Origin of the sequence: Pseudomonas sp. FP2294 (genome assembly GCF_030687625.1) — a bacterium.
In the GTDB taxonomy this organism is placed as follows: Bacteria; Pseudomonadota; Gammaproteobacteria; order Pseudomonadales; family Pseudomonadaceae; genus Aquipseudomonas; species Aquipseudomonas shahriarae.
Genome location: NZ_CP117441.1, coordinates 4,459,148 through 4,572,642, shown reverse-complemented (window position 1 = coordinate 4,572,642; position 113,495 = coordinate 4,459,148). Strand labels below are relative to the sequence as shown.

Here is a 113,495-nt window from a genome sequence, read left to right as displayed (position 1 = left end):
CCGCGCCCCACTTCGTCCATCAGCACCAGGCTGCGGTCGCTGGCATTGTGCAGGATATTGGCGGTTTCGCTCATTTCCACCATAAAGGTCGAACGGCCACCGGCCAGGTCATCGCTGGAGCCGATCCGGGTGAAGATGCGGTCTACCAGGGACAGCTCGCAACTGGCCGCCGGCACAAAGCTGCCGATATGCGCCAGCAGCACGATCAAGGCGGTCTGGCGCATGTAGGTGGATTTACCGCCCATGTTCGGACCGGTGATCACCAGCATGCGGGTATCGTCGTCTAGCGACAGATCGTTGGCCACGAACGGCGTGGTCAGCACTTGCTCCACCACCGGGTGGCGACCCTGGACGATGCGCATGCACGGCTCGCCGACAAAACGCGGGCAGTTCAGGTCAAGGTTCAGGGCGCGCTCGGCAAGGTTGCTCAACACATCCAGCTCGGCCAGGGCCGCAGCGGTGTCCTGCAGCGGTGCCAGCTTGCCGATCAGGTCTTCGAGCAGGGCTTCATAGAGCATCTTTTCCCGGGCTAGGGCGCGGCTCTTGGCCGACAGCGCCTTGTCTTCGAATTCTTTGAGCTCAGGGGTGATAAAGCGCTCGGCACCTTTAAGGGTCTGGCGACGCTGGTAATCAATAGGTGCCTGCTCGGCCTGCTTGCTTGGCAACTCAATGAAGTAGCCGTGCACACGGTTGTAGCCGACCTTCAGGTTGGCCAGGCCGGTGCGGGCTTTTTCGCGGGCTTCCAGGTCGATCAGGAACTGCCCGGCGTTCTCGCTCAAGGCTTGCAGCTCATCCAGCTCGCTGTCGTAACCGGTCTTCAGCACGCCGCCGTCGCGGATGATCGCGGGCGGGTTGTCGATAATGGCTTTTTCCAGCAGCGCAGCCAGTTCCGGGTAGGTGCCGGCCGTGACAGCAAGTTGTTGCAGGTGCGGCGCGTCCAGTTCGGTCATCGCCTGTTGCAACTCGGGCAGCACACCCAGTGCGTCACGCAGGCGCGCCAGGTCACGCGGGCGGGCGTTACGCAGGCCGATCCGCGCAAGAATCCGCTCGATATCACCGATTTCCTTGAGCTGCGGTTGCAGCTTTTCAAAGCGGTAGCCGTCCAGCAGGCAGGTAATGGACGACTGGCGCGCCTGCAATACGGTCAAGTCGCGCAGCGGACGGTTCAGCCAACGGGTCAGCAGACGGCTGCCCATGGCGGTCTGGCAACGGTCCACCACCGACTGCAGGGTATTGTCGCGCCCGCCGGCCAGGTTGGTGTCCAGCTCCAGATTGCGCCGGCTGGCGCCATCGAGCACCACCGTATCGTCCAGGCGCTCATGGCGCAGGCTGCGCAAATGCGGCAGGGCGGTGCGCTGGGTTTCCTTGGCGTAATTGAGCAGGCAACCGGCGGCGCCGATGGCCAGGGTCAGGGTCTCGCAACCAAAACCCTTCAGATCCTGTACGGAGAACTGCTGGCACAGACTTTTCAGCGCCGAATCGCGCTCAAAATCCCACGGCGCACGGCGCTTGGTCCCACGGCGTTTTTCCGCCGGCAGATCCTTTGGCCAATCATCCGGGATCATCAGCTCCACCGGATTGATGCGCTCCAACTCCGCCAGCAGGTTCTCCCAGCCCTTGATTTCCAGGACCGTGAAGTTGCCACTGGTGATATCCAGCACCGCCAGGCCGAACAACCGCTCGTCCCCCAGCACCGCCGCGATCAGGTTGTCGCGCCGCTCATCCAGCAGCGCCTCATCACTCACCGTCCCCGGGGTAATGATGCGCACCACCTGACGTTCCACCGGCCCCTTGCTGGTCGCCGGGTCGCCGATCTGCTCACAGATCACCACCGACTCACCGAGCTTGACCAGCTTGGCCAGATAACCTTCCAACGAATGATAAGGAATCCCGCACATTGGAATCGCCTGCCCAGCCGACTGCCCGCGCGCGGTCAGGGTGATATCCAGCAGCTTGGCGGCCTTCTTCGCGTCTTCATAGAAGATCTCGTAGAAGTCGCCCATGCGATAGAACATCAACTGATCAGGGTGCTGGTTTTTCAGGCGCCAGTACTGCTGCATCATTGGAGTGTGGGAGGACAGATCGGAGGTGTTTTTACTCATTGGGTAGTAGGCAAATTCGTTGAAAGTGATGGGGCAAAGGGGGCGCTTGGCCCAGCATTTTTTGCGATGGCGGCAAGGTTAACATGCGAGGTCCGTGCTTCGCAGTTCACAAACGGCCAGTACACCCGCATACCCCATGCACAAAATATGCAAATTAGCATTTGCCAACCCCAAAAACTCCCGTCACTATCCCCGTTATGCAAAAACGCAACGTTTCAATCGTCTTAAGAGAGCTGCTCGATCGCGACGGGATCTCCCCCACGGAGCTTCACCGGCGTACCGGCGTGCCTCAATCCACTCTGTCCCGGATTCTCAGCGGCAAGATCGTTGATCCGTCGGACAAGCACATCTCGCGGATCGCCGATTACTTCCGGGTGAGCACCGACCAGTTGCGCGGGCGCGCGGGGTCGGCGTGGCAGGATGAGCGCGACCCGATGCATTCGGAGCTCAAGGATATAAGCCTGTGGGACGACGACACGCCCGTTAATGATGACGAGGTGTCGATCCCCTTTTTGCGCGAGGTTGAATTGGCTGCTGGATCAGGAAGATTCGTCATCGAGGAAAGCGAGAAGGCCAGCCTGCGTTTTGGTAAGCGCAGCCTGCGGCATAACGGTGTGCAGTTCGACCAGGCCAAGTGTGTGACGGTACGCGGCAACAGCATGCTGCCGGTGTTGCGTGATGGCGCCACGGTGGGGGTGAATGCCGGCAAGAGCGGGATCGGCGATATCGTCGATGGCGACTTGTATGCCATCAATCACAACGGTCAATTGCGGGTCAAACAGCTCTATCGTCTGCCTTCGGGGATCCGCCTGCGCAGTTTCAATCGTGATGAGCACCCGGATGAGGACTACAGCTTCCAGGATATCCAGGAAGAGCAGATCAGCATCCTCGGTCACGTTTTCTGGTGGGGCATGTACGCCCGCTAACCCTTCTCTGTAAGAAACAGCCCGCCTGAGAGCGGGCTTTTTTTCGCCTATGGAAAACCGCCCAGGGCCCACCACTCAAGGGGTTTATGCGCCAATGCATTATCCGAGTAAAAATAAATGCATTTGTGCATTGACTGTATATGCATACATGCATATTCTCCATCTCAAGCCAGCCAACAAGGTCTGGTGGAGGCGGCAAGGATGCTGCCAAGGAAGACAAGGAAGGCACGCAACACTGGCATGGACGCCACCGAGTGATGGCAAGGACGCCAGGCAACACCGGCAAGGATGCCGACGCTCTTTAGTTTCACGGTTTACAACAGGCAGCGATGAACCGGCCTTGACGGTTCAGAGGGTTGGCAACTGACCCGGGTGTGCAGCGTAAAGCACCACAAGCAGTTATCCGGCAGACAGGGATCGTGGTCGGAAAAACATCGAGGAAAGATCCGTACCGCGCCAGTAGCGCCGAAAGATCCAAGGACCGCATTACTGAAAAGCCCGGGCTACCGGGCTTTTTGGAATGCCTACCGACACACCCATCCATCTATTTATCAAAGCACCGGCCACCTGCCGGTTTTACGCATTCCAGGAGGCGTGACATGACAAACGAGCAGCAAGCGTTGGCAGAAATGCCTATCTGGCTGGTGATTATTCTGGCCCTGATCGGCGGCGTGTCCGGGGAGATGTGGCGCGCCGACAAGGAGGGTGCCCGCGGTTGGTCGCTGGTCCGCCGCCTGGCCCTGCGTTCCGGGGCGTGCATGGTGTGCGGGGTGTCGGCGTTGATGCTGCTGTACGCCGCCGGCATGTCGATCTGGACGGCGGGCGCCCTCGGCTGCCTGACCGCCATGGCCGGTGCCGACGTCGCCATCGGCCTCTACGAGCGCTGGGCCGCCAAGCGCATCGGGGTGAATGAGCCGCCCGGTTCGCCCCCGGACTCAAAGTGATCGTTGCAAGGAAGCCACACCATGACCCTCATTGAAAAACCGTCACAACTGCCAATAGCCATCGGCCAGGCCCTGCGTAAGGCGTTCCCGGCGTTACGGGTGGGCAGCCCGCCGGGCATCCTGGCGGCGGATGAAACCGCCGTGGCAATCACAGTCGAGCGTAATGGCCCGGGCGTACGTTCCCTTGAAGGACGCAAGGCCCATGTGTTGTCGATCTCGCTCAAGGTCATGGCCGCCGAAGGCGCGCAAGCTTTTGACGCCTGTGACCTGGCGAGCCGGCTGATGGACCTGGTGCTGGATAACCGTTGGCAGTTGCCGGCGGCCCAGTGCGATGTGCCAGTCAACATTGTCGCGCTGCCATCGACCCTGGCGGGGGCCGACACCCAGTACGACAGTTGGACCGTGTCCTTCAACCAAACCCTCTACATCGGCCCGCCGCTGCTGGACGACCCTATGGGCAAGCCGCTGTTTGCCCGCACCTGGGAGGTGTCGAATATCGACGACCCCGATCAATACCGGCCCCTGCAGGAGTAGCCCCATGTTCGACGCACTGTTACGCCTGCAATTGGCGCCCATCGTCGAGCGCCTGGCGCAGATGGAAACCCAGCTTGAAGACCTCTATCGGCGGGCCGAGAGTTTTTGCCGGATCGGCGTGTGTCATGAGGTCGACGCGGCCAGCAATACCTGCAAGGTCAGGCATGGCGAGTTGCTGACCCCGGCGATTCGCTTTTTCAACCCCAGCGCCGGGGCGCAGACCGAAACGCGGATCCCCACGGTGGGGGAGCAATGCCTGCTGCTCAACTACGGCGGCGGCGAGGGCGGGGGGCAGTCGGTGGCGCTGTTTGGCCTGAACAGTGATCGCTTCCCGCCGCTGTCCAGTGTCGCCAGCCTGACGAGTCGGCGTTACCCGGACGGCACGCAAAGCGCCTACGACGCCGCCGGTCATGTGCTGGATTGGAGCAACGGCCCCACGGCATTCACTGGCTCTCGCGAGCAGGTGGAAATGAGTCTGGGCGCTGCCCGTTTGGTCATGACCGCCGCAAACATCAGCGTGCACGTCGGTGCAGTCGGCCTGCTGCTGGATGCGTCCGGCGTTCACTTGAGTGGCCCGGTGGTGGACCACCAGGGTCGAGTTATCAGCACGGCATAAGGATTTGCCATGATCGGAATAGAGAGAAACACCGGAGCCGTGGTGGACGACTGGCCGCAATTTGTCCAGCGCGCCACCCGGGCCCTGACCACACCTTTGGGCACACGGCAGAAACGCCCGCTGTACGGTTCGCTGATCCCGCAACTGCTGGGGCAGAACCTGGGCGACGACCTGTTGATCCTCGCCCAAAGCCACGCTGCCCAGGCTTTTTACAACCCACAGAACGGCATCGCCGATTTTGTTCCGCAAGTCATCGTCGCCAATCGCCAGGGCGCTGGCCTGTTGCTGCGGTTTGCCGGCACCTGGAAAAACCGCAAGCAATCCTTCGAGGTGGTGACATGAGCATGTTGATCCCCGGGCAGAACCAATTGGCGCCGCCCGACCTGATCGCCGTCGACGAGTTCGAGCCGCTGTTGGCGCAGTTCAAGGCGTTTGTCGTCGACTATGTCGCCGCCCGCGCCCCGCAAAGCGCGGCCAAGCTCAAGGTCAGCCTGGATAACGAAAGCGAGTTGCTGACCCTGGCCCTGGAAGCGTTTTGTGTGCGCCTGCAAACCCATGAGCGCAAGTACAACGCGCGCATCCAGCAGATGCTGGCGTGGTGGGCCACCGGCAGCAACCTGGATGCGCGCCTGGCCGATATGGGCCTGGAGCGCCAGGTGCTCGACCCCGGCGACCCGGCGGCATTCCCGCCCGTGCCGCCGACCCTGGAAAGCGATGATGATGCTCGTCTGCGTTACTACCTGGCCCCCCACGCACCGGCTGCCGGTTCGCGCATGCAGTATCGGCGCGAGGTCTTTACCCTCGGCGAGCGGCCGGCGGTGAAAGTCCACGGTACGGCTGCGGGGGTGGTGACGGTCAGCTATACCTTCGACCCGGATGGCTATGCCGCCCAGGTCAAGGACGGCAACGCCCGGCGCACCGCGCCTGGGCAAGTCATGGTCACCGTGCTGTCCCGCACCGGCAATGGCACGCCGTCGGCGGATTTGCTTGAAGGGGTGCGGCGCCATTTCGCCCGGCCCGATGTACGCCCGGAAACCGATTGGGTCACGGTGCAGGGCGCGCAGATCGTGCCGTACAAGATCCGCGTGGTGGCCAAGATCAACGCCGGCCCGGACTCGGGGCTGACACAAGTGGCGGCCCAGCAGTTGCTGCAGACCTATGCCGAGTCCTGTCACTGCCTGGAAGGGCGCGTGGACCCGAGCTGGATCGACTACACCATCCACACCGCCGGGGCGGCGCAGCTGGAGATTCTCGAGCCGCTGGCGCCGATCATCACCACGGCGTTCCAGGCCCCGTATTGCACGGGTGTCGAGGTGGAGGTGCGTACCTTATGACTGAACAATCTCCCAGCCTGTTGCCTGCCAACAGCTCACCGCTGGAGAAGGCTTTGGACCTGGGCTTTGGTCGACTGCTCGAACGGGTCGTCCCGCCCTTCCCGGCGCTGATGAACCCGCTGCAAACGCCTGCGCCGTTCCTGCCTTACCTGGCCGCCGACCGCGGCGTCAGTGAGTGGAATGCCTCTGCCGACGAAACCGAAAAACGCCTCACGGTGGCGCTGTCCTGGCAAATCCAGCGCCAGGCCGGCACGCCCAAGGCGTTGAGCCACGCGGTCGAATCCCTGGGGTTTACCCCCAATATTCTGGCCTGGTACCAACAGCGCCCGCAGGCCCAGCCCTACACCTTCGACGTGCAGGCAATCATCGGGCGCAGTTGGTCCAGTGGCGACCACAACCGCTTGATCCGCCGCATCAACGCGGCCAAGAGCGAGCGCGACCTGGCCACCATCACCCTGGTGCATGAAGTGCACGGTGGGCTGCCGATGACCGGCGCCGCCCACCGGGCGTTGAGCGACGGCGAGTTGTCGCTGTGGGGCGCGCTGCCGGAACTGATGCTCAGTTCAAGGCTTAACAGTGCGGGCGTGGCCCAGCACTACACCATTAACGACTACGACCTCAGGGCGCAGCCATGACCGATGACATCACGCGCCTGGTGCGCTTCACCTCCAAGGGATTGGATGAAGTGCTGCAGGCAAAGAACCAAGGCTTGAAAGGCGAAATCACCCACATCGCCGCCGGCACCGGCCGCTACAACCCCACCGGCAACGAAACCGCCCTGCGCAATGAGCGCCAGCGGGTGGCGATTGTGGACTACGAAGACCTGGGCCAGCGCCAACTGCGCATGGCCGCGCTGTTTGATGGCGATGGCGAGTATGAGATTGGCGAGTTTGGGTTTTATCTCGCCAGTGGGACGTTGTTGGCCGTGTATTCGGTGGCGGGGCAGTTGCTGACGTATAAGGCGGCGGCTGCTCGGGTGCTGCAGAAGTTTACGTTGGATATTTCGCCGTTGCCGGCGGATAGCGTGACGATTGTGGTGGGGAGTGAGAACCTTAATCTGTTAATGACTGAGGAGTTAGCGGTGCTTTCTGTTGCCACTATCGACAATATGAACAGAGGCGTGGATATCTTGTTTCGTGTTATGGCTTTAGAGAATGGCTAGTGGTCTGATATTTTGGTTTGTGTGATAGGTAAACTATGGATTTTGCAGGGTAATTAAAAGGAATTATATTTTGAGCACAGAGCAGAAGTTGGTTGCGGTAGTTGATGCTGCGAATGATTTGACAAAAATGATCGCGGCTAAGATTGGTGATATTAATCTAAAGGTACAGCAGGCGGTCACTGTTGTTCCTCAAACAGTACGAAGGGCGATGGATGTTGCGCTTTATGTAGATGCTGTCGCTGGGAATGACGCGAACGATGGTGTCAGTTGGGCAACGGCAGTGAAGACTATTGCTGGAGCCTTTGCACGAATGACTTCAGGAGGTAGGGCTTCTATTATTCTCAAGCCCGGCTCTGTGTATTCATTGGCAAAAGATCAGGTCTGTGACAATAAGACGATTTCTATCCAGCCTAGTGAGTTTAAAGCTTATGATACTAGCTCCTATGTGGAACTGCAGACTGATTCTATTATAGGCGAAGATGATAGGGTTCAGTCGGGCGGTTTTCATCTTGGGTACAACTCGGTGTTGGTCTTTTATGGGTGCAGATTAAAAACGGCGAAACTTTCCTCTGCGCTTCAAGGTAAAGGGCATGATATTTGGCGTACGTCATTTGTGAAAACCCATAATTCTAAAAGCTTTGTTATGCTTCAGCATTGCGCAGTAGAATTGAATAATGGTGCCTTTATGTATCAGCATACGTCTGGGTCAATTGGGGTTGCTGACTTGTTTATGCGGAATGTCTTATTGGATAAGGTGTCTGTTAGTACTTTGCCGATTGCTACAGGGTATCAGTTTTTAATGGGGAGCTACCATAACGTTTCTGTCCCTTTTTCTTTGTATGGGATAGAAATGGTTCGGCAGGGTGCTCCTACATGGGCTGGGCTTATTTCTCAGGATATGTCAAATGCTCTAACGAATCTTAAGGATTGAACTGAATGGAAACTATAAAAAATTTGGAATTTGCTTCGCGTAAATATAGTGAGTGTTCTTATGAGTATCTTGTTGGTGTTGGCGTTCCAGTAAGTATTATTGATGAAGCGTTAGTGGCGCAGCATGTGGTTGCGGCCCAGCAAGTGCGGCGCGCGGCTTACATCGCAGAAGCGGACCCACTTTATCTGGAGTGGCAATACGATCAAAAACCGGCTTCTGAAAAGGTGTGGCGGGATAAGGTTGCCGATATCAAGGCCCGCTTCCCACTGCCTGAAGATAAGTAACCCCCCACCACCGCGAAAGCGGTTTTTTTTTCGCATCCAAGAAAGCCCCATCGCTGGGGCTTTCGCGTTTCTGGAGTTCCCCCATGGCCAACCGCCAAACCTACACCGTCCTCATCCCATTCCCCACCGGAGGTGGCCACTGGTCCGCCGTCGGCCAGGAACTGGACCTGCTGGACGTCGAAGCAACCGCCCTGCGCACCGCCGGCCGCCTGGAATTGACCAGCGTGCTGGCTGCCGCCCAAGACACCCCACCGGCCAAGAAGGCCGTCACCAAGAAGGCTGAATAATCATGGCTGAGGTTTTGAACTTCGAGCATAACGGCATCACCGTCAATGCCAGCGAATCCCCCGAGGCCATGGGTGGCCTGGGTGACAACGTGATCGGTCTGGTCGGCACCGCGCCCAATGCGCACCTGTCGATCCCGAAAAACGCCCCGTTTCGCATCAACAGCTTCACCGCCCAGGCGCTGCTGGACCCGACCGGCGCCGAGTCGGGCACGTTGTTTCATGCGGTGTACCAGATCCTCAAAGTGGTCAAGGTGCCGGTGTATGTGGTGATCGTCGAAGAGGGCGCGACCCCGGCCGATACCCTCAACAACGTGATCGGCGGCAACGAGCCGGTAACCGGTCGCAAACTGGGCCTCGCGGCGCTGAGCAGCGTCCCCGAAGACCTGACCATCATCGGCGCCCCGGGCTTTACCGGGACCAAGGCGGTGGCCGGTGAATTTGCCGCGTTCGGCAAGCGCATCAAGGCCCGTGTGGTGCTGGACGGCAAAGACGCCAGTGTCGCCGACCAAGTGACCTACAGCGGCGAGCTGGGTGGTGCCGACCTGGGTTTCGACCGCTGCCTGCTGGTGCACAACATGCCGTCGGTGTACTCCAAGGCGGCGAAGAAAAACGTATTCCTCGCGCCGTCGTCCCTGGCCATCGCCGCATTGGCCAAGGTCAAGCAATGGGAAAGCCCGGGCAACCAGGTGACCTTCGCCGAAGACGTGTCCCGCGTGGTCGAGTACAACATCCTCGACACCTCCACCGAAGGCGACCTGCTCAACCGTTACGGCGTGAGCTACTACGCGCGCACCATCCTCGGTGGCTTCTCGCTGCTGGGTAACCGCTCCCTCACCGGCAAGTTCATCAGCTATGTCGGCCTGGAAGATGCCATCAGCCGCAAGCTGGTCAAGGCCGGGCAGAAAGCCATGGCGCACAACCTGACCAAGTCGTTCATGGACCAGGAGGTCAAGCGCATCAACGACTGGCTGCAAACCCTGGTGGCCGACGAAACCATCCCTGGCGGCAGTGTGTACCTGCACCCGGAACTCAACAGTGTCGAGAAGTACAAGAACGGCACCTGGTTCATCGTGATCGACTACGGCCGCTACGCGCCGAACGAACACATGGTTTATCAACTCAATGCCCGCGATGAAATCATCGAGCAGTTCCTGGAGGACGTTCTCTAATGTTTACCAACCGAGTCAGACAGGCCATTGCGGCCACCCTCCAGGGCCTGCCGCTGTCGGCGACCGTTGAGGAATTCACCCCGCCGAAGATCGAGTTCGAGATGGAGCCCATGTCCGGCGGGCGCTTTATCGCCGAGGAAATGGCCAAGAGTGCCAAGGTGCTCAGCGCCAAGCTGGTGCTGCAAGGCGCCGGTCCCGAAATCATGCTGGCCCTGGGCGTGCGCTTGGGCGAAGACATCCTGCTCAACGTGCGCGAAGCGGGCCAGGACCAGGACGGCAAGACCTACTTCACCTACCACACCGTCGGCGGCAAGCTCAAATCCCTGGAGGAAGCCAAGCTGAAGATGGGCGAAAAGGCCACCACCACCCTGGATCTGTCCTGCCGCACCTACCATCGCCTGGACAACGGCGTGCCGGTGATCGACATCGACGTGCGCACCCAGAAGTTTGTGCTCAACGGCGTCGACATCCTCGGCGATGCCCGGCGTGCGGTGTTGATGCCGTAAGCCCTTCCACGAATCGGAAATAGGCACGGCCAGTGTGGGAGCTGGCTTGCCTGCGATAGCGGTCTACCAGTGACAAATGAGGCTGCTGACACAGCGCGATCGCAGGCCCGCCAGCTCCCACATTGACCGTGTCCACGTGTTCAACATTGTTCATCAAGGAATTTCGCCCATGGCCTGGAAGCCACCCCTGCATATCCTGCTGGCGCCCATCACCGCCGACAGCGGTGCGACGATCGAGCAGATCCAACTCAAACCCTTGTTCTACGCCCCACAAAAACAGGCCCTGGCCCGTGCGGGCGACGATGAGGACGACCAGTTCTTCGAGCTGGCTAAACTGGCCACCGGCCTCTCGGAAAAGGAACTCGACCAACTCAAGCGCCCGGACTACGTGAGCATCGTCCAGTACGTGCACGACCTGTCGACGCGCCCGGCTTCGTTCTTTCTGGAAGGTTCCACCGAGCCCGGCGAGCAAGTGCAACTGCTGCTGCCACTGGAAGTGGCCGGCCGGGTATTGACCAGCGTCACCCTGGAAATGCCTGCCCTGCGTGCCACCAAAGTGATGAAAAAACTCGCCACCAACAAAGAGCGCGCCGAGTTCATCACCTCGCACTGCACCGGCCTGATGATCCCCGATCTGGACGGCCTGACAGTGCCGGACTGGACGGAATTGCAGGAGCGCATCGACGATTTTTTAAACAAACCGGCGGACTTCTTTCGCAGCGCGACATCGAAGTAATCCTCGACGTTGTACCGCTGGTTTACTCGGTAAACGAAGCGGAAATCCTCGAATGGGATGCCGCAAAAGCATTGCGCCGCTACGACATCGCGATCAATCGCCTTGGCGTCAAATAGGAGTAGAGCGAGATGCAAGACCCTCGATATACGCTCAAGCTCGCCGACGAAGACAAACGCTGGATGACCTTTCCCGCACTGGCCGAAAGTGGCGCCTTGCAACTGCCGGGCCTGCTTGAAGCACAGGACGAAAGTCTGGTTGGCGCCTCCAGTGTGGGCGGCGCAACCGAGCCGCCGTCTGAGCTGAGCCTGGCCCTGGCCAACGCCAGCCTGCATATCCACGCGTTGACCGAGGAACAGGTGCGCCTGCGCGAGAGCCTGGAAACCCTTAATGGCACCCTGTTTATCACGGGTGGGCCGCTGGGCGGCACGGTCGCTGAAACCATGACCAGTGCGCCGCAAGCTGCGCCCGAAGACAAGGCCTCGGCGACTGAGTCCTGGTTGAGCAAGAGTTCCAAATGGGTGGGTGAAAGCTTGCTTGATACGGTCAAGAGCCGGGTATCGGGCAAGGTAGTCGATGCAACGCTGGGCAAGTTGCCCTACGTCGGGAAATTGTTCCGGGACGATAGCAAGGACTGCTGCTGCCCAGGCGCCAGCGAACCCTTGACCGGGCGGGCTCGTTACGGGCCCAAAGGGTCACGAAAAACGGTGAGGCAAAACGGCACTGGCCGCACAAGCCCACCGATGCCGAGAAAAACCTCAGGGACCGGCAGGAGCGCCACTGGGCCCATGGCAATCATGAGGAGCCTGGGCGAGCGCGCAGGCAAGGTGTTTGACGGCCTGAAAACGGGGTTCCTGGCGCGGGTGACTTCGGTAAGCGCTAGCCTGCGAAGGGTTTCTACCCGTGCGTTGAACACAGGCAAGGCGTTGCTATTAAAGAGTGCATCAGCCCTCGGCCTGCGCAAGGCCCCAGCCTCCCGCCTGGTCCCAACCCTGAGCCGGCTGGGGTCTATAGGCGTGCGCAGGTTGACGCCATTGCGCTCCGCCGAGGCGGCCATCAACGTCGTCCGGGGCGTGCGCAGCGGCAACATGCGAGCCGTCGGCAGCGGCCTCGGTACCGCCGGTGCCGCATGGGCCGGCGCTTCTGCCGGGGCGGCCCTTGGCACCCTGGTATTCCCTGGCGTGGGCACTGCGGTGGGCGGCGTTATCGGTGGCCTGTTGGGCGGCGAGGGCGGTAGTTGGTTCGGTGAAAAATTGTTCGGCCCCAGTGACCGCCTGCCATCGCCCGATGCCGTGAGCAAAGAGCTCAACAGCGCCCGCTCGGACAACGTCCAGGTCACCCTGGCGCCGAGCATCCAGATCACCGGCGTCAACCCTGCCGACGCCCAGCAGGTGGTCGACCGGGTCCTGCAAAGCCTGCAAAACCAATGCGTGCCGATGCTCAGCGATTCACTGGCGGTTCGGCGCAATGCGGCACTGACCGACGGAGGTGATTGATGCGACAGCAGATGGTGTTGGGCGACTTTATTTTCGGGCTGTCCCGAGGGTTCGCCTATTCCGCGCTCCAGCGCAGCAGTGATGGTGGCTGGGGCGACCTGGAGATTATTGCCAGCAAGCCCCAGTCGCGACAGAACGGTCAGAAGCTGGAAAAACTGACCTTCAATGGAACCGCCATGGCGGCCGTCGGCATGCAGCGCCTGGACCAATTGCGCGCCTTGCAGGATGCACGGGCACCGCTGCCGCTGGTCGATGGCATCGGCCGCAATTGGGGGTTGTGGCGCATTACGGCGGTCACGGAAAACCAGGCCAGCGTGATTGATGACGGCACTGCCATGGTGATCAAGTGGACGCTGGTGCTGGAGGAATTTATCAATGCGTAGAGTCCGAAGTATTGCCGGTGATTCGGTCAACCTGCTGCTCTACCGTGAGCTGGGGCGGTGCGATGACGCGGCCGAAGAAACCCTCTGGCGCTTGAACCCCGGGCTTGCCGAGTATGGCCCAGTGTTGCCGGCGGGCATCGGGGTAATCGTGCCCGAGATGGACGCGCAACCGGGTGTTGCAAAGCCGGTTTCGGCCTGGGATTAAGGAGGCAACATGGCAATGGGATTTACCCCGGTCGTGGAGATTTATGGCGCCAACGCGGCCTTGATCAACCCACGGCTGATGCAGTGGAAGCACACCGACGCGGCGGGGATCGAATCCGACCGCCTCGAACTGACCATCAATATCGAGGGCCTGGAAGGCCTGCCGAGCCTGGGCGCCAAGATCGGTTTGCGCGTGGGTTACCGCGAGTCGGGCCTGGTGGAAAAAGGCGAGTTTGTGATTACCCAGCGCACGCCTTACCTGTTTCCCATGCGCCTGGTGATCGTGGCCACGGCGGCGCCGTTCAGCGTGATGGACCAGAGTGGCTACCGCCAGCGCCGTTCCGCCAGCCATGGGCCCACGACCCTTGGAGCGCTGTTTCGCCAACTGGCGACGCGGCATGGGTTTTCGCCCAGGGTGGCGCCGTCGCTGGATGTGATTGCGATTGATCATATCGACCAGTCCAACGAGACGGACATGGGCTTTATCACCCGCCTGGCCGGGCGTTACAACGCGGTGACCAAGCCGGTCAACGAGCTGTATGTGCTGGCGGAAAGCGGCCAGGTCAAGTCGCTCTCGGGCCAGCAACTGCCGGATGTGCGGCTGTCGGTGACCCATGACAACCGTCCCGGCGAGCAGGCGTTTATCAGTGCCCGGGTTGATGAAAATGCGCGGGCCAAATACCAGGGTTGCCGTGTCAGTTGGTGGGATGCCGCGGCCTCTCGCCAGCGCGTGGTCGAGGTGGGGATCGCGCCGTTCAAGACGTTGCGCCAACGGTGCCAGAGTGAAACCGAAGCGCGCTCAGTGGCACAGGGCGAGTTGCGCCGGGTGGGGCGTGAAGGTTTGAGCATCACCATCGACTGCCCTGGTAACCCGTTGCTGTCCGCCGAAGGCCTGTTGTTGCTGGATGAAACCTGGCCGGGCTATATGCAGGGGCGCTGGTCGATTGACAAGGTGACCCATGTAGGCGACACGACGACGGGGTATCGCAGTTCGATCATGGCCCGTGGATTGGCCTCTTAAATGGTTGGAGATCAAGGATGATCACGCTGAAGCAGTTGCAACAGATCCTGCCTAACGCCCGCGCCCAAGCGGGCGTTTTTATTTTGGCGCTGAACGCCGCCATGCTCCATCGACACATCACCGGGCCTAAGCGGATGGCGGCCTTTATCGCCCAGGTCGGGCACGAGTCCGGCGAGCTGCGTTACGTGCGTGAACTGGGCGGCGAGCACTACCTGAGCAAATACGACACGGGCGCCTTGGCTGCACGCCTGGGCAACACTCCCGACGCCGACGGTGACGGCCAGAAGTACCGGGGCCGCGGCTTGATCCAGATTACCGGGCGGCGCAATTACCTGGCCTGCAGCCGGGCGCTGTTTGGCGATGAACGTTTGCTGCATTTCCCCGAACTGCTGGAGCAGCCGCAATGGGCGGCCGAATCCGCCGCCTGGTTCTGGCACAGCAATGGCTTGAATGAATTGGCCGACCAGGACCAATTCACCACCATCACCCGCCGTATCAATGGTGGCCTCAACGGACTGGAGCACCGCCAACAGTTGTGGGAAAAGGCGAGGGCGGTGTTATGCCGTTGAGCGGGCGCATATGGGCGGTTGCCCTGCTGATGGCTATCTCGGCGGCAGCCAGTTGGCAGGTCCAGGCCTGGCGTCATGGCCTGGCCTTTGAGCGCCAGGCCGCACGGCATTCAGCCCTGCTCAACCGGCAAAGCCAGGAAGCACAGGGCCAATACCGGGCCGAACAGGACAGGCGTCGGGCGTTGGAGCAACAGCTTCACGCCAGCGATCAACAACACACGCGGGAGTTGAGCGATGCACAGCGTCACCAGGTTTATCTGCGCGATCGGTTGGCCACTGCTGATGTGCGCTTGTCAGTCCTTCTCGACGCCACCGACCCCGCCAATGGCCGCGCAATGCCGGCCACCGCCGCCGGCAGCGTGGTTCATGGAGCCCCGCGAGGTCGACTTGACCCGGCGCATGCTCAACGAATTATCGGCATCACCGATGCCGGCGATAACGGACTGATCGCGTTGCGGGCCTGCCAGGCGTATGTAAGTGCCATCACCCGGTAATCTGTTGAAGCCGTCTGCTGCTTGCGTGGCCGATGGGCTCCTGTAGGGTAGGCAAACCCCCGCACTTTCCTGGAGACGACCGTGAAGGAAATTACCCAACTCGCCGCCGAACTTGGCCGACGTTTGCAGGTGCTCAATGCCCACGTCACCACCGCCGAATCCTGCACCGGTGGCGGCATCGCCGAAGCCATCACCCGTATTCCGGGGAGTTCGGCCTGGTTCGAGGCCGGGTATGTGACCTATTCCAATCGCCAGAAGACCCGTCAGCTCAATGTGCCGGAAGGGTTGTTTCCCAAGGTCGGCGCGGTGAGCCGTGAAGTGGTCGAGGCCATGGCCCGGGGCGCCCAGGAAAAAAGCCTGGCGCGGTTTGCGGTGGCGGTCAGCGGCGTGGCGGGCCCCGATGGCGGCTCGCCGGACAAACCGGTGGGTACTGTCTGGCTGGCCTGGGGTGTCGGTGACGAGGTTACGGCTGAGTGCCAGCACTTCCCCGGCAACCGCGACGAGGTCCGCCGACAAACGGTAAAAGCCGCATTAGAGGGGCTGTTGCGACGAGCTGCAGCAGAAATAGAAAATCAGGGGTAGGCGATCCCCGATCTTTATGGAACAATACTGTCTACTTATACAGGTGTTGGCCGTCAGGCCTTATTGATTACGTGAGGACTTTAATGGACGACAACAAGAAGAAAGCCTTGGCTGCGGCCCTGGGTCAGATCGAACGTCAATTCGGCAAGGGTGCCGTAATGCGTATGGGCGATCACGACCGTCAGGCGATCCCGGCTATTTCCACTGGCTCTCTGGGTCTGGACATCGCGCTCGGCATTGGCGGCCTGCCAAAAGGCCGTATCGTTGAAATCTACGGTCCGGAGTCTTCTGGTAAAACCACCCTGACCCTGTCGGTGATTGCCCAGGCACAAAAAATGGGCGCCACTTGTGCGTTCGTCGATGCCGAGCACGCCCTGGATCCTGAATATGCTGGCAAGCTGGGCGTCAATGTCGACGACCTGCTGGTTTCGCAGCCGGACACCGGCGAGCAAGCCCTGGAAATCACCGACATGCTGGTGCGCTCCAACGCCATCGACGTGATCGTGGTCGACTCCGTGGCAGCCCTGGTACCAAAGGCTGAAATCGAAGGCGAAATGGGCGACATGCACGTCGGCCTGCAAGCCCGTCTGATGTCTCAGGCGCTGCGTAAAATCACCGGTAACATCAAGAACGCCAACTGCCTGGTGATCTTCATCAACCAGATTCGGATGAAGATCGGCGTGATGTTCGGCAGCCCGGAAACCACCACCGGTGGTAACGCGCTGAAGTTCTACGCTTCGGTCCGTCTGGACATCCGCCGTACCGGCGCGGTGAAGGAAGGTGACGAGGTTGTCGGTAGCGAAACCCGCGTCAAGGTTGTGAAGAACAAGGTGGCTCCGCCATTCCGTCAGGCTGAGTTCCAGATCCTCTACGGCAAAGGTATTTACCTGAACGGCGAGATGATCGACCTGGGCGTACTGCACGGCTTTGTCGAGAAGTCCGGTGCCTGGTATGCCTACAACGGCAGCAAGATCGGTCAGGGCAAGGCCAACTCGGCCAAGTTCCTGCAGGACAACCCGGATATCGCGGCGACCCTCGAGAAGCAGATCCGCGACAAGCTGCTGACCCCGGCGCCAGACGTCAAGGCAGCAGCCAACCGCGAACCTGTTGATGACATGGCAGAAGCCGACGCTGATATCTGAGTCCAACGATGACAGTTGTACTCGATACGCTGGTTGCCGTACGGCGTACGGCAATGGACCTGCTCGCACGACGCGAGCACGGTCGTGTCGAGCTGACGCGTAAACTGCGTCAGCGTGGCGCCCCTCCCGAAATGATCGAAACAGCCCTCGACCGCTTGACGGAAGAGGGGCTGCTTTCCGAAGCCCGTTATCTCGAAAGTTTTGTTTCCTACCGGGCACGCTCGGGCTACGGCCCTGCGCGGATTCGTGAGGAATTGAGTCAGCGGGGCTTGCAGCGCGCCGATATTGAACTGGCGTTGCGTGAGTGTGGCATCAGTTGGCAAACGCAACTGGAAGACACCTGGCGTCGCAAGTTTGCCGGCCATCTGCCGATTGATGCCCGTGAGCGTGCCAAGCAAGGGCGCTTTTTGAGCTATCGCGGGTTTTCAATGGAGATGATCAGCCGCTTGTTGAGCGGTCGAGATCTGGACGACTGATTCTTCGGCAAGCGGCGATCAAAGGGGCTCGACAGCTCCCACATAAAACAGCACTAAAACAAAAGGCCCGCTATGAAAATAGCGGGCCTTTTTTGCGTTTTACGGCCTCACGCCGGTTCCGGCGCTACGCGTTGCTGTGTTTTACCCTGGGCTTGGGCCCAGTTCTCCGGCAAGTTGATGTAATCCACCAACTCCCGCAACCGCCCCTGATTACGCCCGGTGAAGTTGAACACCAGTCGCGTCAGGTGGCTGAAGTGCGCTTCATCGTGCTCTTCGCCCCCATAGGCCAATTGCTGGAAGTCATCACTCAGCCGCAGGTCAGCGAATGCCGTCTGTATATGCGCCAACGCACGCTCGCTGAGAGGGTGGTTCATGCGCACCACAAACTGGCGTTTCAACCAGCGGGTGGAGTGGAAGTTCGCGTAGAACTGGTTGATTTCGTTCACTGCCTCTTCGGCGCTGTGCACCAGGCGCACCAGCTTGAGGTCGGTGGGCAAGATGTAGCGGTTGGCCTCCAGTTGGCTGCGAATAAAGTCAAGGGCGCCTTGCCAGAATCCACCGCCGGGCTCGTCCAGCAGTACTACTGGAACCAGCGGACTCTTGCCGGTCTGGATCAGGGTCAAGACTTCCAAGGCTTCATCCAGGGTACCGAAGCCACCCGGGCACAGCACCAACCCATCGGCTTCCTTGACGAAAAACAGCTTGCGGGTAAAGAAGAAGTGGAACGACAGCAGGTTTTCCGTGCCATCAATGGTCGGGTTGGCATGCTGTTCAAAGGGCAGGGTGATATTGAACCCCAGGCTGTGGGCCAGCCCGGCGCCTTCGTGGGCGGCAGCCATGATGCCGCCGCCGCCACCGGTGATGACCATCAGATCCGAACGGGCCAGGGCCGCGCCCACTTCGCGGGCCAGGGCGTAGAGGGGGCTTTCCACTGGGGTGCGGGCCGAACCGAAGACGGTGACCTTGCGGCGGCTTTTGAACTGTTCGAGCACACGAAACGCGTGGTCCAGTTCATTGATTGCTTTCAAGGTGATCTTGGCGTTCCAGCGGTCACGGTCGTCCTGGGCCATGCGCAGCACGGTGAGGATCATGTCGCGATACAGCGAAATATTCGGGCTACTGGGGGCAATCAGGTTGAGTTGCGCTTCGACCTGCTGGGCGAGGTCGGTCCCGTTTCCTGGAAAATGACGATTCAGCAGGTCATTCGGTTGATCAGGCATTCAGCTTCTCCTTCGTTACAGAGCCCCGGCGTCTTATTGCAGGCTGCTGACGGCGACGAAACAGGCTCTGTATGTTCCTTGTGATTAAAAACCTTTGCACTGCAAGTCGCGCGAGGGCAACCTTTTTTGCCCTGGAAATGTTACCGGATGGCTCGATCATGAGCCCCTAAAGTCTTGTCTGGCAATAACTTAATAGGGATTGATCAAGGTTTTGCAGGAAGGGTTGTGGCAAGGAGGCTTGTCTGCCGTTGGGCTGCGTAGCAGCCCCCCTGAGGTCTGGCAGATAGGCCGACAACTCAGGTTCCAGGGCTGCTGCACAGCTCAACAGGGGCCATGTTGGCGCTTGGGGAGGGACTTACTTTTTCTTCTTGGCCGGAGCCGGGCAATCCGCTTCGACGAACTTGACCGACGCCACCGGGCGGTTGGTCTTGTTTTCGGTGATTTCGTAGCGCATCACCGCTCCCTTGGCCATCAATTCGCGATAGCCTTTATTCAGGCAGACGCTCTGTCCCAGCTGGAAATACACGGCCTTGGGGTTGGCGCGCATCTGTTCGGCGCGCTCTGGCAGGACGCTCAGGTGGTCAATCAGTTGCATGCCTTCGACGGTGTAGGCCACTTCCAGGGTTTGTTCATCAATTTCCCTGGGCAGGTCCTTGTTGCTTTCTGCCGCGACGCTTTGCAGTTTCTTGTTCATTTGCAGCTCCACCAGGGAGGCTGCCTGGGCGCCTACGGGTAATACCAGCGCCAGGGCGACGGTCGGGGCGGCAAGACGCAACATAAGACGCAGCATGAAACTCTCCTGATTCGGTTACTGGTCCATAGACCCGTCACTGCGCTATGCGTTCAGTGGCGCGGGATTATAGGTGACCTGTCGCCGCGACGGCCAGGCGTATTGGTTGGGCGGCTCTGGTAAACTGCCGGCACTTTTGCTGCCCCGAGTTTTGCCCGTGTCGATTTTCATCGTTTCACAACGGCACCCGCTATGAGTCATGCGGTCTTCCGTCTGCGTACCCAACGCCTGGCCCGTGCCGTCAGCCCTTTTGTCGCACGCGGCTCGCGTGCCGAACGTTGCCCCAGATGCCGGGTCATCCCCGAATACTGCTTGTGTGCGTGGCGCCCCAAGGTTCAGGCCAGGTCGGCCATGTGCCTGTTGATGCATGACGTGGAACCGATGAAACCGAGTAATACCGGTTGGTTGATAGCGGATGTAATCGACGATACAAGTGCTTTTCCCTGGGCGCGCACGGCCGTCGAACCTGAGCTGCTGGCGCTGCTGGCCGACCCGCAATGGCAGCCCTATATCGTCTTCCCCGGCGAGTTTGTAGCGCCGCAGCGGGTGGTCAGCGAGGTCAAGGTGGCGGATGGCAAGCGTCCATTGTTTATCCTGCTGGACGGCACCTGGAGCGAAGCGCGCAAGATGTTCCGCAAGAGCCCGTATCTGGAGCACCTGCCGGTACTGAGCCTGGAACCGGAGCAGTTATCGCGCTACAAGTTGCGCCGCTCCAAGCGCGATGACCATTTCTGCACTGCCGAAGTGGCTGCCTTGTGCCTGGAATTGGCCGAGGACCAGCAGGCTAGCGAAGTGCTGGACGCCTACCTGGATGTTTTCAGTACCCATTACCTGGCGGCCAAGTTCCAGTTGGCGCTGGATCCGACGGACAGTGTCCATACCCGTCTTGCACCTTATCTGTAGGACTTCGCGGCCAGATGACATTTGCATGATGGCACTGCATCGCCTGAGCCGGCTAAAATGCCATCAAGCGTAACTGTTCGTGACAGCCGCTGGCTGGCACCTCGTACGTTGGTGAGCACCGAACCCATCGGTACTCCCATAAAAAACAGGATCATTTAATAAATGGCCACATACGAAATCCTGATTGCCGATGACCATCCGCTGTTCCGTAGCGCGCTGCACCAGGCGGTTACGCTGGAGCTGGGCGTGGATGTACGCCTGGTTGAAGTGGGCAGCATCGCTGAACTGGAAACCCAGCTCACTGACAAGACTGATTGGGATCTGGTGCTGCTGGACCTGAACATGCCCGGCGCCTACGGGTTTTCCGGCCTGGTACTGTTGCGCGGGCAATATCCGCAGATTCCGGTGGTGATGGTGTCGGCCCAGGAAGAGGCCGACGTGGTAGTGCGCTCTCGTGAGTTCGGGGCCAGTGGCTTTATCCCCAAGTCCAGTTCGATGGAGCAGATTCGAGCTGCGGTGCGTACGGTGCTGGACGGTGATGTCTCATGGCCGCCCCAGGCATTTGAAGAAATCAACGTGTCTGCCGAAGCCAAGGCCGCCCAGGAAGGGCTCGCCAGCCTGACGCCCCAGCAGTTTCGTGTGCTGACCATGGTCTGCGAAGGCTTGCTGAACAAGCAGATCGCCTATGAGCTGAGCGTATCCGAGGCGACCATCAAGGCGCACGTCACCGCGATTTTCCGTAAGCTGGGCGTGCGCACCCGCACCCAGGCGGCGCTGCTCTTGCAACAGCTTGAGTCAATTTCCCATTAATAGAGCGGTGCTGTTCACGCTTTTTTGACTTGACGTGCTCTAGCTTCCTTCCATCATTTTTTGCTCAGTTGCCTGCCTATGTCGCCGTTCAAGGGTCAAACCGGTATCAAACGTATCTTCAACGCCGGGGGCTATTCCCTGGATGGTTTGCGTGCGGCTTTCACCGGCGAGGCGGCCTTTCGCCAGTTGGTCCTGCTCAACGTGATCCTGATTCCGTTGAGCTTCTTCCTCACGGTCAGCCGCGTAGAGCGCGCACTGTTGATTGCCGTGTGCCTGCTGGCGCTGATTGTCGAGTTGCTCAACTCGGCCGTGGAGGCGGCGATTGATCGGATTTCCCTGGATCGCCACCCGCTGTCGAAAAACGCCAAGGACATGGGCAGCGCCGCGCAATTCGTGGCGCTGACCATGATCACCGTGGTGTGGGCAGTTATCCTGATCTAGGCGATATTCGGCAGCACGATCTCGTCACTGCGCTGCACCCCGGCGGTAAAGGCGCGGCACAGCTCGAGGAATTCGCGCATGGCCGAGGTCTGGTACTTCTGTTTATGCCAGATAAAGTAGAACTGCCGGGCCAGGTCCAGGTCCGGGGTCTCCACCGGCACCAGGCTGCCGCGCCGGAACGCATCCCGTAGTGCCAGCCGGGAAATGCAACCAATCCCCAATCCCGACTCCACCGCGCGCTTGATCGCCTCGGTGTGCTCCAGCTCCAGGCGAATATTCAGCGCGCTGCGATGATGGCGCATAGCCTGATCAAACGTCAGGCGCGTCCCGGAGCCCTGTTCCCGCAGGATCCAGGCTTCATGGGTCAACTGCTCCATGGTCGCCTGCCCGCGCAGGGCCAGGGGGTGCTGGGGCGCGCAGAACACCACCAGTTCATCCTCGACCCAGGTTTGCACCTCGATGTCCGGGTGGCTGCAGTCACCCTCGATTAGACCCAGATCAATTTCGTAATGCGCGACCTGATGCACGATATGTGCAGTGTTCTGTACATGCAGCTTCACCTGGCTCTCGGGATGCTGCTGCATGAAGCTGCCGATCAGTAGCGTCGCCAGGTAATTGCCGATGGTCAGGGTGGCGCCGACCGCCAGGGAGCCGAAGCCGGACTTGCCGTTGAGCAGGTCTTCGATTTCCTTGGCCTGGTCCAGCAGCGCCACCGCCTGGGGCAGCAATTGATGACCCAGGGCATTGAGGCTCAGGCGTTTACCGGCGCGGTCGAACAATTGGCAGCTGGATTGGCGCTCCAGCTCGGTGATCGAGGTGCTGGCGGCGGATTGAGATAAGGCCAGAAGGCCAGCAGCGCGAGACACGCTTTCCTGCTGGGCGACGGCGACGAAGACTTGCAGTTGACGGAGAGTAAATCGCATATCTATATAACCGATAACCCTTATCTTAATAATCCAGTTAACAGATATTGTCGCCGCCATTAGAATACTGTGCAATTGCGCACCTATCATTTTTGGCGCTGACCCATTTCCAGGAGTTCCCCGTACATGAGCAACATGAACCACGAGCGTGTCCTCAGTGTTCATCACTGGAACGACACTCTGTTCAGCTTCAAGTGCACCCGCGACCCGGGCCTGCGCTTTGAGAACGGTCAGTTCGTGATGATCGGCCTGCAACAGCCCAATGGCCGCCCGCTCATGCGCGCTTACTCCATCGCCAGCCCGAACTGGGAAGAGCATCTGGAGTTCTTCAGCATCAAGGTTCCGGATGGCCCGCTGACTTCCCAATTGCAGCACTTGAAGGAAGGCGACGAGATCATCATCAGCAAAAAACCGACGGGCACCCTGGTGCTGGACGATTTGAAGCCGGGCAAACACCTGTACCTGCTCAGCACCGGTACGGGCCTCGCGCCCTTTATGAGCGTGATCCAGGACCCGGAAACCTACGAGCGCTTCGAAAAAGTGATCCTGTGCCACGGCGTGCGTTACGTCAACGAAGTCGCCTACCGCGAGTTCATCACCGAGCACCTGCCGCAGAACGAGTTCTTCGGCGAGGCGCTGCGTGAAAAGTTGATCTACTACCCGACCGTGACCCGTGAGCCGTTCGAAAACGAAGGCCGCCTCACCGACCTGATGCGCAGCGGTAAGCTGTTCAGTGATATCGGCCTGCCGCCGATCAATCCTGAAGACGACCGCGCCATGCTGTGCGGTAGCCCGAGCATGCTCGACGAGACCAGCGAAGTGCTGAACAGCTTCGGTCTGAAGGTTTCGCCACGCATGCGTGAGCCGGGTGACTACTTGATCGAGCGTGCGTTCGTCGAGAAGTAAGCGCGACTATAAAAATGTGGGAGCTGCCCGGTGGGGGAGCTGGCTTGCCTGCGATGGCATCACCGTGGTGTAGCTGATACACCGAGGTGCCTATATCGCAGGCAAGCCAGCTCTCACACTGGCCAGCTCCCATATTTGTTTTTGGCGTTTATTCGGCCGCAACCACTTCAAGCACGCAAATCACCCCAGCCTCGGGATAGTGCCAACGCACGTCCACATCCCAGAACCGCACACCATACTCGCGCTCCGGCCCTGGCGTCTGATACGCCGGCCGGGGGTCCTGTGCCAGGCACTGCTCAATCAGCTCCACCAACGGCTCGCCAAGGCGCTGGGCGTGGCCTTGTGCCTGGTGCAGCGCGGTCTTCAGCCACTGCACGGGAATCAGCTGTGGCGCGCTGCTTGCGATGCGGTTGGTGGCCGTGTCGATGATGTCGGCATAAGGCACATACGGCTTGATATCCAAGACCGGCGTGCCATCGAGCAAGTCGATCCCGGAAATCCACAGCCGGCCCGGCTCCACCTTGTCCAGCTTCACCACCGACTGGCCGATGCCATTGGGGCGATGGGTCGCACGGGTGGCAAATACGCCCATGGACGTGTTGCCACCCAGGCGCGGCGGGCGCACTTTCAAGCGCGGCTTGTCTTCCAGGGCCTGATGAAACAGGAACAGCAGCCACACATGGCTGACCTGCTCCAGGCCCTGTACGGCCTCGCCCTGGTCGAACGGCGCCACCAGCTCCAGCAAGCCCCTGGCGGCGGGCGCCAGTTGGGGTTGGCGCGGGATGGCGAACTTCTCCTTGAAGCAGGAGCGCACGAAACCTACGGGTGAGACGTTGTAGTTCATGGCTTACGCGCGAACCCGCAGGGTCAGGCCCTTGAGGAAGTTACGCAGCAACTGGTCGCCACACGGGCGATAGTTGGTGTGGCCGAACTTGCGGAACAGTGCGCTCAATTCCGGCTTGGACACCGGGAACTCGGCCGCCTTGAGGATGGCGTGCATGTCGTCTTCCTTGAGCTCGAAGGCCACGCGCAGCTTCTTGAGGATGATGTTGTTGGTCACCGGGGTTTCGATCGGCTGCGGGGGACGGCTTTCGTCCTTGCCGCGCTTGAAGATCACCAGGCCATCGAGGAAGTGCGCCATGACTTCGTCGGGGCAGAACACGAAGCCTTCTTCCTCGTCTTTCTTGAGGTAGGTCAGCAGGTCGTCCTTGGACACTTCCATGCCGCCGATCTTGATGATCTCGACCATCTTGTTGTCGCTGATGTCGAGCATGTAGCGCACGCTGCGCAGTACGTCGTTGTGAATCATGGTGGGCAATCCTGGTATTCGACTGTAGACATCGCCCGGGCGGGCGATCTCGAGAAATAGGGTGGCTTAGAACTTTTCCTTGCCGGACATGTAGCGCCATTGGCCGACCGGCACCTTGCCGATGGACACGCCGCCAATGCGGATGCGGCGAATGGCCACAACCTTCAGGCCAATGGCTTCGCAGAACAGGGCGATGATGCCGGGCTGCGGGTTTTTCAGGGCAAAGCGCAGGCGGTTCTCGTTCTGCCAGCTGGCTTTGACCGCCGGCAATTCCTTGCCTTTGTACATCAGGCCATGGGCGAGGCGGTTCAGACCGTGCTCTGCCACGTCGCCGGAGACCTCAACCACATACTCCTGCTCGATCTTGGCGGCATCGGCCGTCAGCTTGCGCAGGATTTTCCAGTCCTGGGTAAACACCAACAGGCCGCTGGCCTTGGCCTGCAGGTCGGCGCTGGCGGTCAGGCGCAGGAAGTGGCCCTTGAGCGGGCGCTTGCTGAAGCGGTGCTCTTCAGACAGGGTTTCGGCGCTCAGGGACTGCATCGCGCTGTCGACATCCACACCAACCGGTGCATGAAACAGGATAGTCACAGGCTCTGGAGCCGTGGCCTTGGCCTCGGGATCAAGTTCGACTTTTTGTGTCGTGACCTTGAACTGTGGCTCATCAATCACTTCGCCATCTACCGAGACCCAGCCGCCTTCGATGTACAGCTCGGCCTCCCGACGGGAGCAACCGACCAGTTCGATAAGGCGTTTGGAGAGGCGTATGGGGTCAGTCATGACAAGGGCCGTAACAAAAGGGGGCAGCTATTGTACCTGCCTGGAGCCGGTTAATCCCGGCCCCATTTCGCCGCAGTTGCTTTTTGTGGGCGCAGGCAAGCCAGCGCCAACATTTGATTTGGGCTGTGTCAGCCGCTGCGTGTTTGCTGCACCTGGCGCAAACGCATATGCAGCAACGGATAGGGCTGGCCCATGCCGTCATGCTCGGTGCGCCCGATCACTTCAAAACCCTGCTTGAGGTAGAAGCCCAGGGCCTGGGGGTTTTGTTCGTTGACGTCCAGTTCATCGGCATTCATCGACGTAACCGCATACTGCAGCAACTGCTGCCCCAGCCCCTGGCCCCGGTAGTGCGGGTCGATAAACAGCATTTCCACCTTGCCCGCCGCAACGCCGGCAAACCCGGTGATCCGCTGGCGCGCGTCCTTGGTGCAGATCAACATCACGGCATCCAGGTAGCGCGTCAGCACCAGGTGTCTCAGGCGCTCAATGTAGCTATCCGGCAGGAAGTCATGGGTGGCTCGCACCGAGGCCTCCCAGATCCGGGTCAATTCCGGATAGTCGCTGGTTTTCGGGGTGTGGATAACCGAGTGCTGGTCCATGCCCGCTGCTCCTTGCTGCTTGTTGGCGGTGATGGGGCAAACGATAGACCTAAAAAAGCCCCGCATCTTGTCCAGAAGCAGGGCTTTTTCAATTTTTTACCGCTTAGTCGCGTTTTTGCGCCCAGAGGTCGTACTCGTCGGCGTCGGTGACCGTGCACCAGACCTTGTCGCCGGGCTTGAGGCCGCTGGCATCGTCGATAAATACATTGCCGTCGATTTCCGGCGCGTCGAAGAAGCAGCGGCCGACCGCGCCTTGCTCGTCCACTTCGTCGATCAGCACTTCGATTTCCTTGCCGATGCGCAGTTGCAGGCGGGCCGAGCTGATGGCTTGTTGATGGGCCATGAAACGCTCCCAACGCTCCTGCTTGACGTCATCCGGCACCACCGCCAGGTCCAGCAGGTTGGCCGGGGCACCTTCCACCGGCGAGTACTGGAAGCAGCCGACGCGGTCCAGTTGGGCTTCGGTCAGCCAGTCCAGCAGGTACTGGAAGTCTTCTTCGGTTTCGCCGGGGAAGCCCACGATAAAGGTCGAGCGGATGATCAGGTCCGGGCAGATCTCGCGCCAGTTCTTGATCCGCGCCAGGGTCTTGTCTTCGAAGGCCGGGCGTTTCATGGCCTTGAGCACTTTGGGGCTGGCGTGCTGGAACGGGATGTCCAGGTACGGCAGGATCTTGCCGGCGGCCATCAACGGGATCAGTTCGTCGACGTGCGGGTACGGGTACACGTAGTGCAGGCGCACCCACACACCCAGGCTGCTCAGGGCTTCGCACAGTTCGGTCATGCGGGTTTTCACCGGCGCGCCGTTCCAGAAACCGGTGCGGTACTTCACGTCGACGCCGTAGGCACTGGTGTCCTGGGAGATCACCAGCAGCTCTTTGACCCCGGACTTGACCAGACGCTGGGCCTCGTCCAGTACATCGCCCACCGGGCGGCTGACCAGCTTGCCGCGCATCGACGGGATGATGCAGAAGCTGCAACTGTGGTTGCAGCCTTCGGAAATCTTCAGGTACGCATAGTGACGCGGGGTCAGCTTGATGCCCTGGGGTGGCACCAGGTCGATCAGCGGGTTGTGGTCCTGGCGCGGCGGCACCACATCGTGCACGGCGTTGACCACCTGCTCGTACTGCTGCGGACCGGTCACCGCTAGCACGCTTGGGTGCACGTTGCGGATATTGCCTTCTTCCACGCCCATGCAGCCGGTGACGATGACCTTGCCGTTTTCCTTGATGGCTTCGCCGATCACTTCCAGGGACTCTGCCTTGGCCGAGTCAATGAAGCCACAGGTGTTGACCACCACCACGTCAGCGTCCTGGTAGGTGGACACAACGTCGTAGCCTTCCATGCGCAGTTGCGTGAGGATGCGCTCGGAGTCGACCAGAGCCTTCGGGCAACCCAGGGAAACAAAGCCAACCTTTGGGTTGGCTTTTGCGATGGTGGTGGACATGTCTAACCTCGGTATTGAATGACGCCGCCAGTCGGGCACGACAGGGCAACGGATGGGCACTTGATGTGCCTCTGATCAAAAAGTGCGCAATTCTAGCGACGGGAAACGCGCTTGACCAGCTTTATGCAGGGAAATACGACGAGTGCTGCGTTATGCTGCGCGCCGTTGCATCGGGGTAGATCGGTAGTCAACAAATAATCTGTTACTAGAAGTACAGCAGTACACGCTGTGTATAGCTTGGCGTTGGGCTTAAGTGTATAGCTGTGCTGCTTATAGAAGACCTCAGGTCAAAAGGGCGGGAGTGGTTGATGGGTCAGGTAAATAGTCAGGCGGCAGGTGCCGGGCACTCCAGCGCAAAGCCAATCGGCATGTTGGTGGCCGCGGTCGGGGTGGTTTATGGCGATATCGGCACCAGCCCGCTCTACACCCTTAAAGAGGTGTTTTCCGGCAATTACGGGGTCCAGGTCAATCATGACGGCGTGCTGGGGATCCTGGCGCTGATTTTCTGGTCGCTGATCTGGGTGGTGTCCATCAAGTACATGTTGTTCGTGCTGCGCGCCGACAACCAGGGCGAGGGCGGCATCATGGCTCTGACGGCGCTGGCCCGACGGGCGGCGGGCAATCACCCGCGGCTGCGCAGTTTCCTGGTGGTGTGCGGCCTGTGCGGTGCGGCGTTGTTCTATGGCGACAGCATGATCACCCCGGCGATTTCCGTGTTGTCGGCCATCGAGGGCCTGGAACTGGCGTTCGACGGCCTGAAGCATTGGGTCGTGCCCGTGGCGCTGGTGGTGCTGGTGGGGCTGTTCCTGATCCAGAAACATGGCACCGACCGCATCGGCAAGCTGTTCGGGCCGGTGATGGTCACCTGGTTTTTGGTGCTGGGTGGCCTGGGTATCTATGGCATCGTCCAGCACCCTGAAGTGCTCAACGCGATGAACCCGATGTGGGGCGTGCGCTTCTTCATGGTCCACCCGGGTATCGGCGTGGCGATCCTCGGCGCCGTGGTGCTGGCCTTGACCGGTGCCGAAGCGCTGTATGCCGACATGGGCCATTTCGGCCGCAAACCCATTGCCCGCGCCTGGTTTATCCTGGTGCTGCCGGCCCTGGTGCTCAACTATTTTGGCCAGGGCGCGATGCTGCTGGGTGACCCCGAGGCCGCGCGCAACCCGTTCTACCTGCTGGCGCCAAGCTGGGCACTGCTGCCGCTGGTGGGCTTGTCCACCCTGGCCACGGTGATTGCTTCCCAGGCGGTGATTTCCGGTGCGTTCTCGTTGACGCGCCAGGCAATCCAGCTTGGTTACATCCCGCGCATGCATATCCAGCACACCTCCAGCGCCGAGCAAGGCCAGATCTACATTGGCGCGGTGAACTGGTCGCTGATGGTTGGCGTGATCCTGCTGGTGCTGGGCTTCGAGTCTTCGGGCGCCCTGGCCTCGGCCTACGGGGTGGCCGTGACCGGAACCATGCTGATGACCACGATCCTCGTCTCCGCGGTGATGCTGCTGCTGTGGAAATGGCCGCCGGTCCTGGCAGTCCCGGTGTTGCTGGGCTTTTTGCTGGTGGATGGCCTGTTCTTTGCGGCCAACGTGCCGAAGGTAGTGCAGGGCGGTGCGTTCCCGGTATTGGCGGGGATCGTGCTGTTTGTGCTGATGACCACCTGGAAGCGCGGCAAGCAATTACTGGTGGAGCGCCTGGACGAGGGCGGGCTGCCGCTGCCGATCTTTATCAGCAGCATCCGCGTCCAGCCGCCCCATCGCGTGCAGGGCACGGCGGTGTTCCTCACCGCCCGCCCGGACGCGGTGCCCCATGCCTTGCTGCATAACCTGTTGCATAACCAGGTGCTGCACGAGCAGGTGGTGCTGCTGACGGTGGTCTATGAAGATATCCCGCGCGTCCCGGCCCAGCGCCGCTTCGAGGTGGATTCCTATGGCGACGGTTTCTTCCGCGTGATCCTGCACTTTGGCTTTACCGATGAGCCGGACGTACCCGAAGCCCTGAAGCTGTGCCATCTGGACGACCTGGACTTCAGCCCCATGCGCACCACCTACTTCCTCAGCCGCGAGACGGTCATCGCCTCCAAGCTCGAAGGCATGGCGCGCTGGCGTGAAGGGTTGTTTGCTTTCATGCTGAAGAACGCCAATGGCAACCTGCGCTTCTTCAAGCTGCCGGTGAACCGGGTGATTGAGTTGGGCACCCAGGTAGAAATGTAGGCCGTGTTGAAAACAGAACCGCGATGGGCTGTATGCCATCGCGGTTTTTTTTGGCCTGTCGATCCTTGGTTGAATCATCGCCTTTTAAAGCCTGGGGGGTGTGCTAACGTCTTTTTATCCAAGTTTGTCGTCTGGCCCATGAGGATCCACTTACTAGGGAAAGCCAAAGATGAAGCGCACGCTCTCAGGATTGGTGTCAGGCATCACGCTTTTAGTTGTAGGTTGTTCGTCCAGCAGCATTGATATACCGCCCGTCGTCCCCCAGGCTTTGCCCTTTGCCGACGCTCACTTCCACCCTTCCAATTACGCCTATCAGGGCGTTTCGTTGAAAACCCTACTGTCAGACTATTTATCGGCCAGTGTGGTCCGTTCGGTGGTGATGCCGCTGCCGTTGCAGCAGCGCTGGGACAGTTTTGAACACTATCAGGTGATGGACCCTTCCGGTCGTTTGTATGGCGCCAACTACTACATCGGCCCCAAGGCGGACTTGTACTATTACGCCTTCGCGGACGCGATGTATGCCAGGGAGTACCTGCAGTTGTCAGCGGCGGATCAGGGGCGGCTGGACCTTATGATTACCGGCTTCAACCCCATGGACCGGTATGGGGCCCAGCACATCAAGCGGGTGCTGCTGACCTTTCCGGGGGCGTTTGCCGGTATCGGTGAGTTCACGGTGCACAAGGAGTTGGTGTCACGCAAGATCGCCGGCGAGACCATCCGCAGCACTGCCACCGTGCCGCTACCCGCTGACCTCGATAAGAAAGGCACGATGTCGCTGTATGCCCAGTCCCTGGTAGATCTGCTGAAGGTGGCCGAAGAGACCGGTCTGGTCGTGACGCTACACAACGACTTGTACCAGACCGAAGTCAACTACGACGGTACGGTGGAGGATGTCTTCCCTGGCCGGACCTATGAGGCGGCCCTCAAGCATTTGTGCAGCGCGGCCCCCAGTGCTTCGGTGATCTGGGCGCACACCGGGCTGGGGCGCTATGTAAAACCGACGTCCACCCACTTGAAGACCGTTGCTCGTATTCTCGACAGCTGCCCGGCATGGGTAGTGGATATTTCCTGGGATCTGGTCCAGGAAAATATTATTCACCCCGGACCTGGCATGCCGCCCGTCAATGAGTGGATCGGCTTTTTCAATCAGTACAGCAGCCGGGTGTTATGGGGCTCCGATACCGTGATGTTCAGCAAGAACACGCTAGAGTTGCCGGACAAGGTGGTACCTGGCCAGCGCCTCACGGTCGAGCAATACCTGGCGCTTCCCGAGTTGATCCGACCGCTGTTCAGTCGACTGCCACCTGATGTCGCGGAAAAAATCAGTCACGGCAACTACGTGCGTCTGTTTGATGAAGCGCGGCGCAAGGTGCGAGCCTGGGAGGCCAGTCACGCGCAGGATGATGTGTGGGATCTTTCCGGACCGTCGGCAGCGGTGCGCTGAGGCCCACTAAAAAGCCCTCGTTACCGTGAGGCAGCGAGGGCTTTTTGTTGTACGGCGATTAACCTGCAATGGGATCTACGGTAGGAGCAGACGTTACTCTGCCTTGACCTGACGCTTCTCGATGATATCCACCAGGCGCTTGGCCAATGCCGGGTAGTTCTCGTCGAAGTGATGGCCGCCCGGTAGCTTCATGGCTTCGCCCACGGCGGTCTTGTCGGTGCAGCCGCTCTCATCGACTTCTTCCTCACCGTAGATGCACACCACTTTGGCCGCTGGCAGCTTGGCCATTTCCGGGCCGGTGGCGGCTTCCTTGCCGGCGTTGCCCAGCCAGCCTTCCACTTCGATCTCGAAGCTGCCGGTGCGGGCAAAGGCCAGCAGGATAATGGCGTCGACCCGCTGCTGTTCGGCTTCCGGCAGGCGGTTGTAGATAGCTGGCAGTACATCGGCACCGAACGAGTAACCCGTCAGCACAAAGCGTTTGGTGCCCCATTTCTGCCGGTAGTGCTGCATCAGTTCGGTCAGGTCTTTGGCGCTCTGTTCCGGGCTTTTGTGCTGCCAGTAGTAGCGCAGGGTGTCGACGCCGACCACCGGGTAGCCGATCTTCGCCATCTCGCCGGCCACGTCGCGGTCCAGGTCGCGCCAGCCGCCGTCGCCGGAGAGGAACAGGGTCACGGTGTCCTTGGCCTGGCCGGCCGGTACTTCGACCACCGGGATCGCCAGGCCGCCATTGTCCGAGCCCACCAGTTGCTTGCGCAGTTCATTGTTCAGCACTTGCGGGTAGTTGATGTCGTAGTCGCTGATGCTGGTGGTGGCACGCGGGGTGTCGCGTACGAAACTGGCGCTTTCGTCGTCGGGGTTGTCGTTCCAGGCCACCAGCCAGTTGCCGTGGGCGGCGGTCTTGGGCAGTGGGTCCGTGCAACCTTCCTGGACCAGGGCAAAGCCCACCGAGATGGCGTTGGCCTTGTCGTCGTTCTGCGTCGCCAGCCAGCGCCAGGCCAGGCCGGCGCCAGGGCCGATGCCGCTGACCAGGGTGGCCGGGCCCTTGAGTTGGCCCAGCGCCGCTTGCAGGGCTTGTTCCTGCAGTTTGCAGTCTTCCTTGGGCAGGATCACTTGCACGATCTGCGCGCTGCCGCCCTGGCTCAAGGCAATCAGTTGATTATCGGTCAGGCTGGCGTCGGCCATCACGGCGACCGCTACGCGGGCCTTGGTGGGGGTACCCGGTGTTACGCGGGTCATGCTCGAGCCGTCGGCCTGGGGCAACTGTTCCAGGGTCGGTTGGGGGGCAGGGCGATTCCAGTACCAGTAGCCGCCACCGAGGATCAGGGCCAGCACCACCAGACCTGCCAATACATACCGCCAGGAGCGTCGAATCATCAGCGTTTCACCAATCCAGTCAAGCCGCCTGCGATCAGGGCGGCGGTATCGGCCAGTGCCACCAGCGGATCAAGTCCTGCGGGCACGGCCATGTAGCGAGGTTCCCAGTCAGGCTGGAACTTGTCTTTGAAGCGGCGCAAACCTTGGAAGTTATACAGTTGCTCGCCACGGCGGAATACCATCGAGCCCAGGCGCTGGGTCAGCGGTGCGCCACGACGCGGTTGCAGGCCCGACAACGGCACCATGCCGAGGCTGAAGCGTGCATAGTTGTGGCTTTTATAATGCTGGATCAAGCCGACCATCATGAACTCCATGGTCAGCTTTGGTGCGTCGGGGTGCGCGCGCATCAGGTCCAGGCTGGCCAGGTCATGGCTGTAGGTCTCCAGCAGGTTGGCGAAGGCCACCGGCTGCCCCTCGAAGCGAATCACCGCGATGCGAAAATGCTTGAGGTATTCATCGCTGAAACGGCCGAGGGAGAAGCCCTTTTCCCGCACGTTCTTGCCGGTCAGCCAGGCATCGGAAATGACTTTCAGCGCGTCCATGGGCGCCTGCCCCGGCTCGAAGATTTCCAGAGACAGGCCGTCCCGCGTCCCGCGGTTCCAGGTGTAGCGCAGGTCCTTCATCTCCTTGCCCTTGGCTTCCAGGTCAAAGCGCTTGAGATCGACCCGGGCTTCTTCGCCCAGCTTGATCGCCGTCAGGCCGATATCCATATAGAAGGGCAGGTTCTCTGCGCGCACCTGGTAGAACACCGGGCGGGCGTGATGGATATCGCACAGGTCGCGGAACTGCCAGATCATCTCGGCCCTTGGCTGGGTCGGGCCGATCGGGTCGTACAGCGCCACCAGGCTACGGCCACGGCGGGCATACATCAGGAAGGCTTCGTCGTTGGGGTGGAACAGTAGGGCCTTGTCGCCGGTCAGGGCCAGGCCGCCGTCGGGTTGCGACGAGGCCATCAGGATCTTGGTGGCCCGCTCCAGCTCATCGGCGCTCGGCAGGTGGATCACCGGGCGTGCGGTGCGCAACAGCCAGGTCAGCGAGACAATCACCAACAGGATTGCGGCGCCCAGCAGCGAGCGCAGGCCACGCGGGGCGTTGGCGTCGAGGGTGAACTGCCACCACAGTTGATGGCTATAAGGCACATCCTGATAGGCAAACAGCAGCAGCCAGATCGACGCACCGAGCACGCAGACGCTGGCCACCAGATACAGCGGCGAGAACGGCAACTCGGTCAGGCGGCTGGCGCGGTAGAACGAGCGCCGGAAGATCGCCAGCAGCACGGCGGTGGTGGTCATCAGGCTGGCTTCTTCCCAGTCGAAGCCTTTGAGCAGTGAGAGCAGGGCGCCCACCAGCAGCAGCACCATGGTCAGCATCCAGGCTGCCGACAGGCGTCGACGCAGGCCCTGGGCCAGCAACAGGCACAGCACGCCGATCAGGCTGGCGCCAAAGTGCGAGGCGTCAATCAGGCGGTGGGGAATCAGGAAGCCGATGTTTTCCAGGCGTGAGTCGATTTCCGGGGTGGCGCCGGAGAACAGCAGCACCACCCCGGACAAAAAAACCAGCACGGCCAACACCGGTGCCGCGAGGCCCGAGGCCACCCGCAGGCTCTGCTGGGTCTGGAACAGACGCTGAGCCTCGCTGATCAGTAGGAAGATGCATGCGATCAACAGCGGCAGCACCACGTAGATCATGCGGTACAGCAGCAGTGCGGCGGCCAGCGGCGCGGCGCCGAGCGTGTCGGCAAATGCGGCCAGCAGGATCGCTTCGAATACCCCGACGCCGCCTGGTACATGGCTCAGGACACCGGCGGCAAGCGCCAGCAGGTAAACCAGCAGGAACGGACCGAATGGCGGCGCTTCTGGCAGCAGCAGATAAAGCACGGTAGCGGCAGCGGCGACGTCCAGGGCGGTGATGATCAATTGCAGGAAGGTCAGTCGGCGCCCTGGCAGGCGCAAGGTGCGGCGGCCGACTCTGACTAGCAGGTTGTCGGGGTAGGGTTGTTCTGGCGTTCGACGGCGATAAATCCCGATACACAGTACGACCGAGAGTAATAGCACCGCACCGGCGATTGCGCCGAGCAACGTTGCGGGCAAGTGCAGGGCATTGGAGGCGGCGGGCAGGTTGCTCAGGGTGGCCAGGGCTGCGAGCGGCGGTAGGGCGCAGCCCAGGGCCAGGCTGGCAAACACCGTCATCCGGGCAACTTCCGAAGCCCCGATGCCATGCCGTGCATATAAGCGGTAGCGCACCGAGCCGCCGGACAGCATCGACAGGCCAATCGCATTGCCAATGGCGAACGCGGTAAAGCCGCCATAGGCCAAAGTCTTGGCCGGCAGTTTTACCCCGGCGTAGCGTGCGCCGGAAAATTCGTAGCCCAATAGAATGATGAAACCGGCGATCGCGGCGGCGAAGGCGCCCAGCAAGGCGGGCTGCGGCACCTCCAGGATCGAGTCGTGGAGGGCGTAAAGATCCAGCTCCAGGAGCAAGTGGCGGCAAGCGATCAAGGCAATGGTAAACAGCAGCAAAGTGACTGCCAGCCCAATGGGTTGACGATACTTGCTCAACCGATCCAGCCAGCGCAGACGGGTGGGGGTGATCGGTTGTGTGGCTGTGACAGTGTCTTGTGGTTCAGACGAATTGGCGCGCATCAATCACCTCGTGGATTGTGCGCGACAGGATGGGGGTATCCAGCCAAGTTACCAATCCCTATGTACAAAATAATTACAAATAGTAACGCGGATCACCGGGGCCGGCGACAGCGTCCATTGGTCGCGCAAGGGTGTGCTCGGCACTCGAGCATGGCCTGCAATTGGATGGAGTCCGAAACCCATGAGCGGTTTCCTGAAAGATGCCATGCCATTGTTTCAAAAGAACTTTTCAGTCAGACACAAAAAAGGCCACTCTTTCGAGTAGCCTTTCTTGATGTTTGGTTGCGGGAGCCGGATTTGAACCGACGACCTTCGGGTTATGAGCCCGACGAGCTACCAGACTGCTCCATCCCGCGTCTGTGGGCGGCATTCTACAGCGCAACGACGAGGTGTCAACCGTTAATGGCATAAAGGGCCAAATAACTGCAAATTAGCCTAAGTGCTCGATTGAGCACGACTTTTCACTACGTCGGCATATTGCATCAGGCGGCAGGGCAAAAACCTGCGCGCACAAAAAAGGCCACTCTTTCGAGTAGCCTTTCTTGATGTTTGGTTGCGGGAGCCGGATTTGAACCGACGACCTTCGGGTTATGAGCCCGACGAGCTACCAGACTGCTCCATCCCGCGTCTGTGTGTCGGCATTCTACAGAGGAATGACACTGTGTCAACCACGGATTCAAAGAAAAGCGCTTGTGCTTCAATCGCTTAGCTCTCCAAATCAACTGCTGGAAGGGTTTGCGGCCAGTCAGGCCGTGGCTTCCAGCTCTATTGGGGCGTGTTCTTCGATTGAGAAAATAAATTCATCCGGGCTTTTTCCTACCGCTTTGTCAGATGATTCAAAGTACTGGTGCTATATACAGGTGTGAATGCGATACTGGCGATCCGTCCACTTTATGTCCTGATCACGCCTCTCTTTATATGACGCAGCGCAAAATCATCCACGTCGACTGTGACTGCTTCTACGCTGCCATCGAAATGCGGGATAACCCGAGCCTGGCGCAAAAGCCCCTGGCGGTAGGTGGCTCGGCGGACCGGCGCGGGGTGATCGCCACCTGCAATTACGAGGCGCGGGCCTACGGCGTGCGGTCGGCCATGTCCTCGCGCCATGCGTTGAAACTGTGCCCCGACCTGACCATCGTCAAGCCGCGTATGGATGCCTATAAAGAAGCATCGAAAGAAATCCACACGATTTTCCGTGAATACACCGATCTGATCGAACCGTTGTCGCTGGACGAAGCCTATCTGGATGTTTCCGATTGCGCGCATTTCGGCGGCAGCGCCACGCGTATTGCCCAGGATATCCGTCGGCGGGTCTCCAATCAGTTGCATATCACGGTTTCTGCGGGGGTGGCGCCGAACAAGTTCCTGGCCAAGATCGCCAGCGACTGGAAAAAGCCCAATGGACTGTTTGTGATCACCCCGGATCAGGTGGAGGACTTTGTTTCGGCGCTGCCCGTGAGCAAGTTGCATGGCGTCGGCAAGGTCACTGCTGAAAAACTGGCGCGGCTGGGAATAGAGGACTGCCTGCAACTGCGCGAGTGGAACAAGTTGGCGCTGGTGCGGGAATTCGGCAGTTTTGGTGAGCGGTTATGGAGTTTGGCGCGTGGGATTGATGACCGTGCGGTGCATAACGACAGCCGCCGGCAATCCATCAGCGTAGAGAATACCTACGATGTCGATCTACCGGACCTGCCCAGTTGCCTGGAAAAACTCCCTGAGCTGATGGAGACCCTGGCCGGGCGCATGCAGCGTATCGACAGCAGTTATCGGCCGGGTAAACCCTTTGTCAAAGTGAAGTTCCATGATTTTACCCAGACCACCCTGGAACAGGCGGGGGCAGGGCGGGACCTGGAGAGTTACCGGCAGTTGCTGACCCAGGCGTTCAATCGCGGGGGTAAGCCGGTGCGATTGCTGGGGATTGGTGTGCGCTTGCTCGATTTGAGCATGGGCAATGAACAGCTGGAGCTGTCCTGGTAGACGGCTGGAGGTGGGCCTTATGTGGGAGCGGGCTTGCCCGCGATGGCAGTGGGTCAGTCGAATAAATCTAACCTGACACTCCGCTATCGCGGGCAAGCCCGCTCCCACACAAGCCCGCTCCTACATTGAGTGCTGCCTCAGCGGGTACCCGGGTCAGCCACCAGTCGGCCGCCATCCTGGGTCAGCGCCTTGAGAAATTCCTGCTGCAATTCCGGATCATTGCGGGTCAGTTCAATCAGGCTCTGTTCCAGTTCGCTGGCTTCTTCTTCCAGGCCCAGTTCTGACAAGCGCTTGACCCGATGCACCCATTGGCTGACTTCGTCATCCTCCAGGTCGTCGTAGATCAAGGCATGGGCTTCCAGCAGCTTGCCGCGCAAAGTGGTGCTGATGGCCAGGGATGAGTCCGAGTGCACGTCGTCCTGGGCATCTTCAATGCTGATCCGCAAGGTGCGGACCTGGCTCAGGTCCTGCTCGGCAAACGGGCTGTTCAGCAGGTTCAGGCGCAGGACGCCATTGCGGTCGGTGGTCATCTCGTGGGTCTGCTTGCCGGCCTTGACCTGCACCGGTCGCTCGCTCCACGGCAGGCTGGTGTATTCCAGGCGGCGGTCACGCTGGATTTCGTCGATGCCTGCCAGGTTCTGCTGCGCCCGGCCGTGTGACTGCACGTTCATGAACGGGTTGAGCCCGGCCACGCCGTAACTGATCCAGTCATGGGTCATGCTGTCGGGCAGGTTGCCCAGGGCAAAGATGTTCGCCACATTGGCCCCGGCGCCCGCGACCACTGCCACGGCACCCAGCGGGATCTCATAGAGTTCGCGCCAGGGCTGGTAGGGCGTGTAGCGATCATAGTGGCGCGTGACTTCAAACTCAGTGACTTCGAAAGTCCGCTGTTCATGAATACGCACGCGGCGTTGCGGCAGCTCAAGTACTTTGGGTTCGCCGACATCAATCTGCAGGCTGTGGTCGAGCAACTTGCGCTCGATCCGTTCCTCGTGCTCGCTACGCTGCGACATTTGATTGGCGCAGCCGCTGACCAGCAGGGCGCCGCACAAGGCGGCGCCCCCCAGGGCTTTGGTGTTTCGCTTGAACATGACTTCTCTTGATCTGGTTTTCAGCGACGAATACGCGCCTGAAGGAAGGGCAGCACGTCAGCCACCGGCAACGGTTGGGCTTCGGCTTCGGTCCGGCTCTTGTATTCCAGATTGCCATCGGCCAGGCCGCGGTCACTGACCACGATCCGGTGAGGGATGCCAATCAGTTCCATGTCGGCAAACTTGATGCCCGGGCTGGTTTTCTTGTCGCGATCATCCAGCAGCACTTCGAAACCGGCGGCCGTCAGTTCGGCATACAGTTTGTCGGTGGCTTCGCGAACCTGCTCGGTTTCGTAGCGCAGCGGTACCAGGGCGATCTGGAACGGCGCCAGGGTGTCGCTCCAGATAATGCCTTTGTCGTCGTGGTTCTGCTCGATGGCAGCGGCCACCACGCGGGAAACGCCAATGCCATAGCAGCCCATTTCCAGGGTCACCGGCTTGCCGTTTTCGCCCAGCACTTCGCACTTCATCGCCTTGCTGTACTTGTTGCCCAGCTGGAAGATGTGCCCCACTTCGATGCCGCGCTTGATTTCCAGGGTGCCCTTGCCGTCCGGGCTTGGATCACCGGCCACCACGTTGCGCAGGTCGGCCACGGTTGGAACCGGCAGGTCACGCTCCCAGTTGACGCCGAAGTAGTGCTTGTCGTCGATGTTGGCACCGATACCGAAGTCGCTCATCAGCTCGACCGAGCGGTCGATGATGATCGGCAATGGCAGGTTCAGCGGGCCCAGGGAGCCGGCGCCGGCGCCAATGGCGTCACGCAGTTCGGCGTCCGAGGCCATGACCAGCGGGCTGGCGACGCCAGGTTGCTGGGCAGCCTTGATTTCGTTGAGTTCGTGGTCGCCACGGATCACCAGGGCGATCAACTTGCCTTCTTCCTCGGCATGCACGATCAGGGTCTTGATGGTCTTTTCAATCGGTAGATTGAATTTTTCGACCAAGGCCGCGATGGTCTTGGTGTCTGGGGTATCGACCAGGCGCAGTTCTTCAGCCGGCGCAGGACGGGAAGTTTCCCGTGGCACCGCTTCGGCTTTCTCGATGTTGGCCGCGTAGTCGGAGCCGTCGCTGAAGACGATATCGTCTTCGCCGGACTCTGCCAGCACGTGGAACTCATGGGAACCCGCGCCGCCGATGGAACCGTTGTCCGCTTCGACCGGGCGGAATTTCAGGCCCAGGCGGGTGAACACGTTGCAATAGGCCTGGTGCATGCGGTCATAGGTGACCTGCAGCGAAGGCTGATCGGCGTGGAACGAATAGGCGTCCTTCATGATGAACTCGCGGCCACGCATCAAGCCGAAGCGTGGGCGGATTTCGTCACGGAACTTGGTCTGGATCTGATACAGGTTGAGGGGCAGCTGTTTGTAGCTGCTCAACTCGTTGCGCATCAGGTCGGTGATCACTTCTTCATGGGTCGGGCCTGCGCAGAAGTCGCGACCATGACGATCCTTGAAGCGCAGCAACTCAGGGCCGTACTCTTCCCAGCGCCCGGATTCCTGCCACAGTTCAGCCGGCTGAGTGCTCGGCATCAATACTTCCAGAGAGCCGGCGGCGTTCATTTCTTCGCGAACGATCGCTTCGACCTTGCGCATCACCTTCAAGCCCATGGGCAGCCAGGTGTACAGGCCAGAGGCCAGTTTGCGGATCATACCGGCGCGCAGCATCAGCTGGTGGCTGATCACGACCGCGTCGGAAGGCGTTTCTTTCTGTGTGGCGAGCAAATATTGACTGGTGCGCATGGTAGGCCGTTGTCGGTTGCTTGGACTTGAAGTGACCTGGGATTGTACGGGCGGTCGCCGCCAGAGTACAGGCATCAGGTGGTGACTGGATTTCTGTGGGGCGCTGGCTTCACGTGGGAGCGGGCCAACCCCCACAGGTATCAGCCTTCTTCGGGCGGGTTCAAACGGATCCGCCGGCTTTCCTGGTACCAGTGCAAGGCAATCAGCAGCAGTGTCGGCACACCGAGCATCGCGGTGATCAGGAAGAAGTTGTGATAGCCGAACTTTTCCACCATGACCCCCGAGTAACCACCGATCAGTCGTGGCAACAGCAACATGATCGAACTGAGCAGGGCGTATTGGGTGGCGGAGAACTTCAGGTTGGTCAGGCTCGACAGGTAGGCGACGAACGCCGAGGTCGCCAGGCCCGAGCTGAAGTTGTCCAGGGAAATGGTGAAGATCAGCATCTGCAGGTCGGCGCCCATGTCGGCGAGCATCAGGAACAGCAAGTTGGTGCCGGCCGAGGTGATACCACCGATAAACAGGATCGGCAGGATGCCGAATCGCACGATCAACAGGCCACCCATGCCGGCGCCGACCAGGGTCATGATCAGGCCGAAGATCTTGCTGACACTGGCGATCTGGTCCTTGGTGAACCCCTGGTCGATATAGAACACGTTGGCCATCACGCCCATCACCGTGTCCGACATGCGGTAGGTGGCGATCAGCCCCAGCAGCAACAGGGCCTGCCAGCGGTAGCGCAGGATAAAGTCGTTGACCGGCGTCAGCACCGGCGCCAGGCCTCGACGGCCCATGGCCGAGAGGCACAGGGCGGTGAGGGTGATATAGAGGATGGCGCGCAGGAAGGCGCGGTCTTCCAGCAGCAGGTCGAGCAGGCTTACGCCTTCGAACAGTACGCTGGCGAAATCGGTGTTGTACAACTGGGTGAACATCGCCGGGACCGACACCAGCAGGACGATCAGCACAAACACCGACATCAGTTGGTGGGCAAACGTGTAGCGCCCGGCCTGCAACTGGGTGCGCAGGGGCACGTCGGGTTCACGCATGAAAAAGCTGGTGAGCAGGGCAGGGATCATCAACACGCCGAACAGCACGTAGGTGCCGGTCCACGCCGAATGCTTATAGTTGAAGCCGGTGGAACCAAAGCCTTCGGCAAAGAACAGCGCGCCCGCCGTGGCCAGCAGGGCGGCGATGCGGTAGCCGGACATATAGCTGGCGGCCAGCGCGGCCTGGCGGCTGTCATCGGCGATTTCCAGGCGATAGGCGTCAACTGCGATGTCTTGGGTTGCGGAGGCGAATGCGACGATAACGGCAATGGCGATCAGCCAGGACAGGTGTTTCTGCGGGTCGCAGAAGCCCATGCCGATCAAGCCGAGAATTACCAGGGATTGGGACAGCACCAACCAGGAACGACGACGGCCCAACTTGCCCAATAGCGGCAGGCGCCATTGGTCCAGCAGGGGTGACCAGACCCACTTGAACGCATATGCCAGGCCGATCAGGCTCGCATAGCCAATGGTCTCGCGTGCCACACCGGCTTCGCGCAACCAGACTGAGAGCGTCGAGAACACCAACATGTAAGGCAGACCGGCGGCAAAGCCGAGCAATAACAGCACTAACGTCGAGGGGCTGGCATAGGCAGCGAGCGCGGCGCGCCAGGTTTTACGGGGCATGGGCTGGAGTCTGCCTCAGATTTACGGAAACAAAGCGCGCACTCTAACCGCTGTGCTCTACCGGGCGCCAGCCATGGCGCTGAATATCAACGCGATTGTTCAGGATACTGACACCTTCGCTGCGCAAACGCGCACGTTGTTCATCACCTGAAGCGCTGCCCGCCGGCAGACTTATCCGACCGCCGGCGGCGACCACCCGGTGCCAGGGCAATTTCGAACCCTCTGGGAGCTGGCTCAGGGTGCGGCCCACGAAGCGTGCGGCACGCCCCAGTCCAGCCAGGTGCGCCAGTTCGCCATAACTCACCACGCAGCCTTCGGGCACTTGGGCCAAGGTAAGGTACAGCGCAGTACGGCGCATTTCGGACGGGGTTTGCGGCGCTTCGACGGGCTCGTTCACTGTTCTGGCTGGCTCGGTTGAAATCAGTCGTTTCTATGTAAGAAACATCTGTAAAGATGGCGTTGAGAATTGAACTCAATAGAAAACCTTGAGTCAGTCCTTGCTAAGACTTCAGCTACGCCGATAATGCCCCTTTTTTCGCCAAACTTGAGCCCCGTAACCGCTTATGTTGTCCAGAACCCTGCTGTGCCTCGCTGTTTTTACTGCCTCTACCCCTGTGCTGGCCGATACCATCTGGTTGAAAAACGGTGATCGCCTGACCGGCAAGATCAAGGTTTTCGACGGCGGCAAGCTGTTGATCCAGACTGAATACGCCGGGGCGATCCCGGTGGACTGGAAACAGGTGAAAACCCTGGAAAGCGACCAGGAGCTGCTGGTCAAGCAAGACGCCTACACCGGCGAGAAGGCCAAGTCCCTGCACCCGGCCGAGGACGGCAAGGTGATCCTGGCCAACGGCGAGTCTCCCAAGACGGTGGAGTTGGCCAGCATCCAGCAGATCATCAAGCCAAAACCGGTGATCGAGGATCTGGTGTGGAAGGGTAATGTCGACGTGGCGCTGGACTACAAGCGTGCGGAAAAAGACACCGACGACTACGACATCGACTTCAAGACCACCGCCCGTCACGGCAAGTGGCGGCATATTGCCGAGGGCGAATACAACCGCGAATTCCAGAACGATGTGGTCACCACCGACAACTGGAGCGCCGAGTACGCGCTGGACCGCTTTATTACCGACCAGTGGTTCTGGCAGGGGCGCCTGACGTACAAGCACGACAGGGTTGAAGACCTGCGTCGCCAGCGCACCGTCGGTACCGGTCCGGGTTATCAGTTCTGGGACGATGAACTGGGAGCGTTCTCCCTGGGCTCGCTGCTCAACCGCACTGACTATGAGTACCAGGACGGCGGCAAGGACAACTTCTATTCCCTGGCCATGAAGTGGGACTACAACCGCTACCTGATCGGCAAGACCGTGGAGTTCTTCACCAACGGCGAAGTGGGCAAACCCCTGGCCGGTCCGGCCGACTACGCCCTCGATGCCGAAATGGGCCTGCGCTATAAAGTCACCGAATGGGCCTCGCTCAATCTCAAGGCCGAGCGCGACATCATCAGTGGCGGCTCGGACAGCGACCTGAGCAAGACCCGTTACACCGCAGGGTTTGGCGTGACCTGGTAACTGGAATGTAGGCGCTGGCTTGCCTGCGATAGCGCCACCGCGGTTTCTCAGTATTACCGAGGCGATGCTATCGCAGGCAAGCCAGCTCCCCCACAAGCCGCCCTACATGGGATTTCGCGGTGTCAGTTACAACCGCAGCCCACCATCCAACTCCAGGATGCGCCCGGTGTAATAGTCGTTCTCGAAGATGTACGCCGCCGAATGGGCGATTTCTTCCGGGCGGCCCATGCGCTTGAGCGGGATCCCCGAAGTCATCTTTTCCAGCGCTTCAGGCTTCATGCCCAGTGTCATCTCGGTCTCGATAAAGCCCGGCGCAATACCCGCCACGCGAATGCCATAGCGCGCCAGTTCCTTGGCCCAGGTCACCGTCGCCGCGGCCACGCCGGCCTTGGCCGCCGAATAGTTGGTCTGGCCCACGTTACCCGCGCGGGAGATCGACGAGATGTTGATAATGGCGCCCTGGTTGTTCAGCTCCACCATTTTTGCTGCCACTTCGCGGGTGCAGAGGAACACGCCGGTCAGGTTGACGTCGATCACCGCCTGCCACTGGGCCAGGCTCATCTTGGTCATCTCGCCGTCCTTGACCTTGAGCAGCAGGCCATCACGCAGGATCCCGGCGTTGTTGATCAAACCGTGGATCGCGCCGAAATCCTCGGCGATCTGCGCTACGGTATGAGTCACCTGGTCTTCATCTGCCACATTGCACAGATAGCTGCGCGCGGTGACACCATGGGACTGGCAGGCAGCCACGGCCGCATCGAGCTTTTCCTGATTGAGGTCCACCAGTGCCAGATGGGCACCTTTGCTTGCAAAATACTCGGCCATGGAGCGGCCCAGGCCCTGGCAACCGCCGGTGATAATGATTACTTTGTCGTTGAGATGCATTCGCATGTCCTATGAGCAGATTTGAGCGGTTGCCCCAGTCCGTTTTCTGACGGAATTTATCGAAGGAGTCATAAGTTGAGCGTCCACGTTGCCAAGAATGCACGAGAACTACTGCTCAAGGAATACCGTGGGGCGCTGGCCACCCACTCCAAGGCCATGCCCGGCTTCCCCTTTGGTTCGGTGGTGCCTTATTGCCTGGATGCCGAAGGCCGGCCGCTGATCCTGATCAGCCGTATTGCCCAGCACACCCACAACCTGCAAAAAGACCCCAAGTGCTCGCTGTTGGTGGGCGAGCGCGAGGCTGATGATGTGCAAGCTGTCGGGCGCCTGACCTATCTCGCCGAAGCCGAAAAGCTCGAGGACGAGGCGGCCATTGCCGCCGCCGCCGAACGCTACTACCGGTATTTCCCGGACTCGGCCAACTACCACAAGGCCCATGACTTCGATTTCTGGGTGCTCAAGCCGGTGCGGCATCGCTACATCGGCGGTTTTGGGGCGATCCACTGGGTCGATCAGTTGACCCTGGCCAACCCGTTCGCCGGCAAGGCCGAGTTGAGCATGATCGAGCACATGAACAGCGATCACACCAAGGCCATCGCCCACTATGTCGAACTGGCCGGCCTGCCGACGTCCGAGCCGGCGCAACTGGCCGGTATCGACAGCGAAGGCATGCACCTGCGCATCGGTCAGGGCCTGCACTGGTTGCCCTTTGCGGATACTTGCAACACGCCGACACAAGTGCGCGAGGCCTTGGTTTTCCTGGCTCACGCCGAGGCTTGGCCGAAAAAAGCCACCTCGCAAGCTTGAATTCACGAAAGGGCGACGTCATCTAGGGTCTAGTAGCAAGGCATTCTTGCGTTGAGGAACCATTTGATGCGCCCTTTTTTATTGCTCTTTCTGCTGTTTCCGGTGCTGGAGCTGTTCGTATTCGTCAAGGTCAGCGGTGCTATAGGGTTTTTCCCGGCGCTGCTGCTGATTATTCTCGGCTCGATGCTCGGCGTGTTCGTGCTGCGTATCGCCGGCCTGGCCACAGCACTGCGTGCCCGTGAAAGCCTGAATCGCGGCGAGTTGCCGGCCCAGACCATGCTTGAAGGCTTGATGATGGCTTTGGCCGGTGGCCTGTTGATCGTGCCGGGTTTTGTCAGCGATGTGCTGGGTTTGATCCTGCTGCTGCCATTCACCCGGCGCTTGCTGGCAGGCAAGCTGCGCCAGCGTGCCGAAGAAGCGGCGATCCGCCAGCGTGCGTTTGCCGATGACCTGCAGCCTCGTGGTGGCCCGGCACCTCGCCAGCCGTTGGGGCGTGAAGGTGATGTGATCGAAGGTGAGTTCGAGCACCGCGACTCCAAGTAACGCCATCCCTGGCAGGGCACCTTCGGGTGCCCTGCTGACACAAAAATTTTCATCTGCGGCCCTTGTAATAAGCATATACGCCCTTATGTAACGGTCACCGCAAGGTTTCTGGTGGCGACACCAGACAGACTTCCGCGTTTCGCTTGGCGAACCGCGACCGGCACCGCCGGAATACCACCCGCCGGTACTGATACCGGCCGATGAAACTTACAATTAGGAGAGATCGACAATGAGCAAGCTTCGTCCTCTGCACGACCGCGTCGTTATCCGTCGCAGCGAAGAAGAAAAGAAAACCGCTGGCGGTATCGTTCTGCCAGGTTCGGCTGCTGAAAAAGCCAACCACGGTGTGATCGTCGCTGCAGGCCCAGGCAAGACTCTGGAAAACGGTGAAGTGCGTGCGCTGGCCGTTAAAGTCGGTGACAAGGTTGTATTCGGTCCTTACTCCGGCAGCAACACTGTGAAAGTCGACGGCGAAGACCTGCTGGTTATGGCTGAGAACGAGATTCTCGCTGTACTGGAAGGCTGATTCCCCGCTCATTTTCCCGTTACTACAAAGTATTTAAGGAATATCGATCATGGCTGCTAAAGAAGTTAAATTCGGCGATTCCGCCCGTAAGAAAATGCTCACCGGTGTCAACATCCTGGCTGACGCAGTAAAAGCGACCCTGGGCCCGAAAGGCCGTAACGTGATCATCGAGAAGAGCTTCGGCGCTCCGACCATCACCAAGGACGGCGTTTCGGTCGCCAAAGAAATCGAACTGGAAGACCGTTTCGAAAACATGGGCGCGCAGCTGGTCAAAGACGTTGCCTCCCGTGCCAATGATGACGCCGGCGACGGCACCACCACCGCCACCGTTCTGGCTCAGGCCATCGTCAACGAAGGCTACAAAGCCGTCGCTGCCGGCATGAACCCGATGGACCTCAAGCGCGGCATCGACAAGGCGACCATCGCCATCGTTGCTGAGCTGAAAAACCTGTCCAAGCCATGCGCTGACACCAAGGCTATCGCTCAGGTAGGTACCATCTCCGCCAACTCCGACAGCTCCATCGGCGACATCATTGCCGAAGCCATGGAAAAAGTCGGTAAAGAAGGCGTGATCACCGTTGAAGAAGGCACTGGCCTGGAAAACGAACTGTCGGTTGTAGAAGGCATGCAGTTCGACCGTGGCTACCTGTCCCCGTACTTCGTCAACAAGCCAGAGACCATGGTTGCCGAGCTGGACAGCCCGCTGATCCTGCTGGTCGACAAAAAGATCTCGAACATCCGCGAAATGCTGCCAGTACTGGAAGCCGTTGCCAAAGCCGGCCGTCCACTGCTGATCGTTTCCGAAGACGTTGAAGGCGAAGCCTTGGCGACTCTGGTTGTGAACAACATGCGCGGTATCGTTAAAGTCGCAGCCGTCAAGGCTCCAGGCTTCGGCGATCGTCGCAAGGCCATGCTGCAGGACATCGCCGTCCTGACCGGCGGTACCGTAATCTCCGAAGAGATCGGCCTGAGCCTGGAAAGCGCCACCCTGGAAAACCTGGGTAGCGCCAAGCGCGTGACCATCTCCAAAGAAAACACCATCATCGTTGACGGTGCTGGCGTTGAGCAGGACATCCAGGCGCGCATCACCCAGATCCGTGCCCAGGTTGCCGAGACTTCCTCGGACTACGACCGTGAAAAACTGCAAGAGCGCCTGGCCAAGCTGTCTGGCGGCGTTGCAGTGATCAAGGTTGGCGCTGGTTCCGAAGTTGAAATGAAAGAGAAGAAAGCCCGCGTTGAAGACGCCCTGCACGCAACCCGTGCGGCCGTTGAAGAAGGCGTGGTACCTGGCGGTGGCGTTGCGCTGATCCGTGCTCTGGAAGCCCTGACCAACCTGACCGGCGACAACGCTGACCAGAACGTCGGTATCGCTGTGCTGCGTCGTGCTGTTGAAGCACCGCTGCGCCAGATCGCTGCCAACTCCGGCGACGAGCCAAGCGTTGTAGTCAACGAAGTCAAGAACGGCAAAGGTAACTACGGTTACAACGCTGCGACTGGCGTCTACGGCGACATGATCGAAATGGGCATCCTGGACCCTACCAAGGTGACTCGTTCCGCGCTGCAGGCTGCAGCCTCCATCGGTGGCCTGATCCTGACCACCGAAGCTGCAATCGCTGACAAGCCGAAAGCAGAAGGCTCGGCTGGCGGCGGTATGCCAGACATGGGCGGTATGGGTGGCATGGGCGGCATGATGTAAGCCAGCCTTACCCCCGATGCATAAAAGCCCCGCCTGAGTGATCAGGCGGGGCTTTTTTATCGATTGAAAACAGTAATCGGTTGACCGTTCAGGCCTAGCGGTAAGCCATACTTGGCCTTAAGCTGCGCGAGCCAACACGGCTGTTACCGCGTACGGAGACACTGCCCATGCGAATTTTATTGGTTGAAGACAACCGCGATATTCTGGCCAACCTGGCGGATTACCTCGGACTCAAGGGCTATACCGTGGACTGTGCGCAGGACGGTTTGTCTGGCCTGCACCTGGCGGCCACCGAGCATTACGACCTGATCGTGCTCGATATCATGCTGCCTGGGATTGATGGCTACACCCTGTGCAAACGCCTGCGTGAAGACGCGCGCCGCGACACACCGGTGATCATGCTCACCGCCCGCGACCAATTGGACGACCGCCTGCAAGGCTTCAAGTCGGGGGCCGATGACTATCTGCTCAAGCCGTTTGCCCTGTCGGAACTGGCCGCACGTATCGAAGCCGTGCTGCGTCGCGCCCAGGGTGGCGGCCGGCGCGAGCTGCAAGTCGGCGATCTGTCCTACGACCTCGACACCCTGGAAGTGACCCGCGAAGGGCGCCTGCTCAAGCTCAACCCTGTCGGCCTGAAATTGCTCGCGGTGTTGATGCAGAAAAGCCCGCATGTCCTGCGCCGCGAAGTGCTTGAAGAGGCCCTGTGGGGCGATGACTGCCCGGACAGCGACAGCCTGCGCAGCCATGTCCACCAACTGCGCCAAGTGATCGACAAGCCATTTGCCAAACCCTTGCTGCAAACCGTGCATGGCGTGGGTTATCGCTTGGCCGAGGGGCGTGATGGAGTTTAAGCAAAGCCTTGCCCAGCGGATCATCATCGCCTTTGCGCTGATGAGCGCGCTGGTGGCGGGGGCCTTCGCCATGGGCATCGTCGCCACGGTGCACCTGGTGGAAGAAAAACTGATTTCGGCGGGGCTGGGCGGCGACCTGCAGCGTCTGCTGTTGATGGACAGTGTCGAAGACTGGCGCCACCGTCCCGAGCCGGACCAGCTGTTCTATTTCAGCGGCGGACGAGGGGATTTCCAACTGCCCAAGGACTTGCGGCATCTGGACGCTGGCTTTCACGAGGTATTTCGCGATGCGCTTTCCTACCATGCCATGGTCGAGATCGTCGACGGCCGTCGATATGTCCTGCTGCAAGACCAGAGCGATTTCGAAGAGCGCGAGCGCGTGTTGTTTGCGGTGGTGCTGGTAGGGTTTGTACTCAGCCTGTCGCTGGCGGTATTCCTCGGCTGGGTCCTCGCCCGTAAGGTGATGGCCCCGGTGGTGCGCCTGGCGCGCCAGGTGCGGCATCGTGACCAATTACTGGGGCTGGCCCCGCCGCTGGCCCCGGACTATGCGGCCGACGAAGTGGGCGAGCTGGCAGTGGCCTTCGACGCCACCCTTGGCCGTCTGCGCCAGGCCCTGACCCGTGAGCGCTTGTTCACCAGTGATGTCAGCCATGAACTGCGCACCCCCTTGATGGTGCTGGCCAGTTCCTGCGAACTGCTGCTGGAAAACCCGGCGATTGATTCACGGGGGCGTAAACAGGTCGAGCGTATCGCCCGGGCCTGCGAGGAAATGCGCGAGCTGGTACAGACCTTCCTGATGCTGGCCCGTGCCCAGCATGACGACACCACAATGTCGCCCCAGGTCAGCCTCTCCGAGGTCGCGGAGGGCTTGCTGGGGATCTGGCGCGAACCTATCGAGCGCAAGGGCATCGAGTTGTTCTACCTGCCGGGCAACCCACTCGACACCCGCTACAACGCCACCTTCCTGCACGCGGTCATGGGCAACCTGCTGCGCAATGCCCTGCACTACACCGAACACGGATTTATCCGCCTGACCCTGGAGCCCACCGGCTTTGTGGTGGAAGACAGCGGGGTGGGGATTCCCGAAGACAAGCGCGAGGCTATGTTCGAGCCGTTTGTACGCGGTAACGAAAAGCGCGGTGACGGCCTGGGCCTGGGTTTGTCGCTGGTCCAGCGCATCTGCGAGAGCCAGGGCTGGGTGGTCAGCCTCAGTACCATGGAACCCAGTGGTTGTCGCTTCCATGTTGAATTGAATCAGGTCAAATCCTGACCCCTTTCCTGCCCCTGTTCCTGGGGCAGACTCCCGTCTGTTCGGCGAAGATGGCTTCATGCCATGCTTTTTTCTTGTAAAATCTTGTAATTTTTTAGGGTTGGACGGGACGTTTTTTTCACAAAGGGTTGACCTGCGGATGACGTGCGACTGCTTAAGGTTGCAGGCATCAGTCTAGGAGATCCGTTGATGGCTACCCCTATCAAACTTGAATTTTCCGCCAAGTACGACGACCGGCACGCTCAACAATATCTGCTTAAACATCAGGGCAAGTTGGCGCGGCGGCTGTCGCACAAACGGGATGAGCAATTGGCCCGCGGTGCGCTGGCGATGGCTGGTGAGCCTGGCCTGGTGTTGGATTTGCCGTGCGGTGCGGGGCGTTTCTGGCCTCTGCTGGCCGAAAAGCCCAACCGAGTGATCATCGGCGCGGACAATTCCGAGTCCATGTTGAACATCGCCACTGCGTCGCAACCGGCGGATGTGCTCAAGCGGGTACGGCCCTTGCAGACATCAGCGTTTGATATCGACCTGCCAGACAACGCAGTGGACAGCATTTTCTGCATGCGTCTGCTGCACCACATCGGCGACCCGGCGCATCGACTGGCTTTATTGAAGGAATTTCAAAGGGTTACCCGCGATAGTGTGATCATTTCGTTGTGGGTGGATGGCAACTTCAAGGCCTGGAAACGCAAGCGCCTGGAATTGCAGCGCCGCAACAAAAGTGAGCAGGAGAGTTACCGAAATCGTTTTGTGTTACCGGCTGCTACTGTTGAGGCTGAGTTTGAGCAAGCTGGTTTTCGTGTCCAGGAGTATTTGGACTTCATACCGCTGTACGCCATGTGGCGGGTGTATGTATTGCGCAAGAGGTAGCAGGATGGCAGTTGAGTACGTAGCAGGCAGTCACGTAGCTCCCGAAGAGCGCTTCGATTACTTCTGGCGGCAGCAGGGCGAGTGGGTCGAGGAGCCCAATCGGCGTCGAGGGGGCGAAAGCGGCGTACAGCGGGTAATCGGCACCAATGGGCGCTTGCTCTACAGCAAGCGCCAGACAGGTCACACCTATCGCAGTTGGCTGCATCCTTTTGGGCGGCCCACGGTGTTGCGCGAGCGCGATGCGCTCAGGGGCCTGCGCTTGCTCGATGTGGGGGTTCCGGAACTGGTGTTCTGTGGCGCCCGTCGTGATCCGGACCAACAGTGGAAGGCTTTGCTGGTGACGGCGGCTTTGGATGGCTTTGTGGATATCGACAGCTGGTACGCCGCCGATGGCCGTGCGCAATGTGGGGAACTGGTGCATGAGCGCCTGCTAGCTGAGTTGGCGCAAACCCTGGCGCGCATGCACAAGGGGCGCTGGCAGCATGGCTGCCTGTACAGCAAGCATATTTTTGTGCGGGTCAGCGGGGCGGCAGAGGGCGCGACGGTCGAAGTGGCGCTGCTGGATCTCGAGAAGAGTCGCCAACGCTTGACCGCCCGCCGGGCCGCTGACCATGACATGCAGCAGTTGCGGCGCCATTCGTCGTGGAATGCCGCCGACTGGCAAAAACTCAGCTACTTTTACGAAGCGGCGTTTGGCAGCGCTATCAAGGGTTTAACCTAATGAAGCTAGAAATAGCACGAGGTTTGTTTCTGTTGGGGGCCTTGGGCATCGCCTCCCTGGCCCTGGCTGCCTGGGAGCAGCCCCGCACAGAAGTCCTCAGCGCGGCGCACAACGGCGGGCAATGCCCGGTGCCGCGGATCGCCAAGACCACGGGGGGCACGCAGCCTGATCATCAGCTTTTGCTGTTTATGTTTGGGATGTCCCAAGGGATGAGGCCTGCGAGTTGAAGAGATTGACGCCCCTGTAAAAGGCCCCGCAGTGCGGGGCCTTTTGTTTTTTTACGTGTTGCGGCGTTCTTGGTCTGGGATGGCGGCTATACGCTCAGCCCTGGCGGGGCGCCTCAGATCAAGATCAAAAGCAGAGCCACAGTAGAACCCGAGCGCGAAGCCGCGTTCCCCGGTGGGTGTGGGAGCTGGCTTGCCAGCGATGGCGCCGGCACTGCTAGCCTTATGTTGTCTGACACACCGCTATCGCAGCCTCGCAGGGCGAGACAGCTCCCACAGGGGGGCGCAGAAACGGATAGGTACTCAATCAATCCGCCGCCGCCAAGGCCTCACGCTTGGCCAACAACGTATAAACACACGGCAACACAAACAGCGTAAACAACGTACCCACAGACATCCCCGTAGCAATCACCATCCCGATATCAAACCGACTGACCGCCCCGGCCCCTGTGGCAAAGATCAACGGCACCATGCCAAACACCATCGCTGCCGTGGTCATCAACACCGGGCGCAGGCGAATTGCCGCCGCTTCTTCCACCGCTTCACGGGGCGTCAGGCCCTTGTCCTTGCGCAGCTGGTTGGCAAACTCGACGATCAGGATCCCGTGCTTGCTGATCAGCCCGATCAACGTCACCAACCCCACCTGGGTGTAGATGTTCATGCTCGACCAACCCAGGAACAAGGGGATCAACGCGCCGCAGATCGACAGCGGCACCGTCACCAGGATCACCAGCGGGTCACGGAAGCTCTCGAACTGTGCCGCCAGCACCAGGAAGATGATGGCCAACGCCAGGCCAAAGGTGACCCACAGCGCGCTGCCTTCCTGGATGAACTGGCGTGAGGCGCCGCTGTAGTCGAAGGCGTAGCCGGCCGGGGTTTCTTCGATGGCGATCTGGCGCACGGTGTCGATGGCCTCGCCCATGCTGACAATCGGGAAGCCCGAGATCAGCGCCGAGTTGAGTTGCTGGAACTGGTTCAGTTGGCGCGGGCGCGCGCGGTCACTGATGCTGATCAGGGTCGACAGCGGCAACAGCTCGCCCTGGGTGTTTTTCACGTAGTAACTGTTCAGCCACTCGGGGTTGTCCCGGTAGGCCCGCTCGACCTGGGCGATGACCTTGTAGCTGCGCCCATCAATGGTGAACCGGTTGATTTCCGCCTCCGCCAGCAAGGTCGCCAGGGTGCTGCCCAGATCCTGCATCGACACCCCCATCTGCGCCGCCTTGGCGCGGTCGATGTCCACCACCACCTCGGGTTTGTCGAATGCCAGGTCGATATCGACAAAGGCGAACTTGCCCGACTCCATGGCCCGTTTCTTCACGCGGTCGGCCACTTGCAGCAACGACTCATAGTCATTGGGTGTGTTGATCACAAAACCGAAGGGCAGGCCTTCGCCGGTACCGGGCAGTGATGGCAGGTTGAAGCCGAATACCTGCAAGCCGGGGATCTGCTCCAGGCGTTTCTGCACCTCAGGCAGGATCTGCATCTGCGTGCGGTCGCGCTCGTTCCACGGTTTGAGCAGGAAGCCGCCGATACCCGATTGCACCCCGTTGAACCCATTGATCTGGAACGAGGAGTAATACTCCGGGAAGTCCTTGAAGATCGTGATGAACTCGTCGGTGTAGGTGTTCAGGTAGTCCAGGTTGGTCGGCTGCGGTGCGCTGGCCATCATAAAGATGATGCCCTGGTCTTCATCCGGGGCCAGTTGCGACTGGGTGAATTTGAGGAAAACCGGGATCAGGCACAGCACGATCAGGGCAAATACGATCACCACCGGCCGGGTGTTCAATGTGCCGTGCAGCATTGTCTGGTAGCGGCGCTTGAGGCCTTCGAAGATGCGGTCCAGGCGATGGGCCAGGCCCGTGGGGTTTTCGTCGTGGCGCAACAGCAGGGCGCACATCATCGGTGACAGGGTCAGGGCGACGATGCCGGAAATCACCACCGCACCGGCCAGGGTCAGGGCGAACTCCTTGAACAACGCCCCGGTCAGCCCCTCGAGGAAACCGATGGGCGCATACACCGCCGCCAGGGTGATGGTCATCGACACCACCGGCACGGCAATCTCCCGCGCGCCTTCCAGCGCAGCGTCCAGTGGCGTCTTGCCTTCTTCAATATGGCGGTGGATGTTCTCCACCACCACAATGGCATCATCCACCACCAGGCCGATGGCCAGCACCATCGCCAGCAGTGTCAGCAGGTTGATGGAGTAGCCCATCAGTTGCATGAAAAACAGCACGCCAATCATCGACAGCGGGATGGTCACCACCGGGATCACCACCGAGCGCAGCGCCCCGAGAAACAGGAACACCACGACGATCACGATCAGCACCGCTTCAAACAGGGTCTTGACCACTTCGTTGATGGACGCCTGGATAAACAGCGTGGCGTCGTAGGCGATTTCTGCCTTGAGATTGGGCGGCAACTGGGATTCCAGCTCCGGCATCAGCTTGCGTACTTCTTTGATCACATCCAGCGGGTTGGCACTGGGCGTGGCCTTGATGCCGATGTACACCGAAGGCGTACCGCCAAAGGAACTGATGGCGTTGTAGTTTTCCGCGCCCATTTCCACCCGGGCCACGTCGCCCAGCAGCACCCGGCTGTCGCCATCGGTCTTCACGGTGATGGCGGCGAAGGCCTCGGCGGTCTTCAAATCGGTGTTGGCGTTGATGCTGGTGACCACATACTCGCCCTTCACTTCGCCGGCGGCGGAGAGGAAGTTGTAGTGGCGCACGGCGTCGGTGACGTCACTGGCGCTCAGGCCAAAGCCCGCGAGCTTGACCGGGTCCAGCCACAGGCGCATGGCAAATACCTGGTTGCCGAGGATCTCGGCTTCGGCCATGCCGGGCAGGGTCGCCAGCTTGGGCTGGATCACCCGCGACAGGTAGTCGGTGATCTGCGGGTTGCTCAGTTGCTGGCTGGAGAAGCTGATGTACATCAGCGCCGAGGCATCTGCGGCCTCCTTGCTCAACACCGGGTCTTCGGCGTCCTGGGGCAGTTTGTTCTTGACCTCGTTGGCCTTGGCCAGCAGCTCGGTGAACAGCCGGTCGCTGTTGGCGCCGATCCGCGCATAGATGGAAATCACCGAGAAGTTCTGGCGACTGACCGAGGTCATGTAGTCGATACCTTCGGCACTTGCCAGGCTTTGCTGCAGCGGCTGTGTGATGTAGCCCTGGATCGTCTCGGCATTGGCCCCGGGGTACGCGGTAGTCACCGTGATCAGGGCATTTTCCATGGATGGGTATTGGCGCAGAGGCAGTTTGCTGTAGGCCTGGAAACCCAGGAGCACGATCAGCAGGCTGACCACCATGGCCAGCACCGGGCGGCGGATAAACGTGTCGGTAAACGCCATGGCTCAGTTCCTTGAACCGTCGTTGCGCGGAGGTTGGCCAGGGGCGGCCGGCAGGTTTTTATCCGCAGTGATGGCGATATGCGCACCGGTGTCGAGCTTGATCTGCCCGGCGCTGACCACTTGCTCGCCACTGCTCAGGCCTTTGGTGATCAGCACCAGGCCATCGCGCCGTTCGCCGGTTTCGATAAAGCGCCGTTCGGCGATCAGGATCGGTTGACCGTTGGCATCTTTTTCGAGGCTGCCGTCCTCGGTCTTTTTCTGTGTTACCACGTAGGCTGAGTTGCCGTAGAGGGTGTAGGTAATGGCACTTTCCGGTATCACCACCTGCGCTTGCGGGTCGGGCAGCAGCACTTGCAGGCTGCTGAACATGCCCGGTAGCAGTTTATTGTCCGGGTTGGCCAGGGTCGCTCGAACCAGCACGTTACGGGTGCTGCTCTCGACTTTCGGGTTGATCGCACTGAGGGTGCCGGGGAAGGTCAGTTTCGGGTAGGCCGAGACTTGCACCTGTACCCCCTGGCCCACGGCCAGCTTGGGCACCGACTGCTCGGGCACATAAAAGTCCACATAGAGGCTGCTCAGGTCCTGCAAGGTGGCAATCACCGTGCCGCTGGCCAGATAGTCGCCCACATCGACCTGACGAATGCCGATAGTGCCGCTGAACGGCGCGACGATGTGTTTCTTGGCCAGGGACGCTTTGAGCTGGTTGACCGTGGCCTTGTTTTTTTGCAGTTGCGCCGAGAGCCGGTCGAACTCGCCCTTGGAGATCGCCTGGCTGCCCACCAGTTGGCTGCCGCGCCCGTAATCGAGCTGGGCCAGGCCCAGGTCGGCCTGGGCGGTTTGCAGCAGGGCGTCTTCCACCGCACTGTCGAGTTGCACCAGCGGTTGCCCGGCCTTGACCTTCTGCCCCGACTCGAACTGCACGTCCTTGACCGTGCCGGCAATCTCCAGGGCGAGGTTCACCCCCTGCAAGGCCTTGAGCGTACCCACCGCCGGCAGGCGCTGTTGCCACGGTTGTTCGACCGCGGTGGCCACCGCCACGCTGATCGGCGGTTTGGGCGCGGAAAAGACCTGGATCTGCTGATAGATGGAAAAGGCTTTATAGCCCCCCAGCAGCAGGACGATGAGCAGCACAACGGCCAACATGATCAGCATGCGACGACGCAGCATATTCCGGTTCCTTGGAAAAAACTGAGGCAGACGAAGACGAACGATTCGGCACATTACTCCGAGTTTCGGGGGGATTCCAACTGGTAAATTTCAGCGTTCGCGGGCAGGCTCAAGCGCAATGGTTTTAAGGCGTAGGGGAATAGGGAAAGGGGTGTCAGGCCTTTCCCATATGAGGTCAGGGTGCGGGCATGTCGCGCTTGGCCAGCGCCGTATACACCGACGGCAGGACGAACAAAGTGAACAAGGTCCCGATCGACATGCCGGTGGCGATCACCATGCCGATATCAAACCGGCTGACCGCGCCGGCACCGCTGGAAAACACCAGCGGGATCACCCCCAGCACGGTAGCGATGGTGGTCATCAGCACCGGCCGCAAGCGGATCGCGGCGGCTTCTTCGATGGCGGCACGCGCCGACAGCCCCTGCTCCTTGCGCAACTGGTTGGCGAACTCGACGATCAGGATGCCGTGCTTGCTGATCAGGCCGATCAGCGTGACCAGGCCGATTTGTGTGTAAATGTTCAGGGTCGACCAGCCGAGGAACAGCGCAATCAATGCCCCGCAGATCGACAGCGGCACCGTCACCAGGATCACCAGCGGGTCACGCAGGCTTTCAAACTGGGCCGCCAGCACCAGGCCGATGATCGCCAACGCCAGGCCGAACGTACCCCACAGCGCATTGCCCTCCTGCACAAACTGGCGCGTGGCGTTGCTGTAGTCGAAGGTGTAGCCCGCCGGAGCCTCTTCCTGGGCGATGGCATGTACGGTCTCCAGGGCGTTGCTCATACCGACAATCGGGTAAGCCGAGACCAGCACCGAATTGAGCTGCTGGAACTGGTTCAACTGTCGCGGGCGTACCTGTTGGCTGGAGACGGTGATCAACGTCGACAGGGGCAGTAATTGGCCCTTGGCATTTTTGACGTTGTAGTGACTCAGCCAGTCCGGGTTGTCGCGGTAGGTGCGCTCGACCTGGGCAATGACCTTGTACAGATTGCCATCAATCCTGAAGCGGTTGATTTCCGTTTCAGCCAGCAGGGTCGCCAGGGTCAGGCTCAGGTCCTGCATGGACACGCCCATTTGCGCGGCCTTGGCCCGGTCAATGTCGATCACTACTTCGGGCCGGTCGAAGGCCAGGTCGATATCCACGTAGGCAAACTTCCCGGAGTCGATGGCCCGCTGTTTGACGCGCTCGGCCACCGCCAGCATCGACTTGTGGTCCTGCTGGGAACTGATGACAAAACCAAAAGGCAGGCCTTCGCCTGTACCCGGCAAGGACGGCAGGTTAAAGGCAAATACTTGCAGGCCGGGGATGCTGTCGAGCTTTTTGCGCAGCGGCGCCAGCACCTCCATCTGCGTGCGCTCGCGCTGGTCCCACGGGCGCAGTTGGAAACCGCCCACCCCCGAATGCACGCCATCGAGGCCATTGATCTGGAACGAGGCCTGGTACTCGGGCAGGGTCTTGAACAGCGCGATGAAGTCCTGGGTGTAACGGTTGAGGTAGGCCAGGTTGCTCGGCTGCGGTGCGCTGGCGAGGATAAAGATCAGGCCCTGGTCCTCATCGGGGGCCAGCTCGGAGAGGGTGAAGGTGAGCATGGCGGGAATCAGGCCGAGGATCAGCAGGGCGAACACGATGACCACCGACTGCGCCTCCATGATCTGATGCAGGCGGCGCTGGTAACGCTGCTTCAGATGGTTGAACAGCCGGTCCAGGACCAGGGGCAGGCCCCGTGGCTGTTCTTCAGGGCGCAATAACAGGGCGCACATCATCGGTGACAGGGTCAGCGCAACGATACCGGAAATCACCACGGCCCCGGCCAGGGTCAGGGCAAACTCCTTGAACAGCGCCCCGGTCAACCCCTGCAGGAAACCGATGGGCGCATACACCGCGGCCAGGGTAATGGTCATCGAAATGACCGGCACGCACACCTCCCGCGCGCCTTTGATCGCGGCCTCAAGGGGCGACTTGCCTCGTTCGATATGCCGATGAATGTTCTCCATCATCACAATGGCGTCATCCACCACCAGGCCAATGGCCAGGACCATGGCCAGCAGCGTCAGGACGTTGATCGAGTACCCCATCAGTTGCATGAAGAACAGCGTGCCGACCAGCGACAGGGGAATGGTGATGACGGGAATCACCACGGCGCGCAAAGAGCCCAGAAACAGGAACACCACCAACACCACAATCAGGATGGCTTCCAGCAGGCTCGACAGCACATGGTCGATAGAGGCGTTGATGTACAACGTCGAGTCGTAGGCGATATCGGCTTGCAGATGAGGCGGTAACTGCGCCTGCAGCAGGGGCATCAGTTCGCGTACGCGCTTGCCCAGCTCCAGCGGGTTGGCGTCGGGGGTCGGCTTGATGCTGATGTAGGTCGCGGGCAGGCCATTGAATGAACTGAAGCTGTCGTAGTTCTGCGCTCCCAGCTCCACCCGCGCCACATCCCCGAGGCGGACCTGGCTGTCGCCGTTGGTTTTCAAGGTGATGGCCCGGAAGCCTTCAACCGACTGCAGTTCGGTATTGGCCGTGACACTGGTAACGACCAATTCACCTGTAGCGTCGCCGGCAATGGACTGTACGTTGTAGCGCTTGATGGCCTGGGTCACATCGCTGGCGCTCAAACCAAAGCCTGCGAGTTTCAGCGGATCAAGCCAGATACGCATGGCAAAGCTTTGGTTGCCGATGATCTGGGCCTCGGCCATGCCCGGCAGAGTCACCAGGCGAGGCTGGATCACACGCAGCAGGACGTCGGTGATTTGCGCATTGTTCATGGTGTCGCTGGAAAAACCCAGGTACATCAGCGCGGTGTTATCCGCCGCGACCTTGTTCAGCACCGGATCCTCTATGTCCCGAGGCAGTTGGTTCCTTACTTCATTGGTCTTGGCCAACAGCTCGGTGAACAACCGGTCGCTGTCGGCCCCGACCCGCCCGTAGATGGAAATAATCGACACGTTCTGCCGGCTGGTGGAGCGCATGTAGTCGATGCCTTGCGCGCTTGCCAGGCTTTTCTGCAGAGGTTGTGTGATGTAGCTCTGCACGGTCTCGGCACTGGCGCCTGGAGAGACCGTGGTCACCGTGACCAGCGCACTTTCCATCTGCGGGAATTGGCGCAATGGTAATTGCCCAAAGGCCTGCCAGCCCAGCAACACGATCAACAGGCTGACCACCAGGGCCAGTACGGGGCGGCGGATAAACAGGTCGGTGAACGTCATTTTTCGTTCTCCCGTTGGGCCGCCAGTGGACGCTCATCAGGTTGGTTCCGGTGGATGCTGATGCGCACTGGGGTACCGTTTTGCAATTTGATCTGGCCGGCAGTAACGACCTGTTCGCCCTTGGCCAGCCCTTTGGCAATCACGATGGTGCCATCGCGTCGCTCGCCCGTTTCGACCAGGCGTTGTTCGGCGATCAGCAGCGGCTTGCCCTCGGCATCCAGCTCGTCACGGCCTTCGCTGTTTTTGCGCGGGGCTACGACGTACACATACTGGCCATAGGGGCTGTAGGCGATTGCGCTCTCCTCGATCACGATATGCAAACCCGGGTTCGTCAGCAGCACCTGCAAGTGGGCGAACATACCCGGCAACAGGTCGGCGGGCGGATGAGTCAGGGTGGCGCGTACCAACACATTTCGCGTGTGGGTGTCGACGATGGGGTCGATGGCGCTAATGGTGGCGAGACTGGAAAGTCCTGGGCGTGCCGAAACTTCAATGCGTACGGACTGGCCGATCTTGATCAGTTGAACGGCGTGCTCGGGGATGTGGAAATCGACGTAAAGGCTATCGGCGTCCTGCAGGCTGGCGATCACGGTGGCGCTTTGCAGGTAGTCACCGATGTTGACTTGGCGGATGCCAAGGGTGCCGTTGAACGGGGCGACGATGCGTTTTTTGTCCAGCGCAGTGCGGCGTTGTGCAACGACGGCGTTGTTGCGGTTGAACTCGGCGGACAGTCGGTCGAACTCCTCTTGGGAGATGGCGTTGATCGCCACCAGTTCGCGGCCGCGCTGGAAGTTCTGCCGGGCCAGGCTGCGGTCCGCCAGGGCTACGTCCAATGCGGCCTGCTCGGCCTGGTGTTCGAGTTGCAGCAGGGTTTGCCCTTGCTTGACCACTTGCCCGGAGTCGAAGTGCAACTGGGTGACGACGCCGGGCACCTCGATACTCAGGTTGATGCCCTGCAATGCCTTGAGGGTGCCAGCGGCGGGCAACTGGCGCTGCCAGGGTTGTTCGAGGGCGGTTGCCACCGCCACGCTGACGGGCGGCTTTGGCGCATGCAGCAGCTGCAGCTGTTGGTAAACCCAGAACGCTTTATAGCTGGCGAGCATCAGCACGACCAGCAGTACGATGCTGAGCATGGTAATCATCCGGCGGCCCGGCATAGTTGCTTCCTTGTGAAGGTGACAGGGTGCGGAGGGCGCGCGCAGGGGCGCTCGCTGGCACGATGAGCCAGGCAGTCTTCATCAGAAAGGCGAGTGCTATAAGGCGGAAAGTCGGACGTGTCTGTGAGATGAGTAGCCCCCGTGGCGGGGTTTTTTCACAGGTTGCGTAGGGTTTTTCTGGTGAGTCGGCTCCCAGGTGTGGGCCCGGGAGCGCGACAGTGGCTTTAGATTAGATGCAGGTGGTTATCCCAAAACCCAGCTGGCAGATCCAGGGGCTTGGCCACCAGTTGGGGCTGCCGGCAATCGTAGAAACGGCAACGACCCTGGCCAGAGGTCACGACAAACCCGTCGGCCACTGCGCCGACGCCGGCGCAGTCAGGCAACGGCCCGTCCAGGCGCAGTTCGCCACTGTCCATGTCCCAGATAAAGAAGCGATTGCCCCGTGGCGCGGTCAGTGCCACCAGACGCAACTCGCTGTGTACGGCCACGCTGGCGGTGTAGTGCCCCATGGCCTGCAATTGCTCATCGGCCACCGGGAACGCCACGAACGGTTGCCCCGGACGCTTGATCGCCAACAGTTCGGAACGCTCCTGGGAAGGCCCCATAAACTGTTGCCCGGTGAGGATCGTGCCATCGCTGGCGATCCCCATATGGCGCACGCTGTTCATTGGCTGGCTCAGGGTTTCCTTGCTCAGCAGGGTGCCGTCGCGCTGCATCAGCACCAGGCTCGGCTCCATGGCGTTGAGGTTCATCTCGACCCGGCTTTCGGCCTCGGTGCGAATGCCACCATTGGCCACGATCAGAGTCTCGCCATCGGGCATCCACGACACCTGGTGCGGGCCGATGCCGTGGGTGGACATCTCCCCGCTGTGTACCAGGCGCTCACCTTCGAACCTGTACACGCCCAGTAGGCCGCGACCGGGGTCGGTGGTGTCGTTTTCCGTGGCGTATAGCCAGTCGCCGCTCTTGTGAATGACCGCATGCCCATAAAAGTGCCGGTTGGCCTGGGACGTCACGGTTTGCAGCAGCGTGCCGTCGCGCAGGTCTACCAGGTAGCTCTCGGTGCCGGGGCGGCGCGCCACGAACAGCGCGATGGGCAGGCTCGGGTGGTTGATGATGTCGTGGCAACGCTGACCGACCTGGGTGGCGAACACCTGGCTGCCGTCCAGGCGATAGCCCACGGCGTAGTGCTTGCCGTCGGCATCATCCCGGGCCGACAGCAACAGCGGGCTGTCGCCCTTGCGCTTGAACAGCGTCCAGCCGCCCAGGGTGATTGCACTGAGCAGCACGCTGCCGATGGCCAAAGCCTGTCGCCTGAGCATCATCAGTCACCGTCGTTGGCATTGAAGCCCAGTTGGATGCCCAGCGCCTTGGCCAGTTCGCCTTCATGCAGGCGGTGGACCACGTTGAGGCTGTCGTAGATAGCGTTGAGTTGCTCGCGCCCGGCGTCGTCGGCCAGCAGTTCATTGAGCGAACGCTGGTTGCTGTCGAACAGCTTCAGGGCGGCGGCGTAGGCGGCGTCGATCTTTTCGGCCAGAGGTTTCTGGTCGGCAGGCAGCAGGCCGCGCAGGCCTTTGTTGTCGACCCCGACCCACACGGTCTGGGCCGCCGCGAGGCTGGCTCGCAAGCCTTGCAGGGACGACTGGCTGCGCCACGCATCGGCCTGGAATGGCTGCGGGATACCCTTGGACAGGCGACCCATCGGCGTGCCGAGTTTTTTCTTCAGGGTATCCAGGGCCGTGACCTGCACGCGCAGCAGTTCGGCGATGGCTTCGTGGGAATCGGCGTAGCGCTGGTTAGGAAACTTGGTCATCTGCGCGAGCATGCCGTCGGTGCTGTTCCAGCTGGCCAGAATTTCTTCGGCCAATTGCTTCTGGCGCTCGCCGATGGCCATCAGCAGCGGGCAGTAGCGGGCTTTCTGGGCGTCGTTGGCGATGTCGGTCTTGGCGTCATACAGGATGTATTCGTAGGCCGACAGGCCTTGCACTACCACGCTGGACTTGGCCAGGGCGGCGGCGTCGATCTGTGGCTGGGCAGTGGCCAGTTGCTCGACCTGGCGGCCGACGAGGTTTTTCTTGTCGGGCCAGAACTGCACCTGCCAGGCGCGATTGCCTTCAGCCAGCGGGCCGATCAGCAGCGGTTGCAACTCGGCCCAGGCTTTTTGCGCGTGGAGGAAGTCGGCGCGGGCGGTCTCCAGGGATTCCTTGCCTTGGCAGTAAGCCAGGGCGCTGACGGCCAACTGCCGGTCAGCTTCGACCCAGCGGCTGTAGGTCGGCAGGATCACTTGCTTGGCGATGGCTGCCGAGGTGACCGCTTGCGGATCCTGCGGCGAGCAGGCGCCAAGGGCCAGGGCGGCCAGGCTGGTGAACAACAACTTGGGACGGAACATGTCGAGCTCCCTTCAATAATTGGGGCAAAGCTTATAGAGAATTCAGGAACGCGAGCAATGCTGCTCGCTGCTGCGCATTAAAAGACAACACCTGTTGCTGCGCCGCCTGGGCCTCACCGCCGTGCCACAGCACGGCTTCGAGCAGGTTGCGGGCACGGCCGTCATGCAGGAACTGGGTGTGGCCACTGACGTTTTGCGTCAGGCCAATGCCCCACAACGGCGGCGTGCGCCAGTCGCGGCCACCGGCCTTGAACTCGCTGCGGTTATCGGCCAGGCCCTCGCCCATGTCGTGCAGCAGCAAATCGCTGTACGGTCGGATGACCTGGTTGGCCAGCTCCGGTTCGGCGGCATTGCTGGCGGTGGTGAACTTCGGTGTGTGGCATGCCTGGCAACCGGCCTGGAAGAACAGGTTCTTGCCGTCCAGCACTTGTTGCGCGTTGACGTCGCGTCGGGCGGGCACGGCCAGGTTCCGGGTGTAGAACAGCACCAGGCGCAGGATGTTATCGCTGACTTCCTGCTCGCCATTTTCGCCGTTGCCGTTGGGCGCCTGCTTACAGGCAACCTGTGCGTCGGTGCAGTCGTCCATGGGCCGCAGGCTGGTGGTCAGGCCCATATCACCAGAGAACGCGTGAACATTTTGTTGATTGAGGTTCGGCTGCCCGGCTTTCCAGCCAAAGCGCCCGAGCACGGTTTTTTGCTGGGCATCGTCCCAGACCCAGTTCGGGCGGCCGAGCACGCCGTTTTTGTCCGGGCGTTTGCTGGCGTTTTGCAGGATGTCCGCGTCGCTGATGGCTTCGAGCAGGCCCAGGCCGATCATCGGCGGTGCTACACGGGCGGAAAACCGCGTATCCGGGTGCATCGGCCCGTAGCCGAGCTGGGTGATCTGCAGGCTCGGCTTGCGCAACTCCACCACCGTACCGTCATTGAACGTGACGTTGACCGGTGTGTAGTCGACCCGCACCTTGCCTTCCGGGACGACACCGGGCACGGCCATGTCCTGCAACTGCCCGCCATACACCGGCTCGGGCACGATCCCCAACTGTTCGATGACCTTGGCATAGGGCGGCGAATCCGGGATCGACAGGCGTACCAGCATCGACACCGCATTGTTGGCCTCAGGCGCGGGCGGATGGCCGCGCCCGTCCTTGATATGGCAGTTCTGGCAAGCATTGGTGTTGAACAGCGGCCCCAGCCCGTCGCGGGCGGTGGTGGTGGCCGGGGCGATCACCCATGGATTGCGGAAAAAACTGTTGCCGACGCTGAAGTCCAGGCGGCGGGTTGGTGCCAGGTTGGCCGACGGCAGAGAAAAGGCATTCTGGTCGGTCTTGCGCACCGTGGTGCTGCCCCCCGAACGGGCTTCACCGGGCTCGGCCTGGGTAAACGTCGGCGGCGGGGCGTCATCGCAGGCACTCAGACTCACGGCCATCAAGAGTGCAGACAGGCGAAGAAGCAAACGGGGCATCAAGAATCCTGGAAGACGGGCGAGGGTGGATGAAATTCAGGGGCAAAGTCTAACAGGGCGGGGCGGATTGAATAAGAGCAATTATCGTTTGCTCCAATCTGATGCATTCCCGCTAGAATGACCGCACATTTTTTTTGGAGGTGGCCAATGCAGGCTCTCGACGCTTTGCTCAACCGTGTTTCCGTACCGCGCCTGCTGGAACCGGCCCCTACTGCCGAGCAGCGCGAAGTGCTGTTCGCGGCAGCCATGCGTGCGCCGGACCACGGCCAACTGCGGCCGTGGCGCTTCCTCACCGTGGAAGGCGCAGCCCGCGAGCAAATGGGCACCCTGCTGGCCGAAGCGGCCCGCCTGCAAGACCCCGAGGCCCCGCAAGCGGTGATCGACAAGGCGCAGAATGGCCCGTTGCGTGCGCCGTTGGTGGTGGTGGTGATTGCCCGTCTGCAGGAGCACTTCAAGGTGCCCAAGTCCGAGCAATTGCTGGCGGCGGCCTGTGCGGCCCACGGTATTTTGCTGGCGGCGTATGCCCAGGGCATTGGTGCGGTGTGGCGGACCGGGGATTTGTCGTATTCGGCGCATGTGGCCAAGGGGTTGGGGCTGAGTGCGGGTGAGGAAGTGATTGGCTTCCTTTATTTGGGCACTGCGCAAAACCCGCCGCGGACGGCGGCGAAAGAAGACATCACGGCGTTTGTCAGCGCCTGGACCGGTGTCTGACTCACTGCAAATCTGCTGGTGCTGTATGTGGGAGCGGGCTTGCCCGCGATAGCGCAGTGTCAGTCGCCGGATTTATTGACGGGTCCACCGCTATCGCGAGCAAGCCCGCTCCCACATGGGGTATTTCATCGTTTTCCGGACCTGGGTCTACACCCGGAACTGATCCATCAGTTTCATCTGCTGGTTGGCCAATGCATTCAACTGGCTGCTGATCGCCGCCGATTCAGTGGCCTGACCGGTCAAGGTCTCGGTCACGGTACGGATCGCCGAAACGTTGCGGTTGACCTCTTCGGCCACGGCGCTCTGTTCTTCGGCAGCGCTGGCGATTTGCAGGTTCATGTCGCTGATCACCGTCACCGCATCGCTGATCTTGCCCAGGGCCTGGACCGCCTGCTGGATCTGCCCGGCGTTGTTCTGCGCCTGGCTCTGGCTCGAATGCATGGTGGTCACTACCCCACGGGTAGCGCTCTGGATACGTTCTATGACCAGGCGGATTTCTTCCACTGAGTCCTGGGTGCGTCGCGCCAGGTTGCGCACTTCGTCTGCCACTACCGCAAAACCCCGTCCGCTTTCCCCGGCGCGTGCCGCTTCAATCGCCGCGTTGAGCGCCAGCAGGTTGGTCTGCTCGGCAATGCTGCGGATCACCTCCAGCACCGAGCCGATCTGCTCACTGTTGACCGCCAGGGCTTCGACCTCGGTCACCGCCTTGCTGACTTCTTCGGCGAGGGTGGTGATATCGCGGGTACTGCGCTCGATAATCGCCATGCCTTCACGGGCCGATTGATCGGCGCCGCGTGCTGCACTGGCCGCATTTGAGGCGCTGTTGGCCACCTCATGGGCGGTGGCGCTCATCTCGTTGGAGGCGGTGGCCACCTGGTCGATCTCGCGAAATTGCACCTGCATGCCTTCGCTGGTCTGGCGCGCGATTTCCGAGGACTGATCCGCGGTGCCACGGGCTTCAGTGATGCTCTGCTTGATCTGGGCGATGGTCGGCTGCAGCTTGTCGAGGAAGCGATTGAACCAACTGACCAGTTCTCCCAGTTCGTCTTTTTTCGTATAAGTCAGGCGCTGGGTCAGGTCGCCGTCGCCGCTGGCAATATCCTTGAGCATCGCCGCCACGCTGTTGATCGGGCGAGTCACACCCGTCGCGGTCAGCCATATCAGCAGCAGGCCCAGCAGGCCAGCCACGGCGCCCACCAGCAACGCCTGGAGTGTGCCGCGGGCCTGGGCGTCGTCGAGCACGCCTTGCAACTTGACCGAATCGGCCAGCAGCACGTCCTTGGGCAGCGAAATCAACACGCCCCAGGGCTTGGCACCGGCAATCGGCTTGAGCGGATATACCGCGTGGATCGTGTCGTTTTGCTCGCGGACCTTGCGCGTTTCACTGGCCAGCAGTTGCACGATCTCTTTGCCTTCGCCGCCAAGCATATCGACGATGCTCTTGCCGACCTTGTCCGGCTCGCCACTGTAGCCGGCGATCAGGCCACTGCTGGAGAGGATTTCCATGATTCCGGCGCCGTCGAACAGCTCTTTTTGCGCGGTATTGGCCGCCGCTTGCAGGGCGTCCAGGGCAATGTCGATACCGATCACCCCAATCACCTTGCCGTCGGCCAGCAGCGGCAGGGAGATGGTGGTCATCAGCATCGACTTGCCGGCCACTTCGTCGGCGTACGGGTCCAACAGGCAAACGCTGCGGGTATCCCGTGGGCAGGTGTACCAGATGTTGTAGGGCGTGCCGCTGAGATTGAGGGTGGTCTTGGTCAGGTCCGCTTCCACCATGATCGTGTTCAGGCCTTCACCGCCGGCCCGGCTCCAATAGCTGGAGAAACGCCCGGCTTCGTTGGAGGCGCGCAGCTTGTCGTCGATAAATTCGCTGTCCTTGCCATCCAGGCCGTTGGGTTCAAACGACAACCAGATCCCCAGCACCTTGGTGTTGCGCTCGAAGGCGGTCTTGATCTGCTGATTGAGCTCCTCGCGCACGGCCCCTGCTTCCAGCGAACGCTTGGCGGCCATGTTGCGCAAGTCCTTGACCTGATCGGCGAGGGCGGTGACCACCAACAGGCTCTCGCCGAAGGCTTTCTGTACCTGTACCGCCTGCTCGGCGGCCTTGGCCTGGAGCAGGTTTTCCACGCTGGTGGTGAGCATCTGCGAACTTGAGGTGTTGACCAGTTGGTCGTTCTGGTTGGTCTGGTAGATGTTCAGGCTGACGATCAGCGCAATCACCCCCAACAGGCAGAGGCCGGAGAGCAGCACGATTTTCAAGCGGATGGAGAGGGTGTCGAACATGGGCTTACTCGCGATTGGACTTGTTGGTGTGCAAGCAGGGCAACGGCCAAGTCCATTCGGCGCTATGCCCGGAACATCGGCACCGACGGGTAATTCATGAGGAACAGGCGATGAGCGGTAGGGCGCTCAGGCGGGGGTTCGCGCCAGGCGTTCGGGGCGTGACCAGATCCACAGGTTGCCCAGGCTCATGCCGGCGATCGCCAGGTAGATCGGCCACCCGTGATCGAGCATCACCAGCATCAGGCCGGCACACAGCAGCATGCTCACGGTGGCGCTGACCTTGGCCCGGCGCGCGATGATCTTGCCGTTGCGCCAGTTGAACAGGATCGGCCCGAACAGCCGGTGGTTTTCCAGCCACGCGCTCAGGCGCGGCGAGCTCTTGGTGGCAGCCCAGGCGGCCAGCAGGATGAATTCGGTGGTGGGCAGGCCCGGTATGACAATCGCGATCAAGCCGATCCCCAGGCTGACATAGGCCAGCAGGCCGAACAGGATTCGGGCGAGCTTGGAGGAGGAGGGGGCGGGGGCTGTCATAGGTACGATTTGTCTGGGTTTCGAAAAATCTGCAAATGGAGCGCGATCAACATGTGGGGGCTGGCTTGCCTGCGATGCAGACGCTTCGGTGTATCAGTTAGACCGAGGCGATGCTATCGCAGGCAAGCCAGCTCCCACATTCATGACATGCCAGCAGCGGGTCAGGCCAGTTCTGGGGCGCTAGCGTACGCCTGTTCCAGCAACACGGTGAAGCGTACAAAGGCATCCACTGCACCTTTTTCCGCCGCCGCTTCTTCTTCGGCGCTCAGTTCCAGGCTATCGAGGGTGCGGGTGAAGCGCTTCCAACCTTCGGCACGGCCACCGGCCGGCTCGCCGAGGTGGCGGGCCCCGAAGGTTTCGCTCAGGCCCAGGCCAACGGCACGTTTGATCAGGAATGCTGCGCCCAGCTTTGAACCTTCGGAGACGAACAGCCAGCCCAGGGCCTGGGCCTTGCTCGGGTTCTGCACGGCACCGGCCACGGGGGCAGGCACTTCGGTGTCCAGGTCGGCCAGGTCCAGCTTGGCGGCGTCGGCGCGGCAGCGCTCGGCCAGGTCGGGCACCAGCTTGATCAGCTCGGGATCGTTGTACAGCGCCACCAGTTCCGACTGGAACAGGTACTGCGCGACCACGAAACGGGCGAAGTTGGCCTGGGTTTCAAACGGGGCGTGAGCCTTGACCAGGGCGTCGAGCTTGGTGTGTGGCTCGTGGGTGATCTGGTTCAGGCGCTGGGAGCGCAGGCTTGCGCGTTCTGTGGTGGTGGAAGCGGTCATTGGATGTCCTTGAGAAGGAAAAGCGCCTTGTTGCCAGGCTGTTATTACTAGACGAACAAGAAGACGCGTCACAGTAAAAAATCCTCACCCCGGCCGGCGATAAAACCGGCGAGGCGGGGTTGCGTGGGTCAGATATCCCAGATCAGGTTGATCGCAAAGTTACGCCCTGGCTGGGTCAGGCGGTCCAGGCTGGCCGGCGAGGTCACGCCGGCTTCGCCCACGCCGTCGTAGCTGCGCACGTCATCCCAGTTCCAGTATTTCTTGTCGGTCAGGTTGTACAGGCCGCCGTTGACGGTCAGCTCGTCGGTGACTTTGTAGAAGCCGGTCAGGTCGACGATGCCAAAGCCCGGGGTCTTGAACGGGCCGTTGGCCTTGATGCCGGTCGGGGTAAAGAACGTGGTGCTGTCTACCCGGTTCTGTTTCTTGACCAGGGTCCAACTGACCAGCGCACCGTAGGTGTCCTGGTCGTAGCCCAGGCCGAACACACCCTTGAGCGGGTTGACGCTGTTCAGCGGCTGGCCGGTTTCATCGTTGCGGCCGTGGGCGTAGGCAATCGCGCCTTTGCTGTACAGGCCTTGCGGCGCGCCGAAGGCGTCCAGGTTCAAGCGCCCTTTGACCTCCATACCCTTGATGGTGGCGCGCTTGATATTGCCGGGCTGGAAGATGGTACCGGTTGGGCTCAGTGCGGCGTTGTCCTCGTCAATGAAGTCACGGTACTTGTTATAGAACACCGCGACGTCGAAATTGCCTGAGTCGAAGTTGCCACGGATTCCGGTTTCGTAGCTCTTGCTGGTTTCCGGCTTGAGGTTCGAGTTGGGCTCGACGACATAGTTTTCTTCCAGGTTTTCAAAACGGCCATACAGCGCTTTGGCTGATGGCGTGCGGAAACCTTCGGCGTACTGGCCAAACCAGGTGTACTGCTCGGTCAGTGCGTAGGTCACGCCCAGTTTTGGCGAGAAGCGATGCCAGGTTTTGTTCGAGTCGTCATGGGGGTACTTGCGGTCCGGGTCGGTGGTATTGAGGAACGCTTCGGTCAGTTTGGGTTTGAGCTGGATGTAGTCGTAGCGCAGGCTGGGCAGGAAGGTCCAGTCATTCCAGCTGATCTGATCCTGGGCAAACAGCGCGTAGCTGTTGATGGTCGGATCGGGGAAATCGCTGGCTTTTTTCACGCTGTCGGCAGGGGTTGGGCTCGGTGCGCCGATGGCAGTGCAGCCCGCGCCTACAGCCAGGCAGGTCGCCGCACCTTCGCGCGAACCGGTGACTTTCTGCTGCTTGATCGTGGTGCCGTAGGTCAGCAGGTGATCGGTATCGCCGATGACGAAGGCCTTGTCCAACTGCGCGTCGAACACCCACTGCTTTTCTTCGTAGAGGGTGTCGCGGGTACGCAGCACGCGGCGGCCGGCCTGATAGATTTCGCTGGTGGCCTGGTCGGTCTTGGCGATCTGGTAGTTGAGGCTGGTCTTGATGTGATCGGCAATCGGCGAGTCGAGTGAAAACTTGTTCTCCAGGCCAAAGCGTTCGCGGGTGATGGTGTCGTTACCGCGGCGGTCACGGTACATGTTCGTGCCCTGGCCCTCGAGGAAGATCCCGCCCACCGCACTTTTCTGGTTGATGTCGCGGTCGTCCTTGTACTTCTCGTAGGTCAGGCCCAGGCGGTTGTCTTCGCCGTAGTTCCAGCCCAGCTTGGCCAGCACGTTGGTAGTGCGCACGTCTTCCGGGTTGGCGCCGGTGCGGGCCAGGCCGGTGGCGTTGTTGCCGTTATGAGACTCCATCTCGTGGCCGTTGCGCTGACTCAGGTGCAGCAAACCGTCGAAGTCCTGCACCCGGCCGGCGACGGTGCCGGAGGTCAGCCAGCTTTCGTCCGCCGAGCTGTAGCCGGTCTTCAGCCGCGCGCCCACATCCTGGCCAGGCTTGATGATGTCATCCGGATCGAGGGTGAAGTAGCTGACGGCGCCGCCGATGGCGCTGCTGCCGTACAGGGCCGAGGCCGGGCCACGGATGATTTCCACGCGCTTGACGATTTCCGGGTCGACATAGTTGCGCCGGGTCTTGGCGTACGGGCCGTTGAAGAAGTTGTCCGGCACCTCTACACCGTCGACCTGGGTGAGGATGCGGTCGCCGTCGATCCCGCGAATGTTGTAGCCGGAGTTACCGGAGCGGGTGCCCGCGCCACCGACCGAGACGCCCGGTTCGTAGCGCACCAGTTCGCGGATGGTGTTGACGTTCTGGCGGTCCAGCTCCTCGCGCTCATGCACGGTGACGGTGCTGGGCACGCTGTCTACCGCTTGTTCCTGACGGGTGGCGCTGATGGTCATTTGCTGCAGGGTGATAGCACTGCCCGCCGTGCGCTTTTCCAGGACGATATTGTTGTTACCCAGTTTGCGGTAGTTCAGGTTGGTCCCCACCAACAGCCGATCCAGGGCCTTTTCCGGTGTCAGTGAGCCCCGTGCGCCGGGGGATGAAACCCCTTGGCCCAGTTCGGCGGGCAGGCCGATCTGCCAGCCGGTGACGGCGGTAAAGGCGTTGAGCGCCGACACCAGGGATTGCTGCTCGATGCTGAAGGTGTAATTGGCGTGGCTGCGCGCAGCGGGTTCGGCGGCAGTGGCCGTCAGGACCGGGCTGCCTGCCAACAGGATCGCGGCGGCCAGCAGGCAAAGCGTGGGCGAAGAGGACCGGCGGTTGAAACGAGAGGACATCGAGAGCGCTCCGAGGTACGAGTCTTATAGTTGCGAGCCTGAATCAAATAGGAATCAGTTGCATTGGCTAAGACGAGACGTACCAGCAGAGGTTATCGAGTAAAAATAATTATTCTCAATTGAGAATGACTAGCGCGGGGAACTCCGAGAGCCTGGCCGAGGTGATATGCGCCAGGGAGCGCACTACGTCCAGGGGCTGGTCCAGGCGGTAATTACCGGTCACCGCGACGCTGGCCAGTTGCTCGTTGGTGTTGACGATCCAGCCCGGGTAATAGCGCCGCAGCTCTGCCAGCACTTCACTCATCGGGCAGTTTTCAAAGACCAGTCGGCCCTGGACCCACGCCAGCTCCTTGGTCGCATCGAGTTTGGAGGGTTGGCCGAAGCCCTCGGGGCCGACGCGGATGCTTTCGCCGGCACTCAGGCGCACCCGGTTGTTGCCGAAGGGGGTACTCAGGTCAACGTCTCCGCGTTGCACCTGAACCTGGGCCTCACCGTTGAGATAACGCACAGCGAATGCCGTATCGCTGACACTGGCGCGCACTGGGCCGGCGTCGATTTGCAGGGGCAGGCCACGGTTGGCCGCGACTTCGAAAAACGCCTCGCCCTGGTACAGGCGGGCGATGCGCTGATGTTCGTCGATGGTGCTGGAAAACGCCGAATTGGTATTGAGCAGCACCTTGGAGCCGTCATCCAGCTGCAGGCGCTGGCGCTCGCCGACCACGGTCAAATGGTCGGCCTGCAGGCGCACCGGCAGGTTGCTGAAGCTGAACAGCCCGAGCAGCAACACCGCCGCCGTGGCCAAGGGCTTCCAGTGCGGCTTGATGCGCCGCCAGGCGCTGGGCTTGCGCGGTGCATTGAGGGCCACGGCGGCGCTGTGTACCGGCGCACCGCCCCAGGCGGCCTGGGCTTTGGCAAAGGCTTGGGCGTGACTCGGGTCGGCGGTGAGCCAGGCCTGGAACTCGGCCTGCTGGCCTGGCTGCGGGCATTGCAAAGCGATCAGCCAGTCGAGGGCTTGGTCCATGGCCGCATGTTGCAACACCTCATGAGCCAGCTCATGGGGGCGCAGTTTGTTCGGGTCCGTCACGGTGTTCCTCGGGTCTTCGCCACGTTTTATTCAGTGTCTTGCGTATTTTTGCGACATTTCTGTCGGCTTGTCCCGACAAAGCTTAAGGGTGATCGAGTCGTTCGGCCACACCTATGCAGATGGCCATGATCAATTTCAGTTCCTTTTGCACGGTGCTCAAGGACACCTGCAACTGGTCGGCAATCTCCTGATAGCTGCAGCCGTGCAGGCGGCTGAGGATAAAAATCTGCTGCTGGCGGGCGCTCAACTGTCCGAGGCTGACACTCAGGTGCTCCAGCAATTGCTCGGCGTGGGCGGCATCTTCGGGCGTCGTGACCGGGGAGGCGACGCTTTGCAGGACATCCAATGGGACATCTTCCTGCAAGGTGCGGGACTGGATCCGACGCGCGCGCAGATGGTCGAGGGCCAGGTTGCGTGCGGTCTGGAACACGAAAGGTTCGAGGTGATCAATCGGTCGCTCGCTGAGCGCCCGGGTGACGCGCAGGTAGGTTTCCTGCAACAGGTCCTCGGCGGTGCTGTGGTTATTCACCATCCGCTGCAAGGTGCGCAGTAGCACCACCCGTTGGGTGAGGAAGACTTGATTGAAGCGAGATAGGCTCACAGTGATACCGGACCAATTGGCAGTTAATGATAATGCTTATCATCAACGCAAATGGCAAGTGGCTATTTCTCTGAACCCACGCAAGACAAATGTGGGAGCGGGCTTGCTCGCGAATGCGGTGGGTCAGTCAATACATTCATTACTGACCCACCGCATTCGCGAGCAAGCCCGCTCCCACAGGGGGGGTTATTCGGCGTTACACAGCGCCAGGCAGTTATCCAGCATACGGTTGGAGAAGCCCCATTCGTTGTCGTACCACGCCAGTACCTTGAGCAGCTTGCCACTGGACTTGGTGTGGTTGGCGTCGAAGATCGACGACAGCGGGTTATGGTTGAAGTCACTGGAAACCAGCGGCAGGGTGTTGTAGCCGAGGATTTTCGAGTGTTGGCTGGCTTCTTTGAGCAGCGCGTTGACCTCATCGGCCGTGGCTTCTTTTTTCAGTTGCACGGTCAGGTCCACCAGCGACACGTTGATCACCGGCACGCGCACCGCCATGCCCGTCAGCTTGCCCGCCAGTTCCGGCAGGACCAGGCCCACCGCTTCGGCTGCACCGGTCTTGCTCGGGATCATGTTCTGCGTGGCCGAGCGGGCGCGGTACGGGTCGGTGTGGTAGACGTCGGTCAGGTTCTGGTCGTTGGTGTAAGCGTGGATGGTGGTCATCAGGCCGCTTTCGATACCCAATTCGCGGTGCAGCACCTGGGCTACCGGCGCCAGGCAGTTGGTGGTGCAGGAGGCGTTGGAGATGATCTGGTGGGATTGACGCAAAATGTCATGGTTGACCCCGTAGACCACGGTGGCATCCGCGCCCTTGGCCGGGGCCGAGATAATGACCTTGCGCGCGCCGGCGCTAATATGGGCAGCAGCCTTGTCACGGTCGGTGAACAGACCGGTGCATTCGAACACCACGTCGATCTTGTGCGCAGCCCACGGCAGGTCGGCGGGGTTGCGAATGGCACTCACAGCGATCCGGTCGCCATTGACGGTCAGGCTTTCCTGATCGTGAGCAACCTCTGCATCGAAAGTGCCATGGACGGTGTCGTATTTGAGCAGGTGGGCATTGATCGAACTGTCGCCCAGATCATTGATGGCGACGATCTGCAAATCCTGGCGGTAACCTTGGGTATAAAGTGCGCGCAGGACGTTGCGGCCAATACGGCCAAAACCATTGATTGCAATCCGAAGAGTCATTTGAAAGCGCCTGTCGTCGATTTGTTGTAAGAATTACAAGATTATTCGCATAAAAATAGAAAACAAGCCTTTTTAGTGGCAATATTTTGTTCAATCTACAACGAGTGACCTGAATCAACTGGTCCGATGATCCAAACGACTCCCTGCCATCCCATGAGCGGTGGGCGTTTGATCAGCATAGACACTCAGGTCGCCACATCCGTTAGCCTGGAGTTCTACACATGCATCCCCGCGTACTTGAGGTCACCGAACGCCTTATCGCCCGCAGCCGGGCAACCCGTGAGGCGTACCTTGCGCTGATTCGCGGCGCGGCCAGCGACGGGCCGATGCGCGGCAAGCTGCAATGCGCCAACTTTGCCCACGGCGTGGCCGGGTGCGGCACTGAAGATAAAAACAGCCTGCGGATGATGAATGCCGCCAACGTGGCAATTGTTTCGTCATATAACGACATGCTCTCGGCGCACCAGCCGTACGAACATTTCCCGGAACAGATCAAAAAAGCCCTGCGCGAAGTCGGCTCGGTCGGCCAGTTCGCCGGCGGCACCCCGGCCATGTGCGACGGTGTGACCCAGGGCGAGCCGGGCATGGAGCTGAGCCTGCTCAGCCGCGAAGTGATTGCCATGTCCACGGCGGTAGCGCTGTCCCACAACATGTTCGACGCCGCGCTGATGCTGGGGATCTGCGACAAGATCGTCCCGGGCCTGATGATGGGTGCCCTGCGTTATGGCCATCTGCCGATGATCTTCGTGCCCGGCGGGCCGATGCCCTCGGGGATCTCCAACAAACAGAAGGCCGATGTGCGCCAGCGCTATGCCGAAGGCAAGGCCAGCCGCGAAGAGCTGCTGGAATCGGAGATGAAGTCCTACCACAGCCCCGGCACCTGCACCTTCTACGGCACCGCCAACACCAACCAGTTGCTGATGGAAGTGATGGGCCTGCACTTACCCGGCGCTTCGTTCGTCAACCCGTACACACCGCTGCGCGATGCACTGACCCGCGAGGCTGCGCACCAGGTCACGCGCCTGACCAAGGCCAATGGCAACTTCACACCGATCGGCGAGATCGTCGACGAAAAATCCCTGGTCAACTCCATCGTCGCTCTCAACGCCACCGGCGGTTCGACCAACCACACCCTGCATATGCCGGCCATCGCCATGGCCGCGGGCATCATCCTCACCTGGCAGGACATGGCCGACCTCTCGGAGGTGGTGCCGACCCTGTCCCACGTCTACCCGAACGGTAAAGCTGATATCAACCACTTCCAGGCGGCGGGCGGCATGTCGTTCCTGATCCGTGAGTTGCTGGAAGCCGGCCTGCTCCACGAAGACGTCAACACCGTGGCCGGCCATGGCCTGAGCCGCTACACCCAGGAGCCATTCCTGGTGGATGGCGAACTGGTCTGGCGTGAAGGCCCGATCGAAAGCCTCGACGAAAGCATCCTGCGCCCGGTGGCCCGTGCCTTCTCCCCGGAGGGTGGTTTGCGAGTGATGGAAGGCAACCTCGGCCGTGGGGTGATGAAAGTCTCGGCCGTGGCCCTCGAGCATCAAATCGTCGAAGCGCCGGCCGTGGTGTTCCAGGACCAGCAGGACCTGGCGGACGCGTTCAAGGCCGGCCAGTTGGAGAAGGATTTTGTCGCGGTCATGCGCTTCCAGGGCCCGCGCTCCAATGGCATGCCGGAATTGCACAAGATGACGCCGTTCCTTGGTGTGTTGCAGGACCGGGGTTTCAAAGTCGCATTGGTGACAGACGGGCGCATGTCCGGCGCCTCGGGTAAGATTCCCGCCGCGATTCACGTCAGCCCCGAAGCCCAGTGCGGTGGGGCGCTGGCGCGGGTCAAGGATGGCGATATCATTCGCGTCGATGGCGTCAAAGGCACCCTCGAGCTTAAGGTGGACGCCGAAGAATTTGCAGCGCGCGCGCCTGCCACGGGCCTGTTGGGCAATAACGTGGGGGCCGGTCGCGAGCTGTTTGCATTTATGCGCCTGGCCGCAAGCTCCGCAGAGCAGGGCGCCAGCGCCTTTACCTCTGCCCTGGAGACACTTAAGTGAAACTTGCGCTGGTTGGTGACATCGGCGGTACCAACGCCCGGTTTGCGTTATGGCGGGACCAGGCACTGCATTCGATCCGGGTGCTGGCCACGGCGGATCACGCCAGCCCTGAAGAGGCGATCAAGGTCTACCTCGCCGAGGAAGGCCTGGCGCCGGGTTCCATCGGCGCGGTGTGCCTGTCGGTGGCCGGGCCGGTAAGTGGTGATGAGTTCAAGTTCACCAACAACCATTGGCGCCTGAGCAAGACCGCGTTCTGCAAGGCCCTGCAAGTGGACGAGCTGCTGCTGGTCAATGACTTCTCGGCCATGGCCCTGGGCATGACCCGCCTGCAACCCGATGAGTACCGCGTGGTCTGCGCCGGCACCCCGGAGCCGTGGCGCCCGGCCGTGGTGATCGGCCCAGGCACAGGGCTGGGCGTGGGCACCTTGCTGGACTTGGGCGCCGGCCGCTGGGCCGCGTTGCCGGGCGAGGGCGGGCATGTCGACCTGCCCCTGAGCAGCCCACGGGAAACCCAGTTGTGGCAACACATCTACAACGAGATCGGGCATGTCAGCGCCGAGACCGCCCTGAGCGGTAGCGGTCTGCCACGCCTGTACCGGGCGATCTGCGCGGTGGACGGCCATCCGGCGGTATTGGAAACCCCGGAGGCGATTACTGCGGCAGGGTTGGCTGGCGATCCGGTGGCGATGGAGGTCCTCGACCAGTTCAGCATCTGGCTGGGCCGCGTGGCCGGCAATAACGTGCTGACCACCGGCGCCCGGGGTGGGGTGTATATCGTGGGCGGGGTGATCCCGCGGTTTGCCGAGTTCTTTATCAACAGTGGCTTTGCCAAGAGCTTTGCGGACAAAGGTTGCATGAGCGACTACTTCAAAGGGATCCCGGTGTGGTTGGTGACGGCGCCGTATTCCGGGTTGACCGGGGCGGGTGTGGCTTTGGAGCAGGCATTTGCGTAGGCAGTGATGGCCCCATCGCGGGCAAGCCCACTCCCACATTTGATTGTGTTCACAAATCAAAATGTGGGAGTGGGCTTGCCCGCGAAGAGGCCCTAGAGAGCACCCCATAACAACAAGGAGGCCCCCGTGAGCGTAATCAGTAAATCCATTCTTCTCGTCGATGACGACGAGGAAATCCGCGAGTTGCTGCAAACCTACCTCAGTCGCGCCGGCTTCCAGGTGCGGGGCGTGCCCAATGGCGCAGGGTTTCGCCAAGCCATGGACGAAGCCCCATGCGACCTGGTGATCCTCGACGTCATGCTGCCCGACGAAGACGGCTTCAGCCTCTGCCGCTGGGTACGTCAGCACCCGCGCCAGGCTCAGGTGCCGATCATCATGCTCACCGCCAGTTCCGACGAGGCCGACCGGGTCATCGGCCTGGAGCTGGGCGCCGACGATTACATCGGCAAACCCTTCAGCCCCCGTGAGCTGCAGGCACGCATCAAGGCCCTGTTGCGCCGCTGCCAGTTTGGCCAGGAGCGCAGCGGTGGCGATGTGCTGGTGTTTGATGAGTGGCGGCTGGACATGATCAGCCATCGCTTGTTTCACGTTGATGGCGAGGAAGTCATCCTCTCCGGCGCCGACTTTGCCCTGCTCAAACTGTTCCTCGATCACCCGCAGCAAATCCTTGATCGCGACACCATTGGCAATGCCACCCGTGGCCGTGACCTGATGCCCCTGGACCGCATTGTCGACATGGCCGTCAGCCGCCTGCGACAACGCCTGCGCGACACCGAGAAACCGCCACGGCTGATCCGCACCGTGCGCGGCAGCGGTTACCAACTGGCGGCCAGTGTGGTTGCCAGCAATGCCCACTGAGCGCGGGCGCATTCCGGTCCCGCGTTCCTTGTTGGGGCGCATGCTGCTGCTGACCCTGTTGGCGGTGCTGTTTGCCCAGGCTTTATCCAGCGTGATCTGGGTCTCGCAGCTGCGCGCCACCCAGCTTGAGGGCCTGGTCACCAGCGCCCGCAGCCTGGCCCATTCGATGACCGCCAGCGTCAGTTATTTCCGTTCCCTGCCGGTGGCTTATCGCCCGCTGGTGCTCGACCAGTTGCGCAGCATGGGCGGCACGCGCTTTGTGGTGACGCTCAACGACAAACCGCTGGATATGCAGATCTTGCCGCAAACCCCGCGCAAACAGGCGGTGCTCGGCGCGGTGGACGAAGTGCTGCGCCAGACCCTGGGCAGTGATGTACATTTTTCGGTGGAATTTGTCAGTGCCAAAGACCTGCGTATCTTCAATGCCGGCCTGAAACTCGATGAGCTGCCACGTTCCTGGGCGCATTACGCGCTGACCCTGGAGCCGGTCAACCCGCCGGTACTGGTGACGCAGATCGAATTGGGCGCCGGCGAATGGCTGTATATCGCCTCGTTGCTGCCCGAGCCCTACACCAGCCTCGAAGAACAGGGTCTGCCGTCCCAGCAAGTGTGGTTTATCGTGCTGACCAGCGGCTTTCTGTTGCTGTTTATCGGCTTGCTGGTGCACTGGCAAAGCCGGCCGCTCAAGCGCCTGGCGCGGGCGGCGCGGGACCTGTCCCTGGGCGCCGACGTGGAGCCGGTGGCCGAAGGCGGCGGCAGCGAAGTGGTGGAGGTAGGCCGCGCGTTCAATGCCATGCGCGAGCGGATCAGCCGCTACCTGACCGAACGCAGCCAGTTGTTCAGCGCAATTTCCCACGACTTGCGCACACCAATCACACGCCTGCGGCTGCGGGTGGAACTGCTGGAAGACGAAAAGCTGCAAGCCAAGTTCGGCCGTGACCTGGATGAGCTGGAACTGCTGGTCAAGGGCGCGTTGCAGTGCGTCAAGGACACGGACATCCACGAGAACATCGAGCCGGTGGACCTCAACCATGTGCTCGACTGCCTGGTGGAGCCGTATCTGGCGCCCAACGGCAATGGCCGGGTGACCCAGCACGGCCGGGCGTTGACGGCCTATCCGGGCAAGCCGCTGGCGCTCAAGCGCTGCATTGGCAACCTGATCGACAACGCCTTGAAGTACGGGCAGAACGCCCATCTGCGTATCGAGGACGATGGTGCGCAGTTCATCCTGCATGTGGATGACGAGGGGCCCGGTGTACCGGAGCAGCGTCTGGAGCAGGTCTTCGAACCGCACTTTCGCCTGGCCGGGCAGCAGCAGGGCTATGGCCTGGGGCTGGGGATTGCACGCAATATTGCCCATAGCCATGGCGGCGAAGTGAGTTTGCAGAATTTGCGCGAAGGTGGCCTGCGGGTGACCTTGCAACTGCCCCGCACCCCGGACTAAGCCGCGCTGCCGAGCCTATGTGGGGGCGGGCTTGCCTGCGATAGCGGTACATCTGACCCACCGCCATCGCAGGCAAGCCAGCTCCCACAGCGGTCCGCAGTAGGTCAGAGGCTCTGGCGCAACCTGGCTAAATCTCTAAGCGGCGGCGCCCCAAACAATCGGCTGTATTCCCGGCTGAACTGCGACGGGCTCTCATACCCCACCCGATACCCCGCCGCCGAGGCTTCCAGGCCTTCGGCGATCATCAGGCGCCGCGCTTCCTGCAAGCGCAGTTGCTTCTGGTACTGCAACGGACTCATGGCCGTGATGGCCTTGAAGCGGTGGTGCAGGGTCGACACGCTGAGATTCACTTCCTTGGCCAGGTCATCAATGCGTAGCGGTTGTTCGTAGTTGCCGTTCAGCCAGGTGATTGCGCGGCTGACCCGATGGCTCTGGCTATTGGCCACGGCAATTTCGTACAGGCGATAGCCCTGTGGCCCACGCAGCAAGCGGTAGAGGATTTCGCGATTGATCAACGGCGCCAACATCGCGATATCTTTGGGCGTATCCAGCAGGCGTGCCAGGCGCAATACGGCGTCGAGCAACTGGGTGTCGATCCGGTCGACATACATACCGCGCGCGGTCGGGCGCGTGGGCACCCCCATCGGGCCGGCTTCCGCAATCAGGGCGGTCAGTTGCGCCGGGTCGATATTGATGCGCACCGACAGGTTGGGGTCTTCGACCGTGGCGTCGATGACTCGCCCGGCCACCGGCATCGCGACCGAGAACACCAGGTAGTTGAGGGGGTCGTAGGCAAAGATTTCGTCGGCCAGGCGCACTTCCTTGCTGCCGTTGGCGAGGATGCACAGGGCAGGTTCCACCAGCACCGGCATGAAGTCGCGCGGCGTATTGTGGCGGTTCAGGTAGAGCGAAGTGATCGCGGTGCCGTAGGAACCGTCCTCCCAAGTGTGCCGGTGCACAATGCTGGCCAGTTCGGCGCGCTGTTTTTCCATCTCGGCATCGAGGGGAATGGACTGCTGTTCGGGCGACGACATGGAGCGTCCTCTGCATGCTTCTTTGATGGGCACAGCTTAGCGGTGGCGCTGCAAGCAGTGTTATGTCGATTCTGCACAATCCTTGCCTGATCCTGCGGCGCGTCTGGAATCAGGCAAGCCCCCCGGCCTGTCATCTGCCTGAAACAAGGCGCTTGTCCCTGCAATAAAGCCTGGGGCCGAACCGGGTGTCTACGCTTCTGGCAGGATTGTGCAATAAGCCGGCAGGAATCGACTAACCGCGCAGGGGCCTGCGCCCGTATCTTTGATTGTGTGGCAACACGCCCTCACAGTGCTTGCCGAGCATCACTTCTCAACGGGAGAGTCGAACATGTCCACCCCCATTCCCGCGAGCCATCTGGCCTTTATCCGCGCCCGCAGCGGGTGCAGCACCGAACTGGGTGCACGCTTGAGCAGTTTGATCGAACCGGGCCGTCAGGCTCAGGGTTGCCTGCAATTCTCGTTGCAGCATTCCCAGGTTGACCCCGATGTCTGGCTGGTTTCAGGTTTCTGGAGCAGCGAACAGGCCATGAGTGCCTACTTCAGCTCGCCGGCGCTGGTGCTGTTTACCGAGTTGTTGAACGACAGGGTCGTGCGCAGCATGGACTTCCAGACCTTCACTGACGCCTGCGCCGACAAGGCTTATGGCGAGTACCTGCAACTGGCCGGTTAGGGTTTAGAATGGCCGACTTTCCATTGGCCAGGACCTGCAACATGGCACGTAAAGAATTTGCCCACCACGAAGCTGTTTCCGCCCTAGTGCGCGAAGACCAGGGCGGCTATAGCGCCGCCATTGCCGTCAAGGCACTGGACGGCATGAGCGCACCGCGCTTTCACAAGATCCTCGATGGCCAACTGTTCAAGACTGCCGACGACGCCGACGATGCGGCGGCCCAGCAACTGGAGCGCTTGAGCGATATCGACGAAGAGGGCCAACTGGCCTGGGCAACCGCAACAAACTAAAGAACACCACCGACCCAACTGTGGGCGCGGGGTTTGTGTGGGAGCGGGCTTGCTCGCGAAAGCGTCGTGTCAGCCAGCCAATTTGGAACTGATCCACCGCTTTCGCGAGCAAGCCCGCTCCCACATTTTTAATTGCATTCGATCCAATCAGGGTTTGGTAGCCCCAGGGCGGTACATCTTGAACAGCGCTTCCGGCCCCAGCTGGAAATAATCCGCCGGGCCGCCGCCCCGCAGAATCGGCTCGGCCGCCGCAGTGTCGTACACCCCATCCTTGAGCAACCATTTGGCGATATGCACCGCGACCACTTCGCCAAGCACCAGCCAGCTGGGCACCAGTTCCTTGTCGGCCCGCTGTAGCTGAATGATCTGCGTGACCTTGCACTCGAACGACACCGGGCTTTCGCCGACCCGCGGCACGGCGATCACTTTGGAGGCCACTGGCGTCAGCCCGGCCAATTCAAACTCGTTGACCTCTGGTGACACGGCGGCGCAGCTCTGGTTCATCTGCTCGGCCAGCGGGCGCGTGGCCAGGTTCCAGACAAATTCGCCGGTCTGTTCGATGTTGTTCAGGCTGTCTTTACGCCCGACGCTGGAAAAACCAATGATCGGCGGGATGTAGTTGAAGGCATTGAAAAAACTGTAGGGCGCCAGGTTCAGGCGGCCTTCGCGGTCCTGGGACGAAATCCAGCCAATCGGGCGTGGGCCGACGATGGCGTTGAACGGGTCATGGGGCAGGCCGTGGCCGTTGGCGGGTTCGTAGAAATGGATATCGTCAGGCATGGACGGGGGTTCCTGCGGCGGGGAAAAGCGCAATAGTGCAGGCCCAAGGGCAGGATTTCCACCGGATTGGCGGTGCCGCCTGGAGTTTTCATCCAGCAACCACCTGTTTTTTACCGCCCTGCGGCCAGTCTGCAAAGGATCGATGATCCTGCTCGTCTGGTTGCTGGTGATGATCGCCGGTGCCTGGTAGGTACAGCGCAGGGACAGCCGTCAGCCGCTGGCAGAGCTGTCCTGACGGGATGAAAAAAGGGCCATGTCATTGGATGACATGGCCCTTTTCTACACCTGGCGAACCCTTAGTCCGTGGTGATCCGCGAATGCTTGCGGGTGTCTTTCATGGTGATGTAGACCAGCAGCGACACGGCAATACACGCGGTGACGTACCAGTAGTAGCCGGTTTCCATGCCGATGCTCTTGAACCACAGGGCGATGTATTCAGCGGTACCGCCGAAGATCGACACGGTCAGTGCGTAAGGCAGGCCGACACCCAGTGCACGGATTTCGGTAGGGAACAGCTCGGCCTTCACCACGGCGTTGATCGAGGTGTAGCCGCTGACGATGATCAGCGCCGCCATGATCAGGAAGAACGCGCCCCACCAGGTCTGGACGGTGTGCAGAGTGGTGAGGATCGGCACGGTGAACAGGGTGCCGAGGATGCCGAAGGCGATCAGGATCGGCCGGCGACCGACCTTGTCCGACAGGCCGCCGACAATCGGTTGCAGGCACATGAACAGGAACAGCGTGGCCGCAGAAATGGTGGTGGAGTCGGAAATGCTCATGCCGACAGTGTTCACCAGGTACTTCTGCATGTAGGTGGTGTAGGTGTAGAAGGCCAGGGTGCCGCCCATGGTCAGGCCGACCACGGTCATCAGTTCCTTGGGGTGGCGCATCAAGGTGCGCATTGCGCTTTCCTTGGCTTTTTCCTTCTTGGTGAAGGACTCGGTTTCTTCCATGCCGCGTCGCAGGTACAGGGCTACGACTGCGCACAGTGCGCCGATGGCAAACGGGATACGCCAGCCCCAGGCATACAGCTCTTCGGTGGTGAGGATCTGTTGCAGCACGATCAGCACCGCCAGCGCGATGAGCTGGCCGGAAATCAGGGTCACGTACTGGAAGCTGGAGAAGAAGCCGCGACGTTCCTTGGTCGCCATTTCACTCAGGTAGGTGGCCGAGGTGCCGTATTCGCCACCGACCGACAGGCCTTGCAGCAAGCGGGCGAACACCAGCAGGATCGGCGCGCCGACACCGATGGTTTCATAACCGGGGCTCAGGGCGATGATCAGCGAGCCGAAGCACATCAGCAGCACCGACGCCATCAATGCGGCTTTACGGCCTGCGCGGTCGGCGTAGAGGCCCATCAGCCAGCCGCCAATCGGGCGCATCAAAAAGCCCACGGCGAAGATCGCGGCGGTGTTGAGCAGTTGGGCGGTGGTGTCGCCTTTAGGGAAGAAGGCCTTGGCGAAGTACAGCGAGAAAGCAGCGTAGACGTACCAGTCGTACCACTCGACCATATTGCCGACCGATCCGCTGAAGATCGACTTGATGCGGCTGGAGGTGGTGCGTGCTTGCGCCGGCGCAGCCGCCGACCCCAGAGGCAGGGTATTGGAGTTATCCATTGAAGGATCCTTCATGTCATTGTTTTTGTGGAGCGCGCGTCAGCGCAGCCTGGTTGGACCTATAGCAGGAGCTGTGCCAAGCAGGTGAGGGCCCGATCTAGAAGGGTTGGGGGATTATTTTGAGCGGAAAGTCGCTGATCATTTTTTGTTGATGAGCGGAAATCCGCTTATGGCGGCTGTCCTCATCGCAGGCAAGCCAGCTCCCACATTCTGATTTGCGAATACATTCAAGTGTGGGAGCTGGCTTGCCTGCGATGAGGCCCTCAGGGGGCCCTCAATCCATCGACAAAAACATTTCCCGGGTCAGCCCATGGCGCTGCATCTTTTCATTGAAGGTCCGCCGTGGCAGTTGCAGTTCGGCCAGAACCGCCTTGATATCGCCCTTATGCCGAGTCAGCGCGGCTTTCAGGCAATGGGCCTCGAATGCCTCCTGCTGCGCCGCCAGGGATTGCCCGGCCTCGATACCTTCCGGCTCCGGCTCGCCCAGGCCCAGCACCTGGCGTTCGGCGACGTTGGCCAGTTCGCGCACGTTGCCCGGCCAGTCATGGCTCAGCAACTGCCCCAGTTGCGGCCCGTTGAGGGGCACGGTCTCGCGGCCCAGGCGTTCGGCGGCTATCTGGGTAAAGTGGTCGAACAGCAGTGGGATATCTTCGCGGCGTTCGCGTAACGGTGGCAGGCGCAGTTGTGCCACCGTCAGGCGGTAGGCCAGGTCTTCACGAAAACGCCCGGCGCGGGCTTCGTCCAACAGGTCGGGCTTGGTGGCCGCAATGATGCGCAGGTCGACCTTGATGCTCTGGTTGGAACCCAGACGCTCCAGTTTCTGTTCCTGCAACACCCGCAGCAGCTTCACCTGCTGGGCCAGGGGCATGCTTTCGATTTCGTCGAGAAACAACGTGCCGCCGTTGGCGTACTCCAGCTTGCCGATGCGCTTGCCCTGGGCGCCGGTGAAGGCGCCGCTTTCATGGCCGAACAGTTCGGCTTCAAACAGTTGCTCGGGAATCGCCGCACAGTTGAGCGCGACAAATGGCTTCTTTGCCCGGGGCCCGAAGTCATGCAGGCAACGGGCGACGAGTTCCTTGCCGCTGCCGGTCTCGCCGCGGATCAGCACATTGACCGGCAAACCGGCCAAGTCCAGCACCTGGCGCCGCAGGTTCTGCAGGCTGCGCGACACCCCCAACAGGGTCGACTCCAACTGGGCGCGATGATCGGCCTGTTGGTGCAGGCGGCGGTTTTCCAGGATCAGTCCGCGTTTGTCCAGGGCCCGGCGCAGGCTGGCGAGCAGGGCGTCGGGGCTGAAGGGTTTTTCGAGGAAGTCGTAGGCGCCGTCGCGCATGGCTTCGACGGCCATCGGCACGTCGCCATGGCCGGTCAGCAGGATCACTGGCAAATCGGTATCGCGCCGTTGCACCTCGGCCAGCAGCTCCAGGCCGCTGAGGCCCGGCATGCGCACGTCGCTGAGAATCACCCCGGGGAAATCCCTGGGCAGCTTGGCCAGGCAGTCCTCGGCACGGCTGAACAACTGCACCTCGAACCCGGAGAGGCTCAGCCACTGTTCCACGGCCGTGCGGATGCTGGCCTCGTCATCGACCACGATCACCGCGTTCAGCATAGGTCTGGCGCCTCCAGCGCGATGGGCAGGATCAGGGTGAAGACGGCGCCGTCTCCCTGGTTGGCAGCAATCAGGCGCCCCCCCAGTTCATGCACGATAGCGTACGACACCGCCAGCCCAAGTCCGAGCCCGTCCCCCACTGGCTTGGTGGTGAAAAACGGGTCGAACACATTGTTCAGGTGTTCCTCGGCAATCCCACCGCCGCTGTCGCTGACGCTCAGGTGCCACAGTTGTTGATCGGCATGCAGGCGGATTTCCAGGCGCTTGCGTGGCTTGTTGGCCATGGCGTCCAGGGCATTGCGCAGCAGGTTGATCAGTACTTGTTCCAGGCGAATGGCATCGCCGCGCACCCAGGCCGGACGGGTCAGGTCGAGCACGGTGCCGATGGCTTCGTCCCGCAGGCGTGCGTCGAGCAACTGCAGGGACTGGTCGACCACGGTCGCCAGGTCCAGGCGTTCGCGCAGGCCACTGGGGCTTTTGCGGGCGAAGGTCTTGAGGTGGCCGGTGAGGGCGGCCATGCGGGTGAGCATGTCGTCCAACGGCGTCAGGGCCTGGTAGGCGTCGTCGATACGCCCGTGGTCGAGCAGCAGGCGCAAGGTGGCCAGTTGCATGCGCTGGGCAGTCAGTGGCTGGTTGATTTCATGGGCCAGGGCCGCGGACATCTGTCCCAGCGCCGCCAGCTTGGCCGATTGCACCAGGCCATCCTGGGCGGTGCGCAAGGCCCGGGTGCGTTCTTCCACCAGGCTCTCAAGCTCTGCGCGGCTGCGCTGGCGCAAGCGGGCGAGGCGCCAGCGCTGGCTGAGGAACAGCACCAGGAACACCAGGGTCAACCACAGGCCAGCGGCGGCGAGGCCGGCGTTACGTTGGTCTTCAAAGGCGACCTGGGGTTTGCGCAGCAGGTGCAGGGTCCAGCCTTCGGCTTTGAGAGGCAGGGATTCCCAGATGTAGTTGGCATTGCCTTCGGGCCCGGCGACGCGCATCAAGTGACTGTTTTCGTCAAAGCGCTGCAAGGTCTGGGTGTCCAGGGGCTGCAGTTGTTTTTTATCGTATTGGCGCGTGGCCTTGAGCTCGGCCAGATCGTTGGCCGACAGCGGGCGCAGGTTGCGGTAACGCCATCCGGGTTTATTGGCGATAAACACAATGCCCCGGGCATCGCTGACCAATAGCAGGTCGTCGCCCTGGGCCCATTCGCGCTCCAGTTCCGGGAACTCCAGTTTCACCACCATGGCGCCGAGAAACTGCTCCTGCTCATCCAGCACTGCGCTGGACAGGAAATACCCCGGAATCCCGGTGGTCACCCCCACCGCATAAAAGCGCCCGGTGCCCTGGCTGCGGGTCTGGCTGAAATACGGGCGAAACGCATAGTTGTGGCCGACATAGCTACTGGGCAACCGCCAGTTGCTGGCCGCCACGGCCAGGCCGGTGCGGTCCATCAGTTCCAGGGTCGACGACTGCGCGGCACCGTTGATGCGTTCCAGCTTGTGGTTGAGCACGTCCTGGGTCGCCGGATCCAGCGGGCCTTGCAAGGCGCGGATCATTTCCGAATCCAGGGCCAGTACGGCGGGCAGGGCGCGGTAACGTTCAATCAGGGTGTGCAGGGAGTTGGCGTACAGCGCCAGTTGCTGGTTGGCACGGCCGGCATCGTCCACCAGGGACTGGCGTTCAGCCTGGCGCATGGCAAGAGCGGCGGCCAAAACGGCACCGGCGATAATCAGCAGGGAGTAGAAGGTCAGACGCAATGGGCGAGGGATCGCGATCATACGAGAATGAACAGCTGCAGTAGGGGGCGAGCACCATACCATGCAGCAGGACGAGCGCAGTACTTGTGGCGAGCGGGCTTGCCCGCGATTGCATCGACGCGTTCTGCAGCCAGGCCGCAGTGCCTGCATCGCGGGCAAGCCCGCTCCCACAAAGTCGCCGGTCATAAAAAAGGCGACTGCGGCATGGAGCCACAGTCGCCTTTTATCCTTGCGGGGAAGTGCTTACTGCACCTCTACCGCCAGGCTCTCACTGATCTTTTTCTGCCAGATGGCAGGACCGGTGATGTGTACCGACTCGCCCTTGCTGTCGACGGCAACAGTGACCGGCATGTCCTTGACGTCGAACTCGTAGATCGCTTCCATGCCCAGTTCGGCGAAAGCTACCACGCGCGACTTCTTGATGGCTTGCGCCACCAGGTAAGCAGCGCCGCCGACGGCCATCAGGTACACGGCCTTGTGGTCCTTGATCGCTTCGATGGCGGTCGGGCCGCGCTCGGATTTGCCGATCATGCCCAGCAGGCCGGTTTGTTCGAGGATCTGGCGGGTGAACTTGTCCATCCGCGTGGCGGTGGTCGGGCCAGCCGGGCCAACCACTTCTTCGCGCACCGGATCTACCGGGCCGACGTAGTAGATAAAGCGACCCTTGAGGTCCACCGGCAGGGTTTCACCCTTGTTCAGCATCTCGACCATGCGCTTGTGCGCCGCGTCGCGACCGGTGAGCATCTTGCCGTTGAGCAGGACGGTTTCGCCCGGCTTCCAGCTTTGTACGTCTTCCGGGGTCAGGGTGTCGAGGTTGACACGACGGGCCGACGGGCCGGCTTCCCAGACGATTTCCGGGTACGCGTCCAGCGGTGGCGCTTCCAGGGAGGCCGGGCCGGAACCGTCGAGCACGAAGTGCGCGTGACGGGTGGCGGCGCAGTTGGGGATCATGCACACCGGCAACGAGGCGGCGTGGGTCGGGTAGTCCATGATCTTCACGTCGAGCACGGTGGTCAGGCCACCCAGGCCCTGGGCGCCGATCCCCAGTTGGTTGACCTTCTCGAACAGCTCCAGGCGCATCTCTTCGATACGGTTGGACGGGCCGCGCTTTTTCAGCTCGTGGATGTCGATGGATTCCATCAACACCTCCTTGGCCATCACTGCGGCTTTCTCGGCGGTGCCGCCGATGCCGATGCCGAGCATGCCCGGTGGGCACCAGCCGGCGCCCATGGTCGGAACGGTCTTGAGCACCCAGTCGACAATCGAGTCGGACGGGTTGAGCATGGCCATTTTCGACTTGTTCTCGGAACCACCGCCTTTGGCGGCCACGTCCACTTCCACGGTGTTACCCGGGACGATGGAGTAGTGGATCACGGCCGGGGTGTTGTCCTTGGTGTTTTTGCGCGCACCGGCCGGGTCGGCGAGGATCGAGGCGCGCAGGACGTTTTCCGGCAGGTTGTAGGCGCGACGCACGCCTTCGTTGATCATGTCGTCCAGGCCCATGGTGGCGCCATCCCAACGCACATCCATGCCCACGCGTACGAACACGGTGACGATCCCGGTGTCCTGGCAGATCGGGCGGTGGCCGGTGGCACACATGCGCGAGTTGATCAGGATCTGCGCCATGGAGTCACGGGCTGCCGGCGATTCTTCGCGCAGGTAGGCCTCGTGCATCGCCTGGATGAAGTCAACGGGGTGGTAGTAGGAAATGAATTGCAGGGCGTCGGCAACGCTCTGAATCAGGTCGTCTTGCTTGATCACGGTCATGAGTCGCGCTCCTCTATAAGGGAACATTCAATAAAGGTGGCTTCAGATGGGTGCATCGGTCGCTGAAGCCACCTTTTCCAAGGCACGCCGGGTAGTGCTGGCGCGACGCTAAAAAGGCGCGGCAGTATAACCCGGCGCGATGGCCGATACACCCGACGATGGTCAAACGCTGCCGACCACCCTCCTGGAGGAGCCGACGCCTGCAAAAAGCAGTTACAGTGATCGCACATTTTGATGCGAGGCCTTTCATGCCTGAACTGCACGTCGGCGAACGCCGCTGGTCGGTCTCCACCGGCAGCAATCTGCTGGATGCCTTGAACCAGGCCGGTGTGGCTGTGCCCTACAGTTGTCGCGCGGGCAGTTGCCATGCGTGTTTGGTGCGCTGCCAGGGCGAGGTTGACGACAAGCAGCCCGATGCCCTGAACCCGGCACAACGCCAGGACGGTTGGCGTCTGGCCTGCCAGTGCCAGGTCGTGGGCGATGTACAGGTCGAGACCTTTGACCCCTTGCGCGACGGCGCGGCGGCAACGGTGCTGAGCGCCGACTGGCTGAACCCGACAGTGTTGCGCCTGCGCCTGCAAGCGGAACGTGGGTTGCGCTACCGGGCCGGCCAGCACCTGGTGTTGTGGGCGGGCACGGTGGCGCGGCCGTATTCCCTGGCCAGCCTGCCCGAGGAAGATCCGTTCCTGGAGTTCCACCTCGATTGCCGCCTGCCCGGCGAATTCAGCGACCTTGCGCGGCAGTTACAGGCCGGCGATCCATTGCGCCTGGGCGAGTTGCGCGGCGGCGCGTTGCACTACGATCCGGACTGGCAATCCCGGCCGCTGTGGCTGCTGGCATCCGGCACCGGAATGGGCCCGTTGTGGGGCGTGTTGCGTGAGGCGTTGCGCCAGGATCACCAGGGCGCCATTCGCGTGATTCACCTGGCCCATGATGCTGATAGCCATTATCTGGCCGAGCCCCTGAGGCAACTGGCCGCGAGCCATCCCAGCCTCAGTGTGGAGCTGTGGACGGCGGCGCAGTTGACCGAGGCTTTGGCGCAACTGCGGCTTGTTTCCCGGCAAACCCTGGCCTTACTCTGCGGGCACCCCAGCAGTGTCGAGGCCTTTTCCAAGCGCCTGTTCCTGGCTGGCTTGCCGCGCAATCAACTGCTGGCCGATGTGTTCCTGCCCCGTGGTTGAGCGCTGATGTCTATCTGCGAGACTCACCATGACCGACGCCATCCTGCTGCACCGTGACCGTGGGCTGCTGATCCTGCAGCTCAATCGCCCCGACAAGAAAAATGCCCTGACCCGCGCCATGTACAGCCAATTGGCGGCGGCGCTGGAGCAGGCCGATGCCGACACGACGGTCAATGCCGTGCTGATCCAGGGCAGCAGCGACTGCTTTACCGCCGGCAACGACATCGGCGACTTCCTTGAGCAGCCGCCCACAGACCTGGACAGCCCACCCTTTCATTTCATGCAAAGCCTGCTCAACTGCCGTAAACCGGTGATTGCCGGCGTGGCCGGGGCGGCGGTGGGCATTGGCACCACGCTGCTGCTGCATTGCGACCTGGTGTATGTCAGTCGCGATGCCCGGTTGCGCATGCCATTCGTCAACCTGGGGCTGTGCCCTGAGTTTGGCTCCAGCCTGATCCTGCCGCGCTTGCTGGGGCACGCGAAAGCCGCCGAGTTGCTGCTGCTGGGCGAAGGGTTCAGTGGAGAGCAGGCTGCGCAGTGGGGGATCGCCACCGAAGCGTTGGGCAGCGGCGAAGCGGCCCTGGCCAAGGCGCGGGAAGTCGGCGGGCGCTTTGAGACCCTGGCGCCGGGGGCGGTGCAGGTGACCAAGCAATTGATGAAGAGCGTCGACCGCGAGCAATTGCGCCAGGTGATCGAGGAGGAGGGTGCATTGTTTACCCAGCGCTTGAGGTCGCCGGAGGCGATTGCGGCGTTGTCTGGGTTTATTGCCCGGCGCTGAAATCCAAGTGGTTGGACTGGCGTTATCGCGGGCAAGCCCGCTCCCACACTTGAAATGCGCTCCAATGTGGGAGCGGGCTTGCCCGCGATAACGCCAGTCCAGTCACCACAGCAGCGTGACTTGAAATGCAAAAGGCCCTGTCACTCACGTGCCAGGGCCTTTGCTTTTCAGCGGGTCACTCAGACCATTGGATCGCCAACGTGCAGGATCTTCATGCCGTTGGTGCCACCGATGGTGTGGTAGCTGTCGCCCTTGGTCAGGATCACCCAATCGCCTTTCTCGACTACGCCACGCTTGAGCAGTTCGTCGATGGCAGCCTGGCTGACTTGCTCAGGCGGCAGCGACGCCGGGTCGAACGGTACGGTGTAGACGCCACGGAACATGGCCGCACGGGCCTGGGTTTCGCGGTGCGGGGAGAACGCGTAGATCGGGATCGAGGAACGGATACGCGACATGATCAACGGCGTGTAGCCACTTTCGGTCAGGGCGATGATCGCCTTCACACCCGGGAAGTGGTTGGCGGTGTACATGGCGGCCAGGGCGATGCTCTGGTCGCAGCTTTCGAACACTTTGCCGATGCGGTGGCTGGAGGTTTTGCTGGTCGGGTGTTTTTCAGCGCCGACGCAGATACGCGCCATGGCCTGGACTGCTTCCAGCGGGTACGGGCCGGCAGCACTTTCCGCCGAGAGCATCACGGCGTCGGTGTAGTCGAGCACGGCGTTGGCCACGTCGGACACTTCGGCACGGGTCGGCATCGGGTTCTGGATCATCGACTCCATCATCTGGGTCGCGACGATCACCGCTTTATTGTGGCGGCGTGCGTGCAGGATGATTTTCTTCTGGATGCCGATCAGTTCTGCGTCACCGATTTCTACACCGAGGTCGCCACGGGCAACCATCACTGCATCGGACGCCTTGATCAGGCCGTCGAGGGTTTCGTCGTCGGCCACGGCTTCGGCGCGCTCGATCTTCGCCACCAGCCAGGCGGTACCGCCGGCTTCGTCGCGCAGTTGGCGGGCGTACTCCATGTCGGCAGCGTCACGCGGGAAGGATACGGCGAGGTAGTCCACTTCCATTTCGGCGGCGAGCTTGATGTCAGCCTTGTCTTTTTCGGTCAGGGCCGGTGCAGTCAGGCCACCACCGCGACGGTTGATGCCTTTGTGGTCGGACAGCGGGCCGCCGATGATCACGGTGCAGTTGAGCTCGGTGACGGTGGCGGTGTCGACACGCATGACCACGCGGCCATCGTCCAGCAGCAGTTCGTCGCCGACGCCGCAGTCTTTGACCAGGTCCGGGTAGTCGATACCCACGACCTGCTGGTTGCCTTCGGTCAGCGGATGGCTGGTTGAGAAGGTGAATTTGTCACCAATCTTCAGCTCGATGCGCTTGTTGGCGAATTTGGCGATACGGATCTTCGGCCCTTGCAGGTCACCCAGCAGCGCGACGAAGCGGCCATGCTTGGCGGCGAGGTCACGTACCAGCTTGGCGCGAGCCTTGTGCTCGTCCGGGGTGCCGTGGGAGAAGTTCAGACGGGCAACGTCCAGGCCAGCCAGAATCAGCTGTTCGAGGACTTCCGGCGAGTTACTGGCCGGGCCAAGGGTGGCGACGATTTTGGTACGACGGACGGACATGCACGGACTCCTGAGTTCTAGCGCTGGGGAAGGCTACTATGCTCTTTGGCTGTAGTCATTGTTCGTTTGCACTACTTATTGTCGATTCGCTTGTTTTCACGCGATGACGCCAGACGAACAACCTTGAAGATTTTCGCCCAAGGGTCGATACACTGCTCAAGACAGGAGAACACCCATGCGAGTTTTGATCATTGCAGCCCTGGCCGTCAGTGTTGTCGGCTGTACCCGTTGGTCGATGGACCATCATTTGAACAATGCCTACCGGGCCTACAATGTAGGCGACTGCGAACGGGTCACCCTGGAATTGTCCCAGGTCGACCGTCAAAGCCGGTCCCGGCGCTACGTGCAGCCGGAGGTCTCGATGCTGCGTGGGCAGTGCCTGGAACGGCAGAAGTTGTTCGTGGATGCCGTGCAGACCTATCAGTTCATCATCAGCCAATATCCGTCGAGCGAATACGCATTCCGTGCCCGCGCACGCCTGGATACCCTGCAACAACTGGGGCATTACCCCGGTGCAAGCACTGCCCGCGCACGGCCAGCCGCCTTGTGATGACATTTGTAATTTGACAGCTGGCCTCTTGCCGGAGTTGGGCTATTCTTCGAATGTCTGTTTGTACAACTTTCAATCCAAATAGATGTAGCCCCTGATTCGATGGCGTTTAAGCGACAGGGCAAAGGCTGCTGTTGTAGCGAAATCCGGGGGAGAGCGGGGTGCTGCTGGCAGCGCTCCGGTCCGAATCACAGGAACGGCCAGAATCATGGCCATTGGACGGCGATCTCATCATGTTTACCGACCGAAGGATTGAGCGACACCAGTTGCCCTGTTTTTTACAGGTGTTCAACCGCCACACGGATAAACCCATCGGTTACTTGGGTAACATCTCCAGCGAGGGGCTGATGTTGGTCAGCCGATTACCCATGATGGTCAACGCGGATTTTGAGCTGCGCTTGAAGATCCCCGGACCTGAGGGGGATGTGCATGCCATTGACTTCACTGCCACCTGCCTGTGGAGTCGTGAGGATATCAACCCCCAGCATTACGATTCGGGGTTCACCCTGCTGCAGGCCCCCGACGAGTACGGGCAATTGATTGCCGCGCTGTTGCAGTACTTCAGCTTTGATCCCTTGCAGGCTTCGGCCTAGCGTCATGCGCCACTCATAGCACGCCGGCCTTTTTCCAGCCCAGGTAACGGGTTACCAGGTCTGCGCCGAGGTCCGAGGGTAGGGCGTCCAATACCGCCAGGCCCTGCGCCTTCATGCGGTCATGCAATTCTTCCCGGGCATTGAGGTAGTCGACGCTGCCACAGTAGGCCAGCGCTTCCGGCAAGGTTTGCACAGGCGCCTGGTGCACTTGATCCAGCACTTCTTCGCGCAGGCTCGCGACCAATACCCGGTGCTGGCGGCTGATGCGCTTGACGGCGGTCAGCAGATCCTCGTCGTCCTCATCACGCAGGTTGGTCACGACAATCACCAAGGCCCGGCGTTTCTGGCGGGCCAGCAGTTGGTTGGCCGCAGCCTGGTAGTCGGCCGCGCGCCGGGTGGTGTCCAGGTCGTATACCGCGTTGAGCAACTGGTTCAACTGGCCGCTGCCCTTGACGGGTGCCAGGTAGCGCGGCTGGTCGCAGGCGAAGGTGCACAAGCCCACGGCATCGCCCTGGCGCAGGGCCACATAGCTGAGCAGCAGGCACGCGTTGAGAGCGTGGTCGAAATGCGCCAGCTCGTTGTCCTGGCTGCGCATCCGCCGGCCGCAGTCGAGCATGAACACAATCTGCTGGTCGCGCTCATCCTGATATTCCCGGGCAATCGGCGTGCGTTGCCGGGCCGTGGCCTTCCAGTCGATCTGGCGCAGGCTGTCACCCTCGCGAAATTCCCGCAACTGGTGAAACTCCAGGCCCAGGCCGCGACGCTGGCGCTGGCGTACACCCAGTTGGCTGAGCCAGTTGTCTACCGCCAGTAATTGCGCGCCGTACAGTCGGGCAAAATCCGGATAAACCCGGGTGGCGTCCTTGACCGGCACCTGGCGCTTGGCAGTCCACAGCCCCAGGAGGCTGGGGAGGTGCACCTCACAGCGCTCAAAACTGAAATGCCCACGGCTCAAGGGGCGCAGGCGGTAGCCCAGTTCGCTCTGTTCCCCGGGGCGCAGGGTGATGGACTGGGGCAGGTTTTGCACGCTCAAACCATCCGGTACGTGATCAAACACCTCCAGGACCAACGGCTGTGGATAGTCATGTTCCAGGGTGATCCGCACCTCGCTCCAACGCCCCAGCGCCAGGCTGCCCGGCATCTGCCGGCGCAGGCGTGGCGAGGGGCGGCGTTTCAGCCGGCCAGCATCGAGCAAGGCCAGCAAGAGCAGCGCCAGGAGCAGGCCCCAGGCGATGGAATGCAGAGCGGCCGGCACGTTGAGTTGCAGGGCCACGGCCGTCCCGAGGGCGATGTTCAGGCCCAGCAACACGGCAAGCCAGGCCAGCAACAGGCGAGTCGGTCTCATGGGCATGTCACTGGCGTGGTGCCGGCACTTGGTCGAGCAACTGGGTCAGCACCTGATCCACCTCCAGGCCTTCGATATCCAGCTCCGGGGCGATGCGTACCCGATGGCGCAACACTGCCAGCGCACAGCTCTTGATGTCGTCCGGCGTGACGAACTCGCCACCTCGCAGCAGGGCGCGAGCACGGGCACCCCGCACCAGGGCGATGGACGCACGCGGGCCCGCGCCCAGGGCCAGACCGGGCCAGGTGCGGGTGGTACGAGCCAGGCGCACGGCGTAGTCGAGTACCTGTTCATCCAGGGCCAGCTCACTGGCGACCTGCTGCAACAGCAACACGTCAGCGGCTTGCAGCACGGTGCGCAGTGGTTGCACGTCTAGCATGTCGGCGCGCGATGAACGGGTCACTTCACGCACCATATCCACCTCTTGCTGCGCCTCGGGGTAGTCCATGCGCACCTTGAGCATGAACCTGTCGAGTTCGGCCTCCGGTAGTGGATAAGTGCCTTCCTGTTCGATGGGGTTCTGGGTGGCCAGCACCATAAAGGGCTGGCCGATAGGCAGGGCTTCGCCTTCGAGGGTGACCTGGCGTTCCTGCATGGCTTCGAGCAGGGCGGCCTGGGTTTTTGCCGGGGCCCGGTTGATCTCGTCCGCCAGCAGCAAGTGGGTGAACAACGGCCCCTTGCGCAGTTTGAACTGCTCGGTGTGCAGGTCGTACACGGCATGCCCGGTTACATCACTGGGCATCAGGTCCGGGGTGAACTGGATACGCGCGAAGTCGCCGTCAAAGCAGCGGGCCAGGGCCCGTACCAGCAGGGTCTTGCCCAGGCCGGGAACCCCTTCGAGCAACACGTGGCCGCCGGCGATCAATGCGGTCAGCACATCATCAATCACCCCATCCTGGCCAATCACGGCCTTGCGCAACTCGGTGCGCAGCGCCTGGGCCAACTGGGTGGCCCGACCGGTGTCGAGGGTGTTGGGTGAATCCACTGGAGAGTCGCTCATAGGGCATTCCTGAGGGTTTGCAGGCAGGCCACCTGGCGGCTGAAGTCGGCGCTGGAAAGCCGCTTTGCCGGGAGTGGGCCCAGGGCCTGGCTGATAATGGATGGCGGTTGGCGAGTCAGGCGTTCAAGGGCTTGCCATTGCCCGGCAGTGTCCAACTGTTCGAAGCCGGGGTGGCGGCGGCGGGCGGTGCGCAGGATGTCCCGCTGCAGGGCGTGCAACAGGCTGTTTTGCCCACTGCGGCGCAGCAGGAAATCGGCACTGGCATTCAAGTGCTCCAGCAGTTGCCGGCGCGCCTTGGGCGCGGGTGCCTGGATGGGCCCCTGGCGTATGCCGGCGCGCCACAACCCCAGCACAATCAAGGCGGCGAGTGCCAACAGGGCCTGGGGGAAGTAACGCAGCAACAGGCTGAACAGGTTCTCGACATCCGTGTTGGACAGTAGGGTGACATTGCTGCCCTGGGTCAGGTACCAGAGCAGCCAGGCATTATCGTGCAGGCCTATATCCGGGGTTTTCCACAGTTCGCTGTCGGTGATCACTGTCACACGGCCCTGCCCGAGATCGAGTTGCATCAAGTGGCTGGACTTGGCGCTGTTGGCCGAAAACTGGGCCAGGTGCCTGGGGTCGATCAAGGTGAAGTCGGTGTCGAAACTGAAGAAGGCCGGTGCGGTTTCATTATCGACATACAGGCGTGTCAGGTCCGGCTTCTTGCCCTTGCGAGGTGGGACTGGCTGGTCGAAGTCATCGCTGAAGGCCTGGCGCAACTGCAGGCGATCGAGCAGCAGGTCGCCGCTGTCCTGGGTTTCTTCATCCCATATAGCTTCGGCCACCAGCAGCAGGTGGCCGCCGGCCTGGGTCCACTCCAGCAACTGGTCAACCTGGCGCGGGGTCATGTTGCTGCGTTCGCTGAGCAACAACAGGCTGCCGCCCTTGGTGGGCAGGGTAGCCAGGCGTTCCAGGCTGTTGGCGTGCTCAACGGCTATGCCTTGCTGGCGTAGGAAATGCTCCGCCGCCAGGTAGGGATTAGCCTGGGCTTCGGGTGATGGCCCGCGCTCGACCACTTCCTCGTAAGGGATCGCCTTGTGCCAGGCGTAGAAGCCCCCCGCCGTCAGCAGGCAGGCCAGGATCAGCGCGAGCCAGATCAGTGGCCGGTTCATCCCGTGGCCTCGCTGTCGAACAGCGCGCGCCAGTGGGCGCACAGTTGTTGTTGGGCCAGGGCAGGCGGTACGCGATGGCCATAGGCGAGGTTTTGCCAGTGGCGGGTCAGGTCGTCGCTGAATGCCAGTAATTGCGGCTGTTGCAAGTGACGCACGCGCTCCAGGACCTGGCCTTCGGTATCGGCGTTTTTCAGGGGCAGGTTGAAGTCATGCAACAGGCGGCTAAGCAGGCCGCGATAGAGCAGGCCAAGCGCTTCACGGGGCTGCGAGGCCCACAGTTGCTCGGCGGTACCGGCGATGTCATCGGGTAATGTTTCCACGCCCATGTCCAGGCCGAACAGTTGTGACGGCACTGGCTGGTCAACGGTGCGGGGGGCGCGGCGATGGCTGACAAAGGCGTGCAGCCAATCACGATAGCGCCAGGCCACCAAGGCAATGCCGGCGATCAGCAGGCTCCACAACAGCACCTCCATGACCAGGGCCAGAGACTTGAAGGTGTCGCTGTTGAGGTTGTCGAGCAAGGATTTAAGCCAGGCAGGCAACCGGGCATCCCCTGTGGGCTTTGGTTTGTCGATGGTCTTGTCTTCGCCGAAACGGTAGCGGGTCACGGATTCCGGATTCTTGAACGGGGGCTCTTCCAGCAGGCGCTTGATCGCCTGGCTGGCGGCTGGCGTACTCAAGGGTTGTGCAGCCACGGGTTGATCGGCCATGGCCTGGGGTGTTGGCGGGAGCAGCAGCAGGCCGACAGCCAGCAGCAGGACGGCCACCGTTGACCCCAGGCGCTGGCGCAGACGGCGGAACACCAACTCCAGGTCCCAGGCTTCGAGCACGGTACGCCGGTTCAGGTAGAGGCTGAACCCGCAGGCCACATAGATCGGCTCCCAGAGCACCAGGACCAGGGCGTACAAGGCATTGGTCAGGTGTTCCAGCCAGAGCCAGTCCTGGCTGCTGGCCAGCGCCAGTTGTTGCCAGTCCCAGTCGAGCTCTACCTGTTGTGGCAGGAACAGGTAGAACAGCGCCATCAAGCCAATCCACAGTGCTGTTTCCAGGTGAATACCGATCAGCGTCAGCCAGCGCGCTGCACCGGCATTGCGCTGTTGCAGCACCCCCAGCCGTTGTTGGCGGGCCAGGCCGCCGAGGCCTTCGAGTTGCACCACGGGCATGACGAAGCTGCGACTGAGGCTCAAGCGTCTCCAGGTCAGGCTGGCCAGCAGTTGACCTTTGAGCAGGCGGGGCCATTGGCGCAGCGCCTGCTTGAGGGTAGGCGTTTCGCCAAACAGTGCTGTGGACAGGATATACAGCGGCAGGCGCTCAAAGGCCGGTTTCAACCACCAGAACACCAGTACAGCAACAGATGGGTAGTCCCACAGCGCAAGGCTGATCAGGATAAAGATCGGCAGGCTGACCAAGGCCCAACTGCTCATCAAGAGCACGCGGTGCTTGCGGGCCAGCAATACCCCCAGGTCCATGGCTTCCCACGTAGTGCGGGGGCGGATTACCACGCTGGCGTCACTCAGGCGCATGACGACCCCTGCCGGCAAACAGCAGATAGGCGAGCACCATCGCCCAGAGCGCGGCGCCCACCAGGTACTTGCCCCAAGGTTCCACGGCGGTGGTGGAGGACCAATAGGCCTCTATAAAGGCCGCGATCAGCAGGAATAAAATCACGCCGCAGATCATTTTCACGCTTTTGCGGGCTGCCAGGCGCAGTGCTTCACCCCGGGGCAATGCTCCCGGCGCGATCAAGGCCCAGCCCAGTTGCAGGCCGGCCGCGCCGGCCAGGGCGATGGCCGTCAGTTCAAAGGCGCCGTGACCGATGACAAAGGACCAGAAGGTCTGCCCATAGCCGATTTCGGTCAGGTGACCGGCGATGGCGCCGATCATCAGGCCATTGAAAAACAGGAAAAACACGCTGCCCAGGCCAAACAGCAGGCCGCCGGCAAAGGTCTGGAACGCGATGCCGATGTTATGCATGACGTAGTAGCCGAACATCATCCAGTCTTCGCTCGACGCCCGTGCGGCTGCGCGGCCCAGGCGACTGGCATCGGGGTCGTACATCTCCTGCATCTCGGACACTTGCGGGGCACTGACGATGGTGTAGATCAGTTCGGGGAACAGGTAGACCAGCAGCGCAATGCCGATCAGGCTGCCAAAGAACAGCAGGCTGGCGACCAGCACGAAGCGCCATTGCTCGCGAACCGTGCGGGGGAAATCCGCCAGCAGGAAGCCCAGCACCTTGGCCCCGAGCTGGCTGCGATGGCGATACAACTGTTGATGGCCGCGCAAGGCCAACTGTTGCAGCGGGTCTATCAGGTAGCTGCTATAGCCCCGCTCCTGCGCCAGTGCCAGATGTTGGCACAGGCGTCGGTAATCTTGAGGGAAACGCGTCAGGTCCTCGGCCTTTGCCTTGCCTTGTTCAAGCAGGGCCAACTGGCTGGCAAATGCCTGCCAGTGCGGCTGGTGACGGGTTTCGAACAGGCTTTGCTTCATGTCGGCCCCAACAGGCCGCGGGCCACGCCATTGAGCTGTTCCACGGCGCGCGCGGGGGAGACCTGCAGGGGCGTGGCCAGAATCGCCGCCAGCTCGTGGGTCCGTTCGGCGGACAGCTCACCCTGGCGCTCGGCAAAACCCAGGATCGCACGTTGCTCGTCCAGCTCGAGGGCAAAGGGCAGGCGCAATGCCGGGGCCTGGGGCAGGAGGGGGCGGGCCAGGGGCTGTTCGCGATAGATCACCAGGGTACCGGCCGCAATGTCGCCCAGGCGTTTGAAGTGGGGATGTTGCAGGCAACTGATGGCCCCGAGGAAATAGCCGAACGGCAACATATCGACAAACCGCAGCAGGTTGCGGATCAGGGATGCGGACCAGCCAATGGGCGTGCCGTCATCCTGTACCACGCGCAGGCCCATGATCTGTTTGCCCGGTGAACTGCCCTGGTTGAGCACTTCGAACAGCACCATGTACCACCAACTGACGAGGAACAGCAGGATCGAGCCCAGGCCGATGCCCAGGTTGCCGAGAAACGCCAGGGCGATGAACAGGACACCGAGGATCAGGCCGCGCAGGCCCAGGTCGAAGCCGAATGCCAGTGCCCGGGGCATCAGCCCGGCGGGGCGCAAGGGCAGGTCGATGCCTTCCGGGGTCTCGATCTGATAGCGGGTGTCCAATGGTGCGGTGGGCATTGCATTCCCTGGCAGTGCGGTGTGGCTGGGCATGGGCAACCTCGTCGGGCAGCCGGCAATTCGAGAGGCCGATGCTAGCAGTGTCGCGGACGGAAGTAACACCTGAAAATGCGCCAAGGTTTCACTGAATGTTTATCCAGTGCACACGGCGCTGGCCCCGGGCGGCGTCCAGCGCCTAGACTTTGTCGGTCTTCAGCACAGGAATAGCCCGTGACCTCGATCTTCTGGTACGACTATGAAACCACCGGCATCAACCCGCGCAGCGACCGTGCGCTGCAGGTTGCCGGGATTCGCACCGACCATGACCTCAATGAGGTCGGGCCGCCGGTCAATCTCTATTGCCAGCCCAGCGACGATATCCTGCCGCACCCGGCCGCGTGCATGATCACGGGCATTACCCCCGGCCAACTGGCGGAAAAGGGTCTGGCCGAAGCCGACTTCATGACGCGGGTGCATGCCGAGCTGGCCGCCCCCGGCACCTGTGGTGCGGGTTACAACACCCTGCGTTTCGATGACGAAATGACCCGCTACAGTTTGTATCGCAATTTTTTCGACCCTTACGCACGGGAATGGCAGAGCGGGAACAGCCGCTGGGACTTGATCGACGTGATGCGCACGGCCTATGCCCTGCGTCCCGACGGCATTGTCTGGCCCGAGCAGGACGGACGCGTGACCCTCAAGCTGGAGCGCCTGACGGCGGCCAATGGAATTGACCATGGCCAGGCTCACGAGGCTTTGGCTGACGTGCGGGCCACCATCGCCCTGGCGCGGTTGGTCCGGGAAAAACAACCCAAGTTGTACGATTGGTTGTTTCAACTGCGCAGCAAGCAGCGGGTCATGGATCAAATCCGCCTGTTGCAGCCCATGGTGCATATTTCCGGGCGCTTTTCCGCTGAGCGCCATTACCTGGGGGTGGTCCTGCCCCTGGCGTGGCATCCGCGCAATCGCAACGCGTTGATTGTCTGCGACCTGGGGCTCGACCCACAGGCGCTGCTGGACCTGGATGCCGAAACCCTGCGCCAGCGCTTGTATACCCGGCGCGATCAATTGGCCGAGGGTGAGTTGCCGGTCCCGCTCAAACTTGTTCACATCAATCGTTGTCCGGTCGTCGCGCCGCTGAATGTGTTGCGGGCGCAAGACCAGCAGCGATTGAACCTGGACATGCGTGAATATCAGGCCCGGGCACTGCGGCTAACTGACGCACAGGAACTTTGGCGGGATAAATTGCCGGCGATTTATGCCGAGGACGATTTCGCCGCAAGCGCCGACCCGGAGCAACAGCTCTACGATGGTTTTATTGGTGATCGGGATCGACGTTTATGTGAGCAAGTCCGCACTGCTGAACCCGAGCAACTAGCACGCCAGCAGTGGCCTTTTGATGATCATCGTTTGCCGGAATTATTATTTCGCTATCGTGCCCGCAACTTTGCGCACACCTTGGACAGTGAAGAGCAACAACGCTGGAAACTCTTCTGTCAGCAACGCTTGTCAGATGCGGATTACGGCGCGCCAAATACCCTTGAGAGTTTCAATAAGGCCAGGCTTGAATTGGACGCTAGTGCTACATCGTTTCAGCGTCAGGTGCTGGATGAGTGGCAGGAATATGCTGACGCTTTAAGCCAGCGCCTGGACCTGTAATCGGCGTTCGATAAAAAGTAGGCAATAAAAAACGCCAGCGAACTGGCGTTTTTTATTGTGTCGCGAATCAGGTGACGATCTGGCGAACCTTAGTCCAGCAGGGTAGCCCAGCCTTCAACCACGTCACCGCCCCACTTGGCTTTCCACTCTTTCAGAGTCTTGTGGTTGCCACCTTTGGTTTCAATCACTTCGCCGTTGTGCGGGTTTTTGTATTGCTTGACCTTGCGCGCGCGCTTGGTACCGGTAACTTTCACGGCGGCGCGTGGTGCTTTAACTTTCGATTCCGGATCCAGCAGCGCGATGATGTCACGCAGGGATTTGGAGTATTCACCCATCAGGGTGCGCAATTTGCCTTCGAATTCCAGCTCGGTTTGCAGTTTGTCGTCTTGGGACAGATTCTTCAAACGTTCTTGCAGCTCTTTGATAGCGGATTCGGTGGCACGGTATTCGTTGATCAGGGACATGAGGACTACCTTATACGGGACGCTGAGGGACAGGGATAGTGGCCTAATAATAGTCAGACAGTTTGCCCAAGTAAACATTTAAGCTCGGTTTTATGTGATTTACTTTGGTTGTTTGTAGCGAAAGGCTCGGAGTGCATTATTTAGTGCGTCCAGCCGGCTAAAGATAATCTCATTAGATCTCGGCTAATTGCGGTAACAGATGCTTGTACTGACATAGTGCCCAGGTAAAAACCATACGCTGTTTAGGGCCGCCGCAAGGAATCGCGCGAATAAGCGCTGAGGAGTACTGCAGTTTTTCTACGGTGTCGCTAGAATGGCGGCCTTTGCGAAGTTCTGGAGTTTGCCCCTAATGCGCACTTTTCGTCTGGTGATTGCTTGCCCGGATCGGGTTGGTATCGTCGCTAAAGTCAGTAACTTTCTGGCCTCCCACAATGGCTGGATCACCGAAGCGAGTCATCACTCGGACAATCTCAGTGGTTGGTTTTTCATGCGCCACGAAATTCGCGCGGACACCCTGCCGTTTGGCCTTGAAGCGTTTCGCGAGGCGTTTGCGCCCATCGCCGAAGAGTTTTCGATGACCTGGCGTATTACCGACACCGAGCAGAAAAAACGCGTGGTGCTGATGGCCAGCCGCGAATCCCACTGTCTGGCGGACTTGCTGCACCGCTGGCACAGCGATGAGCTGGATTGTGAGATCGCCTGTGTGATTTCCAACCACGGCGACCTGCGCAGCATGGTGGAGTGGCATGGCATTCCGTACTACCACGTCCCGGTCGACTCGCAGAACAAACAGCCGGCCTTCACCGAAGTCTCGCGTCTGGTCGAGCAGCATCAAGCGGACGTTGTAGTCCTGGCGCGCTATATGCAAATCCTGCCGCCGGAACTGTGCCGCGAATACGCAGGCAAGGTAATCAACATTCACCACAGCTTCCTGCCGTCCTTTGTCGGGGCCAAGCCGTATCACCAGGCGTCGCTGCGTGGCGTGAAGCTGATTGGTGCAACCTGCCACTACGTCACCGAAGAGCTGGACGCAGGTCCCATCATCGAGCAGGACGTGGTCCGCGTCAGCCACAGCGACAGCATTGAAGACATGGTGCGTTTCGGCCGCGACGTCGAGAAGATGGTCCTGGCCCGTGGCCTGCGCTATCACCTGGAAGACCGCGTGCTGGTGCACGGCAACAAGACCGTGGTGTTCTGATCGACTGTTTTGGGTTGAAGCAAAAAGGGCCTGGGCGTTAAATCACCCAGGCCCTTTTTATTAGTGTCAGTTGCGAGGATCGAACCATGAATGATCCCCTGGATAAAGCCACGTCCAAGGCGCCCGCCACCTTGGGGGAGGGCTGTTTGAGCCGCTATGACCCGGATGCCCTGGATGCCGAGGACGGCACGGATTTCCCCGATGCCGCCCGGTTGTGGGAGCAGTTGCAGGAAGAGTCAGGGCCGCACGACAAGCCCGGCCCTGACAAAAACAACGCTGGCTGAATGTAGGCGCTGCTGTGTTGAGGTCTAGATGCGGAAGCTCCCCACCAATTGTTTCAAGCGCGCCGCTTGCTGCTCCAGATCGGAGCAGGCGCGCAAGGTGGACTGCAGGTTTTCCACACCCTCCTGATTGAGCGTGTTGATCTCGGTGATGTCGATATTGATCGACTCCACCACCGAGGTCTGCTCTTCCGTCGCGGTAGCCACTGATTGGTTCATGCCGTCGATTTCACCGATGCGCTGGGTCACGCTGCTCAGGCGCTCGCCTGCCAGGTTGGCGATTTCCACGCTTTCGAGGCTGTGGCGCTGGCTTTCGCTCATGGTGCTGACCGAATCCCGGGCGCCGACCTGCAGCTCCTCGATCATCTTTTGCACCTGTTGCGCCGATTCCTGCGTGCGGTGGGCCAGGTTGCGCACCTCGTCGGCCACCACCGCAAACCCGCGTCCGGCTTCCCCGGCTCGCGCAGCTTCAATGGCTGCGTTGAGTGCCAGGAGGTTGGTTTGCTGGGAAATACTGGTGATCACTTCGAGGATCTGGCCGATATTCACGGTCTTGCTGTTAAGTGCCTCGATATTGCTGCTGGAGGCACTGATCATCTCGGACAGTTGCGTCATGGCCTTGATATTGCGCTCCACCACTTGCTGGCCATCTTCGGCCAGATGGCGTGCGTCGCTGGCCTGGTTCGAGGCCTGGGCGGCGTTGCGGGCAATTTCCTGGGCAGCGGCACCCAACTGGTTGATCGCTGCCGCGACACTGTTGGTGCGGTTGGCCTGTTCGTCGGAGTTGACCATCGACGAGTTGGAGGCGCTTACCACGCGCAGGGCCACTTCATTGACCTGGCCGGTGGCGGAGGACACTTCGCGAATCGAAGTATGAATCCGCTCCACAAAGCGGTTGAAGGCTTTGCCCAGAATGCCGAATTCGTCGTGGTTCTGGATCGTCAGGCGGCGCGTCAGGTCACCTTCGCCATCGGCGATGTCTTCCATGGCCCGGGTCATGACATGCAGCGGTTGCATCAGCACGCGGATCAGCATGCCCAGCAGCGCGATGATGATTGCCACGGCAATCACCGTGGCAATAATGGCCGAGGTGCGGAATTCGCTGAGCATTGCGAAGGATTTGTCTTTATCTACCGACAGACCGATATACCAGTTCACTGACGGCAAACCCTTGATCGGGGCGAAAGTGACGATACGGGTTTTGCCCTCGACCTCGATTTCGCTGAAGTCGGCACTGATCTTGACGGTCTGGTTCGGGTACGCCTCGCCCAGGGTCTTCATCACCAGGTTTTTTTCCGGGTGCACCAGGATCTTGCCGTCGGCACTGACCAGGAACGCGTAGCCCATGCCGCCGAAGTCCAGCGCGCCGATATTGTCCACCAGGGTTTGCAGGCTCAGGTCACCGCCGACCACGCCGACGCTTTGCCCGGCCTTGCTGCTGGGGGTGGCGATGGAAATGATCAACTGGCCGGTGGCGGCGTCGATATAGGGCTCGGTCAGGGTCGAGCCATTGCTGCTCTGGGCACCCTTGTACCAGGGGCGCACGCGTGGATCGAAGCCGTCGGGCATCTTGGCATCGGGGCGAATGGTGAAGCCGCCTTTGCTATCGCCCAGATAGGTTGCCATGAACGAAGATGTCAGGGCTTTCTGCTCTAGCAGGCTGGCGATGACGCTCGGCTCGGGGTTGATGGCGATGTTCTGGGCGGCGTTTTCCACCAGCACAATACGTCCGGCCAACCAGCTCTGGATATTGCTGGCGGTGACATCCCCCATTTCGTGTAGGTAGCTGTCGAGGTCATTGCGAATCGCGTTGCGTTGCAGGTAGTCGTTGTACAGCGTAAACAACGCAAATGCGGCAATGACGATAAGGGCGGCTGCAAGCAGGATTTTGTGGCTGAAGCGCAGATTTTTATTCATGGCTCGTCGTGTCCGCTAGTGTCTTAATGTCCAAGGCGCGTCTTTTATGGCAACGCATAAATGACAGCGTTAAATAAAGTGTGATATTTCCATTTGCTCCTGCAGGAATTATCTGACCTAACTTTTTTAGGCTTTTTGGGTCTCTCGCTTTATCTGTATCGACCGTGCAGGGCTAAAGATTAATCATGGGTGACAAAATGCCAGACTCCTCGCAACTTCTTATTGGTGCAGACCTCGAAGGCCAAGTCATCGCCCAGGCCATGCGCCTGGGTAACCGCCATGGCCTGATAGCCGGCGCTACCGGCACCGGCAAGACCGTGACGTTGCAGCGGCTGGCAGAGGCGTTCAGTGATGCTGGCGTGGCGGTGTTCGCTGCAGATATCAAGGGTGACCTGTGTGGCCTTGGCGCTGCAGGCAATCCCCAGGGCAAGGTGGCCGAGCGGATCGCCGGCATGCCGTTCCTGAATTACGCGCCTAAGGCATATCCGGTAACGCTGTGGGATATCCACGGTCAGTCCGGTCACCCACTTCGTACAACCTTGAGTGAAATGGGCCCACTGTTGCTGGGCAGTCTGCTGGAGCTGACCGACAGCCAGCAGTCGACCTTATATGCAGCGTTTAAAGTGGCCGATCGCGAGGGCTTGTTGCTCTTGGATCTCAAGGACCTCAAGGCCCTGCTCAATCACCTCAAGTTCCACCCCGAATTGCTCGGCGATGATGCGGCCCTGATGACCACGGGCTCCAGCCAGGCTTTGCTGCGGCGCCTGGCCGTGCTGGAACAGCAGGGCGCCGAAGCTCTGTTCGGCGAGCCGGCGCTGCAACTGGAAGATATTCTGCAACCGGCCAGCGATGGGCGAGGGCGTATTCATTTGCTGGATGCCAGCCGCCTGGTGCACGAGTCACCCAAGGTCTATGCGACCTTCCTGCTGTGGTTGCTGGCGGAGCTGTTCGAGCAGTTGCCGGAACGCGGAGATGCCGACAAGCCGCTGCTGGCACTGTTCTTCGACGAAGCGCATTTGCTGTTTGCCGATACGCCCAAGGCCTTGCAGGATCGCCTGGAGCAAGTGGTGCGGTTGATTCGCTCCAAAGGTGTGGGGGTGTATTTTGTCACCCAGTCGCCGGGCGACTTGCCGGATAGCGTACTGGCGCAACTGGGTTTGCGGATCCAGCATGGCCTGCGGGCGTTCACCACCAAGGAGCAAAAATCCCTGCGGGCGGTGGCCGATGGTTTCCGGCCAAATCCTGCATTTGATGCGCTGGCGGTATTGACCGAGCTGGGCACGGGTGAGGCGCTGGTGGGTACGCTGCAGGAAAAAGGCACCCCCGAGGTGGTCCAGCGGGTGCTGGTCTCGCCGCCGCAGTCGCGGATCGGGCCGTTGACTGCCGCCGAGCGGGCAGGGTTGATTGCCGGCTCGCCCCTACAGGGGCGCTATGACAAGCCGATTGATCGTGAATCCGCCTATGAAGTGCTGATGGCACGCAAGGAGCTGGGGCCCGAGGCGAGTGCTGCGCCTGCCGCTGAAGAACCGAGCTTCACCGACAAGGCCGGGGCGTTTCTTGGCACGACTGCGGGCAAGGCCCTGAAATCGGCGATGCAGCAGGCGGCCAACCAGATGGGCCGCCAGTTGGTGCGCGGGCTGTTGGGGTCTTTGCTTGGCGGTAGCAAGCGCAAGTAGCCATCCAGGTCTATGCAACCCAATGGGGGAGCGGGCTTGCCCGCGATTGCGCTGTATCAGTCGATACATGTGCCGACTGGCACACCGAACTCGCGGCTGCCCGCTCTCAGGTCTTGGGCTTGGCGTGACTGGCCAGGCGCTCCAGCGCTGCGCGCAACTTCGGATCTGTAATCCCGTCTGCCGTCGCCTGGATGGTTTCGGCGGCATTCACCGACAAATCCATGGTATGCCCCACCGCACCTTGCTGCACGGTCGGTGGCTGGACCTTGAACTGGATGCGCTGCAGGCTCTCAAATACCTCAAATGCCTGTAGCTGGCGCTGCAAGCGTTTTTGTTGGTAGCGCAGGCGGGTTGCCCAATGCCCATCGGTGACGATCAGCAGCAGCGTACCTTCACGCCACGACGCCACATGACAGTGCTCGCGGGCTGCAGGTTGCAGTTGGCTTTCCAGGAGGCGTTGCAGATGGCCCAGGCGTTGCGCATGGCCAAAGATGGCTTTTAAAGGCTTGGCTTCGCGCAGCAACACGGCGGGAGCACGGGCCGTAAGAGGGCGAAATGCCATGATCTAGACACCTTAGGTAACAGAGCCGCCATGGTAGCAGAAAGCGTGTGCGGCACCGTGGTCATTGCTTTGTCAGCAGTTTATCCATTAAATCAATAAGTAACTTCTCACTCGAATGGGTTGAAGTTCAGCAAAAAGCCCCTATTTTAAACAAGCCCTCTGGGAACGCTGTGCCTGCATCGTGGAACAACGCCACTTTCCTCACCCTCGTTTCCGGGTAGAATGCTCGTTCGCATGCGGCCGTGAGGGCTGCTCGGGCGACTCACGGGGCGCCCCTTCATCCCTAATGTGTGGAAGAACCTGCCGATATGTTTGCGCCTTTGTTAAAGAAACTTTTTGGAAGCAAGAATGAGCGCGAAGTCAAACGCATGCTCAAGACGGTGCAGCTGGTCAATGCCTTCGAAGAGCAGATGGTTGCTTTGTCGGACGAGCAATTGCGCGCCAAGACCGAAGAGTTCAAGGCCCGCATAGCCAAAGGTGAGACCCTCGACAAACTGCTGCCCGAAGCCTTTGCGGTCGCCCGCGAAGCCGGTAAGCGGGTGATGGGCATGCGCCACTTCGACGTCCAGTTGATCGGCGGCATGACCCTGCATGAAGGCATGATTGCCGAAATGCGCACCGGTGAAGGCAAGACCCTGGTGGCAACCCTGGGTGTTTACCTCAACGCACTGTCCGGCAAGGGCGTGCACGTTGTGACGGTGAACGACTACCTGGCCCGCCGGGACGCCAACTGGATGCGTCCGCTGTATGAATTCCTCGGCCTGACCGTCGGCGTCGTGACGCCGTTCCAGCCGCCGGAAGAGAAGCGTGCCGCCTACGCCGCCGACATCACCTACGGCACCAACAACGAATTCGGTTTCGACTACCTGCGCGACAACATGGCGTTCAGCATGGAAGAAAAATTCCAGCGCGAACTCAACTTTGCCGTGATCGACGAAGTCGACTCCATCCTCATCGACGAAGCCCGTACTCCGCTGATCATCTCCGGCCAGGCCGAAGACAGCTCGCGCCTGTACACCGAAATCAACAAACTGATCCCGCGCCTTGAGCAACATATCGAGGAAGTGGAAGGCGTGGTGACCAAAGAAGGTCATTACTCCATCGACGAGAAGACCCGTCAGGTCGAACTCAACGAAGCCGGTCACCAGTTCGTCGAAGAAATGCTGACCCAGATCGGCCTGCTGGCTGAAGGCGAAAGCCTGTACTCGGCGCACAACCTGGGCCTGTTGACCCACGTGTATGCCGGCCTGCGCGCCCACAAGCTGTTCCATCGCAACGTCGAATACATCGTCCAGGACGGCCAGGTGGTACTGGTCGACGAACACACCGGCCGTACCATGCCCGGTCGTCGTTTGTCCGAAGGCCTGCACCAGGCCATCGAAGCCAAGGAAGAGCTCAATATCCAGGCCGAGAGCCAGACATTGGCCTCGACCACCTTCCAGAACTACTTCCGCCTGTACAACAAGCTGTCCGGCATGACCGGTACTGCGGATACCGAAGCGTTCGAATTCCACCAGATCTACGGTCTGTCGGTGATGGTCATCCCACCGAACAAGCCGCTGGCGCGTAAAGACTACAACGACCTGGTGTTCCTGACCGCCGACGAGAAATACGCGGCCATCGTCGCCGACATCAAGGAATGCATGACCCACGGCCGTCCGGTCCTGGTGGGTACTGCCACCATCGAAACCTCCGAGCACATGTCGAACCTGCTCAACAAGGAAGGTATCGAGCACAAGGTCCTCAACGCCAAGTTCCACGAAAAAGAAGCCGAGATCATTGCCCAGGCCGGTCGCCCAGGCGCGCTGACCATCGCGACCAACATGGCCGGTCGTGGTACCGACATCCTGTTGGGCGGCAACTGGGAAGTGGAAGTGGCGTCCCTGGACAACCCGACCCCTGAGCAGATCGCCCAGATCAAGGCTGACTGGCAGAAACGCCACCAGGCAGTGCTGGAATCCGGTGGTTTGCAGGTGATCGCGTCCGAGCGTCACGAATCGCGTCGTATCGACAACCAACTGCGTGGCCGTGCCGGTCGCCAGGGTGACGCCGGTTCCAGCCGTTTCTACCTGTCCCTGGAAGACAGCCTGATGCGCATCTTCGCCTCGGATCGGGTGAAGAACTTCATGAAGGCCCTGGGCATGCAGTCCGGCGAAGCCATCGAGCACCGCATGGTGACCAACGCCATCGAAAAGGCCCAGCGCAAGGTCGAAGGTCGTAACTTCGACATTCGTAAGCAACTGCTGGAGTTCGATGACGTCAACAACGAACAGCGTAAAGTGATTTATCACATGCGTAACACGTTGCTGGCCGCCGACAACATTGGCGAAACCATCGCCGACTTCCGTCAGGACGTGCTCAACGCCACCGTCAGCGCCCATATCCCGCCACAGTCCCTGCCTGAGCAGTGGGATGTTGCCGGCCTGGAAGCGGCGTTGAAGAGCGACTTCGGTGTCGATCTGCCGGTCCAGCAATGGCTCGACGAAGACGACCACCTGTACGAAGAAACCCTGCGCGAAAAACTGATGGCCGAACTGCTGGCCGCGTACAACGAGAAAGAAGAGCAAGCCAGTGCCGAAGCACTGCGCACCTTCGAGAAGCAAATCGTTCTGCGCGTGCTGGACGACCTGTGGAAAGACCACCTGTCGACCATGGATCACCTGCGTCACGGTATCCACCTGCGCGGCTACGCCCAGAAGAACCCGAAGCAGGAGTACAAGCGCGAGTCGTTCACGCTGTTCTCCGAGTTGCTGGATTCGATCAAGCGCGATTCGATTCGTGTGCTGTCCCACGTTCAGGTGCGCCGCGAAGACCCGATCGAAGAAGAAGCCCGTCTGCGCCAGGAAGCCGAAGCCCTTGCCGCGCGCATGCAGTTCCAGCATGACGAAGCACCGGGTCTTGAAGCACCTGAAGTGCTGGGCGAAGAAGTCGACGTGGCCCTGGCCCAGGCGCCGGTGCGCAACGAGCAGAAGCTGGGTCGCAACGAGCCGTGCTGGTGCGGTTCGGGCAAGAAGTTCAAACACTGCCACGGCGAAATCAACTAAGATTTTTGCCTGACGCTGCAATACCCCCGCGCCGCGACCGGCATCAGCCGTCGCGGCGTTTTGCCATTTAATCACCGTCGACGACGACGGTGCAGACATCGTTAAGGAGCGCATTCATGGCTGTTGGTCTTGGTCCTTTGCCCACGTTGCACCCGGTTGCCGGTTTTGAACTCGGTATCGCTTCGGCCGGCATCAAACGCCCTGGGCGCAAAGACGTGGTGGTGATGCGCTGTGCCGAAGGCTCGACCATCGCCGGCGTGTTCACGCTGAACGCGTTTTGCGCCGCGCCGGTGATTCTCGCCAAGCAACGCGTCGAAGGCCCGGTACGTTACCTGCTGACCAACACCGGCAATGCCAACGCCGGCACCGGCGAACCAGGCCTGGCCGCTGCCGCGCGCACCTGCGCCAAGCTGGCGGAGTTGACCGGCGTGGACGCCAGCCAAGTGCTGCCGTACTCCACCGGGGTGATCGGTGAGCCATTGCCCGTGGAAAAAATCGAAGGCGCCCTGCAAGCCGCGCTGGACGACCTGTCGGTGGATAACTGGGCGGCCGCGGCTACCGGGATCATGACCACCGACACCTTGCCCAAGGGCGCCAGCCGCCAGTTTGTGCATGACGGCGTGACCGTCACCGTGACAGGCATCAGCAAAGGCGCGGGCATGATCCGCCCGAACATGGCGACCATGCTCGGCTACATCGCCACCGACGCCAAAGTCTCCCGTGACGTGCTGCAAAACCTGATGCTTGATGGCGCCAACAAGTCGTTCAACCGCATCACCATCGACGGTGATACCTCGACCAACGACTGCTGCATGTTGATTGCCACCGGCAAGGCCGACCTGCCGGAAATCACCTCGTCCAACGGCCCGCTGTTCGCGGCGTTGAAGCAGGCGGTGTTTGAAGTGTGCATGGAAGTGGCCCAGGCCATCGTGCGTGACGGCGAAGGCGCGACCAAGTTCGTTACCGTTGAAGTCAACGGCGGCGGTAATCACCAGGAGTGCCTGGATGTGGGTTACACCGTGGCCCACTCGCCATTGATCAAGACCGCGCTGTTTGCGTCCGACCCGAACTGGGGCCGGATCCTCGCGGCGGTTGGCCGTGCCGGCGTACCGAACCTGGATGTGAGCAAGATCGACGTGTTCCTCGGCGATGTGTGCATCGCCAGCCGTGGTGCCCGTGCCGAGACCTACACCGAAGCCCAGGGCTCGGCGGTGATGCAGCAGGAAGAAATCACCATCCGTATCGAGTTGGGGCGCGGTGAGTGCAGCGAAACCATCTGGACCACCGACCTGTCCCACGAGTACGTGAAGATCAACGCCGAATACCGTACTTGATACCTGCCCGGGGCATTGGCAATGCCCCGGCAGGCGCCGGCTTAGAGGACGTAAAACCGTGAAACGAGTTCATGTAGCAGCCGCAGTCATTCGCGGTACCGATGGCCGGATTCTGTTGGCCCGTCGTGCAGATACCCAGCACCAGGGCGGCCTCTGGGAGTTTCCCGGTGGCAAGGTGGAGGCCGATGAGTCGGTGCTCACCGCACTGGGGCGAGAGCTGCAGGAAGAATTGGGTATCCAGGTCACCACGGCCCGGCCGTTGATCCAGGTACAGCATGATTACCCGGACAAGCAGGTGTTGCTGGATGTCTGGGAGGTCTCGGCGTTTACCGGCGAGCCCCACGGCGCGGAAGGGCAGCCCCTTGAATGGGTGGCGCCACGGGACTTGCAGAACTACGAGTTTCCCGCGGCCAATGCGCCCATCGTTGCTGCTGC

Annotated in this window: 104 protein-coding genes, 2 tRNA genes and 2 pseudogenes (2 of these 108 running past the window's edge); 58 read left to right on the top strand and 50 right to left on the bottom strand. The window is 61.0% G+C overall.

What is annotated here, in order from left to right; genetic code table 11:
* Positions 1–2,102 carry the 5' portion of a DNA mismatch repair protein MutS gene (mutS, locus tag PSH73_RS20520; protein ID WP_057958616.1) on the bottom strand. The gene continues 490 nt to the left of window position 1, outside the view, so only the first 2,102 of its 2,592 coding nucleotides appear in the window; the start codon lies at positions 2,100–2,102; its stop codon lies beyond the left edge, outside the window.
* A gap of 197 nt (positions 2,103–2,299) precedes the next feature.
* On the opposite strand from mutS, the gene PSH73_RS20515 reads away from it, so the two are divergent.
* The 23 genes from PSH73_RS20515 (at position 2,300) to recX (ending at position 17,895) form a co-directional block, all read left to right on the top strand.
* A complete protein-coding gene (locus PSH73_RS20515) occupies positions 2,300–3,028 on the top strand; it encodes an XRE family transcriptional regulator (RefSeq protein WP_081044189.1) in 729 nt (242 codons plus the stop codon).
* A gap of 599 nt (positions 3,029–3,627) precedes the next feature.
* Positions 3,628–3,972, top strand: coding sequence for a phage holin family protein (locus tag PSH73_RS20510; protein WP_057439345.1), 345 nt, complete (start codon positions 3,628–3,630; stop codon positions 3,970–3,972).
* 21 nt (positions 3,973–3,993) lie between these two features.
* Entirely contained in the window at positions 3,994–4,506 is a 513-nt protein-coding gene (locus PSH73_RS20505; protein ID WP_115128880.1) for a hypothetical protein, read from the top strand.
* A 4-nt stretch (positions 4,507–4,510) separates the two neighbouring features.
* On the top strand, positions 4,511–5,122 hold the full coding sequence (locus PSH73_RS20500) for a phage baseplate assembly protein V (protein ID WP_169959696.1): 612 nt from the start codon (positions 4,511–4,513) through the stop codon (positions 5,120–5,122).
* A 9-nt stretch (positions 5,123–5,131) separates the two neighbouring features.
* Positions 5,132–5,464 (top strand): phage baseplate protein, encoded by a 333-nt coding sequence (locus PSH73_RS20495; protein ID WP_038442971.1) that lies wholly within the window; start codon positions 5,132–5,134, stop codon positions 5,462–5,464.
* Positions 5,461–6,456 (top strand): baseplate J/gp47 family protein, encoded by a 996-nt coding sequence (locus PSH73_RS20490; protein WP_305461264.1) that lies wholly within the window; start codon positions 5,461–5,463, stop codon positions 6,454–6,456. The genes PSH73_RS20495 and PSH73_RS20490 overlap by 4 nt, the downstream gene beginning before the upstream one ends.
* Positions 6,453–7,091, top strand: coding sequence for a phage tail protein I (locus PSH73_RS20485; RefSeq protein ID WP_057439349.1), 639 nt, complete (start codon positions 6,453–6,455; stop codon positions 7,089–7,091). The genes PSH73_RS20490 and PSH73_RS20485 overlap by 4 nt, the downstream gene beginning before the upstream one ends.
* Positions 7,088–7,618 carry a phage tail protein gene (locus PSH73_RS20480; protein ID WP_120734076.1) on the top strand — a complete coding sequence of 177 codons (531 nt, stop codon included), beginning with the start codon at positions 7,088–7,090 and terminating at the stop codon, positions 7,616–7,618. Before PSH73_RS20485 ends, PSH73_RS20480 begins: the two co-directional genes overlap by 4 nt.
* 70 nt (positions 7,619–7,688) lie before the next feature.
* The gene (locus PSH73_RS20475) at positions 7,689–8,549 is read left to right on the top strand and encodes a hypothetical protein (protein ID WP_120734074.1); all 861 of its coding nucleotides are present in this window, start codon (positions 7,689–7,691) and stop codon (positions 8,547–8,549) included.
* Between the two features lie 5 nt (positions 8,550–8,554).
* Positions 8,555–8,833, top strand: a complete 279-nt coding sequence (locus PSH73_RS20470; RefSeq protein WP_162947767.1) for a hypothetical protein — start codon at positions 8,555–8,557, stop codon at positions 8,831–8,833.
* A gap of 83 nt (positions 8,834–8,916) precedes the next feature.
* Positions 8,917–9,120, top strand: a complete 204-nt coding sequence (locus PSH73_RS20465; RefSeq protein WP_057444703.1) for a hypothetical protein — start codon at positions 8,917–8,919, stop codon at positions 9,118–9,120.
* Positions 9,121–9,122: 2 nt separating this feature from the next.
* Entirely contained in the window at positions 9,123–10,289 is a 1,167-nt protein-coding gene (locus tag PSH73_RS20460) for a phage tail protein (protein WP_305461261.1), read from the top strand.
* Positions 10,289–10,795, top strand: a complete 507-nt coding sequence (locus PSH73_RS20455; protein WP_305461259.1) for a phage major tail tube protein — start codon at positions 10,289–10,291, stop codon at positions 10,793–10,795. Before PSH73_RS20460 ends, PSH73_RS20455 begins: the two co-directional genes overlap by 1 nt.
* A 169-nt stretch (positions 10,796–10,964) precedes the next feature.
* Complete coding sequence (locus PSH73_RS20450) at positions 10,965–11,531, top strand: phage tail assembly protein (RefSeq protein WP_057958624.1); 567 nt, start codon at positions 10,965–10,967, stop codon at positions 11,529–11,531.
* A 128-nt stretch (positions 11,532–11,659) separates the two neighbouring features.
* Complete coding sequence (locus PSH73_RS20445; protein ID WP_305461257.1) at positions 11,660–13,024, top strand: tail tape measure protein; 1,365 nt, start codon at positions 11,660–11,662, stop codon at positions 13,022–13,024.
* Positions 13,024–13,407 (top strand): phage tail protein, encoded by a 384-nt coding sequence (locus tag PSH73_RS20440; RefSeq protein WP_115128871.1) that lies wholly within the window; start codon positions 13,024–13,026, stop codon positions 13,405–13,407. Before PSH73_RS20445 ends, PSH73_RS20440 begins: the two co-directional genes overlap by 1 nt.
* Positions 13,400–13,612 carry a tail protein X gene (locus tag PSH73_RS20435; RefSeq protein ID WP_057439355.1) on the top strand — a complete coding sequence of 71 codons (213 nt, stop codon included), beginning with the start codon at positions 13,400–13,402 and terminating at the stop codon, positions 13,610–13,612. The genes PSH73_RS20440 and PSH73_RS20435 overlap by 8 nt, the downstream gene beginning before the upstream one ends.
* Before the next feature lie 9 nt (positions 13,613–13,621).
* Positions 13,622–14,632 (top strand): contractile injection system protein, VgrG/Pvc8 family, encoded by a 1,011-nt coding sequence (locus tag PSH73_RS20430; protein ID WP_115128870.1) that lies wholly within the window; start codon positions 13,622–13,624, stop codon positions 14,630–14,632.
* Positions 14,633–14,649: 17 nt separating this feature from the next.
* Positions 14,650–15,201: a glycoside hydrolase family 19 protein gene (locus PSH73_RS20425; RefSeq protein ID WP_115128869.1), complete on the top strand. Its 552-nt coding sequence runs from the start codon at positions 14,650–14,652 to the stop codon at positions 15,199–15,201.
* Complete coding sequence (locus PSH73_RS20420) at positions 15,192–15,695, top strand: lysis system i-spanin subunit Rz (RefSeq protein WP_057958627.1); 504 nt, start codon at positions 15,192–15,194, stop codon at positions 15,693–15,695. Before PSH73_RS20425 ends, PSH73_RS20420 begins: the two co-directional genes overlap by 10 nt.
* A gap of 81 nt (positions 15,696–15,776) precedes the next feature.
* Positions 15,777–16,277 carry a CinA family protein gene (locus tag PSH73_RS20415; protein ID WP_032858393.1) on the top strand — a complete coding sequence of 167 codons (501 nt, stop codon included), beginning with the start codon at positions 15,777–15,779 and terminating at the stop codon, positions 16,275–16,277.
* A gap of 83 nt (positions 16,278–16,360) precedes the next feature.
* Positions 16,361–17,419 carry a recombinase RecA gene (recA, locus tag PSH73_RS20410; RefSeq protein WP_029295312.1) on the top strand — a complete coding sequence of 353 codons (1,059 nt, stop codon included), beginning with the start codon at positions 16,361–16,363 and terminating at the stop codon, positions 17,417–17,419.
* A gap of 8 nt (positions 17,420–17,427) precedes the next feature.
* Positions 17,428–17,895 carry a recombination regulator RecX gene (recX, locus tag PSH73_RS20405; protein ID WP_057439357.1) on the top strand — a complete coding sequence of 156 codons (468 nt, stop codon included), beginning with the start codon at positions 17,428–17,430 and terminating at the stop codon, positions 17,893–17,895.
* A 107-nt stretch (positions 17,896–18,002) separates the two neighbouring features.
* Here recX and PSH73_RS20400 read toward each other — a convergent pair whose 3' ends face one another.
* Both PSH73_RS20400 and PSH73_RS20395 read right to left on the bottom strand, forming a co-directional pair.
* Complete coding sequence (locus PSH73_RS20400) at positions 18,003–19,115, bottom strand: TIGR00730 family Rossman fold protein (RefSeq protein ID WP_057439358.1); 1,113 nt, start codon at positions 19,113–19,115, stop codon at positions 18,003–18,005.
* Between the two features lie 355 nt (positions 19,116–19,470).
* The gene (locus tag PSH73_RS20395) at positions 19,471–19,905 is read right to left on the bottom strand and encodes a PA3611 family quorum-sensing-regulated virulence factor (protein WP_057439359.1); all 435 of its coding nucleotides are present in this window, start codon (positions 19,903–19,905) and stop codon (positions 19,471–19,473) included.
* A gap of 192 nt (positions 19,906–20,097) precedes the next feature.
* Between PSH73_RS20395 and PSH73_RS20390 the strand changes: the two genes are divergently transcribed.
* From PSH73_RS20390 to PSH73_RS20380, 3 genes are all read left to right on the top strand, one after another.
* Positions 20,098–20,808 carry a tRNA-uridine aminocarboxypropyltransferase gene (locus PSH73_RS20390; RefSeq protein WP_057439360.1) on the top strand — a complete coding sequence of 237 codons (711 nt, stop codon included), beginning with the start codon at positions 20,098–20,100 and terminating at the stop codon, positions 20,806–20,808.
* 162 nt (positions 20,809–20,970) lie between these two features.
* Entirely contained in the window at positions 20,971–21,618 is a 648-nt protein-coding gene (gene erdR, locus PSH73_RS20385; protein ID WP_057439361.1) for a response regulator transcription factor ErdR, read from the top strand.
* A gap of 72 nt (positions 21,619–21,690) precedes the next feature.
* Positions 21,691–22,059, top strand: coding sequence for a diacylglycerol kinase (locus PSH73_RS20380; RefSeq protein WP_169959843.1), 369 nt, complete (start codon positions 21,691–21,693; stop codon positions 22,057–22,059).
* Here PSH73_RS20380 and PSH73_RS20375 read toward each other — a convergent pair.
* Positions 22,056–22,982 (bottom strand): LysR family transcriptional regulator, encoded by a 927-nt coding sequence (locus tag PSH73_RS20375; protein WP_032858383.1) that lies wholly within the window; start codon positions 22,980–22,982, stop codon positions 22,056–22,058. The two genes, PSH73_RS20380 and PSH73_RS20375, sit on opposite strands and share 4 nt — an antisense overlap.
* 126 nt (positions 22,983–23,108) lie before the next feature.
* On the opposite strand from PSH73_RS20375, the gene fpr reads away from it, so the two are divergent.
* Entirely contained in the window at positions 23,109–23,888 is a 780-nt protein-coding gene (fpr, locus tag PSH73_RS20370) for a ferredoxin-NADP reductase (protein WP_003172178.1), read from the top strand.
* Between the two features lie 148 nt (positions 23,889–24,036).
* On the opposite strand, the gene tsaA is transcribed toward fpr, so the two are convergent.
* The 5 genes from tsaA to rimO all read right to left on the bottom strand — a co-directional run bounded on the left by tsaA (position 24,037) and on the right by rimO (position 28,017).
* Complete coding sequence (gene tsaA, locus PSH73_RS20365; RefSeq protein WP_120734068.1) at positions 24,037–24,732, bottom strand: tRNA (N6-threonylcarbamoyladenosine(37)-N6)-methyltransferase TrmO; 696 nt, start codon at positions 24,730–24,732, stop codon at positions 24,037–24,039.
* 3 nt (positions 24,733–24,735) lie between these two features.
* Positions 24,736–25,197 carry a DUF1456 family protein gene (locus tag PSH73_RS20360; RefSeq protein WP_057439364.1) on the bottom strand — a complete coding sequence of 154 codons (462 nt, stop codon included), beginning with the start codon at positions 25,195–25,197 and terminating at the stop codon, positions 24,736–24,738.
* 66 nt (positions 25,198–25,263) lie between these two features.
* Positions 25,264–25,974: an rRNA pseudouridine synthase gene (locus PSH73_RS20355; protein ID WP_057958631.1), complete on the bottom strand. Its 711-nt coding sequence runs from the start codon at positions 25,972–25,974 to the stop codon at positions 25,264–25,266.
* A 128-nt stretch (positions 25,975–26,102) separates the two neighbouring features.
* Positions 26,103–26,573 (bottom strand): GNAT family N-acetyltransferase, encoded by a 471-nt coding sequence (locus PSH73_RS20350; protein ID WP_120734063.1) that lies wholly within the window; start codon positions 26,571–26,573, stop codon positions 26,103–26,105.
* 103 nt (positions 26,574–26,676) lie between these two features.
* Positions 26,677–28,017, bottom strand: coding sequence for a 30S ribosomal protein S12 methylthiotransferase RimO (gene rimO, locus PSH73_RS20345; protein WP_120734061.1), 1,341 nt, complete (start codon positions 28,015–28,017; stop codon positions 26,677–26,679).
* Positions 28,018–28,325: 308 nt separating this feature from the next.
* On the opposite strand from rimO, the gene PSH73_RS20340 reads away from it, so the two are divergent.
* Both PSH73_RS20340 and PSH73_RS20335 read left to right on the top strand, forming a co-directional pair.
* A complete protein-coding gene (locus PSH73_RS20340; protein WP_057958632.1) occupies positions 28,326–30,227 on the top strand; it encodes a potassium transporter Kup in 1,902 nt (633 codons plus the stop codon).
* A gap of 325 nt (positions 30,228–30,552) precedes the next feature.
* On the top strand, positions 30,553–31,671 hold the full coding sequence (locus tag PSH73_RS20335; RefSeq protein WP_162947766.1) for an amidohydrolase family protein: 1,119 nt from the start codon (positions 30,553–30,555) through the stop codon (positions 31,669–31,671).
* A 93-nt stretch (positions 31,672–31,764) separates the two neighbouring features.
* Here PSH73_RS20335 and PSH73_RS20330 read toward each other — a convergent pair whose 3' ends face one another.
* The 4 genes from PSH73_RS20330 to PSH73_RS20315 form a co-directional block, all read right to left on the bottom strand.
* The gene (locus PSH73_RS20330; protein WP_057958634.1) at positions 31,765–33,045 is read right to left on the bottom strand and encodes a virulence factor family protein; all 1,281 of its coding nucleotides are present in this window, start codon (positions 33,043–33,045) and stop codon (positions 31,765–31,767) included.
* On the bottom strand, positions 33,045–35,687 hold the full coding sequence (gene mprF / locus PSH73_RS20325; protein WP_057958635.1) for a bifunctional lysylphosphatidylglycerol flippase/synthetase MprF: 2,643 nt from the start codon (positions 35,685–35,687) through the stop codon (positions 33,045–33,047). The genes PSH73_RS20330 and mprF overlap by 1 nt, the downstream gene beginning before the upstream one ends.
* A 279-nt stretch (positions 35,688–35,966) precedes the next feature.
* Positions 35,967–36,043 (bottom strand) — tRNA-Met (locus PSH73_RS20320).
* A 194-nt stretch (positions 36,044–36,237) separates the two neighbouring features.
* Positions 36,238–36,314: transfer RNA gene (locus PSH73_RS20315), tRNA-Met, on the bottom strand.
* Between the two features lie 291 nt (positions 36,315–36,605).
* Here PSH73_RS20315 and dinB point away from each other — a divergent pair.
* Positions 36,606–37,664 (top strand): DNA polymerase IV, encoded by a 1,059-nt coding sequence (dinB, locus tag PSH73_RS20310; protein WP_057958636.1) that lies wholly within the window; start codon positions 36,606–36,608, stop codon positions 37,662–37,664.
* A 137-nt stretch (positions 37,665–37,801) separates the two neighbouring features.
* On the opposite strand, the gene PSH73_RS20305 is transcribed toward dinB, so the two are convergent.
* From PSH73_RS20305 to PSH73_RS20290, 4 genes are all read right to left on the bottom strand, one after another.
* Entirely contained in the window at positions 37,802–38,755 is a 954-nt protein-coding gene (locus tag PSH73_RS20305) for a hypothetical protein (protein ID WP_305461250.1), read from the bottom strand.
* Positions 38,756–38,775: 20 nt separating this feature from the next.
* Entirely contained in the window at positions 38,776–40,491 is a 1,716-nt protein-coding gene (locus tag PSH73_RS20300) for a proline--tRNA ligase (protein ID WP_057439372.1), read from the bottom strand.
* Between the two features lie 140 nt (positions 40,492–40,631).
* Positions 40,632–42,164 carry an AmpG family muropeptide MFS transporter gene (locus PSH73_RS20295; protein ID WP_057958638.1) on the bottom strand — a complete coding sequence of 511 codons (1,533 nt, stop codon included), beginning with the start codon at positions 42,162–42,164 and terminating at the stop codon, positions 40,632–40,634.
* A gap of 43 nt (positions 42,165–42,207) precedes the next feature.
* Positions 42,208–42,522 (bottom strand): MGMT family protein, encoded by a 315-nt coding sequence (locus PSH73_RS20290; protein WP_178111897.1) that lies wholly within the window; start codon positions 42,520–42,522, stop codon positions 42,208–42,210.
* A gap of 205 nt (positions 42,523–42,727) precedes the next feature.
* On the opposite strand from PSH73_RS20290, the gene PSH73_RS20285 reads away from it, so the two are divergent.
* Positions 42,728–43,735, top strand: a complete 1,008-nt coding sequence (locus tag PSH73_RS20285; protein ID WP_057958640.1) for a DUF481 domain-containing protein — start codon at positions 42,728–42,730, stop codon at positions 43,733–43,735.
* A gap of 126 nt (positions 43,736–43,861) precedes the next feature.
* Here the strand turns inward: PSH73_RS20285 and PSH73_RS20280 are convergent, their stop codons facing one another.
* Positions 43,862–44,620: an SDR family oxidoreductase gene (locus PSH73_RS20280; RefSeq protein WP_057958641.1), complete on the bottom strand. Its 759-nt coding sequence runs from the start codon at positions 44,618–44,620 to the stop codon at positions 43,862–43,864.
* A gap of 75 nt (positions 44,621–44,695) precedes the next feature.
* On the opposite strand from PSH73_RS20280, the gene PSH73_RS20275 reads away from it, so the two are divergent.
* The 9 genes from PSH73_RS20275 to PSH73_RS20235 all read left to right on the top strand — a co-directional run bounded on the left by PSH73_RS20275 (position 44,696) and on the right by PSH73_RS20235 (position 52,131).
* Positions 44,696–45,427, top strand: coding sequence for a HugZ family protein (locus PSH73_RS20275; protein ID WP_057958642.1), 732 nt, complete (start codon positions 44,696–44,698; stop codon positions 45,425–45,427).
* Positions 45,428–45,493: 66 nt separating this feature from the next.
* Positions 45,494–45,970, top strand: a complete 477-nt coding sequence (locus tag PSH73_RS20270) for an FxsA family protein (RefSeq protein ID WP_057439377.1) — start codon at positions 45,494–45,496, stop codon at positions 45,968–45,970.
* A gap of 229 nt (positions 45,971–46,199) precedes the next feature.
* Complete coding sequence (gene groES, locus PSH73_RS20265; protein ID WP_017846112.1) at positions 46,200–46,496, top strand: co-chaperone GroES; 297 nt, start codon at positions 46,200–46,202, stop codon at positions 46,494–46,496.
* Between the two features lie 49 nt (positions 46,497–46,545).
* Entirely contained in the window at positions 46,546–48,192 is a 1,647-nt protein-coding gene (gene groL, locus PSH73_RS20260) for a chaperonin GroEL (protein ID WP_057439378.1), read from the top strand.
* Between the two features lie 167 nt (positions 48,193–48,359).
* Positions 48,360–49,043, top strand: a complete 684-nt coding sequence (gene colR / locus PSH73_RS20255; protein ID WP_029295378.1) for a two-component system response regulator ColR — start codon at positions 48,360–48,362, stop codon at positions 49,041–49,043.
* Complete coding sequence (locus PSH73_RS20250) at positions 49,033–50,313, top strand: HAMP domain-containing sensor histidine kinase (RefSeq protein WP_057958643.1); 1,281 nt, start codon at positions 49,033–49,035, stop codon at positions 50,311–50,313. The genes colR and PSH73_RS20250 overlap by 11 nt, the downstream gene beginning before the upstream one ends.
* A gap of 189 nt (positions 50,314–50,502) precedes the next feature.
* Positions 50,503–51,183: a class I SAM-dependent methyltransferase gene (locus PSH73_RS20245; RefSeq protein ID WP_120734048.1), complete on the top strand. Its 681-nt coding sequence runs from the start codon at positions 50,503–50,505 to the stop codon at positions 51,181–51,183.
* Between the two features lie 4 nt (positions 51,184–51,187).
* Positions 51,188–51,904 (top strand): lipopolysaccharide kinase InaA family protein, encoded by a 717-nt coding sequence (locus tag PSH73_RS20240; protein WP_120734046.1) that lies wholly within the window; start codon positions 51,188–51,190, stop codon positions 51,902–51,904.
* A complete protein-coding gene (locus PSH73_RS20235) occupies positions 51,904–52,131 on the top strand; it encodes a hypothetical protein (protein WP_057444708.1) in 228 nt (75 codons plus the stop codon). The genes PSH73_RS20240 and PSH73_RS20235 overlap by 1 nt, the downstream gene beginning before the upstream one ends.
* A gap of 304 nt (positions 52,132–52,435) precedes the next feature.
* On the opposite strand, the gene PSH73_RS20230 is transcribed toward PSH73_RS20235, so the two are convergent.
* From PSH73_RS20230 to PSH73_RS20200, 7 genes are all read right to left on the bottom strand, one after another.
* Positions 52,436–55,474, bottom strand: coding sequence for a multidrug efflux RND transporter permease subunit (locus tag PSH73_RS20230; protein WP_057958646.1), 3,039 nt, complete (start codon positions 55,472–55,474; stop codon positions 52,436–52,438).
* Positions 55,475–55,477: 3 nt separating this feature from the next.
* Entirely contained in the window at positions 55,478–56,641 is a 1,164-nt protein-coding gene (locus PSH73_RS20225; RefSeq protein WP_057958647.1) for an efflux RND transporter periplasmic adaptor subunit, read from the bottom strand.
* A 175-nt stretch (positions 56,642–56,816) separates the two neighbouring features.
* Positions 56,817–59,852, bottom strand: a complete 3,036-nt coding sequence (locus PSH73_RS20220; RefSeq protein WP_305461246.1) for a multidrug efflux RND transporter permease subunit — start codon at positions 59,850–59,852, stop codon at positions 56,817–56,819.
* Positions 59,849–61,009, bottom strand: a complete 1,161-nt coding sequence (locus PSH73_RS20215) for an efflux RND transporter periplasmic adaptor subunit (protein ID WP_305461245.1) — start codon at positions 61,007–61,009, stop codon at positions 59,849–59,851. The genes PSH73_RS20220 and PSH73_RS20215 overlap by 4 nt, the downstream gene beginning before the upstream one ends.
* Positions 61,010–61,233: 224 nt before the next feature.
* The gene (locus PSH73_RS20210) at positions 61,234–62,331 is read right to left on the bottom strand and encodes a DUF1513 domain-containing protein (protein ID WP_057958650.1); all 1,098 of its coding nucleotides are present in this window, start codon (positions 62,329–62,331) and stop codon (positions 61,234–61,236) included.
* Positions 62,332–62,333: 2 nt separating this feature from the next.
* Positions 62,334–63,398, bottom strand: a complete 1,065-nt coding sequence (locus tag PSH73_RS20205; RefSeq protein ID WP_057439384.1) for an imelysin family protein — start codon at positions 63,396–63,398, stop codon at positions 62,334–62,336.
* A gap of 31 nt (positions 63,399–63,429) precedes the next feature.
* On the bottom strand, positions 63,430–64,860 hold the full coding sequence (locus tag PSH73_RS20200) for a di-heme oxidoredictase family protein (RefSeq protein WP_057958652.1): 1,431 nt from the start codon (positions 64,858–64,860) through the stop codon (positions 63,430–63,432).
* A 147-nt stretch (positions 64,861–65,007) separates the two neighbouring features.
* On the opposite strand from PSH73_RS20200, the gene PSH73_RS20195 reads away from it, so the two are divergent.
* Complete coding sequence (locus tag PSH73_RS20195; RefSeq protein ID WP_057958653.1) at positions 65,008–65,571, top strand: nitroreductase family protein; 564 nt, start codon at positions 65,008–65,010, stop codon at positions 65,569–65,571.
* A 147-nt stretch (positions 65,572–65,718) separates the two neighbouring features.
* Here PSH73_RS20195 and PSH73_RS27115 read toward each other — a convergent pair whose 3' ends face one another.
* The 8 genes and pseudogenes from PSH73_RS27115 to gap all read right to left on the bottom strand — a co-directional run bounded on the left by PSH73_RS27115 (position 65,719) and on the right by gap (position 74,727).
* A complete protein-coding gene (locus tag PSH73_RS27115; protein ID WP_370694607.1) occupies positions 65,719–66,423 on the bottom strand; it encodes a methyl-accepting chemotaxis protein in 705 nt (234 codons plus the stop codon).
* A gap of 201 nt (positions 66,424–66,624) precedes the next feature.
* A pseudogene (locus PSH73_RS27110) lies at positions 66,625–66,681 on the bottom strand (hypothetical protein); the annotation flags it as partial.
* 1,302 nt (positions 66,682–67,983) lie between these two features.
* On the bottom strand, positions 67,984–68,388 hold the full coding sequence (locus PSH73_RS20185) for a YbaN family protein (RefSeq protein WP_057439386.1): 405 nt from the start codon (positions 68,386–68,388) through the stop codon (positions 67,984–67,986).
* A gap of 161 nt (positions 68,389–68,549) precedes the next feature.
* Positions 68,550–69,158, bottom strand: a complete 609-nt coding sequence (locus PSH73_RS20180; protein ID WP_305418132.1) for a biliverdin-producing heme oxygenase — start codon at positions 69,156–69,158, stop codon at positions 68,550–68,552.
* 128 nt (positions 69,159–69,286) lie between these two features.
* On the bottom strand, positions 69,287–71,854 hold the full coding sequence (locus tag PSH73_RS20175) for a TonB-dependent receptor (RefSeq protein WP_305418130.1): 2,568 nt from the start codon (positions 71,852–71,854) through the stop codon (positions 69,287–69,289).
* A gap of 115 nt (positions 71,855–71,969) precedes the next feature.
* Entirely contained in the window at positions 71,970–72,938 is a 969-nt protein-coding gene (locus tag PSH73_RS20170) for a FecR domain-containing protein (RefSeq protein WP_057958658.1), read from the bottom strand.
* A gap of 82 nt (positions 72,939–73,020) precedes the next feature.
* The gene (locus PSH73_RS20165; RefSeq protein WP_057439388.1) at positions 73,021–73,539 is read right to left on the bottom strand and encodes an RNA polymerase sigma factor; all 519 of its coding nucleotides are present in this window, start codon (positions 73,537–73,539) and stop codon (positions 73,021–73,023) included.
* Positions 73,540–73,725: 186 nt separating this feature from the next.
* Positions 73,726–74,727, bottom strand: coding sequence for a type I glyceraldehyde-3-phosphate dehydrogenase (gene gap / locus PSH73_RS20160; RefSeq protein WP_029295415.1), 1,002 nt, complete (start codon positions 74,725–74,727; stop codon positions 73,726–73,728).
* Between the two features lie 221 nt (positions 74,728–74,948).
* On the opposite strand from gap, the gene edd reads away from it, so the two are divergent.
* The 4 genes from edd to PSH73_RS20140 all read left to right on the top strand — a co-directional run bounded on the left by edd (position 74,949) and on the right by PSH73_RS20140 (position 80,030).
* Complete coding sequence (edd, locus tag PSH73_RS20155) at positions 74,949–76,775, top strand: phosphogluconate dehydratase (protein WP_057439389.1); 1,827 nt, start codon at positions 74,949–74,951, stop codon at positions 76,773–76,775.
* On the top strand, positions 76,772–77,728 hold the full coding sequence (locus PSH73_RS20150; RefSeq protein ID WP_057439390.1) for a glucokinase: 957 nt from the start codon (positions 76,772–76,774) through the stop codon (positions 77,726–77,728). The genes edd and PSH73_RS20150 overlap by 4 nt, the downstream gene beginning before the upstream one ends.
* Positions 77,729–77,854: 126 nt before the next feature.
* Positions 77,855–78,586, top strand: coding sequence for a response regulator (locus tag PSH73_RS20145; RefSeq protein ID WP_057439391.1), 732 nt, complete (start codon positions 77,855–77,857; stop codon positions 78,584–78,586).
* Positions 78,576–80,030 (top strand): ATP-binding protein, encoded by a 1,455-nt coding sequence (locus PSH73_RS20140; protein ID WP_305418127.1) that lies wholly within the window; start codon positions 78,576–78,578, stop codon positions 80,028–80,030. Before PSH73_RS20145 ends, PSH73_RS20140 begins: the two co-directional genes overlap by 11 nt.
* A 104-nt stretch (positions 80,031–80,134) precedes the next feature.
* On the opposite strand, the gene PSH73_RS20135 is transcribed toward PSH73_RS20140, so the two are convergent.
* Entirely contained in the window at positions 80,135–81,064 is a 930-nt protein-coding gene (locus PSH73_RS20135; RefSeq protein ID WP_057439392.1) for an AraC family transcriptional regulator, read from the bottom strand.
* A gap of 328 nt (positions 81,065–81,392) precedes the next feature.
* On the opposite strand from PSH73_RS20135, the gene PSH73_RS20130 reads away from it, so the two are divergent.
* Both PSH73_RS20130 and PSH73_RS20125 read left to right on the top strand, forming a co-directional pair.
* Positions 81,393–81,734, top strand: coding sequence for an antibiotic biosynthesis monooxygenase family protein (locus PSH73_RS20130; protein WP_057958661.1), 342 nt, complete (start codon positions 81,393–81,395; stop codon positions 81,732–81,734).
* 8 nt (positions 81,735–81,742) lie between these two features.
* Positions 81,743–82,024, top strand: a complete 282-nt coding sequence (locus tag PSH73_RS20125; protein ID WP_057439394.1) for a hypothetical protein — start codon at positions 81,743–81,745, stop codon at positions 82,022–82,024.
* 147 nt (positions 82,025–82,171) lie between these two features.
* On the opposite strand, the gene PSH73_RS20120 is transcribed toward PSH73_RS20125, so the two are convergent.
* From PSH73_RS20120 to PSH73_RS20100, 5 genes are all read right to left on the bottom strand, one after another.
* The gene (locus PSH73_RS20120; protein WP_120734035.1) at positions 82,172–82,804 is read right to left on the bottom strand and encodes a flavin reductase family protein; all 633 of its coding nucleotides are present in this window, start codon (positions 82,802–82,804) and stop codon (positions 82,172–82,174) included.
* A gap of 296 nt (positions 82,805–83,100) precedes the next feature.
* Positions 83,101–84,420, bottom strand: a complete 1,320-nt coding sequence (locus PSH73_RS20115) for an MFS transporter (RefSeq protein WP_057958662.1) — start codon at positions 84,418–84,420, stop codon at positions 83,101–83,103.
* 274 nt (positions 84,421–84,694) lie between these two features.
* A complete protein-coding gene (locus PSH73_RS20110) occupies positions 84,695–86,029 on the bottom strand; it encodes a sigma-54 dependent transcriptional regulator (RefSeq protein WP_057958663.1) in 1,335 nt (444 codons plus the stop codon).
* Positions 86,023–87,789 carry an ATP-binding protein gene (locus PSH73_RS20105; protein ID WP_057958664.1) on the bottom strand — a complete coding sequence of 589 codons (1,767 nt, stop codon included), beginning with the start codon at positions 87,787–87,789 and terminating at the stop codon, positions 86,023–86,025. The genes PSH73_RS20110 and PSH73_RS20105 overlap by 7 nt, the downstream gene beginning before the upstream one ends.
* A gap of 222 nt (positions 87,790–88,011) precedes the next feature.
* Positions 88,012–89,535, bottom strand: a complete 1,524-nt coding sequence (locus PSH73_RS20100) for a fumarate hydratase (protein WP_057960547.1) — start codon at positions 89,533–89,535, stop codon at positions 88,012–88,014.
* 248 nt (positions 89,536–89,783) lie between these two features.
* Between PSH73_RS20100 and PSH73_RS20095 the strand changes: the two genes are divergently transcribed.
* Both PSH73_RS20095 and PSH73_RS20090 read left to right on the top strand, forming a co-directional pair.
* Positions 89,784–90,716 carry an iron-sulfur-binding ferredoxin reductase gene (locus tag PSH73_RS20095; protein WP_120734030.1) on the top strand — a complete coding sequence of 311 codons (933 nt, stop codon included), beginning with the start codon at positions 89,784–89,786 and terminating at the stop codon, positions 90,714–90,716.
* A 28-nt stretch (positions 90,717–90,744) separates the two neighbouring features.
* Positions 90,745–91,494, top strand: coding sequence for an enoyl-CoA hydratase (locus PSH73_RS20090; protein ID WP_057960545.1), 750 nt, complete (start codon positions 90,745–90,747; stop codon positions 91,492–91,494).
* 179 nt (positions 91,495–91,673) lie between these two features.
* Here the strand turns inward: PSH73_RS20090 and pyk are convergent, their stop codons facing one another.
* Positions 91,674–93,125 carry a pyruvate kinase gene (gene pyk, locus PSH73_RS20085; protein ID WP_029295454.1) on the bottom strand — a complete coding sequence of 484 codons (1,452 nt, stop codon included), beginning with the start codon at positions 93,123–93,125 and terminating at the stop codon, positions 91,674–91,676.
* Positions 93,126–93,300: 175 nt separating this feature from the next.
* Between pyk and PSH73_RS20080 the strand changes: the two genes are divergently transcribed.
* Both PSH73_RS20080 and PSH73_RS20075 read left to right on the top strand, forming a co-directional pair.
* A complete protein-coding gene (locus PSH73_RS20080) occupies positions 93,301–93,675 on the top strand; it encodes a hypothetical protein (protein WP_057440129.1) in 375 nt (124 codons plus the stop codon).
* A gap of 233 nt (positions 93,676–93,908) precedes the next feature.
* Positions 93,909–94,268, top strand: a complete 360-nt coding sequence (locus PSH73_RS20075; protein ID WP_057960549.1) for a PilZ domain-containing protein — start codon at positions 93,909–93,911, stop codon at positions 94,266–94,268.
* A 13-nt stretch (positions 94,269–94,281) separates the two neighbouring features.
* Here PSH73_RS20075 and PSH73_RS20070 read toward each other — a convergent pair whose 3' ends face one another.
* The 6 genes from PSH73_RS20070 to PSH73_RS20045 are packed head-to-tail and all read right to left on the bottom strand — an operon-like array spanning position 94,282 to position 100,946.
* On the bottom strand, positions 94,282–95,613 hold the full coding sequence (locus PSH73_RS20070; protein WP_305461244.1) for a DUF58 domain-containing protein: 1,332 nt from the start codon (positions 95,611–95,613) through the stop codon (positions 94,282–94,284).
* A 7-nt stretch (positions 95,614–95,620) separates the two neighbouring features.
* Positions 95,621–96,613, bottom strand: coding sequence for a MoxR family ATPase (locus tag PSH73_RS20065; RefSeq protein ID WP_115128840.1), 993 nt, complete (start codon positions 96,611–96,613; stop codon positions 95,621–95,623).
* Complete coding sequence (locus PSH73_RS20060) at positions 96,610–97,767, bottom strand: DUF4350 domain-containing protein (RefSeq protein WP_198799671.1); 1,158 nt, start codon at positions 97,765–97,767, stop codon at positions 96,610–96,612. The genes PSH73_RS20065 and PSH73_RS20060 overlap by 4 nt, the downstream gene beginning before the upstream one ends.
* The gene (locus PSH73_RS20055) at positions 97,764–99,290 is read right to left on the bottom strand and encodes a DUF4129 domain-containing protein (RefSeq protein WP_057960541.1); all 1,527 of its coding nucleotides are present in this window, start codon (positions 99,288–99,290) and stop codon (positions 97,764–97,766) included. Before PSH73_RS20055 ends, PSH73_RS20060 begins: the two co-directional genes overlap by 4 nt.
* Positions 99,277–100,257: a stage II sporulation protein M gene (locus tag PSH73_RS20050; protein WP_057960548.1), complete on the bottom strand. Its 981-nt coding sequence runs from the start codon at positions 100,255–100,257 to the stop codon at positions 99,277–99,279. The genes PSH73_RS20055 and PSH73_RS20050 overlap by 14 nt, the downstream gene beginning before the upstream one ends.
* On the bottom strand, positions 100,254–100,946 hold the full coding sequence (locus tag PSH73_RS20045; protein ID WP_057960540.1) for an RDD family protein: 693 nt from the start codon (positions 100,944–100,946) through the stop codon (positions 100,254–100,256). The genes PSH73_RS20050 and PSH73_RS20045 overlap by 4 nt, the downstream gene beginning before the upstream one ends.
* A gap of 210 nt (positions 100,947–101,156) precedes the next feature.
* Between PSH73_RS20045 and sbcB the strand changes: the two genes are divergently transcribed.
* Entirely contained in the window at positions 101,157–102,584 is a 1,428-nt protein-coding gene (gene sbcB, locus PSH73_RS20040) for an exodeoxyribonuclease I (RefSeq protein ID WP_120734022.1), read from the top strand.
* Positions 102,585–102,673: 89 nt separating this feature from the next.
* Here sbcB and mvaT read toward each other — a convergent pair whose 3' ends face one another.
* The gene (gene mvaT, locus PSH73_RS20035) at positions 102,674–103,048 is read right to left on the bottom strand and encodes a histone-like nucleoid-structuring protein MvaT (RefSeq protein ID WP_057440135.1); all 375 of its coding nucleotides are present in this window, start codon (positions 103,046–103,048) and stop codon (positions 102,674–102,676) included.
* A gap of 349 nt (positions 103,049–103,397) precedes the next feature.
* On the opposite strand from mvaT, the gene purU reads away from it, so the two are divergent.
* Together purU and PSH73_RS20025 are read left to right on the top strand one after the other, a co-directional pair.
* A complete protein-coding gene (gene purU / locus PSH73_RS20030; protein ID WP_305461242.1) occupies positions 103,398–104,246 on the top strand; it encodes a formyltetrahydrofolate deformylase in 849 nt (282 codons plus the stop codon).
* Positions 104,247–104,332: 86 nt separating this feature from the next.
* On the top strand, positions 104,333–104,530 hold the full coding sequence (locus PSH73_RS20025) for a hypothetical protein (protein WP_057960537.1): 198 nt from the start codon (positions 104,333–104,335) through the stop codon (positions 104,528–104,530).
* A 24-nt stretch (positions 104,531–104,554) separates the two neighbouring features.
* On the opposite strand, the gene PSH73_RS27105 is transcribed toward PSH73_RS20025, so the two are convergent.
* Together PSH73_RS27105 and PSH73_RS27100 are read right to left on the bottom strand one after the other, a co-directional pair.
* Entirely contained in the window at positions 104,555–105,319 is a 765-nt protein-coding gene (locus PSH73_RS27105) for a methyl-accepting chemotaxis protein (protein WP_370694606.1), read from the bottom strand.
* 141 nt (positions 105,320–105,460) lie between these two features.
* A pseudogene (locus tag PSH73_RS27100) lies at positions 105,461–106,300 on the bottom strand (cache domain-containing protein); the annotation flags it as partial.
* 341 nt (positions 106,301–106,641) lie between these two features.
* Here PSH73_RS27100 and PSH73_RS20015 point away from each other — a divergent pair.
* Entirely contained in the window at positions 106,642–108,120 is a 1,479-nt protein-coding gene (locus PSH73_RS20015) for a helicase HerA-like domain-containing protein (RefSeq protein ID WP_057960538.1), read from the top strand.
* Between the two features lie 106 nt (positions 108,121–108,226).
* On the opposite strand, the gene PSH73_RS20010 is transcribed toward PSH73_RS20015, so the two are convergent.
* The gene (locus PSH73_RS20010) at positions 108,227–108,682 is read right to left on the bottom strand and encodes a DUF721 domain-containing protein (protein ID WP_057440138.1); all 456 of its coding nucleotides are present in this window, start codon (positions 108,680–108,682) and stop codon (positions 108,227–108,229) included.
* Between the two features lie 308 nt (positions 108,683–108,990).
* Between PSH73_RS20010 and secA the strand changes: the two genes are divergently transcribed.
* The 3 genes from secA to PSH73_RS19995 all read left to right on the top strand — a co-directional run.
* The gene (secA, locus tag PSH73_RS20005) at positions 108,991–111,726 is read left to right on the top strand and encodes a preprotein translocase subunit SecA (RefSeq protein ID WP_115128834.1); all 2,736 of its coding nucleotides are present in this window, start codon (positions 108,991–108,993) and stop codon (positions 111,724–111,726) included.
* A 116-nt stretch (positions 111,727–111,842) separates the two neighbouring features.
* A complete protein-coding gene (gene argJ / locus PSH73_RS20000; protein WP_057960534.1) occupies positions 111,843–113,060 on the top strand; it encodes a bifunctional glutamate N-acetyltransferase/amino-acid acetyltransferase ArgJ in 1,218 nt (405 codons plus the stop codon).
* A 58-nt stretch (positions 113,061–113,118) separates the two neighbouring features.
* On the top strand, positions 113,119–113,495 hold the beginning of the coding sequence (locus PSH73_RS19995; protein ID WP_057960533.1) for a Nudix family hydrolase. It continues 568 nt past the right edge of the window; only the first 377 of its 945 coding nucleotides appear in the window; its start codon is at positions 113,119–113,121; the stop codon falls past the right edge of the window.

Bases quoted from the DNA above. Each gene is read 5' to 3' on its own strand.
- PSH73_RS20515 (WP_081044189.1), top strand. From the start codon at position 2,300: ATGCAAAAACGCAACGTTTCAATCGTCTTAAGAGAGCTGCTCGATCGC.
- PSH73_RS20510 (WP_057439345.1), top strand. From the start codon at position 3,628: ATGACAAACGAGCAGCAAGCGTTGGCAGAAATGCCTATCTGGCTGGTG.
- PSH73_RS20505 (WP_115128880.1), top strand. From the start codon at position 3,994: ATGACCCTCATTGAAAAACCGTCACAACTGCCAATAGCCATCGGCCAG.
- PSH73_RS20500 (WP_169959696.1), top strand. From the start codon at position 4,511: ATGTTCGACGCACTGTTACGCCTGCAATTGGCGCCCATCGTCGAGCGC.
- PSH73_RS20495 (WP_038442971.1), top strand. From the start codon at position 5,132: ATGATCGGAATAGAGAGAAACACCGGAGCCGTGGTGGACGACTGGCCG.
- PSH73_RS20490 (WP_305461264.1), top strand. From the start codon at position 5,461: ATGAGCATGTTGATCCCCGGGCAGAACCAATTGGCGCCGCCCGACCTG.
- PSH73_RS20485 (WP_057439349.1), top strand. From the start codon at position 6,453: ATGACTGAACAATCTCCCAGCCTGTTGCCTGCCAACAGCTCACCGCTG.
- PSH73_RS20480 (WP_120734076.1), top strand. From the start codon at position 7,088: ATGACCGATGACATCACGCGCCTGGTGCGCTTCACCTCCAAGGGATTG.
- PSH73_RS20470 (WP_162947767.1), top strand. From the start codon at position 8,555: ATGGAAACTATAAAAAATTTGGAATTTGCTTCGCGTAAATATAGTGAG.
- PSH73_RS20465 (WP_057444703.1), top strand. From the start codon at position 8,917: ATGGCCAACCGCCAAACCTACACCGTCCTCATCCCATTCCCCACCGGA.
- PSH73_RS20460 (WP_305461261.1), top strand. From the start codon at position 9,123: ATGGCTGAGGTTTTGAACTTCGAGCATAACGGCATCACCGTCAATGCC.
- PSH73_RS20455 (WP_305461259.1), top strand. From the start codon at position 10,289: ATGTTTACCAACCGAGTCAGACAGGCCATTGCGGCCACCCTCCAGGGC.
- PSH73_RS20450 (WP_057958624.1), top strand. From the start codon at position 10,965: ATGGCCTGGAAGCCACCCCTGCATATCCTGCTGGCGCCCATCACCGCC.
- PSH73_RS20445 (WP_305461257.1), top strand. From the start codon at position 11,660: ATGCAAGACCCTCGATATACGCTCAAGCTCGCCGACGAAGACAAACGC.
- PSH73_RS20440 (WP_115128871.1), top strand. From the start codon at position 13,024: ATGCGACAGCAGATGGTGTTGGGCGACTTTATTTTCGGGCTGTCCCGA.
- PSH73_RS20435 (WP_057439355.1), top strand. From the start codon at position 13,400: ATGCGTAGAGTCCGAAGTATTGCCGGTGATTCGGTCAACCTGCTGCTC.
- PSH73_RS20430 (WP_115128870.1), top strand. From the start codon at position 13,622: ATGGCAATGGGATTTACCCCGGTCGTGGAGATTTATGGCGCCAACGCG.
- PSH73_RS20425 (WP_115128869.1), top strand. From the start codon at position 14,650: ATGATCACGCTGAAGCAGTTGCAACAGATCCTGCCTAACGCCCGCGCC.
- PSH73_RS20420 (WP_057958627.1), top strand. From the start codon at position 15,192: ATGCCGTTGAGCGGGCGCATATGGGCGGTTGCCCTGCTGATGGCTATC.
- recA (WP_029295312.1), top strand. From the start codon at position 16,361: ATGGACGACAACAAGAAGAAAGCCTTGGCTGCGGCCCTGGGTCAGATC.
- recX (WP_057439357.1), top strand. From the start codon at position 17,428: ATGACAGTTGTACTCGATACGCTGGTTGCCGTACGGCGTACGGCAATG.
- PSH73_RS20400 (WP_057439358.1), bottom strand. From the start codon at position 19,115: ATGCCTGATCAACCGAATGACCTGCTGAATCGTCATTTTCCAGGAAAC.
- PSH73_RS20395 (WP_057439359.1), bottom strand. From the start codon at position 19,905: ATGCTGCGTCTTATGTTGCGTCTTGCCGCCCCGACCGTCGCCCTGGCG.
- PSH73_RS20390 (WP_057439360.1), top strand. From the start codon at position 20,098: ATGAGTCATGCGGTCTTCCGTCTGCGTACCCAACGCCTGGCCCGTGCC.
- erdR (WP_057439361.1), top strand. From the start codon at position 20,971: ATGGCCACATACGAAATCCTGATTGCCGATGACCATCCGCTGTTCCGT.
- PSH73_RS20375 (WP_032858383.1), bottom strand. From the start codon at position 22,982: ATGCGATTTACTCTCCGTCAACTGCAAGTCTTCGTCGCCGTCGCCCAG.
- fpr (WP_003172178.1), top strand. From the start codon at position 23,109: ATGAGCAACATGAACCACGAGCGTGTCCTCAGTGTTCATCACTGGAAC.
- tsaA (WP_120734068.1), bottom strand. From the start codon at position 24,732: ATGAACTACAACGTCTCACCCGTAGGTTTCGTGCGCTCCTGCTTCAAG.
- PSH73_RS20360 (WP_057439364.1), bottom strand. From the start codon at position 25,197: ATGATTCACAACGACGTACTGCGCAGCGTGCGCTACATGCTCGACATC.
- PSH73_RS20355 (WP_057958631.1), bottom strand. From the start codon at position 25,974: ATGACTGACCCCATACGCCTCTCCAAACGCCTTATCGAACTGGTCGGT.
- PSH73_RS20350 (WP_120734063.1), bottom strand. From the start codon at position 26,573: ATGGACCAGCACTCGGTTATCCACACCCCGAAAACCAGCGACTATCCG.
- rimO (WP_120734061.1), bottom strand. From the start codon at position 28,017: ATGTCCACCACCATCGCAAAAGCCAACCCAAAGGTTGGCTTTGTTTCC.
- PSH73_RS20340 (WP_057958632.1), top strand. From the start codon at position 28,326: ATGGGTCAGGTAAATAGTCAGGCGGCAGGTGCCGGGCACTCCAGCGCA.
- PSH73_RS20330 (WP_057958634.1), bottom strand. From the start codon at position 33,045: ATGATTCGACGCTCCTGGCGGTATGTATTGGCAGGTCTGGTGGTGCTG.
- mprF (WP_057958635.1), bottom strand. From the start codon at position 35,687: ATGCGCGCCAATTCGTCTGAACCACAAGACACTGTCACAGCCACACAA.
- dinB (WP_057958636.1), top strand. From the start codon at position 36,606: ATGACGCAGCGCAAAATCATCCACGTCGACTGTGACTGCTTCTACGCT.
- PSH73_RS20305 (WP_305461250.1), bottom strand. From the start codon at position 38,755: ATGTTCAAGCGAAACACCAAAGCCCTGGGGGGCGCCGCCTTGTGCGGC.
- PSH73_RS20300 (WP_057439372.1), bottom strand. From the start codon at position 40,491: ATGCGCACCAGTCAATATTTGCTCGCCACACAGAAAGAAACGCCTTCC.
- PSH73_RS20295 (WP_057958638.1), bottom strand. From the start codon at position 42,164: ATGCCCCGTAAAACCTGGCGCGCCGCGCTCGCTGCCTATGCCAGCCCC.
- PSH73_RS20290 (WP_178111897.1), bottom strand. From the start codon at position 42,522: ATGCGCCGTACTGCGCTGTACCTTACCTTGGCCCAAGTGCCCGAAGGC.
- PSH73_RS20285 (WP_057958640.1), top strand. From the start codon at position 42,728: ATGTTGTCCAGAACCCTGCTGTGCCTCGCTGTTTTTACTGCCTCTACC.
- PSH73_RS20280 (WP_057958641.1), bottom strand. From the start codon at position 44,620: ATGCATCTCAACGACAAAGTAATCATTATCACCGGCGGTTGCCAGGGC.
- PSH73_RS20270 (WP_057439377.1), top strand. From the start codon at position 45,494: ATGCGCCCTTTTTTATTGCTCTTTCTGCTGTTTCCGGTGCTGGAGCTG.
- groES (WP_017846112.1), top strand. From the start codon at position 46,200: ATGAGCAAGCTTCGTCCTCTGCACGACCGCGTCGTTATCCGTCGCAGC.
- groL (WP_057439378.1), top strand. From the start codon at position 46,546: ATGGCTGCTAAAGAAGTTAAATTCGGCGATTCCGCCCGTAAGAAAATG.
- colR (WP_029295378.1), top strand. From the start codon at position 48,360: ATGCGAATTTTATTGGTTGAAGACAACCGCGATATTCTGGCCAACCTG.
- PSH73_RS20250 (WP_057958643.1), top strand. From the start codon at position 49,033: ATGGAGTTTAAGCAAAGCCTTGCCCAGCGGATCATCATCGCCTTTGCG.
- PSH73_RS20245 (WP_120734048.1), top strand. From the start codon at position 50,503: ATGGCTACCCCTATCAAACTTGAATTTTCCGCCAAGTACGACGACCGG.
- PSH73_RS20240 (WP_120734046.1), top strand. From the start codon at position 51,188: ATGGCAGTTGAGTACGTAGCAGGCAGTCACGTAGCTCCCGAAGAGCGC.
- PSH73_RS20235 (WP_057444708.1), top strand. From the start codon at position 51,904: ATGAAGCTAGAAATAGCACGAGGTTTGTTTCTGTTGGGGGCCTTGGGC.
- PSH73_RS20230 (WP_057958646.1), bottom strand. From the start codon at position 55,474: ATGGCGTTTACCGACACGTTTATCCGCCGCCCGGTGCTGGCCATGGTG.
- PSH73_RS20225 (WP_057958647.1), bottom strand. From the start codon at position 56,641: ATGCTGCGTCGTCGCATGCTGATCATGTTGGCCGTTGTGCTGCTCATC.
- PSH73_RS20220 (WP_305461246.1), bottom strand. From the start codon at position 59,852: ATGACGTTCACCGACCTGTTTATCCGCCGCCCCGTACTGGCCCTGGTG.
- PSH73_RS20215 (WP_305461245.1), bottom strand. From the start codon at position 61,009: ATGCCGGGCCGCCGGATGATTACCATGCTCAGCATCGTACTGCTGGTC.
- PSH73_RS20210 (WP_057958650.1), bottom strand. From the start codon at position 62,331: ATGCTCAGGCGACAGGCTTTGGCCATCGGCAGCGTGCTGCTCAGTGCA.
- PSH73_RS20205 (WP_057439384.1), bottom strand. From the start codon at position 63,398: ATGTTCCGTCCCAAGTTGTTGTTCACCAGCCTGGCCGCCCTGGCCCTT.
- PSH73_RS20200 (WP_057958652.1), bottom strand. From the start codon at position 64,860: ATGCCCCGTTTGCTTCTTCGCCTGTCTGCACTCTTGATGGCCGTGAGT.
- PSH73_RS20195 (WP_057958653.1), top strand. From the start codon at position 65,008: ATGCAGGCTCTCGACGCTTTGCTCAACCGTGTTTCCGTACCGCGCCTG.
- PSH73_RS27115 (WP_370694607.1), bottom strand. From the start codon at position 66,423: ATGAGCGCCACCGCCCATGAGGTGGCCAACAGCGCCTCAAATGCGGCC.
- PSH73_RS20185 (WP_057439386.1), bottom strand. From the start codon at position 68,388: ATGACAGCCCCCGCCCCCTCCTCCTCCAAGCTCGCCCGAATCCTGTTC.
- PSH73_RS20180 (WP_305418132.1), bottom strand. From the start codon at position 69,158: ATGACCGCTTCCACCACCACAGAACGCGCAAGCCTGCGCTCCCAGCGC.
- PSH73_RS20175 (WP_305418130.1), bottom strand. From the start codon at position 71,854: ATGTCCTCTCGTTTCAACCGCCGGTCCTCTTCGCCCACGCTTTGCCTG.
- gap (WP_029295415.1), bottom strand. From the start codon at position 74,727: ATGACTCTTCGGATTGCAATCAATGGTTTTGGCCGTATTGGCCGCAAC.
- edd (WP_057439389.1), top strand. From the start codon at position 74,949: ATGCATCCCCGCGTACTTGAGGTCACCGAACGCCTTATCGCCCGCAGC.
- PSH73_RS20140 (WP_305418127.1), top strand. From the start codon at position 78,576: ATGCCCACTGAGCGCGGGCGCATTCCGGTCCCGCGTTCCTTGTTGGGG.
- PSH73_RS20135 (WP_057439392.1), bottom strand. From the start codon at position 81,064: ATGTCGTCGCCCGAACAGCAGTCCATTCCCCTCGATGCCGAGATGGAA.
- PSH73_RS20130 (WP_057958661.1), top strand. From the start codon at position 81,393: ATGTCCACCCCCATTCCCGCGAGCCATCTGGCCTTTATCCGCGCCCGC.
- PSH73_RS20125 (WP_057439394.1), top strand. From the start codon at position 81,743: ATGGCCGACTTTCCATTGGCCAGGACCTGCAACATGGCACGTAAAGAA.
- PSH73_RS20120 (WP_120734035.1), bottom strand. From the start codon at position 82,804: ATGCCTGACGATATCCATTTCTACGAACCCGCCAACGGCCACGGCCTG.
- PSH73_RS20115 (WP_057958662.1), bottom strand. From the start codon at position 84,420: ATGGATAACTCCAATACCCTGCCTCTGGGGTCGGCGGCTGCGCCGGCG.
- PSH73_RS20110 (WP_057958663.1), bottom strand. From the start codon at position 86,029: ATGCTGAACGCGGTGATCGTGGTCGATGACGAGGCCAGCATCCGCACG.
- PSH73_RS20105 (WP_057958664.1), bottom strand. From the start codon at position 87,789: ATGATCGCGATCCCTCGCCCATTGCGTCTGACCTTCTACTCCCTGCTG.
- PSH73_RS20100 (WP_057960547.1), bottom strand. From the start codon at position 89,535: ATGACCGTGATCAAGCAAGACGACCTGATTCAGAGCGTTGCCGACGCC.
- PSH73_RS20095 (WP_120734030.1), top strand. From the start codon at position 89,784: ATGCCTGAACTGCACGTCGGCGAACGCCGCTGGTCGGTCTCCACCGGC.
- PSH73_RS20090 (WP_057960545.1), top strand. From the start codon at position 90,745: ATGACCGACGCCATCCTGCTGCACCGTGACCGTGGGCTGCTGATCCTG.
- pyk (WP_029295454.1), bottom strand. From the start codon at position 93,125: ATGTCCGTCCGTCGTACCAAAATCGTCGCCACCCTTGGCCCGGCCAGT.
- PSH73_RS20080 (WP_057440129.1), top strand. From the start codon at position 93,301: ATGCGAGTTTTGATCATTGCAGCCCTGGCCGTCAGTGTTGTCGGCTGT.
- PSH73_RS20075 (WP_057960549.1), top strand. From the start codon at position 93,909: ATGTTTACCGACCGAAGGATTGAGCGACACCAGTTGCCCTGTTTTTTA.
- PSH73_RS20070 (WP_305461244.1), bottom strand. From the start codon at position 95,613: ATGAGACCGACTCGCCTGTTGCTGGCCTGGCTTGCCGTGTTGCTGGGC.
- PSH73_RS20065 (WP_115128840.1), bottom strand. From the start codon at position 96,613: ATGAGCGACTCTCCAGTGGATTCACCCAACACCCTCGACACCGGTCGG.
- PSH73_RS20060 (WP_198799671.1), bottom strand. From the start codon at position 97,767: ATGAACCGGCCACTGATCTGGCTCGCGCTGATCCTGGCCTGCCTGCTG.
- PSH73_RS20055 (WP_057960541.1), bottom strand. From the start codon at position 99,290: ATGCGCCTGAGTGACGCCAGCGTGGTAATCCGCCCCCGCACTACGTGG.
- PSH73_RS20050 (WP_057960548.1), bottom strand. From the start codon at position 100,257: ATGAAGCAAAGCCTGTTCGAAACCCGTCACCAGCCGCACTGGCAGGCA.
- PSH73_RS20045 (WP_057960540.1), bottom strand. From the start codon at position 100,946: ATGCCCACCGCACCATTGGACACCCGCTATCAGATCGAGACCCCGGAA.
- mvaT (WP_057440135.1), bottom strand. From the start codon at position 103,048: ATGTCCCTGATCAACGAATACCGTGCCACCGAATCCGCTATCAAAGAG.
- purU (WP_305461242.1), top strand. From the start codon at position 103,398: ATGCGCACTTTTCGTCTGGTGATTGCTTGCCCGGATCGGGTTGGTATC.
- PSH73_RS20025 (WP_057960537.1), top strand. From the start codon at position 104,333: ATGAATGATCCCCTGGATAAAGCCACGTCCAAGGCGCCCGCCACCTTG.
- PSH73_RS27105 (WP_370694606.1), bottom strand. From the start codon at position 105,319: ATGGTCAACTCCGACGAACAGGCCAACCGCACCAACAGTGTCGCGGCA.
- PSH73_RS20015 (WP_057960538.1), top strand. From the start codon at position 106,642: ATGCCAGACTCCTCGCAACTTCTTATTGGTGCAGACCTCGAAGGCCAA.
- PSH73_RS20010 (WP_057440138.1), bottom strand. From the start codon at position 108,682: ATGGCATTTCGCCCTCTTACGGCCCGTGCTCCCGCCGTGTTGCTGCGC.
- secA (WP_115128834.1), top strand. From the start codon at position 108,991: ATGTTTGCGCCTTTGTTAAAGAAACTTTTTGGAAGCAAGAATGAGCGC.
- argJ (WP_057960534.1), top strand. From the start codon at position 111,843: ATGGCTGTTGGTCTTGGTCCTTTGCCCACGTTGCACCCGGTTGCCGGT.